General features: G+C 66.1%; 103 protein-coding genes (1 of these 103 only partly in view). 61 read left to right on the forward strand and 42 right to left on the reverse strand.

All coding sequences use genetic code 11. From position 1 onward, the window contains the following. Both G1H11_RS05135 and G1H11_RS05140 read left to right on the forward strand, forming a co-directional pair. Positions 1-111, forward strand: the 3' end of a protein-coding gene (locus G1H11_RS05135; RefSeq protein WP_163816659.1) for an FAD-dependent oxidoreductase. It extends 1,221 nt beyond the left edge of the window; 111 of the gene's 1,332 nt are visible here — the last part of the coding sequence; its start codon lies off the left edge, out of view; the stop codon is at positions 109-111. Between the two features lie 93 nt (positions 112-204). Further along, positions 205-1,440 carry an MFS transporter gene (locus G1H11_RS05140; RefSeq protein WP_163816661.1) on the forward strand — a complete coding sequence of 412 codons (1,236 nt, stop codon included), beginning with the start codon at positions 205-207 and terminating at the stop codon, positions 1,438-1,440. Between the two features lie 33 nt (positions 1,441-1,473). Here G1H11_RS05140 and G1H11_RS05145 read toward each other — a convergent pair whose 3' ends face one another. Then, positions 1,474-3,129, reverse strand: coding sequence for an FAD-binding dehydrogenase (locus G1H11_RS05145; RefSeq protein WP_163816663.1), 1,656 nt, complete (start codon positions 3,127-3,129; stop codon positions 1,474-1,476). Positions 3,130-3,230: 101 nt separating this feature from the next. Here G1H11_RS05145 and G1H11_RS05150 point away from each other — a divergent pair, with 101 nt between their 5' ends. The 3 genes from G1H11_RS05150 (at position 3,231) to G1H11_RS05160 (ending at position 6,686) form a co-directional block, all read left to right on the forward strand. Next, a complete protein-coding gene (locus G1H11_RS05150; protein WP_163816665.1) occupies positions 3,231-4,175 on the forward strand; it encodes a hypothetical protein in 945 nt (314 codons plus the stop codon). Positions 4,176-4,214: 39 nt separating this feature from the next. Continuing rightward, complete coding sequence (locus G1H11_RS05155) at positions 4,215-5,816, forward strand: peptide chain release factor 3 (protein WP_343074803.1); 1,602 nt, start codon at positions 4,215-4,217, stop codon at positions 5,814-5,816. 96 nt (positions 5,817-5,912) lie between these two features. Continuing rightward, positions 5,913-6,686 (forward strand): maleylpyruvate isomerase family mycothiol-dependent enzyme, encoded by a 774-nt coding sequence (locus G1H11_RS05160; protein ID WP_163816667.1) that lies wholly within the window; start codon positions 5,913-5,915, stop codon positions 6,684-6,686. 11 nt (positions 6,687-6,697) lie between these two features. Here the strand turns inward: G1H11_RS05160 and G1H11_RS05165 are convergent, their stop codons facing one another. Further along, positions 6,698-7,528 carry an endonuclease/exonuclease/phosphatase family protein gene (locus G1H11_RS05165; protein WP_216843463.1) on the reverse strand — a complete coding sequence of 277 codons (831 nt, stop codon included), beginning with the start codon at positions 7,526-7,528 and terminating at the stop codon, positions 6,698-6,700. A gap of 105 nt (positions 7,529-7,633) precedes the next feature. Then, entirely contained in the window at positions 7,634-8,257 is a 624-nt protein-coding gene (locus G1H11_RS05170) for a TetR family transcriptional regulator (RefSeq protein ID WP_163816669.1), read from the reverse strand. A gap of 94 nt (positions 8,258-8,351) precedes the next feature. Between G1H11_RS05170 and G1H11_RS05175 the strand changes: the two genes are divergently transcribed. The 4 genes from G1H11_RS05175 (at position 8,352) to G1H11_RS05190 (ending at position 11,424) form a co-directional block, all read left to right on the forward strand. Beyond that, positions 8,352-9,092, forward strand: a complete 741-nt coding sequence (locus G1H11_RS05175) for an SDR family oxidoreductase (protein ID WP_163816671.1) — start codon at positions 8,352-8,354, stop codon at positions 9,090-9,092. Between the two features lie 147 nt (positions 9,093-9,239). Continuing rightward, positions 9,240-9,833 (forward strand): ArsR/SmtB family transcription factor, encoded by a 594-nt coding sequence (locus G1H11_RS05180; protein WP_163816672.1) that lies wholly within the window; start codon positions 9,240-9,242, stop codon positions 9,831-9,833. Position 9,834: 1 nt separating this feature from the next. After that, positions 9,835-10,578, forward strand: a complete 744-nt coding sequence (locus G1H11_RS05185; protein ID WP_163816674.1) for an SRPBCC family protein — start codon at positions 9,835-9,837, stop codon at positions 10,576-10,578. A 51-nt stretch (positions 10,579-10,629) separates the two neighbouring features. Continuing rightward, on the forward strand, positions 10,630-11,424 hold the full coding sequence (locus G1H11_RS05190; RefSeq protein WP_163816676.1) for an alpha/beta fold hydrolase: 795 nt from the start codon (positions 10,630-10,632) through the stop codon (positions 11,422-11,424). Between the two features lie 7 nt (positions 11,425-11,431). On the opposite strand, the gene G1H11_RS05195 is transcribed toward G1H11_RS05190, so the two are convergent. Beyond that, positions 11,432-12,301, reverse strand: coding sequence for an LLM class F420-dependent oxidoreductase (locus G1H11_RS05195; RefSeq protein WP_163816678.1), 870 nt, complete (start codon positions 12,299-12,301; stop codon positions 11,432-11,434). Positions 12,302-12,451: 150 nt separating this feature from the next. Between G1H11_RS05195 and G1H11_RS05200 the strand changes: the two genes are divergently transcribed. From G1H11_RS05200 to G1H11_RS05225, 6 genes are all read left to right on the forward strand, one after another. Continuing rightward, positions 12,452-12,853 (forward strand): VOC family protein, encoded by a 402-nt coding sequence (locus tag G1H11_RS05200; protein WP_163816679.1) that lies wholly within the window; start codon positions 12,452-12,454, stop codon positions 12,851-12,853. A gap of 5 nt (positions 12,854-12,858) precedes the next feature. Further along, positions 12,859-13,251: a VOC family protein gene (locus tag G1H11_RS05205; RefSeq protein WP_163816681.1), complete on the forward strand. Its 393-nt coding sequence runs from the start codon at positions 12,859-12,861 to the stop codon at positions 13,249-13,251. A gap of 13 nt (positions 13,252-13,264) precedes the next feature. After that, complete coding sequence (locus G1H11_RS05210) at positions 13,265-14,266, forward strand: sigma-70 family RNA polymerase sigma factor (protein ID WP_163816682.1); 1,002 nt, start codon at positions 13,265-13,267, stop codon at positions 14,264-14,266. Between the two features lie 11 nt (positions 14,267-14,277). Next, positions 14,278-14,862, forward strand: a complete 585-nt coding sequence (locus G1H11_RS05215) for a maleylpyruvate isomerase family mycothiol-dependent enzyme (RefSeq protein WP_163816684.1) — start codon at positions 14,278-14,280, stop codon at positions 14,860-14,862. A 174-nt stretch (positions 14,863-15,036) separates the two neighbouring features. After that, positions 15,037-16,248 (forward strand): DUF1015 family protein, encoded by a 1,212-nt coding sequence (locus G1H11_RS05220; RefSeq protein ID WP_163816686.1) that lies wholly within the window; start codon positions 15,037-15,039, stop codon positions 16,246-16,248. A gap of 223 nt (positions 16,249-16,471) precedes the next feature. Continuing rightward, a complete protein-coding gene (locus tag G1H11_RS05225) occupies positions 16,472-17,638 on the forward strand; it encodes a Na/Pi symporter (RefSeq protein WP_163817097.1) in 1,167 nt (388 codons plus the stop codon). 38 nt (positions 17,639-17,676) lie between these two features. Here the strand turns inward: G1H11_RS05225 and G1H11_RS05230 are convergent, their stop codons facing one another. Then, complete coding sequence (locus G1H11_RS05230) at positions 17,677-18,651, reverse strand: TrmB family transcriptional regulator (RefSeq protein WP_163816688.1); 975 nt, start codon at positions 18,649-18,651, stop codon at positions 17,677-17,679. Between the two features lie 122 nt (positions 18,652-18,773). Here G1H11_RS05230 and G1H11_RS05235 point away from each other — a divergent pair, with 122 nt between their 5' ends. Then, a complete protein-coding gene (locus G1H11_RS05235; RefSeq protein WP_163816690.1) occupies positions 18,774-22,718 on the forward strand; it encodes a S8 family serine peptidase in 3,945 nt (1,314 codons plus the stop codon). An 83-nt stretch (positions 22,719-22,801) separates the two neighbouring features. Here the strand turns inward: G1H11_RS05235 and G1H11_RS05240 are convergent, their stop codons facing one another. After that, a complete protein-coding gene (locus G1H11_RS05240; RefSeq protein WP_163816692.1) occupies positions 22,802-24,265 on the reverse strand; it encodes an MFS transporter in 1,464 nt (487 codons plus the stop codon). 186 nt (positions 24,266-24,451) lie between these two features. Between G1H11_RS05240 and G1H11_RS05245 the strand changes: the two genes are divergently transcribed. Further along, positions 24,452-24,679 (forward strand): cation:proton antiporter regulatory subunit, encoded by a 228-nt coding sequence (locus tag G1H11_RS05245; RefSeq protein ID WP_163816693.1) that lies wholly within the window; start codon positions 24,452-24,454, stop codon positions 24,677-24,679. A gap of 86 nt (positions 24,680-24,765) precedes the next feature. Continuing rightward, positions 24,766-26,256, forward strand: a complete 1,491-nt coding sequence (locus G1H11_RS05250; RefSeq protein WP_163816695.1) for a cation:proton antiporter domain-containing protein — start codon at positions 24,766-24,768, stop codon at positions 26,254-26,256. 254 nt (positions 26,257-26,510) lie between these two features. On the opposite strand, the gene G1H11_RS05255 is transcribed toward G1H11_RS05250, so the two are convergent. From G1H11_RS05255 to G1H11_RS05265, 3 genes are all read right to left on the reverse strand, one after another. Next, positions 26,511-27,026 (reverse strand): SRPBCC family protein, encoded by a 516-nt coding sequence (locus G1H11_RS05255; protein WP_163816696.1) that lies wholly within the window; start codon positions 27,024-27,026, stop codon positions 26,511-26,513. A gap of 42 nt (positions 27,027-27,068) precedes the next feature. Then, positions 27,069-27,467: an ArsR/SmtB family transcription factor gene (locus G1H11_RS05260; protein WP_163816697.1), complete on the reverse strand. Its 399-nt coding sequence runs from the start codon at positions 27,465-27,467 to the stop codon at positions 27,069-27,071. Positions 27,468-27,603: 136 nt separating this feature from the next. Beyond that, positions 27,604-28,452 carry an SDR family NAD(P)-dependent oxidoreductase gene (locus G1H11_RS05265; RefSeq protein WP_163816698.1) on the reverse strand — a complete coding sequence of 283 codons (849 nt, stop codon included), beginning with the start codon at positions 28,450-28,452 and terminating at the stop codon, positions 27,604-27,606. Positions 28,453-28,617: 165 nt separating this feature from the next. Here G1H11_RS05265 and G1H11_RS05270 point away from each other — a divergent pair, with 165 nt between their 5' ends. Further along, positions 28,618-29,019, forward strand: a complete 402-nt coding sequence (locus G1H11_RS05270) for a VOC family protein (RefSeq protein WP_163816699.1) — start codon at positions 28,618-28,620, stop codon at positions 29,017-29,019. Between the two features lie 10 nt (positions 29,020-29,029). Here the strand turns inward: G1H11_RS05270 and G1H11_RS05275 are convergent, their stop codons facing one another. After that, positions 29,030-29,743, reverse strand: a complete 714-nt coding sequence (locus G1H11_RS05275; RefSeq protein WP_163816700.1) for a helix-turn-helix domain-containing protein — start codon at positions 29,741-29,743, stop codon at positions 29,030-29,032. A gap of 155 nt (positions 29,744-29,898) precedes the next feature. Here G1H11_RS05275 and G1H11_RS05280 point away from each other — a divergent pair, with 155 nt between their 5' ends. Both G1H11_RS05280 and G1H11_RS05285 read left to right on the forward strand, forming a co-directional pair. Beyond that, the gene (locus G1H11_RS05280; RefSeq protein ID WP_216843465.1) at positions 29,899-31,902 is read left to right on the forward strand and encodes a family 10 glycosylhydrolase; all 2,004 of its coding nucleotides are present in this window, start codon (positions 29,899-29,901) and stop codon (positions 31,900-31,902) included. Between the two features lie 135 nt (positions 31,903-32,037). Continuing rightward, on the forward strand, positions 32,038-32,673 hold the full coding sequence (locus G1H11_RS05285) for a YigZ family protein (RefSeq protein WP_163816702.1): 636 nt from the start codon (positions 32,038-32,040) through the stop codon (positions 32,671-32,673). 17 nt (positions 32,674-32,690) lie between these two features. On the opposite strand, the gene G1H11_RS05290 is transcribed toward G1H11_RS05285, so the two are convergent. After that, positions 32,691-33,683, reverse strand: coding sequence for a GlxA family transcriptional regulator (locus G1H11_RS05290; RefSeq protein ID WP_163816704.1), 993 nt, complete (start codon positions 33,681-33,683; stop codon positions 32,691-32,693). Between the two features lie 84 nt (positions 33,684-33,767). Between G1H11_RS05290 and G1H11_RS05295 the strand changes: the two genes are divergently transcribed. Together G1H11_RS05295 and G1H11_RS05300 are read left to right on the forward strand one after the other, a co-directional pair. Then, positions 33,768-34,640: an NAD(P)-dependent oxidoreductase gene (locus G1H11_RS05295; RefSeq protein WP_163816707.1), complete on the forward strand. Its 873-nt coding sequence runs from the start codon at positions 33,768-33,770 to the stop codon at positions 34,638-34,640. Beyond that, on the forward strand, positions 34,637-35,119 hold the full coding sequence (locus G1H11_RS05300) for a pyridoxamine 5'-phosphate oxidase family protein (RefSeq protein WP_163816709.1): 483 nt from the start codon (positions 34,637-34,639) through the stop codon (positions 35,117-35,119). The genes G1H11_RS05295 and G1H11_RS05300 overlap by 4 nt, the downstream gene beginning before the upstream one ends. 42 nt (positions 35,120-35,161) lie before the next feature. Here the strand turns inward: G1H11_RS05300 and G1H11_RS05305 are convergent, their stop codons facing one another. After that, on the reverse strand, positions 35,162-36,628 hold the full coding sequence (locus G1H11_RS05305; RefSeq protein WP_163816711.1) for a hypothetical protein: 1,467 nt from the start codon (positions 36,626-36,628) through the stop codon (positions 35,162-35,164). A gap of 451 nt (positions 36,629-37,079) precedes the next feature. Then, on the reverse strand, positions 37,080-38,552 hold the full coding sequence (locus G1H11_RS05310; protein ID WP_163816713.1) for an NAD-dependent succinate-semialdehyde dehydrogenase: 1,473 nt from the start codon (positions 38,550-38,552) through the stop codon (positions 37,080-37,082). A 97-nt stretch (positions 38,553-38,649) separates the two neighbouring features. Here G1H11_RS05310 and G1H11_RS05315 point away from each other — a divergent pair, with 97 nt between their 5' ends. Next, positions 38,650-39,072, forward strand: coding sequence for an OsmC family protein (locus tag G1H11_RS05315; protein ID WP_163816714.1), 423 nt, complete (start codon positions 38,650-38,652; stop codon positions 39,070-39,072). Here G1H11_RS05315 and G1H11_RS05320 read toward each other — a convergent pair. After that, a complete protein-coding gene (locus G1H11_RS05320; protein WP_163816716.1) occupies positions 39,059-40,072 on the reverse strand; it encodes a Gfo/Idh/MocA family protein in 1,014 nt (337 codons plus the stop codon). The two genes, G1H11_RS05315 and G1H11_RS05320, sit on opposite strands and share 14 nt — an antisense overlap. A gap of 52 nt (positions 40,073-40,124) precedes the next feature. Between G1H11_RS05320 and G1H11_RS05325 the strand changes: the two genes are divergently transcribed. The 3 genes from G1H11_RS05325 (at position 40,125) to G1H11_RS05335 (ending at position 42,045) form a co-directional block, all read left to right on the forward strand. Then, positions 40,125-40,874, forward strand: coding sequence for a WYL domain-containing protein (locus G1H11_RS05325; RefSeq protein WP_163816718.1), 750 nt, complete (start codon positions 40,125-40,127; stop codon positions 40,872-40,874). Between the two features lie 248 nt (positions 40,875-41,122). Beyond that, positions 41,123-41,542: a hypothetical protein gene (locus G1H11_RS05330; protein ID WP_163816720.1), complete on the forward strand. Its 420-nt coding sequence runs from the start codon at positions 41,123-41,125 to the stop codon at positions 41,540-41,542. A 167-nt stretch (positions 41,543-41,709) separates the two neighbouring features. Further along, entirely contained in the window at positions 41,710-42,045 is a 336-nt protein-coding gene (locus G1H11_RS05335; RefSeq protein WP_163816722.1) for a hypothetical protein, read from the forward strand. Positions 42,046-42,112: 67 nt separating this feature from the next. On the opposite strand, the gene G1H11_RS05340 is transcribed toward G1H11_RS05335, so the two are convergent. The 3 genes from G1H11_RS05340 to G1H11_RS05350 form a co-directional block, all read right to left on the reverse strand. After that, positions 42,113-42,775, reverse strand: coding sequence for a hypothetical protein (locus tag G1H11_RS05340; RefSeq protein WP_163816724.1), 663 nt, complete (start codon positions 42,773-42,775; stop codon positions 42,113-42,115). A 221-nt stretch (positions 42,776-42,996) separates the two neighbouring features. Continuing rightward, a complete protein-coding gene (locus G1H11_RS05345; protein ID WP_163816726.1) occupies positions 42,997-43,680 on the reverse strand; it encodes a hypothetical protein in 684 nt (227 codons plus the stop codon). Positions 43,681-43,823: 143 nt separating this feature from the next. Next, positions 43,824-44,237, reverse strand: a complete 414-nt coding sequence (locus tag G1H11_RS05350; RefSeq protein WP_163816728.1) for a VOC family protein — start codon at positions 44,235-44,237, stop codon at positions 43,824-43,826. 99 nt (positions 44,238-44,336) lie between these two features. On the opposite strand from G1H11_RS05350, the gene G1H11_RS05355 reads away from it, so the two are divergent. From G1H11_RS05355 to G1H11_RS05390, 8 genes are all read left to right on the forward strand, one after another. After that, entirely contained in the window at positions 44,337-44,939 is a 603-nt protein-coding gene (locus tag G1H11_RS05355; RefSeq protein ID WP_163816730.1) for a TetR/AcrR family transcriptional regulator, read from the forward strand. 114 nt (positions 44,940-45,053) lie between these two features. After that, on the forward strand, positions 45,054-45,473 hold the full coding sequence (locus G1H11_RS05360) for a CHRD domain-containing protein (protein ID WP_163816732.1): 420 nt from the start codon (positions 45,054-45,056) through the stop codon (positions 45,471-45,473). A gap of 223 nt (positions 45,474-45,696) precedes the next feature. Next, complete coding sequence (locus G1H11_RS05365) at positions 45,697-46,158, forward strand: VOC family protein (protein ID WP_163816734.1); 462 nt, start codon at positions 45,697-45,699, stop codon at positions 46,156-46,158. 325 nt (positions 46,159-46,483) lie between these two features. Then, a complete protein-coding gene (locus G1H11_RS05370; protein WP_163816736.1) occupies positions 46,484-46,792 on the forward strand; it encodes a DEAD/DEAH box helicase family protein in 309 nt (102 codons plus the stop codon). A 133-nt stretch (positions 46,793-46,925) separates the two neighbouring features. Continuing rightward, on the forward strand, positions 46,926-47,201 hold the full coding sequence (locus tag G1H11_RS05375; RefSeq protein WP_163816738.1) for a DUF2277 domain-containing protein: 276 nt from the start codon (positions 46,926-46,928) through the stop codon (positions 47,199-47,201). A 120-nt stretch (positions 47,202-47,321) separates the two neighbouring features. Then, positions 47,322-48,509, forward strand: coding sequence for a winged helix DNA-binding domain-containing protein (locus tag G1H11_RS05380; RefSeq protein ID WP_163816740.1), 1,188 nt, complete (start codon positions 47,322-47,324; stop codon positions 48,507-48,509). 129 nt (positions 48,510-48,638) lie between these two features. Further along, on the forward strand, positions 48,639-49,181 hold the full coding sequence (locus tag G1H11_RS05385) for an MOSC domain-containing protein (protein WP_163816742.1): 543 nt from the start codon (positions 48,639-48,641) through the stop codon (positions 49,179-49,181). A 162-nt stretch (positions 49,182-49,343) separates the two neighbouring features. Then, the gene (locus tag G1H11_RS05390; protein WP_163816744.1) at positions 49,344-49,769 is read left to right on the forward strand and encodes a cupin domain-containing protein; all 426 of its coding nucleotides are present in this window, start codon (positions 49,344-49,346) and stop codon (positions 49,767-49,769) included. 134 nt (positions 49,770-49,903) lie between these two features. Here G1H11_RS05390 and G1H11_RS05395 read toward each other — a convergent pair whose 3' ends face one another. From G1H11_RS05395 to G1H11_RS05435, 9 genes are all read right to left on the reverse strand, one after another. After that, positions 49,904-50,335, reverse strand: a complete 432-nt coding sequence (locus tag G1H11_RS05395) for a PPOX class F420-dependent oxidoreductase (protein WP_163816745.1) — start codon at positions 50,333-50,335, stop codon at positions 49,904-49,906. A gap of 30 nt (positions 50,336-50,365) precedes the next feature. Further along, a complete protein-coding gene (locus G1H11_RS05400) occupies positions 50,366-52,087 on the reverse strand; it encodes an exo-alpha-sialidase (protein WP_163816747.1) in 1,722 nt (573 codons plus the stop codon). Between the two features lie 175 nt (positions 52,088-52,262). After that, positions 52,263-53,837, reverse strand: a complete 1,575-nt coding sequence (locus G1H11_RS05405; RefSeq protein WP_163816750.1) for an IS1096 element passenger TnpR family protein — start codon at positions 53,835-53,837, stop codon at positions 52,263-52,265. An 88-nt stretch (positions 53,838-53,925) separates the two neighbouring features. Continuing rightward, complete coding sequence (locus G1H11_RS05410) at positions 53,926-55,110, reverse strand: DUF2267 domain-containing protein (RefSeq protein WP_163816752.1); 1,185 nt, start codon at positions 55,108-55,110, stop codon at positions 53,926-53,928. Between the two features lie 263 nt (positions 55,111-55,373). Next, positions 55,374-56,333 carry an LLM class flavin-dependent oxidoreductase gene (locus tag G1H11_RS05415; RefSeq protein ID WP_163816754.1) on the reverse strand — a complete coding sequence of 320 codons (960 nt, stop codon included), beginning with the start codon at positions 56,331-56,333 and terminating at the stop codon, positions 55,374-55,376. A gap of 6 nt (positions 56,334-56,339) precedes the next feature. Next, positions 56,340-57,593: a threonine synthase gene (locus G1H11_RS05420; RefSeq protein WP_163816756.1), complete on the reverse strand. Its 1,254-nt coding sequence runs from the start codon at positions 57,591-57,593 to the stop codon at positions 56,340-56,342. Further along, positions 57,590-58,762, reverse strand: a complete 1,173-nt coding sequence (locus G1H11_RS05425; protein WP_163816758.1) for a M24 family metallopeptidase — start codon at positions 58,760-58,762, stop codon at positions 57,590-57,592. The genes G1H11_RS05420 and G1H11_RS05425 overlap by 4 nt, the downstream gene beginning before the upstream one ends. Positions 58,763-58,840: 78 nt before the next feature. Beyond that, the gene (locus G1H11_RS05430) at positions 58,841-59,857 is read right to left on the reverse strand and encodes a TIGR03619 family F420-dependent LLM class oxidoreductase (protein WP_163816759.1); all 1,017 of its coding nucleotides are present in this window, start codon (positions 59,855-59,857) and stop codon (positions 58,841-58,843) included. After that, positions 59,854-61,107, reverse strand: coding sequence for a cytosine permease (locus G1H11_RS05435; RefSeq protein WP_163816761.1), 1,254 nt, complete (start codon positions 61,105-61,107; stop codon positions 59,854-59,856). The genes G1H11_RS05430 and G1H11_RS05435 overlap by 4 nt, the downstream gene beginning before the upstream one ends. 177 nt (positions 61,108-61,284) lie before the next feature. Between G1H11_RS05435 and G1H11_RS25555 the strand changes: the two genes are divergently transcribed. From G1H11_RS25555 to G1H11_RS05470, 7 genes are all read left to right on the forward strand, one after another. Beyond that, the gene (locus G1H11_RS25555; protein WP_163816763.1) at positions 61,285-62,532 is read left to right on the forward strand and encodes an RsbRD N-terminal domain-containing protein; all 1,248 of its coding nucleotides are present in this window, start codon (positions 61,285-61,287) and stop codon (positions 62,530-62,532) included. 149 nt (positions 62,533-62,681) lie between these two features. Further along, positions 62,682-64,220 carry an ABC transporter substrate-binding protein gene (locus tag G1H11_RS05445; RefSeq protein WP_163816766.1) on the forward strand — a complete coding sequence of 513 codons (1,539 nt, stop codon included), beginning with the start codon at positions 62,682-62,684 and terminating at the stop codon, positions 64,218-64,220. Position 64,221: 1 nt separating this feature from the next. Further along, positions 64,222-64,767 carry an alcohol dehydrogenase catalytic domain-containing protein gene (locus tag G1H11_RS05450; protein ID WP_246211010.1) on the forward strand — a complete coding sequence of 182 codons (546 nt, stop codon included), beginning with the start codon at positions 64,222-64,224 and terminating at the stop codon, positions 64,765-64,767. Positions 64,768-64,810: 43 nt separating this feature from the next. Further along, the gene (locus G1H11_RS05455; protein WP_163816770.1) at positions 64,811-65,773 is read left to right on the forward strand and encodes an ABC transporter permease; all 963 of its coding nucleotides are present in this window, start codon (positions 64,811-64,813) and stop codon (positions 65,771-65,773) included. Beyond that, a complete protein-coding gene (locus G1H11_RS05460; RefSeq protein WP_163816772.1) occupies positions 65,766-66,596 on the forward strand; it encodes an ABC transporter permease subunit in 831 nt (276 codons plus the stop codon). The genes G1H11_RS05455 and G1H11_RS05460 overlap by 8 nt, the downstream gene beginning before the upstream one ends. Further along, complete coding sequence (locus G1H11_RS05465) at positions 66,596-67,591, forward strand: ABC transporter ATP-binding protein (protein ID WP_163816774.1); 996 nt, start codon at positions 66,596-66,598, stop codon at positions 67,589-67,591. The genes G1H11_RS05460 and G1H11_RS05465 overlap by 1 nt, the downstream gene beginning before the upstream one ends. Then, a complete protein-coding gene (locus G1H11_RS05470; RefSeq protein ID WP_163816776.1) occupies positions 67,575-68,360 on the forward strand; it encodes an ABC transporter ATP-binding protein in 786 nt (261 codons plus the stop codon). The genes G1H11_RS05465 and G1H11_RS05470 overlap by 17 nt, the downstream gene beginning before the upstream one ends. A gap of 67 nt (positions 68,361-68,427) precedes the next feature. Here G1H11_RS05470 and G1H11_RS05475 read toward each other — a convergent pair whose 3' ends face one another. Next, positions 68,428-69,690 carry an aspartate aminotransferase family protein gene (locus G1H11_RS05475; RefSeq protein ID WP_163816778.1) on the reverse strand — a complete coding sequence of 421 codons (1,263 nt, stop codon included), beginning with the start codon at positions 69,688-69,690 and terminating at the stop codon, positions 68,428-68,430. Between the two features lie 197 nt (positions 69,691-69,887). Between G1H11_RS05475 and G1H11_RS05480 the strand changes: the two genes are divergently transcribed. The 11 genes from G1H11_RS05480 to G1H11_RS05530 all read left to right on the forward strand — a co-directional run bounded on the left by G1H11_RS05480 (position 69,888) and on the right by G1H11_RS05530 (position 84,550). Continuing rightward, the gene (locus G1H11_RS05480; RefSeq protein ID WP_163816780.1) at positions 69,888-70,823 is read left to right on the forward strand and encodes a succinylglutamate desuccinylase/aspartoacylase domain-containing protein; all 936 of its coding nucleotides are present in this window, start codon (positions 69,888-69,890) and stop codon (positions 70,821-70,823) included. After that, on the forward strand, positions 70,820-71,908 hold the full coding sequence (locus G1H11_RS05485; protein WP_163816782.1) for a pyridoxal-phosphate dependent enzyme: 1,089 nt from the start codon (positions 70,820-70,822) through the stop codon (positions 71,906-71,908). Before G1H11_RS05480 ends, G1H11_RS05485 begins: the two co-directional genes overlap by 4 nt. A 39-nt stretch (positions 71,909-71,947) precedes the next feature. After that, entirely contained in the window at positions 71,948-73,471 is a 1,524-nt protein-coding gene (locus G1H11_RS26880) for a M81 family metallopeptidase (RefSeq protein ID WP_163816784.1), read from the forward strand. Continuing rightward, positions 73,468-74,505 carry an NAD-dependent epimerase/dehydratase family protein gene (locus G1H11_RS05495; protein WP_163816786.1) on the forward strand — a complete coding sequence of 346 codons (1,038 nt, stop codon included), beginning with the start codon at positions 73,468-73,470 and terminating at the stop codon, positions 74,503-74,505. Before G1H11_RS26880 ends, G1H11_RS05495 begins: the two co-directional genes overlap by 4 nt. Position 74,506: 1 nt before the next feature. Further along, the gene (locus G1H11_RS05500; protein ID WP_163816788.1) at positions 74,507-75,301 is read left to right on the forward strand and encodes an SDR family NAD(P)-dependent oxidoreductase; all 795 of its coding nucleotides are present in this window, start codon (positions 74,507-74,509) and stop codon (positions 75,299-75,301) included. A gap of 82 nt (positions 75,302-75,383) precedes the next feature. After that, positions 75,384-77,027: an ABC transporter substrate-binding protein gene (locus tag G1H11_RS05505; RefSeq protein WP_163816789.1), complete on the forward strand. Its 1,644-nt coding sequence runs from the start codon at positions 75,384-75,386 to the stop codon at positions 77,025-77,027. A gap of 30 nt (positions 77,028-77,057) precedes the next feature. Continuing rightward, the gene (locus tag G1H11_RS05510; protein ID WP_163816791.1) at positions 77,058-78,113 is read left to right on the forward strand and encodes an ABC transporter permease; all 1,056 of its coding nucleotides are present in this window, start codon (positions 77,058-77,060) and stop codon (positions 78,111-78,113) included. Continuing rightward, a complete protein-coding gene (locus tag G1H11_RS05515) occupies positions 78,110-79,015 on the forward strand; it encodes an ABC transporter permease (RefSeq protein WP_163816793.1) in 906 nt (301 codons plus the stop codon). Before G1H11_RS05510 ends, G1H11_RS05515 begins: the two co-directional genes overlap by 4 nt. Then, the gene (locus tag G1H11_RS05520; protein WP_163816795.1) at positions 79,012-80,949 is read left to right on the forward strand and encodes a dipeptide ABC transporter ATP-binding protein; all 1,938 of its coding nucleotides are present in this window, start codon (positions 79,012-79,014) and stop codon (positions 80,947-80,949) included. Before G1H11_RS05515 ends, G1H11_RS05520 begins: the two co-directional genes overlap by 4 nt. A 17-nt stretch (positions 80,950-80,966) precedes the next feature. Then, positions 80,967-82,499, forward strand: coding sequence for an ABC transporter substrate-binding protein (locus G1H11_RS05525; protein ID WP_163816797.1), 1,533 nt, complete (start codon positions 80,967-80,969; stop codon positions 82,497-82,499). Positions 82,500-82,507: 8 nt separating this feature from the next. Then, positions 82,508-84,550: a glycoside hydrolase family 20 zincin-like fold domain-containing protein gene (locus tag G1H11_RS05530; RefSeq protein WP_163816799.1), complete on the forward strand. Its 2,043-nt coding sequence runs from the start codon at positions 82,508-82,510 to the stop codon at positions 84,548-84,550. Positions 84,551-84,622: 72 nt separating this feature from the next. On the opposite strand, the gene G1H11_RS05535 is transcribed toward G1H11_RS05530, so the two are convergent. Both G1H11_RS05535 and G1H11_RS05540 read right to left on the reverse strand, forming a co-directional pair. After that, complete coding sequence (locus G1H11_RS05535) at positions 84,623-85,393, reverse strand: IclR family transcriptional regulator (protein ID WP_163816801.1); 771 nt, start codon at positions 85,391-85,393, stop codon at positions 84,623-84,625. A 214-nt stretch (positions 85,394-85,607) separates the two neighbouring features. After that, positions 85,608-85,949 (reverse strand): nucleotidyl transferase AbiEii/AbiGii toxin family protein, encoded by a 342-nt coding sequence (locus G1H11_RS05540; protein ID WP_343074804.1) that lies wholly within the window; start codon positions 85,947-85,949, stop codon positions 85,608-85,610. Positions 85,950-86,298: 349 nt separating this feature from the next. Between G1H11_RS05540 and G1H11_RS05545 the strand changes: the two genes are divergently transcribed. After that, entirely contained in the window at positions 86,299-86,499 is a 201-nt protein-coding gene (locus G1H11_RS05545) for a hypothetical protein (protein WP_163816805.1), read from the forward strand. A gap of 69 nt (positions 86,500-86,568) precedes the next feature. Here G1H11_RS05545 and G1H11_RS05550 read toward each other — a convergent pair whose 3' ends face one another. From G1H11_RS05550 to G1H11_RS05560, 3 genes are read right to left on the reverse strand one after another with little or no spacing between them, the layout of a single operon-like run. After that, entirely contained in the window at positions 86,569-87,234 is a 666-nt protein-coding gene (locus G1H11_RS05550) for a dihydrofolate reductase family protein (protein ID WP_163817101.1), read from the reverse strand. Continuing rightward, the gene (locus tag G1H11_RS05555; RefSeq protein WP_216843467.1) at positions 87,234-87,728 is read right to left on the reverse strand and encodes an SRPBCC family protein; all 495 of its coding nucleotides are present in this window, start codon (positions 87,726-87,728) and stop codon (positions 87,234-87,236) included. Before G1H11_RS05555 ends, G1H11_RS05550 begins: the two co-directional genes overlap by 1 nt. Further along, entirely contained in the window at positions 87,718-88,074 is a 357-nt protein-coding gene (locus tag G1H11_RS05560) for an ArsR/SmtB family transcription factor (protein ID WP_163816809.1), read from the reverse strand. Before G1H11_RS05560 ends, G1H11_RS05555 begins: the two co-directional genes overlap by 11 nt. Before the next feature lie 440 nt (positions 88,075-88,514). Here G1H11_RS05560 and G1H11_RS05565 point away from each other — a divergent pair, with 440 nt between their 5' ends. Continuing rightward, on the forward strand, positions 88,515-89,654 hold the full coding sequence (locus G1H11_RS05565; protein ID WP_216843468.1) for a Fic family protein: 1,140 nt from the start codon (positions 88,515-88,517) through the stop codon (positions 89,652-89,654). Positions 89,655-90,005: 351 nt separating this feature from the next. Here the strand turns inward: G1H11_RS05565 and G1H11_RS05570 are convergent, their stop codons facing one another. The 3 genes from G1H11_RS05570 to G1H11_RS05580 form a co-directional block, all read right to left on the reverse strand. Next, a complete protein-coding gene (locus G1H11_RS05570; RefSeq protein WP_163816810.1) occupies positions 90,006-90,746 on the reverse strand; it encodes an alpha/beta fold hydrolase in 741 nt (246 codons plus the stop codon). A gap of 367 nt (positions 90,747-91,113) precedes the next feature. Then, positions 91,114-92,265, reverse strand: coding sequence for a 5-methylcytosine restriction system specificity protein McrC (locus G1H11_RS05575; RefSeq protein ID WP_163816812.1), 1,152 nt, complete (start codon positions 92,263-92,265; stop codon positions 91,114-91,116). 89 nt (positions 92,266-92,354) lie between these two features. After that, positions 92,355-94,550 carry an McrB family protein gene (locus tag G1H11_RS05580; RefSeq protein WP_163816814.1) on the reverse strand — a complete coding sequence of 732 codons (2,196 nt, stop codon included), beginning with the start codon at positions 94,548-94,550 and terminating at the stop codon, positions 92,355-92,357. Between the two features lie 211 nt (positions 94,551-94,761). On the opposite strand from G1H11_RS05580, the gene G1H11_RS05585 reads away from it, so the two are divergent. Further along, the gene (locus G1H11_RS05585) at positions 94,762-95,835 is read left to right on the forward strand and encodes a PDDEXK family nuclease (RefSeq protein ID WP_163816816.1); all 1,074 of its coding nucleotides are present in this window, start codon (positions 94,762-94,764) and stop codon (positions 95,833-95,835) included. A 670-nt stretch (positions 95,836-96,505) separates the two neighbouring features. Here the strand turns inward: G1H11_RS05585 and G1H11_RS05590 are convergent. Genes G1H11_RS05590 through G1H11_RS05605 form a run of 4 tightly spaced genes read right to left on the reverse strand, consistent with a single transcriptional unit; the run spans position 96,506 to position 104,408 of the window. Further along, positions 96,506-99,706 (reverse strand): type I restriction endonuclease subunit R, encoded by a 3,201-nt coding sequence (locus G1H11_RS05590; RefSeq protein WP_163816818.1) that lies wholly within the window; start codon positions 99,704-99,706, stop codon positions 96,506-96,508. Then, positions 99,706-100,887, reverse strand: a complete 1,182-nt coding sequence (locus G1H11_RS05595) for a restriction endonuclease subunit S (RefSeq protein WP_163816820.1) — start codon at positions 100,885-100,887, stop codon at positions 99,706-99,708. Before G1H11_RS05595 ends, G1H11_RS05590 begins: the two co-directional genes overlap by 1 nt. Continuing rightward, on the reverse strand, positions 100,884-102,506 hold the full coding sequence (locus tag G1H11_RS05600; RefSeq protein WP_163816822.1) for a class I SAM-dependent DNA methyltransferase: 1,623 nt from the start codon (positions 102,504-102,506) through the stop codon (positions 100,884-100,886). Before G1H11_RS05600 ends, G1H11_RS05595 begins: the two co-directional genes overlap by 4 nt. Positions 102,507-102,521: 15 nt before the next feature. Further along, entirely contained in the window at positions 102,522-104,408 is a 1,887-nt protein-coding gene (locus G1H11_RS05605) for a helix-turn-helix transcriptional regulator (RefSeq protein WP_216843469.1), read from the reverse strand. Between the two features lie 172 nt (positions 104,409-104,580). Here G1H11_RS05605 and G1H11_RS25130 point away from each other — a divergent pair, with 172 nt between their 5' ends. The 3 genes from G1H11_RS25130 to G1H11_RS05615 all read left to right on the forward strand — a co-directional run bounded on the left by G1H11_RS25130 (position 104,581) and on the right by G1H11_RS05615 (position 108,966). Continuing rightward, on the forward strand, positions 104,581-105,399 hold the full coding sequence (locus G1H11_RS25130) for a hypothetical protein (RefSeq protein ID WP_216843470.1): 819 nt from the start codon (positions 104,581-104,583) through the stop codon (positions 105,397-105,399). Beyond that, a complete protein-coding gene (locus tag G1H11_RS25135) occupies positions 105,339-106,004 on the forward strand; it encodes a hypothetical protein (RefSeq protein ID WP_216843471.1) in 666 nt (221 codons plus the stop codon). The genes G1H11_RS25130 and G1H11_RS25135 overlap by 61 nt, the downstream gene beginning before the upstream one ends. A gap of 982 nt (positions 106,005-106,986) precedes the next feature. Beyond that, complete coding sequence (locus G1H11_RS05615; RefSeq protein ID WP_163816823.1) at positions 106,987-108,966, forward strand: ATP-dependent nuclease; 1,980 nt, start codon at positions 106,987-106,989, stop codon at positions 108,964-108,966. Positions 108,967-109,575: 609 nt separating this feature from the next. On the opposite strand, the gene G1H11_RS05620 is transcribed toward G1H11_RS05615, so the two are convergent. The 3 genes from G1H11_RS05620 to G1H11_RS05630 form a co-directional block, all read right to left on the reverse strand. Continuing rightward, on the reverse strand, positions 109,576-110,082 hold the full coding sequence (locus G1H11_RS05620; protein ID WP_163816825.1) for a hypothetical protein: 507 nt from the start codon (positions 110,080-110,082) through the stop codon (positions 109,576-109,578). A gap of 60 nt (positions 110,083-110,142) precedes the next feature. After that, positions 110,143-110,931, reverse strand: coding sequence for a hypothetical protein (locus tag G1H11_RS05625; RefSeq protein ID WP_163816828.1), 789 nt, complete (start codon positions 110,929-110,931; stop codon positions 110,143-110,145). Positions 110,932-111,596: 665 nt separating this feature from the next. Continuing rightward, positions 111,597-112,649 (reverse strand): Fic family protein, encoded by a 1,053-nt coding sequence (locus G1H11_RS05630; protein ID WP_163816830.1) that lies wholly within the window; start codon positions 112,647-112,649, stop codon positions 111,597-111,599. 1,248 nt (positions 112,650-113,897) lie between these two features. Here G1H11_RS05630 and G1H11_RS05635 point away from each other — a divergent pair. Further along, positions 113,898-114,464: a dihydrofolate reductase family protein gene (locus G1H11_RS05635; protein WP_163816832.1), complete on the forward strand. Its 567-nt coding sequence runs from the start codon at positions 113,898-113,900 to the stop codon at positions 114,462-114,464. 99 nt (positions 114,465-114,563) lie between these two features. Next, a complete protein-coding gene (locus G1H11_RS05640) occupies positions 114,564-114,989 on the forward strand; it encodes a DUF6578 domain-containing protein (protein ID WP_163816834.1) in 426 nt (141 codons plus the stop codon). Positions 114,990-115,343 lie beyond the last annotated feature (354 nt).

The raw sequence follows: 115,343 nt of genomic DNA on the forward strand, positions 1-115,343 counted from the left end.
GTCTGCGGAGGAACGGGCGTGTTCGACGAGCCGGTCGGTTCGGATTCGTCCGGGTGCTGCGGCCCGGCGGGGCCGGTACAGATCTCCCTGACCGGGTCGGTCGCCGGGTGATCTCACACACTGAGGATCGTCCGTCGAGCCCCGCGCGGTGTTCGCGCCGGATACGCTCGGGATAGATTCGTCGCCCGCAACACACGCGCAGGGGTGAGCATTGCCGGACCTGGCGCCGCCACGATGACGGCCGGACGACCACACAGCAGCTGGCTGTTCGTCGCCATCGTCCTCGTCGGACTCAACCTGCGCGGCCCGATCGTGGCGGTGTCGCCCGTCCTGGACGACATCCGCCACGATCTGGCCGTCACCTCGGCGTCCGCCGGCCTGCTGACCACGGTGCCGGTGCTGTGCTTCGCGGCGGTGTCCCCGGCCGTCGCCCTGCTGGCTCGCCGGGCAGGCGCCAACGGTGCCGTAGCCCTGAGCCTGGCCGTGCTCGCGGTCGCCGTAGCCCTCCGGCCGTGGGCGGGATTCGGGCTGATGATCGTCGCCACCGTGTTCCTCGGCGCGGCCATAGCCGTCGGCAACGTGCTTCTCCCCGTGATCGTCCGGCGTGATTTCCCTCGGCGGCCCGGACCCGCCTTGTCGGCATCCACGACGTCGCTGATCGTGAGCGCGGCGATCCCCGCGCTGCTCACGGCTCCGCTCGCCTCGTTGTTGGGCTGGCGGGCAGCCCTTGCCGTCTGGGCGGGACTCGTCGTCGTCGCGCTGGTCTTCTGGTGGACGACGTACATGTCGGCTCGGTCTCCGAGCACAGCCTCGGTGAACCCCGCATCGGCCGAGGATGGAGCGCCTTTGCCAGCCGCGCCGGCGTCCAAAGTGGCAGTCTGGCGGGCGCCCGCCGCGTGGGAACTCGGGCTCTTTTTCGGTCTGCAGTCCCTGCTCTTCTACGCCACGACGGCGTGGCTGCCCACAGTGCTCCGCGACGCCGGGCTGGACGCCACCGCCGCGGGTTCCGCCCTGTCCCTCCTGCAGCTGCTCGGCATCGCCGGCGCGATCGCGGTGCCGATGATCATCGGGCGGATGACTATCCGCTACGCGACCGCGGCTGTTCTGGCCGGTCTGTGGATCGTCCTGCTCGCCGGCGTGGCCCTGGCGCCCGAGGTCTGGATCCTGTGGTGCCTGCTCGGAGGGGTGGGGCAGGGCGGCAGCCTCGCCCTCGGACTCAGCCTGATCGCCTTGCGTTCCACCGGCCCGGACGCGGCTCGGAACGTGTCGGCGATGGTGCAGACCGTCGGCTATTCTCTCGGCGCCGCCGGGCCTGTCTTGGTCGGCTCCATCCATGCGGCCACCGACGGCTGGAGCATGCCTCTCTACGCCCTGATCGCCTTGGCGGTGGCGTGCGGGGTCATGGGCGTCCGAGCCGCGTCACCACGCACCATCAGCTGACGCGGGTGCGTCGAGGCCGCACGCGTCAGGTGATCAGGCGACAGCGGCGGCGGCCTCTCGGCCGGCCACGCGGCCAGAGAACAGGCAGCCGCCCAGGAACGTCCCCTCCAGCGCGCGGTAACCGTGCATGCCCCCGCCGCCGAACCCGGCAGCCTCCCCGGCCGCATACAGGCCGGGGAGAGACTCCCCGGACGAGTCGAGCACCCGGGCCGAGAGGTCTGTGTGCACACCGCCGAGCGACTTCCTGGTCAGGATGGACAGGCGCACCGCGATCAGCGGCCCAGCTTCGGGATCGAGGATCGGATGCGGAGGCACAACCCGGATCAGCCGGTCGCCCACGTACCGGCGTGCCGCCCGCACAGCGTTCACCTGCTGGTCTTTACCCAAGCCGGTCTCCGCCTGCCGGTCGCGAGCCACGATCTCCCGCTCGAGGAGGTCGCCGTCCACGAGGTCCTCACCCACGAGGTTGTTCATGCCCCGGACGAGATCGGGAAGCGTGCGACGGACGACGACGTCGGCGCCGTGGCGGACGAACGCCCCGACCGGCCCGGTCATCACAGCCCCACGTCGCTGCAGGAGGCCACCGATGTCGCGGTCGGTGAGGTCGGGGTTCTGCTCAGAGCCGGAGAGCGCGAACTCCTTGGCGATGATCCTCCGGTTCAGCACGAACCAGGAGTGGTCGTATCCCGTCGTCCCGATGTGCTCGAGTGCTCCAAGCGTGTCGAAGCCAGGGAACAGGGGCGCGGGAAGTCGTCGCCCGTGCGCGTCGAGCCAGAGTGGCGACGGACCGGACAGCACCCGGATGCCGTGCCGCGACCAGACCGGTGAATGATTCGCGAGGCCCTCCGGGTAATGCCACATCCGGTCCATGTTGATCACACCGCCACCCGCGGACCGGACCACGCCGATCATCCGCCCGTCGACGTAGTCCGGCACCCCGGACAGCAAGCGCCGGGGCGGACCACCGAGGCGAACCGGCCAGTTCTCCCGGACAAGATCGTGGTTGGCACCGATGCCGCCCGACGTCACGATCACGGCCTGAGCTCGCAGCTCGAAGTCATCGACCACGTCGCGCGAACTGGGCACGCCACGCTCCTCGGCGCTCGGTGCGAGGATCTCGCCCCGGACACCGCCCACGACGCCGTCGCCGGCGACGAGCCCGCTCACCTGGTGCCGCCACCTGACATCGACCTGGCCACGCTCCTGCGCAACCCGCAGGGCACGGACGAACGGGGCCAGCACGCCCGGGCCGGTACCCCAGGTCACGTGGAACCGCGGCACCGCATTGCCGGGGCCAGTGGCCAGCGAGCCGCCTCGCTCGGCCCACTGGACCAGCGGGAACAGGCGCAGGCCGAGCCCATGGAGCCAGGCCCGCTTCTCCTCGGCGGCAAATTCCACATAGGCGCGCGCCCACCGCCGCGGCCACTCGTCATCCGGGCGGTCGAAACCCGCCGATCCCTGCCAGTCCTCCCACGCCAGTTCGAGGGAGTCCCGGATGCCGAGCCGGCGTTGCTCCGGTGAGTTCACGAGGAACAGCCCGCCGAACGACCAGTGCGCCTGGCCGCCGAGCGACGACTCGGGTTCCTGCTCCAGCAGGATCACGCGCTTACCGGCCGACGCGAGCTCGGCCGTCGCCACCAGTCCGGCGAGGCCCGCCCCGACGACCACCACGTCGGCGTCATCCGCCATCGAGCGCCACCTCCCGGGGTGTGTTACGAGGACACTAGGTGACTGGCGTTTCGTCCACAAGGCGTTGGCTGACAGGCGTCGGCGCTGTACAGGAGCGCGCCATGGAACCGAAAGCGCACCGGCGGCGTCTGACCGACATGCGCCCACTCGTCGTGGTTCTTCTGGCCCTCGTCCTGATGTCATGCGGGAACGAGCCGGCCTCCAACGGTGACAGAACGGCCGCGCAGGCCGGCACAGCAGCCGAGGAAGCGGAGGGCTCCGCCGAAGAGCTCGAGATGCCCCCGGACGTCGTCGTCACGGGCGGCGACGAAGAGCTCTCCCTCACTCCCTATGTCTTCTGCTGGAGCAGCGGATGCGTCGACGGAGCACCTCCGGAAACGGTCCCCGAAGTGGGCTCACCCGGCCAGCTGACTGTCGAGTTCCCGGTCGAAGGGTGGGAGTTCCTCGCCAGCTTCCAGGCCGCAGGTGACACGTGCGCGCGCACCCAGACCCTCGAACTCGAGCCATTGTCGGCGACGACGTACGCGCTGCCCCCTGCCGGCCCGGCGGGAACCTACGACGTCGATCTGTTCGGCCGCCGCGACGGCGACGGCGATGTCGTGGTGCGGTTCCGCTGGACCACGCCCGAAGACGGTCCTTCGCCCGCGCCGGAAGCCATGATGGCTGTGCTGGCCGACAACGACGGCACGGTGGACAGTTACGGCGTCGAGCTCTCCGTCGTGAACCTCGCCGCCAGTCCCGAGACCGTGGAAGCGAACGTCACCGTCACCGCAGCGGGCGGTGAGACCTTGACGTACCAGCCCACACCGGCGAACCACGCGCCTGAGGGCTGCTCCTCCGTCGAGGGGGCGCTCTTCTGGGAAGGACCGGCCGAGAAGGGGCTGGAAGCCGCCGCGCTCGGCGACGCACCGTTCACCTACACGGTGGAACTCGTCCTCGACGGTGTCAGTCACGTCGCCACCGCGGTGTGGCCGGACGACGAGATGCCGGACTACGCGCCGTCCGTGCCGCTCACATTCGAGCCTGAGCTACCAGCCGTCACGTAGACTTGGCGGGTTTGCACCCGGCTATTCGAGAGGTCCACCGTGTCGTTGTCGCACCCACCTGCCCACGGGCTCGTGCCGGGTGAGTCCGAGCGACGTCGCACGTTCGCCGTCATCAGTCATCCGGATGCGGGGAAGTCGACGTTGACCGAGGCGCTTGCGCTGCACGCGCGGGTGATCGGTGAGGCGGGCGCGGTGCACGGCAAAGCCGGGCGCAAGGGCGTGGTGTCGGACTGGATGGAGATGGAGAAGACCCGGGGCATCTCCATCACCTCGGCGGCATTGCAGTTCGCCTACGACGAGCACGTGATCAACCTCCTGGACACGCCGGGTCACGCTGACTTCTCCGAGGACACCTACCGGGTGCTCGCCGCGGTGGACTGTGCGGTGATGCTCCTGGACGCCGCCAAGGGCCTGGAACCGCAGACGCTGAAACTGTTCGACGTCTGCCGTCATCGCGGCATCCCGGTGATCACCTTCATCAACAAGTGGGACCGCCCTGGCTTGCACGCGCTGGAACTCTGCGACCAGCTGGAAGAACGTATCGGACTCACTCCTACTCCGCTGACCTGGCCGGTCGGCGAGTCCGGGCACTTCAGCGGCCTGCTCGATCGCGCCACCGGCGAGATGATCACCTTCGAGCGGGCTCCCGGCGGGGCTCGAATCTCCGCCGAGCACCGTCTTGACGCCGGGCAGGCCGAGGACCGGTTCGGCGACGAGTGGCGCGCCGCGGCCGACGAGGCTGAACTGCTCGGGGAGTTCGACGCCTCGTCGTTCCTGGCCGGCAAGACCACACCCCTGCTCTTCGGCGCCGCGGTGGCCAACATCGGTGTCGGTCACATGCTGCAGACCCTGACCGAGCTGGCGCCTCCACCCTCGCCACGCCCCGACGTCCACGGGGTCCCGCGTGACCTCGACGCGCCCTTCTCCGGGCTGGTGTTCAAGGTGCAGGCCGGCATGGACAAAGCCCACCGCGACCGGGTCGCGTTCCTGCGAGTCTGCTCCGGGCGGTTCGAGCGCGGCTCCGTGGTCACCCACGCCGCCACCGGCCGCCCGTTCGCCACCAAGTACGCCCAAGCCATCTTCGGCCGCGACCGCGATACCCTCGACGTCGCCTACCCCGGTGACATCGTCGGCCTGGTCAACGCCACCGCGCTGCGACCGGGCGACACCCTCCACGAACGCGACGCCCCGGTCGAGTTCCCTCCGATGCCGTCCTTCGCGCCGGAGAACTTCGCCGTGTGTCGCAGCGCTGACACCAGTAAGGCCAAACAGTTCCGCCGCGGCGTCGAACAGCTCGAACACGAAGGCGTGGTCCAGGTGCTCCGGTCCGACCTGCGCGGAGACGCCGCCCCCATCTTCGCCGCCGTCGGCCCCCTGCAGTTCGAGGTCGCCGCGCACCGTCTCGAGCACGAGTTCAACTGCGCCGCACGGATGGAGCCGCTGCCCTACCAACTCGCCCGCAGAACCCGGCCCGAGGACCGCGACGCCCTCGACGCCGAACACGACGTCGAGGTCACCGAACGCGGCGACGGCGCACTGCTCGCCCTGTTCAGCGACAAATGGCGGCTCGCCTCGGTCCACCGCCGCCACCCCGGCGTCGTCCTCGAACCACTCGTCGCCGGCACCGAGAACGATGCCTAGCCGATCTCCCTGCACAGCCGGCGCCCTGGCCATCTTCGGCGAGTTCGGAGAAGATACGGCGATGAGCCTGACCTGTGAGATCGCGCCGGGAACCGCATGAGCCCCGAGCAGAGCAACCCAGCGCGGCCGGACGACGCGACCGTGCGGACCTGGATGGACGCAGGCACCGAACTCTTCCTCGACCGGACCGAGGCGCTCCCCACGGATCAGCCTGCGGCCGGTGCCGCGCCGTTGCCCGGCCTGCCGGGATGGACCCGAGCGCATCTGCTGGCCCATGTCGCCTTCAACGCCGAAGCGTTGCAGCGGCTGTTGTCCTGGGCCCGCACCGGTGTCGAGGCGCCGATGTATGCGAGCCCGGAGGCCCGGAACACCGAGATCGAGCAGGGCGCCCGGCGGCCGTTGCCCGAACTGGTGGGGCATGTCCGCACCTCGGCGGCCGACCTGTCCCGCGCGCTCGACGAGCTGCCGGAGCCCGCCTGGGATTCGATGGTGCGCACGGCCCAGGGGCGTGACGTCCCGGCTCGCGAGGTGGTATGGATGCGCACCCGGGAGGTCTGGATACACGCCGTCGACCTCGATCCGGCACAGGTCACCTTCCGGCAGTTCCCGGAGGATATCCTCGAAGCTCTGATCACCGACGTCGTCGCCATGTTCACTCGCCGGGGCCAGGTACCCGGCCTGGTGATCGAGGTGATCGGCTCGCGCTCGTGGGTGGTCGGCGGCGGAACCGAACCGAGCGAGAGCGGGCCGGCGGTGACCGTCCGCGGTGGCCTCGCGGACCTCACAGCATGGCTCACCGGGCGCGGCTCACCGGATGCGCTCACGGTTCGCGGCGGCGGCTCCCCGCCCGACCTGCCGGCGTGGCTCTGACGTCGGCCGGCTCAGCCGGGCAGCCGCAACAGCACCTGTACCGGGAGATGATCGGAGGCGAAGGCGCCGTCCACGGCGAACGGATTGATCGCCGCCACCTCCGCGGTCACGCCAGGGGTGGTGAGGATCCAGTCGATCCTGGCCCCTCGCACGGTCGGCGGCTCGTATCCCGCGAACGTGGCGTAGGCGGGCGTGCGCTGATCCTTGGCCTCGAGCCACGCGTCGCTCAGCTCGGTCTCCGTCACGAGTCGCTGGTACGCCTCACTGTCCTCCGCGGCGGCGTTGAAGTCACCGGTGACGAGCACCGGCAGCCCCGCGAAGGAACCCACCAGGTCGGCGAGAAGACCGGCGGACCGGAACCGGGACGGCGCTGAATGGTTGTCGAGGTGAGTATTGACGACGACGAACTCGCTGCCCGTGTCCTGATCCGAGAAGCGCACCCAAGTGGCCATCCGGGGGAACCCGTTGCCCCACGTCGTGGAGCCGATCAGCTGGGGGGTCTCGGACAGCCAAAGGTGGGCGTATCGCAGGGGTGTGAGCCTGGTGGCGTCGTAGAAGATCGCCATGAACTCGCCTTCGCTGCCACCCGACCGGCCTTCCCCGATCCACTCGTACTCAGCGGGCAGATCCGCCGCGATGTCACGTATCTGGTGGAAGTGGCCCTCCTGGGTGCCGAGGACGCCGGGCCGCTCCCGCGCCAGCAGCTGCGCCAGCACCGGCCTGCGCTCCTCCCACAGGTGCCCGGGGTCGTCGGCGGGGAACCGCAGGTTGTAGGTCATCACATGCAGGCGCCCGTCCGTGGCCGGGCCGATAAGTTGGGTGTCAGGTGCGTCAGCAGTCACGTCGGTCCTCCGTGGTCAGCTTGCGTTCCCGGCCATCATCGCAAACCCGTTCTCCCATGATCCTCGGGCGATCACTGACATGGCCCTGTGGGTGATCGCCGATGATCACGGGAGAACGGGGGATGGAACACCGGTCAAGGCCGGCCATGCGTCCATGGCCGCATCGACGGTCGACGTGAGGCGGGCATGCGGCACGCCGTCCCGTGCCTCTATCGCCATGCCGTGGAGCACGGTGGCGTAGAACGCGGCGACCTTGGCGGTGTCGACGTCCGGGCCCAGCTCGCCCTCCGACTGAGCGCGCCGAAGCCGGTCCTCGATGGCCGCCACCGTCTTTCGGCGGTTCTCCATCAGGTAGTCGCGGATCTCGCGATTGGCGGTGCTGTAGTTGGCCGCCGCGAGTACCACCATGCATCCGCCCGGGCGATCGGCCGTCGCATAGAGCTCCGCGTTGCCCCGCAGGCTTGCCTCGACGGCCTCCCGAGCAGTGGGAGCCTCGCTGAGCGCCCGGTCGGTCGCGGAGCCGGCCGTCGTGAGGTAAAGGTCCACCGCTTCCCGGAACAGCGCTTCCTTGCACTCGAAGGCGGCGTACAGGCTCGGCGCGTTGATTCCGATGGCCCGGGTGAGGTCGCTGATCGAGGTTCCCTCGTACCCGTGCTCCCAGAAGAGCTCCATCGCCGCGCGGAGCGCTCGCTCCCGGTCGAAGCGTCGTGGGCGGCCACGGTCAGCCACCAGAGCACCTCCTGCCGGATCTGCGGCGCGTTGACGAGTTCGTGTGTGCCTGATACTACTTTATGTAACGATCACTACAAAAAGGAGATTTGACGTGCCGGACCTCTCAGGCAAGGTGGCTCTTGTCACCGGCGGCAGTCGCGGGATAGGCGCGGCGATCGCGACGCGCCTCGCGCACGACGGTGCCGACGTGGCGCTGACCTACCACACCGCCGCCGGCAAAGCCGCCGATGTCGCCGCGAAACTGGAGGCGGACGGAGGCCGCGCGCTCGCCCTGGAAGCAGACAGCGCGGACCCCGGCTCGGTCGTGGAATCCGTGACCCGGACGGTGGAAGAGCTCGGGAGCCTGGACATCCTGGTCGCCAATGCCGGCATCTTCGCCTATGGAGAGCTGGCCGACGTCACCCTGGACGAACTCGATCGGATGCTCGCCATTCATGTCCGGGGTGTGTTCCTCGCCGCCCAGGCGGCCGCCGCGCACATGACAGACGGCGGTCGCATCATCAGTATCGGCAGTTGCTTCGCCGAACGTGTCCCGACGCCGGGCGTCACCCTCTACTCGATGACCAAGTCCGCACTGACCGGACTCACCAAAGGTCTCGCGCGAGATCTCGGACCACGGGGAATCACGGCCAACGTGGTGCACCCCGGCCCGACGGACACCGACATGAACCCCGCGGACAGCCCCGAGGCCGAGACCGAGCGGGCGTTCACCGCGCTCGGCCGGTACGGAACCGGCTCCGACATCGCGGGCATGGTCTCCTTCCTGGCCGGGCCAGATGGCGACTGGGTCACCGGCGCCTCGTTCGCCGTCGACGGCGGATACACAGCCTGAGACACGCCCATACTCCCCGTGATCATCGGCGATCGCGTACCTGACCGGGTAGGCGACCGTCAATGATCACGGGCAGAGTCGGCACAGCCACTCACCGACGATATTTTCTGTCTTGACAGATTTATTTGTCGGTGAGAGGGTTGCTTCATGTTCGATGTAGCGGTGATCGAGGATCCGGCGGCGGCCGAAGCGTCGCTCGCCCCCATCCGGGCGCGGTTGCTAGCGGAGCTCGGCGAGCCCGGCTCGGCCTCCACTCTCGCGGCCAAGGTCGGCCTGCCCAGGCAGAAGGTGAACTACCACCTCAAGGCCCTTGAACGGCACGGCCTGGTCGAGCTGGTCGAGGAGCGCAGAAGGGGCAACGTCACCGAGCGGGTGATGCGGGCGACGGCGTCGTCATACGTGATCTCACCCATGGCGCTGAGTGCCGTGCAACCCGACCCGTCACGGTCACCGGACCGGCTTTCCGCGCGCTGGCTGCTCGCCGTCGCGTCACAGCTGGTCAGGGACGTCGGAATGCTCGTCACCGGAGCGTCGAAGGCGAACAAGAAGGTGGCGACGTTCGCGATCGACAGCGAAGTGCGCTTCGCGTCAGCCGCGGACCGGTCGGCTTTCGCTGAGGAGCTGGCCATGGCGGTGACCGGCCTCGTCAGCAAGTATCACAATGAGTCCGCCGACGCCGGACGACATCATCGAGTGATCGTCGCCGTCCACCCGAGCGTGACATCCGGACGGGAGCACTGACATGGGACATCACTTCGATGAGCGTCACGAAGCCGAGCTCGACGCCACCCCGGAACAGGTATGGAACGCGATCGCCACCGGCCCCGGTATCGACTCCTGGTTCATGGGCCGGAACGAGGTCGAGCCCGGCCCCGGCGGCGCCGTCCGGATGGCGTTCGGCGGGTACACGCCGGAGCACAGGGTCACCACGTGGGTTCCGCCGGAACGGTTCGCCTACCGCAGCGACGAGGCGCCGGACGGCCGATTCGTCGCCTTCGAGTTCCTGCTCGAAGGACGTGACCAGGGCAGCACGGTAGTCCGTATGGTGACGAGCGGCTTTCTTCCCGGCGACGACTGGGAGGACGAGTACCAAGCGATGACCAAGGGCGGTGAGCTCTTCTTCAGCACGCTGGTCGAGTATCTCGCTCGTTTCAACGGCCGCGCGGCTATCCCGGTGACCGCGTTCGGGCCGGCGGTCCAGGACTGGGGGCAAGCCTGGTCCACCCTGCACGGCGCCCTCGGCCTCACGGAGCCGATCACCCGCGGGTCCACCGTACGGTTCACCGGACCCGGCTCGACACCCATCGACGGCACGGTGTACTTCGTCAACGCGGACACCCTGGGGATCAGCGCCGACGATGCCCTTTACCGCTTCCTCAAGGGCTTTCGCGGTCCGATGATCGCGGGCCACCACCTCTTCTCCGAGGTCAATCGAACCGATGCCGAGACGGCCTGGCAGAACTGGCTGCGTGAGGTCTTCGGCTGACGATCCCGCATCTCGACCAGCAAACGACAACTCAGATCCACGGGAGCTCTCATGCCAACTGTCACATCCCCAGACGGAACCACCATCGCCTACGACAAGACCGGAGACGGACCGCCTGTCGTCCTCGTCGACGGCGCTCTTTGCTATCGAGCGTTCGGCCCGGCGACGCCTCTGGCCAAGCAACTGGCCGACCGGTTCACTGTCTACACCTACGACCGCAGGGGCCGGGGCGAGAGTGCCGACACGGCGCCCTACGCCGCCGAGCGGGAGATCGAGGACCTCGAGGCGATCATCAAGGAGGCCGGAGGCACCGCGTTCGTCTACGGCATCTCGTCTGGTGCCGCTCTCGCCCTCGAAGCCGCAAACCACGGCATCGGCATCACGAGGCTGGCCCTTTACGAGGCCCCGTACCTCGTCGACGACACCGGGCCGGTCGAGCCTCCCGACTACCGCGAGCGGATCGCCGAGGACATTGCTGCCGGCCGGCCCGGCGACGCCGTCAAGAGGTTCATGAAGCTGGTGGGCGCCCCCCGAATCGCCATTACGATGATGCGCCTGATGCCGGCGTGGAAGAAGCTCAAGGCGGTGGGGCACACGCTTCCCTACGATCGCGAGATTCTCGAACCCGGCCGGAAGCGCGAACCTCTCCCCTCGGACCGATGGACCTCGGTCACCATGCCGACCCTGGTCATGGACGGTGGGAAGAGCCCGGAGTGGATGCGGAACAGCCAGCGCGCGGTCGCCGCGGTCCTCCCGGAGGCGGAGTACCGCACGCTGGCGGGGCAAACGCACATGCTCAAGGCCGAGGCCGTCGCCCCGGTCCTCAAGGAGTTCTTCGCGAGCTGACCCTCTCTCAGGAGCCGATGGCGCGCATGGCCGGCAGCGACGCGGCTAGCCGCTCCAGGTCGGCCACCGCGTTGCCCGGCGGGACGTAGATGATGATCTCGCTCACACCCAGCGCTGCCTGCTGTTCGATCTCTTTGAGAAGCCGCTCGACGGTGCTGTCGAAGCGCAGCTGGCTGGACCGCCGGATCTCGGCCGGATCGCGACCCACATCGGCGCAGTGCCGGTCGAGAACGGCCGAGAGGTCAGCCACCTCGTCCGGGTCCGCGGCGGGAGTGTTCCACACGTCCGCATACTGGGCCGCGATGCGCAGCGTGCGTTTGCGGCCTCGTCCACCGACCCAGATGGGCGGGTAAGGCCGCTGCACGGGCTTCGGGTTCGCGAGGGCGTCGGTGAGCTGGTAGTGCTCGCCCTCGAACGTCGTGAGTTCCTCGGTCCACAGTGAGCGGATAAGCTGACAGGCTTCCTCGAACCTGTCCAGCCGCTGCCGCAGCGTGCCGAACTCGATGCCCAGCATCGTGTGCTCAGCCTCGACCCACGCCGCGCCCAGCCCGAACTCCAGCCGGCCACCGGAGAGGTGATCGACCGTGACGGCCATCTTGGCCAGTACCGCGGGATGACGATACGTGTTGCCGGTCACCATGCAACCGATCCGGATCCGCTCGGTGGCCTGGGCCATCGCGCCGAGCAGTGTCCAGGCCTCCAGCACGTCTCCGGGCATGACGTCCGGCTCCGGGGGCAGTGCGGCGAAGTGATCGTAGTTCCACAGATGATCGAAACCCGCCTGATCGGCGACCCGCCAGAAGTCGGTGAGCTCCGCCACCGTGGTGAGCTGCTGGCTCAGCTTGACGCCGATGTGGAGCGGATGCGCAGATGTCATCCCCCACTCATACCGCACCGCACGCCTCGGCCGCGTCAGGCCGGCATCACATTCTTCGGCTGGGACCGATGAGTTCACGGCCCACCGCGAGTCTGTACCCGTGACGGCACGAGTGAAGCCCGAAGGGGCGCATAGACACGAGGAGTGCATATGGCGGGGTCCAGCCTTGGCAGCATGCTGCTTTCCAGCACCAACCCGGACCGGCTGCACGCGTGGTACGCAGCCGCGCTGGCGCCGAACGACGACGCGGATGTCGGCTCCTACCGAGTCCTCAAGTTCGGCGAGTTCTACCTGATGATCGACACGCGGGCGGACATCACCGACAAGAATCCGGAGCCCGGCCGGATGATCCTCAACTTCGATGTCGACGACGCCCCCAGCGTTGCGGCACGCTTGGACGAGATGGGTGCCACGTGGCTGGCCGAACTGGAGGACCGGGACGGCAGCTACTTCGCCACCGCCATCGACCCGGACGGCAATTACGTGCAGATCATCCAGATCAGCGAAGAGCACCAAGCAGAGATGGCTCAGAGCCAGTCGGTCAAGGAGTGAGTGCCATGTTCGGCGATACCCCAGCATTCAGTGGCTTCTCGGTGGACGACCCCGCCGCGGCCCAGGAGTTCTACGCCACCACGCTCGGCATGCAGGTCACCGAGGTGGAAGGGATGGAAGGCCAGGGACTCCTGGAACTGCACGTGTCCGGAGGACACAACATTCTCATCTACCCCAAGCCCGACCACACGCCGGCGAGCTTCACGATCCTGAACTTTCCCGTGCCGGACATCGAGGCCGCCGTCGGCGAGCTCACGGCTCGTGGCGTGCGGTTCCTCCGCTATCCACAGTTCGACAATGTGATGGACGACAAGGGGATCGTCCGGGGTGACGAAGGTCCGCCTATCGCGTGGTTCGCCGATCCTGCCGGAAATGTCCTCTCGGTCCTTGAGGAGTAATACAGTGCCTACCATGACGCAAGCACCGGTGAAGGAAGACTTCGCCCAGCTCGCCGACCCGTACCGGCGGGAGCTGATGGCGCACTGCTATCGCATGCTGGGTTCGGTGCACGATGCTGAAGACCTCGTCCAGGAGACGTACCTTCGCGCCTGGAAGGCGTACGAGAAGTTCGAGGGCAGGTCGTCCCTGCGAACCTGGCTCTACCGCATCGCCACCAGCGCATGCCTGACGGCCCTGGAAGGACGCAACCGCCGGCCGATGCCCACCGGCCTGGGTGCCCCCAGTTCGGACCCCACCGACGACATCGCCGAGCACAACGAGGTGCCGTGGCTGGAGCCGATCCCCGACTCCTCGGTCGGCGAGGACGGCAGTGACCCCGCATCCATCGTGGCCGGTCGGGAATCTATTCGCCTCGCATTCATCGCCGCCTTGCAGCATCTTCCACCGCGGCAGCGCGCGGTGCTGGTTCTGCGCGACGTGCTGAAGTGGCGTGCGGCCGAGGTCGCGGATGCCATCGGGATCACCACTGCTGCCGTCAACAGCCTCCTGCAGCGGGCCCGCGCTCAGCTTGAGCAAGCGGCACCCACCGAGGATGACGTCACCGCACCGACATCCGCCGAACAGCGTGAGCTGCTCGACCGCTACGCCACGGCATTCGAGAACTACGACGTCACAGCGATGGTGGAGCTCTTCACGTCGGACGCCGTCTGGGAGATGCCGCCATTCCCCACCTGGTACCAGGGCCCGGAGAACATCGTCGGCTTGATCCAGCACCAGTGCCCTGCCGAGGGCGCAGGCGATATGCGCCTGATTCCGGCGAGCGCCAACGGTCAGCCGGCATTCGGCGTCTACATGCGCGGCGACGACGGCGTGCACCACAAGTTCGGGCTGCAGGTGCTGACCATGAGGGCGTCGCGGGTGGCGCACGTCGCGATGTTCTTCGACGTGAGCCTGTTCGAGGCGTTCGGTCTCCCGGACATCGCGCCGGCAGAGCCACGGCCCAGCGCCGCGTAGCCGGCCCGTCGATGATCAACCAACCCGCTGCCCTGGCGGGCGGCGTCGAGCTGCTCGATCGGTCTATCGCGTACACACTCGGCAGCCTGCAGGCGATCACGCCCGGCGCCATGCAGCGCCGGACACCCTGCAAGGGCTGGAACCTTCGTGCACTCCTCAGTCACATGGATGACTCACTGGCCGCCCTGTGCGAGGCCGCGGACCTGGGGCGCATCGAACTCGAGCTGGCCGGCGCCGAGACGCCGGTGTCGGAGACGATCAGCCGACTGAAACAGCGTGCCTGTCGCCTGCTGAGCTGGGCTGCCGAAGCGATGGACGAACACACCATCGAAGTCTCCGATCGAGCCTTGAGTGCGAGTTTCGTGACGACTACCGGCGCGTTGGAGATCACCGTGCACGGCTGGGACATCGCTCAGGCATGCGGGCTCGATCGGCCGATACCCGCGGAGCTCGCCATTCGGTTGCTCGACCTCAGTCCCGTGCTGGTCTCCGACGACGACCGGCCGGCGCGGTTCGCCGCGCCTGTGCAGATCGGTCCGCGGTATGGGCCGGCGGATCAGCTCATCGCCTTCCTCGGGCGAGATCCCCACGGCTGAATCGTCTCGTGATCTAGAGGTCGCGCGATACTGATCCTCGCCAGCGCCGGGGGCCGCTGGCCCTGTCAGGCACCCGTGGCCTGTATCGCCCTGTCCTGCCGGCGAGATACCCGTCAGCCGTCCCGACCCACCCTGGTTGGTGACATCGGGGGCCTCCCGATAACGTCGGAGCCCATGACGATCGTCCATCCGATTGAGCAGGCGTGGATCACCTCCGGCGGGACCGGCGCGCAGAACTACGACGAGTTCGCCGACGACGCGGAGATCACCGCCGTCATCGAGGCGAATCCGGCCAGCGCGCTCGCCATCGAGATGCCTCACCGCGCACCCGAGAATCTCGGCACCACGTTCGCGGACTCCCTTCCGGACGCCGTGCGACGCCTGACCCATGCCAAGGATCAGGGGCGCTATCTTTCGGCCGAGGACGTCGTCGTGCTCTACCGGATCAGCGAGTCCGGCTCGGCGGCGAAGGCACCGACCTACGGCATGTTCTGCCTGGTCGAGACTGCTCAGATCTCCACCCGTGCCGATGAGCCGGGTCTGGTGATCCGCAACGAGGATGTCTTCATCGAGAAGGTGCGGGAACGTGTGGCCCTCGCCGAGGCAACCGGGCACCTGCTCTCGCCCGTGCTGCTCATGCAGACGGGCGCCGGCCGCGAACTGCAGGAGGCGCTGGCCGCCGCCTGCGAGGCCGCGGGTCCGCCTGCGGCCACCGACATGGACCCCGCAGGGCGGAAACACGAGATCTGGCCACTGCCGGCGGGCGACGAGGCCGACCGGCTTCGCGAGCTGGCCGGGGGCGGCGAGCTGGTGGTCGCGGACGGCAACCACCGCAGCCTGGCCGCCCAGATCGGCGGCCTGAGCCGGTTCCTCGCCGTGGTGACGACGCCCGAGTCACTCAGCATCGATCCGTATCACCGCCTGGTCGCCAGCCTGCCCATGCCGAGCGACGAGATGCTGGAACGCCTGACGGAAACCGGCGCGTCGGCCACGTCGCTGTCCCAACCGGCCGAGACCCCGCGGAACGCGGACCTGGTGCACCTGTATGTGGACGGCGCAAGCTATGCGGTCACCTTGCCGCGTCAGGACGACGCCCCGGTCACCGAGCGGCTCGGCCACGCCCTCGTCGAGCGGCTGCTGTTCGGAGAGGTCCTCGGCCTCGATCCCGGGGACAAACGCATCCGCTATATCGGAGGCGACTATCCGGCGGCGTGGCTACGCGGTGAAGTCGATCAAGGCAACGCCGCGATGGCGGTCCTGATACCGCCGGTGAACGTGGACGACTTCGTCGCCGTGAACCTGGCGCGGCAGAAGATGCCCCGCAAGAGCACCTGGTTCACACCGAAGGCCCGAGCCGGGCTGGTGCTGGCTCAGACCGGCGACTGACGGGGATTCACGCCACCCGCAAAGCGGCTGTTACCAGGGCATTTCCAGGTCGCCGCGCGCTGTACGTGTCGATTTCGGTCGTCATTCACCGTCTGTTCACCTACGTAGGGCTTCCTTTACGTGGTTGTCCATGAGCAGTACGGGCGTCGACGAAAGGTCGAACCAGCAGATGGCGAGCAGCACTGTCGTCCGCGAGGACGTACACCGCACGCGAGTTCCCCACATGGTGGACGTTGCGCTCCCCGCGGTGACCGCGGCCCGGTCCCGCACGCGGCGCGCCGGCACCATCGCCAACTGGCTGGCCGTCGCAGGACTGATCTACCTGCTGGTAGCCGCGGTCAGCGTGATCAGCTCCGGCTTCAAGACGGCCACCGGCAGTCAGGCCGAGGAACTGTTCCAGTTCGCCACCAACCCGCTGGTCGGCTTGATGGTGGGACTGCTGGCTACAGCGCTCATCCAGTCCTCGTCCACCGTGACGTCGATCATCGTCGGCCTCGTCGCCGGAGGTTTGCCGGTCAGTGTGGCGGTGCCCATGGTGATGGGCGCCAATATCGGCACGACGGTGACCAATACGCTGATCAGCCTCGGCTACGTCCGGGACAAGGACGAGTTCAAGCGCGCGTTCTCGGCCGCCACCGTTCACGACTTCTTCAATCTGCTCGCGGTGGCGATCTTCCTGCCGCTGGAGATCATGTTCGGGTTCCTCGAGCGGAGCGCGCTGGCGCTGGCCGGGCCGCTGGTCAGCGACCACAGCTACTCGATGGAGAACAGCAACGTCGTCAGCACGCTCACCTCACCGGTGACCGACACGGTCAAGAACATCACCGGCCCGCTCCCGACCGTTCTCGGTGGCATTGCCATGATCGTCCTCGGCACAGTGATGATCTTCTTCGCCATCAGGTACATCGGCAAGCTGCTCAAGAAGCTGATGGTGGGCCGGGCACGCCGGATTCTGCATGCGTCGATCGGCCGTGGGCCGGTCAGCGGCATCGCCTCAGGTGCGGCCGTCACCGTGCTCGTCCAGTCCTCCACCACCAGCACCAGCCTGATGATCCCGCTCGCCGGGTCCGGGACGCTCAGCCTGCGGCAGATCTACCCGTTCACCCTCGGCGCCAACGTGGGCACCACCGTCACGGCCCTCCTCGCCTCGACGGCTGTCAGTGGCGCACACGCGGTGCACGCGCTGGAGATCGCGCTCGTCCACCTGCTGTTCAACCTGTTCGCCCTGCTGCTGATCTTCGGCGTGCCGCTGCTGCGAGAGATCCCGCTCAAGGGTGCCTCGTGGCTGGCCTCGCTGGCGGTCCAGCGCAAGCGGTACGCGATCGCGTGGGTACTCGGCGTCTTCATCGCCCTGCCCGGCGTGCTGATCCTCGCCACCTCGCTGTTCTGATCAGCGGGTCGATCCCGCCTGCCGCGACATGGCACGCGTCAGACCAGGCCTTCCTGACGGGCCCGGACACCGGCCTGAAACCTGGTCCGGGCTCCAAGAAGCCGGGTCAACACCGCCAGCTGACGGCTGAGGGTGCGCGGGCTCACCTCAAGCTGCCTGGCGATCGCGGTGTCACTCAGCCCGGCCGCCAGAAGATTCAGCAGCTCTTGAGGCGGTTGCGCCGCATTCGATGTCCCGGCACTGGTCGCGGAGCTGTCTGATACATCCCAGGTCAACGGAAGGGAGCGCACCCACAGCATCTCGAACAGGGAGACCAGGGCATCGACCAAGGTCGACGCGTGCACCACGAGTGCCTGTTCGGTGACCTGTTCCGAGTTCAGTGGAAGGATCGCTACGGACCGATCAGCGATGGCCAGCTTCATCGGCACCACCGAGGAAGTCCTGGCCTCTTCGCCCGCCTCGACCAGCGTTCGCAACTCCCGCATCCGCCCGGGCAGCTCGAGGCCGTCCGGTGCGTAGATCCCGCGACATCTGACACCGCGAGCAAGGAGCTCCAGCTCGTGCCTGTTCGGCACTCCGGGCGAGTAGGCGTAGGGCGGACGGTCCAGCACGAGCAACTCGTCGGACACCACCTGCTCCATCTGCAGAAATCGGTGTGCCACCGCACGCCGGCCGGAGACGATCTCGACCAGCTCCTCCGGATCCTGCGGCCGATCGGTCACCATCTCGGACACCAGTGCGCGAGCAGCCACCTGCGCCTGCGCCAGCTCTTGCTGGCGCCTGCTGACCAAGACGTCGACAGCGACGTCGGGTCTGATAGCCATGAACCGGGTCGGCTGTCCGGCCAATCTGGCGAGCAGCCCGAGATCCTCCAGCCGGCGGAGGCCACGGCGGATCGTCGCGGTGGCGTGACCGGCCCGTTCAGCCAACTCGTCCGCGGTTGCGTGTGGCCTGCGCAACACCGCGCGATAAAGCTCCTCGTCCTGTTCTGAGATGCCGAGCGCTTCAAGCATGGCCAAATTCTGCCATGGCGCTATTTCGCCACGCAGCGGCCTAGATTTCGCGCAGTGACCTCACGAAGAATCTTGCCAACTCCGACGAAAGGCCCCCCGAGATGATTCGACGCACCCGTCGCGTGAGCCGTTCTCTCGCATCCGCCGCCGTGGCCATGTCGCTCGCTACTACCGTGGTCACTGTCGGCATCGACACGCCGGGACAGGCCCAGCCGGTCACCGGCACCACCGCCCCCGTGCCGGCCTCGAGCCCGGAGACCACACACCACATCGGCTTTGGACCTGCCTCGCCGGCCGATGGGAACCCGGTCGTCACACTCGTGACGGGCGACCGTGTGCACCTCGGCGGCGTCCAGGGCGATCGCACCACGGTGCGCGTCGAACCGGCGCCGCGCCCGGACGGCACGGTTCCGTCGTTCGGAGTGTCCGGACGCGGAGACGATCTGTACGTCGTACCGTCGGACGTCCGAGCGCTCGTACCGGAACGCCTGGATGCCGCCTTATTCAATGTCACCTACCTGGCCGAACACGAACTCACCCACACCGCCGGCGGCCTGCCGCTGATCCTCACCTATCCGGAGGACCGGCTGATGGCACAGGCCGGAACGGAGGTCCCCGGCACAGATGACGTGCGGCCGTTCACCAGTATCGCCGCGGCAGCGATGACGGCCGATGTGTCCGACACAAGCGAGTTCGCTGGTGCGGTCTTCGAGCTGGCCGACGCGGTGGACCCGGCCGACGGCTCGACCCAGACCTACGGGCTGGAGCCCGCGGGACCACTCGCCGACGTGGAGAAGGTCTGGCTCGACGCCGTGGTCACCGCTCAGCTCGACCACAGCACCGGGCAGATCTCCGCACCAGCGGCGTGGGATGCGGGGTTCGACGGCTCGGGGGTCACCGTCGCCGTACTGGACACCGGAATCGACGACGACCACCCGGACCTGGCCGGACAGGTGGTGTCGGCGCAGAACTTCACCTGGGACCTGGACCCGGGCGATTTCGCCGGACATGGCACGCACGTAGCCTCGACCGTGGCCGGGACCGGGGCGGCCTCGGACGGCCTGCACCGCGGAGTCGCGCCCGGTGCTGCATTGCTCGACGGGAAGGTGCTGGGCGCCGACGGATCGGGGCTGCTGTCATGGATCATCGCCGGCATGGAATGGGCGGCCGGCGAGGGCGCCGACGTGGTCAATCTGAGCCTTGGCCTACCTCCGGGACACGTGGAGGCCCCCGTCCTCACGGAGGCTCTCGAGTCGTTGAGTTCCACACATGACACGCTATTCGTGGCTGCCGCAGGAAACGGCTCCTGCGACCGGTGCATCGGCAGTCCCGCGGACGCCGAGTCGGCGCTGACGGTCGGCGCAGTCGATCACGAGGATCAGCTCGCCGCCTTCTCCAGCCGCGGACCGGCCCACGGAACATACCGCCTGAAGCCCGACCTCACCGCTCCTGGTGTACAGATCGCCGCGGCCCGTGCCGGCGGAACGGGCGACGCCGACGGGCCTTATATCCGCTACTCGGGCACGTCCATGGCAACACCACACGCTGCCGGAGCCGTGGCGCTGCTCAAGCAAGCTCACCCGGATCTAAACGCGCAGGAACTCAAGGGACTGCTCGTGTCCACAGCTACGGCCACCGATGGGCTGAGCGCCTACGACCAGGGCGCCGGCCGGGTCAACGTCGAGCACGCCATGTCCAGCGAGGTTTTCACCGTCGGGGGGCCGATCGACTTCGGCTTGCAGCCCTTCCCCGACGAGGATCCCGAACCACAGCGCACGGAGGTCACCTACCGCAACATCTCGGAGCGGTCCGTCACGCTCGATCTCGACCTGGATGCCGACATCGCGGTCACTGTGGAACCGGCGCAGATCACCGTGCCGGCCGGCGGCACCGCCACCGCGGAATTGGTGCTCGATCTGAACGCGGCCGAGGTCGGTCTCGCCACCGGCCGGCTCGTGGCCACCGCCGGTGACGACACGCGGTCGCAGACCCCCGTGGGTTACTACCTTGAACCGGAGCACTTCGACCTGACACTTGCCGGGCTGGCCCGTGACGGACGGCCAGCCAAACTATGGGGACACGTGATCGACTCGATCGTCATCGATGTCGAGACCGGCGAGCCGATGTACCGCCTCTGTCCGGAGCAGCCGGCCGGCCAGGCACTGTGTATCCGCGTACCGGAGGGCACCTACTCGGCTATGGCGTTCGTTTTCACCAAACCCGGCTGGGCGGAGAGCGACGGCAACCCGTCCACCACCACGCCGCTTCACACCACCCTGGTCGGCAAACCCGAGTTCACCGTCGACTCAGACATGGATGTGCTCTTGGACGCCCGAGAAGCGGTCGAGGTCCACGTCGAAACGCCATCCCACGACGCGGAGCCCATCCTGGGCGGCGCTTTCGAGCTCGCGTGGCTCCGAACACCGGCGGCCGGACCCGCGACGTTCGAATATCACAGGAATGCGCCCGGTGGCCAGCTGGAAGAACGGCTATTCATGCAGCCCACCGAAGAGGTCAGCATCGGCGAGCTGACTGCCACCTCCCGCTGGTTGCTCGCCGAACCTGAGGTGACGCTGGATCTGCCCGGCAGGGACGACATCTCCCTGCGTCCTCGCTACGTCAGGCCGGACTACTTCAGTGACAACAGCTGGCAGTTCCCCGTCGTCGACGACCACATGGATCTGGTCGTGGCCGATGCCGGCCAGGGCCGCCCGGAAGATCTCGTCGACGTCGATCTTGACGGGGCACTGGCCTTGATCGAGCGCAGCGACCACACCTCGGTGGCCGAGCAGTCGAACCTCGCCGCCGACGCCGGCGCCAGGATGGTCGCCGTCTACAACGACGAACCCGGCCTCAGTGGCGAGGTCGGCGCGTACGGCATACTCCGTGTGCCGACGATCCGGCTCTCCCGGGAGGAGGGGCTGATCCTCCTGCAGCAACTGGGCTCCGAACCGGTCACGGTCCGGGCCGACGGGACGCCGGTCAGCCCGTACGTGTATGACCTCGCCTATGCCGAACGTGGCGGCATCTCCCAGAGTCTCACCTATACGATCGATGCCGACGACAACGCGGTCACGCTGGACCAGGAACTGTACGCACAGCTCGAGGGCATGAGCTTCAGCGCCACTTCGTACCCGTTCCAGCCCGGCGCGCCGTACGCCACCAGCGTCGTCCGGCCGTTGCTCGGCGTCCCTCGAGCAAGGGTCGTGTATCACAACGTAGATCCCGTGGTGGATTGGCAGTACGGGGTCTCGACGCCGGAACAAAGGCGCAACAACCGCGGGCCGGAGCCGCCGCCCCCGTTCGATCTCGTCTTCCACAGCCCCTTGACGTCATACGGTCGAGCCGATCACGCAACGCAGTCATGGCTCCGGCAGCCGCTCGTCCCCGGCTTCGATCCCGACCGTCCAGTCGCTCGATACCGCGACATCCTGCATATTCCTACAGCAGGCATCGTCGATGCCGGCGGGAACTTCGCGAAGGGGTTTTCCACGTTCGGGACAAACGGAATCAATGCGCTCTTCCGCGTCTGGCATGGCGACGACATCCTGGGCGAAACCACTATGGAGCCGGCCGGAACCATTCTGCTGCCGCCAGGCGAAGACCAGTTCCGGATCACGTACCACATCGACAACAACGCACCGTGGACAAAACTGTCGACCCGGACCCTCACGGAGTGGACGTTCCGCTCTAGCCGAACCGCAGACGCCGGCGAGGTGGTGCCACTGCTGACGCTCGACTACGACGTCGACCTCGAACTGACCAATCGTCTCGTCGCGCCGCGGGATCGCCGAGGGCCCAACACCGTGTCGGTCACCGTCGGACATCCGGCGGGCGACGACGTCACGGTCAGTGAGGTGACGTTCCAGGTTTCCTACGACGACGGTGTCAGCTGGCAGGAGTTGCGCACGCATCGCCAGGCCGACGGCTCCTACGCGGTGAACCTCGGCAACCGCGCACCTGCGAAGGGATCCGGATTCGTCTCGTTCCGTGTCGCCGCTGAAGATGTGCACGGCAATGGGATCGAACAGGAGGTCATCCGCGCCGCCGCGCTGGCGGCACGCTGAGCACACACGCGGACATTGCCGGAATCGGCATACCCCACCTCCATCACGAGGGGTGGGGTATGCCGATGCGGTGCTGAAGGCGATCAGGATGCGGTGCCTTGTCCGGCAACAGTCACCTTGCAGTCGTGCGGACGCAGACCGACCCAGGCGATGACGGCACCCGCCACACAGCTCACGGCCGCTATCCGCAACGCCGTCGAGACACCGTCAAGTAGTGGGCCGGGTTCCATCGCCCCGGTCGCGGAAAGGCCGGCGGCAGCCGGCAGTACGGCCACGGCGAGCAAGCCCGCGATCCTGGCCACCGCGTTGTTCACGCCGGAGGCAACACCCTGCCTCGCACCCGGAACGTCGGTCAGCGCCGTCGTGGTCACTGGAGCGACGAGGAACACCAGGCCGATGGCGAAGACCATCACCCCGGGCAAGACTCCGGTCAGGTAGGAGGTTCCGATGCCGATACCCGAGAGCATGAGCAGTCCGCACGCCGTCAGCACACCGCCGATAGTCAGCAGGGGCCGTGCACCGGTGCGGACCATCAATGCGCCCACGCGAGCTGAGAAGGCCAGTAGCACGAGCGTGATGGGCACTGTGGCCGCTCCGGCTGCCAGCGCCGAATAGCCCAGCCCGCGCTGCAGGGCGAGGGAGATCAGGAAGCTCATTCCAGTCAGTGCGGCATACACGACCACGGTGAACAGGTTCGCGACAGTGAACGTGCGAATGCGGAACAGCTCCGGAGGCATCATCGGCCTGGCTCGGCGTCGCTCATAGACCACGAAGCCGCACAGGGTCAGCGCGCCGGTGCCGACGGAGACGATCACCGCCCAGGCAGGTAGCCGCTCGACTTCGATCAACGCCGCGACGATCAGGCCGAGACCGGTGGCGGTCAGCATCGCGCCGGGCAGGTCGACGCGGTTGAACACGTCGGCCTTCGCCAGGCCGGCGCCGGCACCGGCATCCGCGGGGACGGCTCGCCGGGTCACCGCGATCGCGGCGACGAGCACCGGCAGGTTGATGAGGAATATCCACCGCCAGGACGCCGCGTCGACCAGCCACCCACCGAGGAACGGCCCGAATGCCATCGTCACTCCCGACAGGCCGGACCATGCGCCGATGGCGCGGCCTCGGTCCTTCGTCGCGAACGTGGCGGAGAGGATGGCCAGGCTCGCCGGGGTCAGCAGTGCCGCGAAGACCCCCTGTAAGGCCCTCGCACCGACGAGCGCCGCTGGGCTCCACGCCAGGGCGCACAACAACGACGCCACTCCGAAGCCCCACATGCCCACCTCGAAGACGCGGCGGCGGCCCAGTAGATCGCCGAGAGCTCCGCCCACCAGAACCAGAGCACCCAGCGCCAGCAAGTAGGCATTGAGTACCCACTGCAGTGCCGAGAACTCGGCTCCGAGATCGGTGCCGATCCGTGGAAGGGCCACGGTCACGACGGTCCCGTCCAGGAACGCCACCCCCGAAGCGAGCACCGTGGCGAGGAGGATGAGCCGGCCACGGCGGCTTCCGAACTCGATGGCGGGCGGGTCCGGCACACGCACATCCGTCATTTCGCGCTCCCAGAAAGCCTTCGAGATCCGCCGTTCTTCGTTTCAGGCAGGCAACCCGCGCAGGTGCCGCCCCTATTCCCCGCGCCTGTGGTCGTGCACCGCTTCCACCGGGCCTCAGCGCGAACGGCTACGCGATCGACGGGCGTATTGTGTTGTGCGGCACAGATGGCCGGCCGAGGGAGAGACATGGGTCAGGGTGTGCACGTGCAAGAACTGCCGGGGATAGGCAAGCGGTACGACATCGACCTGGGCCGCAGCGATCAGCGCATTTCCGTCGTGGTCCGGTCGGGCGGCGTGCGCGATCTCTACGTCTTCGCCTCCGCCTCGGCCGAGCCGTCCGCGGTGATCGAGCTCAACGAGGAACAAGCTCGTAAAGTCGGTGCGGTACTCTCAGCCACGTTCTTCGAGGCATGACGGCCGCGGCGCTTCGCGGCCATCCGCACACACGGAGTCGATGCCGCGTACCGGCATGAGTCTTGACTTCGGTTCAAGGGGGCTACATGCACGTCGAACTGGTGGGCCTCGGCGCGGTGGTGCTGATCGCGGGTCTGCTGGCCCGCGCCGGGAGACGGGTCGGCCTGCCCACCGTGCCGTGTTACATGGTGGTCGGCATCTTGCTGGGCCCCGGAACCCCCGGGCCGGTGCTCATCGAGCACCCGGAAGATCTCGCTGTACTCGCCGCGCTCGGGCTGATTCTGCTGCTGTTCCACCTGGGCGTGGAGTTTCCGGTGGAACAGGTGCTCGGCAGCGGCCGCAAGCTGTTCCTCGCCGCGGGGTGTTACATCGGGCTGAACCTGTCGGCGGGTCTGGCCCTCGGATTCGCTCTCGGCTGGGGCGCTTCGGAGGCACTGGTCATCGCTGGCGCCGTCGGAATCTCGTCGTCGGCGATCGCCACCAAGCTGCTGATCGAACTGCACCGCCTGACCAACGCCGAGACCCCGGTGGTGCTGGGCATCATCGTCCTCGAGGACATCTTCCTCGCGTTCTACCTGGCCTTACTCTCGCCCATTCTGTCCGACTCGGAGACGGCGCTCGAACTGGTCCGTGATCTCGCGATCAGTTTCGGTTTCCTTCTCCTTCTCTTCGCCGTGGCCCGCTACGGTGCACGGTTCATCGGCACGCTCATCGGGAGCCGGGAAGACGAACTGCTCGCGGTCCTCGTCGTCGGTCTGGTCGTCCTGGTCGCCGGACTCTCGGAGGAGGTCGGCGTCTCCGACGCCATCGGCGCCCTGCTGATCGGGCTCGTGGTCTCCCAGACCAGGGTTCGCGAGCGGGTAGAGCGTTTGGTGCTGCCGTTGCGTGACGTCTTCGCCGCCGTGTTCTTCGTGGCCTTCGGGCTGAGCATCGACGTCGGCGACCTCGGTGCGGTGGCGGTCCCGGTGGCCGTCGCGGTGTTGATCACCCTCGTGGCCAATATCGCCTCAGGCATCGTCGCCGCGCGCCTGTTCGGCTTCAACCAGCGAGCTGCCGCCAATGTCGGGCTGACCATCCTCGGCCGCGGTGAATTCTCGCTCATCCTGGCGACTCTCGCGCTTGCCGCCGGACTCGACCCCCGGATCGGACCGTTCGTCGCTCTCTACGTGCTGACGCTGGCGATCGTCAGCCCGCTGCTCGCCGCGAACTCTCAGTACCTGGCGCGTATCCTGCCGGACTGGTTGCTGCATCCGGTGTGGCGGTACGTGCGTGAGGAGACCATCAGCACGTCCTGCACGCACCTCGACCAGATCAAGGTGACCGCCACCGACATCGACGTCTGCCCCCCATGTGTCGAGCTCGGCGACACCTGGGTGGAGCTGCGTCTGTGCGTCACCTGCGGTGAGGTCGGCTGCTGCGACGACTCACCGAACCGGCACGCCAGCACGCATGCCCGCGCCGAGCGGCACCCGATCACGCAATCGCTGGAACCCGGTGAGGACTGGCGATACTGCTTCGTCGACGAGACGCTGGTGCGCGCACCCATCGTGGCAGCACCGCACACGGAAAGCTCCTGACCGACGCCGCCCTTGGTCACCTGATCGTCGCTGTGCCGTCTGATCATCCGCTGTGGCGAAGATCAGATGTCGAACACCGCGGTTGATGCCCGGATGTGTCGCCTGATCTCATCTCACAGCGTGGACGCTAAACGATCAGGTGCCCGAACGGCCCCTGGGGGCGCAACTTCGTCATCTGATCCATCGGATCGGCGCCAGCCTCGGCGCTTCCGTTCCGCGTTCGATAACCCGGCTCGGCGGCGATATCGTTCCTGTCAGTGCTCGCGATCGGCATCGAGTGCTGCGGCAGCCGCGCTGTAGGCAGGTATCAGACGTGACGTCGCCTCCCACCAGTCCCCAAGCTGGCCACCACCCATATGTGCATCCAGCCGATCCAGATACGCCTCCCAGCCGGCCCCATAACCGATCTGGTCCGTAGGAATTCCCCGATGGTCTAGGGTCAGGATGGTGTGCTCGTCTTCGGACGCGAGCTCAGCCACCAGGATCGAATCGTCAGCACCGGCCCCGAAGGACCAGGTCACTTCCAGCCGCGACGGCGGCTGACAGTCGATCACCCTGCCATGCGAGACGTTGTCGTCGCCCTCCCCGAAGACGACGCCAAACTCGCCGCCCTGACGGAGATCGCCGGACACCTCGGCGAACCATCTCCGCAACCGCTCCGGCGTACTGATCGCATCCCAGACCTCACGCGTCGTGGCCACGTATCGGCGCTCGATCCGTACCGCCAGGCGCTCTCCGTCCAGCCTCAGCTCGCCAGCTATGGACGCCATGTCGAAGTCCTGCCTTTCAGTCGGGCCGCGCAGCCACGCGACCTACGCTTCATTCGTATTGTCCGCATGTTCGCTCGGCTTCACCGCACTGGCGTTCACGCCGGATTTCTCTCTCGCGCCCGCGTCGCGTCGTCCCCGGCGAATCTCCGTCTCCAGCGCGTCGAGCCGCTGACCCCAGAATCCGCGATACCGCTCCAGCCATTGATCAACCTCAACCAGCGGCGTCGGCCTCAACTCGTATACGCGCTGCTGCCCATGGACGACACTGGCCGCGAACCCGGATTCACGCAGCACTCTGAGATGCCGGGAGACGGCCGGTTGACTGATTCCGAACTCGCCCTGGACGGCAGCCACGATCTCGCCGGCTGTCCTTTCGCCGTCCGCCAGCAGGTCGAGGATCTGCCGACGAACCGGGTCGCCGAGGACGTCGAACGCGTGCATACAGCCCATCATTTACGCTCGTTGTTATATATGTCAAGCGTTATACGTCACGGGCCTCGTCGTACACCGCAGGCCCGTGTGGTCCGCCACACTCGAAGACCGCCGCGCGTTGACGGTCAGGCTTCGGCGTCGATGTTCAGTCCTCCGGCGATATGGCGCCCAGCGGCCCGGTGAGGAGCCCTCCATCCACAGGCAGCGTGACCCCCGTGATCCACGAAGCGTCGTCGGACGCCAGAAACGCGACCGCCGCCGCGATGTCCTCCGGCTCCCCGACGCGGTCGAGCGGATACATCCGCCGAAGGTTCTCGAGTTTGTCCAGACCCTGCTCATCCGTGGTCCAGACGCGGGTTCGAACCGTACCGGGCGCCACGGTGTTGAACCGGACCGATCGATGCTCGGACCCTGCGTGGCGAAGCGTTCGGCGGCCGTAGCGGACCGCGAGGTTACGGGTGAGGTTCTCCAGGCCCGCCTTCGCCGCGGAGTACGCCATGGAGCCGACAGCCGCCAGCCCGTTCACGGAGCTGATCGAGACCACGCTGCCACCCACGGATGAGGCAAGCAGATGCGGCAACGCCGTGTCGATACAACGCACCACGCCCTGCAGATTGAGGTTGGCTACCCGCAGCCAGCCGTCGTCGTCGAAATCATCGAATTCGGGTCCGTTGGCGCCGCCCGCCGTATTGACCAGCACGTCGAGTGCGCCGAAGCGATCCACCGCCGACGCCACGGCGGAACTGACCGAGCGGCGGTCCGTGACGTCACAGCGGACGGGGAACACCTGCGCTCCCCGGGCGTCGTCGCCGCCTCCGGCCGGTTCGCCGCCCTCGGCGTGAGCTACGTCATTCGCTACCCACGCCAGGTTCTCCTCGTCGACATCCGCGAGCACGACGGAGGCGCCCTCCGATCGCAACCGCAACGCAGTGGCCCGCCCGATTCCGTGTGCGGCACCCGTCACGAACGCCACCCGCCCCTCGAACCGATGCATGTGATTCCTTTCTCGTCCTGTGGCATGTCGTCGATAGGTGATCAACGCCGTTCTACTACCCCTATGGGGGTAGTAATCCGTCAATGATCGCAGGGCGATCCACGCGGCGGCCCACGTCCGATTCTTTCAAGACGGCGCACGCCCGTGCCGCCTACCGTGAGGAGCATGACACCACGTATCGCAGTCATCGAATTGGTCGTCGCGGACATGGGCAGGTCTCTCGCGTTCTATCGCAGGCTCGGCCTCGACATCCCGGACGAGGCCGATGCCCAGCCGCACGTCGAGGTCGGCCTGCCTGGTGGAATGCGGCTGGCCTGGGACACCGTCGAGACGATTCGCTCGTTCACGCCTGGCTACGAACAGCCGGGCGTCAGTCAGATCGCCCTCGCCTTCGAATGTGACGAGCCCACCGACGTCGACGCCCTGTACAAGGAGCTGGAGCAGGCCGGTTACGCGGGCGAGCGCCCTCCGTGGGATGCCTTCTGGGGCCAGCGCTACGCCACGGTGACCGATCCCGACGAGAACCACGTGGATCTGTTCGCCGCGTTGCCGAACACGAGCACGTGAGCCTCCGGGCCTACGCCGGCTGAGGTTCCGCGGTGTTCGCGGTAATCACGGAGCCGAAGGTGACGCCGGTCATCGCCTTGACCTCACGCGACATATGCGCTTGGTCGGCGTATCCGCTGGCGGCGGCCGCCTCCGCCGCGGAGCGGCCGGCGCGGCCAAGGTCCAGGGCCCGCTGAAGCCGGAGGATCCGGGCGAGTGTTTTAGGTCCGTATCCGAAGGCATCCAGGCAACGGCGGTGCAGCTGCCGTGAGCTGACACCGACGCTCCAGGCCACCTGGTCCACCCGCGTGCCGCGTCCGAGCAGCTCAACGACTCCGGCCGCGAGCGGATCCGGCGGATTCGCGTCCGACAGCCGGCGGAGGGCGACCCTCTCCAGCGCCTCAGCGGCGTCGCAACCTCGCAACAGGTCATCTCGTGCTGCCCTGACGTGCGCAGCCGGCCAGATCTGGCTGAGCGGGATTCGCTGGTTGCGTACTTCTCGTGCGGGCAGGCCGAGAACGCGCGGCCCCACCCCGGCGCCGAATCGCAGCCCCACATATGGGCGGGACGGTGCCCAGGACGCGCGGTGCGCCGAGTCATCCGGCCCGGCCACGAGCAGCTCGTCGTTCACCCAGAGCAGGTCCATACAGCCATCGGGCAGGACGAGGTGCTCCCGGGCCTGAGTGTCGACGCTTCCAGACCACGCGACGGCGTGGGCGATGACGGATGGCCGTTCCCTGTACACCCCTCCAGTGTGACAGTCGGCGGTGACATGCCCGTGTCGCCGACAACGAGTCACCAATTACGCCCAAAGGGGTTGTCAAGATCACGGTTATCGACAAAACTCATTTTCACGGCGGAGCCCAAATCGCACGTATCCGATAATGAGGAGGCACGGCGATGGCCTTGTTCCGGACCGCGCTCACAGTGATGGCCACCAGTCTCCTGGCAGTGGGGGTACTCAGCACCGTGCCGTCCACCGGTACCAGCGCACGATCCGCGCCGAACGACGCTCAGGTCTCCGCGGCTCAGTGCACACCCGATCCCGCAACCCCGAAGTCGCAGTTCCGAGCGATGTGGATCTCCTCGGTCTACAACATCGACTGGCCTAGCCGCACCGGGCTGAGCGCCAACGCGCAGCGAGCCGAACTCCGCTCCTGGCTCGATCTCGCCGAGCAGCGCAACATGAACGCCGTCGTGGTCCAGATCCGGCCTACGGCCGACGCCTTCTGGCCGTCGTCGTACGAGCCGTGGTCGCAATGGCTGACCGGCAGCCCCGGCGGAAACCCCGGTTACGATCCCCTGCAGTTCATGGTCGACGAGGCGCACAGCCGCGACATCGAATTCCATGCGTGGTTCAACCCGTACCGGGTGGCCACCCACACCAACCGGAACAATCTCGCGGCCAGCCATCCGGTACGGCAGAATCCGGGCTGGGCCTTCGCCTACAACGGCCAGCTCTATTACAACCCCGGGATTCCGGCGGTGCGCGATTTCGTCCAGGACGCGATGATGGACGCCGTCACCCGGTACGACATCGACGGCGTGCACTTCGACGACTACTTCTATCCCTATCCGGCCAGCGGGCAGCAGATCCCCGACCAGACCACCTACCAGCAGTACGGTGCGGGGTTCAGCAACATCGGCGACTGGCGGCGCAACAACGTCGATCTCCTCATCCAGGAGATGAGCCAGCGGATCTCGTCGGCCAAGGAGCACGTCAAGTTCGGCGTCAGCCCGTTCGGCATCTGGCGGAACAGCTCCACCGATCCCCGCGGCTCCGCCACCAGCGGGCTGCAGTCCTACGACGCCATCTACGCCGACACCCGCAAGTGGGTCACCGAGGGATGGCTGGACTACGTCACGCCGCAGATCTACTGGGAGATCGGCCACTCGGCCGCGAACTACTCGGTGCTGGTCCCGTGGTGGTCCGACCTGGTCAGCGGCACGGATGTCCAGCTCTACGTGGGCCAGGGCGCGTACAAGATCGGTGACGGCGGCGCGTGGAACAGCTCCGCGGAGCTGAGCAACCACCTCACCCTCAACCGCGACCATCCCGAGGTCAAGGGCGACGTCTACTTCAGCGCCAAGGACATCCGGGCCGACCGCCTGGGAGCCATTACCCGGCTGGCCGGCGACCACTACACGCGTCCGGCCATCACACCCGCAATGCCACATCTGGGTGGGGGCACGCCTGCGGCGCCGTCGATCACCGACGCCACCCGGACCGGAAGCGGAGTATCACTCACCATCGAAGGTGCGGCCACCTCCTACGCCGTGTACCGGATAGCCGGCGATGGAGCCGCGGACCCGTGTGACTTCGCGGACGCCTCCCACCTGCTCGGAACCGTCCGCGCGTCAGGCGGCAGCGCCGCGTTCATCGACACCACGGCTGCCTCACAGACCTACTCGTACTACGCCACCGCGCTGGATCGGACCCGCAACGAGAGTTCCGTGAGCGCGGCGGCCGTTGTCCCGGCCGGCTCCGGGGAGTCCTGGTCGGTGACCGTCGACAACGCCACGTCCGGGGCGTTCACCGCAAGCTCGAACTGGGGCTCCTCGTCCTGGTCCTCGCAGCGGTTCGGCATGGACTACCGATTCGCGAGCCCGGTCTCCTCGAGCGATGCCGCCTGGTTCCGTGCCGATGTGTCCACCACGGCCAGCTACCGGGTGGAGGTCTGGTATCCGGCCAACCCCGACTACAACAGCTCCGCTCCCCACATCGTCGCCACTACGAGCGGGAACCAGGTGGTCAACGTCGATCAGCGGTCGAACGGCGGCAGATGGGTGAACTTGGGCACGTTCCAGCTGGCGGCCGGTGAACGCAACGTCGTGGGCGTGAGCCGCTGGACATCCACGAGCGGCTATGTGATCGCCGACGCCGTCCGGCTCACCCGCCAGTAACCACCACTGGTGCGGGGCTTCAGGCTGCCGGCGCCACTCGCAATCCGGCCGCAACGGCTCCTTGGCGCGTCACTCCCGCTGTTCACTCACCAGGTCCGCCGCAGGGCCCGGCGGCGACGACCTACACTGTGCGGGATGTCCGGAACCGATCGCTACCGCACCATCGCTAGAGACGGTGCGGCCGAGGTCGAGGTCAAACGCTCGCGCTTCCGCTGCCGGCTTGCCCGGGTCGAGACCGAGGAGGCTGCCCGCGCTGTTGTGGAGGAGGCCCGCCGCACCTATTGGGACGCCCGGCACCATTGCTCGGCCTTCCGGCTGGGGCCTCGCGGCGAAGTGCAGCGCAGCAGCGACGACGGAGAGCCGTCGGGGACAGCGGGTGCGCCGATGCTGGACGTCCTGGCCCGCCGCGACGTGTCCGACGTGGTCGCCGTCGTCACCCGGTGGTTCGGCGGCACACTCCTCGGCACGGGCGGACTGGTCCGCGCCTACTCCGACGCCGTGGCCGCCGCATTGGACCACGTCGGCACCCGCGAGCGGCGCCTGATGCGGCGGCTCCAGGCGCGCGTCGGGCACGATACCGCAGGTCGGCTGGAAGGCACCGTCCGCAACGCAGCGATCACGGTCCACGGCGTAGAGTACCGGTCTGACCATGCCATCCTGTCCCTTGCCGTTCCGACGGAGTCCGTCGAACGGGCCCTGGCCGACCTCGCCGCCTGGAGCGCGGGATCTGCGGACGCGGAGCTTGGGGAGCTCGAATGGGTCGACGCCTGAAGCGCGACACCGAAACATCACCGGCGCTCGTCCACCCGTGATGCTGGGGGAAAGGCCCGTCGATAGTCGCTGGGAGATATTCCGATCTGCTTGAGGAAGTGGTGACGCAGGTTATTTGCGGTGCCGAGGCCGCTCAGCGCTGCGATCCGCTCCACGGAGAGGTCGGTGGACTCCAGCAGGGTCTGTGCCTTGGTGAGGCGCTGGTTGAGCAGCCACTGCAGTGGGGTTGTCCCGGTGGCTGACTGGAGGCGCCGATAGAAGGTCCTCGGGCTCACAGCCGCGCGCCGGGCCAAGTCGTCGATCGTGAGTGGCTCGTCGAGGCGCGCCCGCGCCCAGTCCAGCACCGGGACCAAGCTCTGGTCGTCGGTGGCGGGCACGGACAGGTCGATGAATTGAGCTTGGCCGCCCTGCCGGTGCGCCGGCACCACCAATCGGCGGGCGAGCTGATTGGCGATTCCCGCACCCAGGTCGCGGCGGACCAAGTGCAGGCAGAGGTCGAGCCCAGCAGTCATCCCGGCGCTGGTGAGCACATCGCCATCGTCCACATAGAGCACCGAGTCGTCCACCTGAACCTTCGGGTATCGCTCGGCCAACTGGGCAGTATGCATCCAGTGCGCGGTGGCGCGGCGGCCGTCCAGCAGCCCTGCCTCAGCGAGCGCGAAGGCGCCGACACAGAGCGAAACCATCCGTGCCCCCGCATCATGAGCACGACGCAGGGCGGTGACCATGTCGGTCGGCACCGGCCGCCCGCCCTCGATGACATCGTCCGGCACCCATGAGACGATCACCGTGTCAGCGCCGACGAGCCCCTCTAGTCCGTGCTGACTCCGCAGGGCGAAGCCGGGGACGGCCCGCGATCGCTGCTCGGCTCCGCACAATCGCAGCTCATACCAGGGATCGGCCAGGTCCGGTTGCGGCATGCCGAAGACCGTGGCAGGGATGCTCAGCTCGTACATATCTAATACCCCGACCTCGTCGGGCACCACCAAGGCAACGGAACCAGTACTCATGAACGCCATCGTATGGCAGGAATTTGGTGGTAATGGTCGCCACTGTCACTGGTTGGGCGTGAGATACACGGCAAGCATGGAGGCATGACCCCACCGAAACCGATCACAGTCATAGGCCTCGGCAACCTGGGAAGCGCTCTCGCCGAGACGTTCCTTCGTCACGGCCACCCCACAACGGTCTGGAATCGCTCGTCCGCCAAGGCGGAGCCGCTGGTCGCCAAGGGCGCCGTGAGAACGGATACCGCAGCCGAGGCGGTCACCGCCAGTGAACTCGTGCTCGTCACTTTGCTGGATCCACCGGCCGCGCGTGAGGTACTCGCCGGGGCGGCGGAGGCCGTCCGCGGGCACGCGCTGGTTAATCTCACCTCAGGCGGTCCAGAAGACGCCCGGGAACTCGCCACCTGGGCTGCTGAGCACCGGGCCGAGTACCTCCATGGAGCCGTGTATGCGATACCCCAGACGATCGGCACCGCAGAGTCGTCGATCAACTACAGCGGTTCGGCAGACGTCCATGAGCAGTGGAAGGCCGAGCTGGCCATCCTGGGAAAGGGCACCTACCTCGGCGTCGACGCCGGCCGTGCCTCCGGCTACGACGTCGCCGTCCTCGCCGGGATGTACGGCATGCTCGGCGGTTTCCTGCACGCGACGGCGATGGCCACGGCCGCCGGAGTCAGCGCGAGCGAACTCACCCCGATGCTGGTCTCCTGGCTGACCGACTCTTTTCCGGCGCTACCCACGTTCGCCACGGAGATCGACGAAGGTGACTACGCCACCGACGAATCCAGCCTGGCGATGAACCAAGCCGGCCTCGCCACCATCATCCGAGCCAGCCAATCACAGGGCATCCCCGCTTCCACGCTCGTCCCTCTCAAGGAGATGATCGATCAGCAGATCGATGCCGGCCACGGCGCGGACAGCCTCGCACGCGCCGTAGAATCGCTCAGGAACAGCGCATGAGCACGGCACTTCTCAGGTTCGCCGGTTTGGAAGCCGAGTTCAATGCATACGTCGGAGCCATCAACTACGCCACGATGGTCACAGTCGACGCCGAGAACCGCCCACGCACTCGCGTTCTCATTCCCGTGTGGGAGAACGTGGAGGGAGTCCCGCTCGGGTGGCTGGCCACCTATCGGACTCCGGTCAAGACGGCGCACATCGCGGCCAACCCACACACTAATTTCTCTTACTGGGCGCCCGGGAACAACTCGGTGGCTGTCGACGCCGTCGCCCGGTGGGACAATGCGTTGCCGACCAAGGAGCACGTGTGGAACCTCTACCGCAAGACAAGCCCCCGCGGCGCCGGTTATCACCTCGGCAACTTCTGGAAGGCACCCTCGGATCCACAGCTGCACGTGCTGCGCCTCACGCCTTGGCGCATCCAGGTGATTCGCGGCGCCGATCTGCGTAGCCGGATCTGGCGTGCCAGCGCACCGTAGAAACACCAGTCAAAGACCACGCAACGTCCTGCAAGGTTCGGGTCAGGGCGCTCGCCTTGCGGGGCGTTGTGTGATGTCGTGCAGCCGTTCGACAAGCCGAGCGACAACGGCCCCTGCCTCCGGCTGCGCCACGCCGAGCACAGACGTGGGCGTCCGGTCGATCTCCTCCAGCACCCGGGCGAGCGTTCTCAGCTGCGCGTGTGCCAGGACCGGGTCGAACCAATGCCAGCCACCGTCCGCAGCCTCGGCGGTGAGATACGTGGGCCCCGGCACGAGCGAGATGGTGGGTATGCCCGCCCGGAACAGGCCGGCGCCCTCGCCGAAGTAGACTCCGTTCGCCGGCCGGAGAGTCACCGGGCGCCGGGGACGCTGCAGCCGTGATGCCGCCTGATAGATGCGCTCCATCTCCGGGTTTCCGGTGTAGACGAGCTCGTGTGCGGGAGCACCCGTGGGCCGGTACGACGAGCGCCCCCGCCGGTCGTTCCACTCTCTGGCTCCTAGATGCTCGACGGTGACCCCGGCTACGGCCCGCCGATGGCCGCCGGCACCGTCCCAGAGGTCGTGGTGTGCCTCCAACCAGGTGCTGCACGCCTGCCCGAGCGGGTCGACCGCGAGATCAGGGATCCGGAAATGGCCACTGACGAAGACGAAGACATGTCCGCGCCGCCAGCGCCGGCGCCCGTCGCGCAGGGCATGCCTGGCGAGTCCGAGCAACGCGAGGCCGCCGTTCTCCTCGACGAGGTTCGGGCCGTCGGTGTGTGTGTTCACCACGACAATCTCATCCGCCGTGGCAGGGTCAGCGCCCGCGACCTCGACCCAGATGGAATGCGTCACCGCGTCCTCGGCGACATCGGCGTCGAGCACCACGGTGGCACGGCGGCCATTTCGCGCCGCGTCCAGCAACTCGTCGCCGGTGGCGCCGTCAACCCACAGCGCGGGGCAATCGTGGTACGGCGTGGTGAACGGCAGCACCTGCCCGGAGGCGTTTTCGGCCGACACACCCCGCCACACGCACACCACAGCCCGCACACCCGCCTCACGGGCGGCAGCTAGATCAGGGGCCCGCAGGAACGACGCGGCCACGGGGTTGGTGATGGTCAACGGCAGGTGTCCCGAACGGCGACGCAGGAACGCCGTGGGAATCCGCGGTACGGGAACGTCCACCACGGCGATCCGGCCCGATGCGTCGGTGAATGTACCGGGCGCCTTGCCGCAGTACACCAGCTCACCGGTCACACCGTCGGCAGGAGTTTCACCGGAATACGGGAACGGCGAAGTGACAGCGAGGCGTTGCGACGCCTCACCCCCCATCCACAGCTCCCAGCGACGAGGCTCCCAGCGCCGGAACCGCAGCTCGTCGCGGTGAACGTGCAGACCCATGGCTTCGAGCCGGCCGCTCACGCTGTCGACGAACTCCTGATGCGCGGCGGTGCCGGTCAGCCGGGAGCCGAGCCGAGCCAGCTCGTCGTTCCAGCGGGTGAACTCTTCTCGGTCCGGCAAGCTCCCCATCGCACCAACGTGCCCTTCTGCGGCGATCTCATGCACCTCACCGGGAACTCGCCAGCCCGGGCGCGGACGAGGACCGGCGGAGGCAGGTCAAGCCATACGTGGTGGAACAGAATATCGCGATCTTACGGGTACTTATGTACCCATGACTCGTGAATTCGATACTCAAAGACAGCTTAAGTATCGATATCGACTCGGCTGCCTTCGACAGTCCGGATCACATCAGGCGCGATGTAGAAGCGTGGATTGAGATGTCCCTCAACCGGAGCGAGGATTCCCTCTTTCACCAGTCTCTCGATGTGTTGAGCTGCAGCGCGCCGCGTCACGCCGAGCACACGTTGAGCCACCGGTACCGTCAACGCAGGCACCCGGAAGAGTTCATCCACTAGACGGCCGGGAAGGGCGGACGACCTGGCTGTCATCACCCGCGTTCGATACGCATCCCCCTCGATGATCAGGGCAACGCCACAGAGACGTACTTGGTCTCCAGGAACTCCTCGATGCCCTCGAAGCCGCCCTCTCGTCCGATACCACTGGCTTTGACGCCGCCGAACGGTGCCGCCACGTTGGACACGATGCCCGCGTTCAGCCCCACCATGCCGGTCTCCAAGCGTTCGCACACCCTCAACGCACGCTGCAGGTCTCGCGTATACACGTAGCTCACCAGGCCGAACTCGGTGTCGTTCGCCTGCGCCAGGGCGTCGTCCTCGCTCTTGAAGGTGGTGATCGGTGCCACCGGGCCGAACACCTCCTCAGCCAGGATCCGCGCACCAGCCGGCACACCAGTGACCACGGTGGGCTCGAAGAAGTACCCGGCGTCGCCGACGCGCGAACCACCGGTCAGGACACGACCCCCCCGTTCCACGGCGTCGGCCAGAAGGGTCTCTACCGTCCCCCGCTGCTCGGCGCTGATCAAGGGCCCGACGTCCACGCCGTCGTCGGTGCCGCGGCCTACCCGCAACGCGGACAGCCGCTCAGCCAGCCTGGTGGCGAACTCGTCCGCCACGGATTCGTGGACGTGGAACCGGTTGGCCGCGGTGCACGCCTCACCGACGTTGCGTAGCTTGGCCGTCACCGCGCCCTCGACAGCGGCGTCCAGGTCGGCGTCGTCGAAGATCAGGAACGGCGCGTTGCCGCCCAGCTCCATCGAGACCCGGAGTACCTGTTCAGCGGATTGTTCGATGAGCTTGCGACCCACTCCGGTGGATCCGGTGAAGGACAGCTTCCGTAGCCGCGGGTCTCGGATGAGCGGCTCCGCCAGCGCACCACTGGAAGAGGTCGGGACGACGTTGAGCACGCCCTCCGGGAGCCCGGCCTCTTCCATGATGGACGCGAGGGCGAGCATGGACAAGGGCGTCTCGGCGGCGGGCTTCACCACCATGGTGCAGCCGGCAGCGACGGCAGGGCCGATCTTGCGAGTTCCCATGGCCATCGGGAAGTTCCACGGTGTGATGAACAGGCTAGGGCCCACCGGCTGCTTCATCGTCAGGACGCGGCTGCCGCCTGTCGGCGCCATCGAGTACCGGCCGGAGACGCGGACCGCCTCCTCGGCGAACCAGCGGAAGAACTCAGCCGCGTAGGTCACCTCGGAGCGTGACTCCGCGACGGACTTGCCCATCTCCAGTGTCATCACCAGGGCGAGGTCGTCGATGCGTTGGGTGATGAGCTCGAAGGCACCACGAAGTATCTCGCCGCGTTCACGTGGAGGTGTGTCTCCCCAGGATTGCTGCGCTTCGGCAGCGGCGGTCAACGCATCCTTGCCGTCCTCCGGCGTAGCGTCGGCCACCGTGGTGAGCATCTTGCCGGTGGACGGGTCGGTGACGTCGAAACGCGTCCCCGACGACGAGTCACGCCATGATCCGCCGATGAACAAGCCCGTCGGGACATTGCTCAGCACTGCCTGCTCTCGATCGGACACCGATCTCATCCCCTTCGGTCCACGTCACTGTCTTCTCAACGCTACGCATCAGCCAGGCTACGCCCACCATCGTGGCCATCCTGCACCCTCTGACAGGGTGGGAGCCATGGCTGAAGACACTCATCGATCCGTGTCCATCGAGCGCGTGGCGTCCCGGCAGTACGTCGCCACCAATCCCCGCGGCGGCAAGCTCATCTTCGGTGAAGGGAACGACAACGAGTTCACGCCCGTGGAACTCCTGCTCACCGCCCTGGCCGGCTGCTCTGCCATCGATGTCGATTTCATCACCACGCGGCGGGCCGACCCTGATTCCTTCGAGGTCGAGGCCACCGGCGACAAGATCCGCGACGAGTCCGGCAACCGGATGGAGAACCTCGAGCTCGCCTTCCGGGTCCGGTTCCCCGACGGCGACGACGGTGACGCGGCGCGCAAGGTCCTGCCGGATGCGATCGCGAAATCCCGTGATCGCCTCTGTACAGTGAGCCGAACCGTCGAGGTCGCCACTCCGGTAGCCATCAGGAGCGAGTAACTGCGGCGTCCGAGGCTTCGGCGGCCGCGAAGATCCGCTCGATCACCTTCATGTTCGCCACCGCATCCCCCGGCGGCGTCGGCACCGGCCATCCGTTGCGGATGGCGGACGCGAACAGCTCACCCTGAATCCCGTACTGATCCGCAGCCGGGATTTCGATCACCTCGGTCTCCGGTGCCTCCGGCGGGTTGCCGCCGGCTGTGTGGATGATCCTGGTCGGCATCCGCGGCGGGATGTTGAACGGGATCTCCACCAACAGACGGCCCTCAGTGCCCAGCAGGTGCACCCGCTGGTCCCGCTCCAGCTGGGTAGAGCAGATGAACGTCGCATGCCGGCCGTTGAAGTCCAGGAGCGCCGATGTCAGAACGTCGGTGCCGAACACCGGGTCGCGCCGGACCATGGCCTGCACAGCGGTCGGCTCGGCGTCGAACATCATCCGGGCGACGTTCACTGGGTAGCAGCCGATGTCCATCAACGCGCCGCCGCCCAGCTCGGGGATGTTGCGGATGTTGGCCGGATCTGTGTTGTGGTACGAGAAGATCGCCTCGACAGCCGTCAGTTCACCGATCCGGCCTTCCGCGACGAGTTCACGGGCGCGGACCCACAACGGATGGTGGCGGTACATGAACGCCTCCATCAGCAGGACTCCCGCCTCACGGCAGCCAGCCACCATCGTCTGGGCCTCGTGCGCGGTCATGGCCAGCGGCTTCTCACACAGCACATGCTTGCCTGCGGCAGCGGCCTTGAGCGTCCACTCGGCGTGCAGATTGTTCGGCAACGGGATATAGACGGCTTCGATCTCCGGATCGTCCAGCAGCGCCTGGTAGGAGCCGTACGTGCGCGCGATACCGAGCTGAGCCGCGACCTCGTCCGCACGCTCGAGGTTTCTCGACGCGATCCCGGCGATCTCGCAGTTGGCCGCTTGCCGCATTCCGGGGATCACCTTGTTCACGGCGATCGACGCGCAGCCGAGTACGCCCCAACGGACCGGTTCAGCCATGGTCATCGCTTCTTTCGTACGTTGTCAGCGTCGTCTCCGGCCAACGCTATCGGTGCTCGCTGACATCGTCCCTGCCGGTGGTCGCCGGGTGCGGACCACCGGCGGCAGCTGGTCAGCTCGGTCCCGGACCCTGGTCAGCACGGCCGGTATCGGTTACGGTGATCGCCAATCATTCGGCAGGTGGGGAGATCTGCTCGAGAGCGCGCTCGAAGCACTGCTCGCCACCACGCTGCAAGGAATCGGAGCCCGGCGAAGCGACTGGCTCGCCGGCCTGGTGGCGACGGTGGGCGATGCATTGCGCACCCGTCATCGCCTGGCCCTGATCTACGCCCGGGCCTGGGAACCGGGAGTGCGGGAGCATGTGATCGAGCCGTACCGGCTGACCAAGACCCGCCGCGGCTGGGAGCTCGACGCCGGCCTTCCCGACGAGCGGGTAGGCACATTCCTCTTGTCCGGAATTCGCTCGGCAACGCTGCTCGACGAGATGTTCGACCGGCCGCCGGACGTGGACGCGCGTATCGCCCGCAACCGCGACGTCACTGCCGTGGACGTTGTGGTGCCACAGGACGATCGTTGGGTGGTGGAACGCTTCGCCGAGTCTGTCGAGGTGATCCACGAAGACGAGGGCGAGGTCCGGCTCCGGGCGCATCTCCTGCCCCCGGTGGAACACCGGCTCGGGCTGCTGCTGGTGGTCGCTGGTCCGCGCGCATTCGTGGTGACACCCACCCACCTGCGAGATGTCGGCGTGGATCTGGCGCGCGAGCTGCTGAGCCATCACGCGGACGGCGCCGACGGCCGGTAACGGCACCTCATCGCTTCACCGCTCTGAGACAGGCCTACCCGAGCGCTGCGCACGACCGTGCTGAGCGGAAGCGCTGTGTGTCCCTACAGGCAACTGGCGACGTTGTCCGGGTTCCGGGTCCGACCGGACAGTGTCAGACCCAAATGGCAGAATCGAACACATGATCTAACCGGGATCTGGGGCGGGACTGCACGGACTAGCCTCCGCGCAGTCCCTAGTTCCCCAACCTGAAAAGGGAGGCAGGGACCATGCCGAACAACTTACCCCACCACTCTCTGACGAGCACGGCCGTCAGGGAGGACGAGCACTGGTTCGTGACGTGTGATCAGTACCCGTCGGTCCACTCCTCGGCGAGGCTTCTGACCCACGCCCGCGAAGACCAGAGACTACGCATCGCGGCGCACCTCGACGTGCCCGCGTCCACCGTGAGCGTCGAGGTCCGGGCACGCCTGCCTACCGAGACCGCCCAGCGCATCGATCGCGCGCAGAACCTGCGCGGTACGGCGTCGTGGGCCAACGGCACCGCCGCGAAGGAGCTGCGCGAAGCGGCCCGCACCCTAGTGGAGATGAACCTGTCGCTGCGAGACGTCGGAACCATCCTCGGCGTCTCTCATCAGCGCGCTCACCAGATCATTCACCCGAAGCCGCGGACTCGCCGGAGGGGGTGAACCCATTGGAGAGGATCCCCGGCATCGCTACTACCGACCGGCGCTGCCGGGGATCTATGATCACCAGTGCCGCTTGACACGGACATCGGCGGGACTATGCTTCAACTCCAATAGCGAAACACGTATTTTAAGGAATGAAGGACTGATCTTGGCAAGGTTGGTGGGCCATGAAGATCGATAGCTATCCTTGCTACGGCTGTGCCGGCGGTGCCCCCCGGTGGCGTAGCCCCCGGCTGGGATGGCTCTGCCTCACCTGCTTCTCCGAGAAGAGCGAGCCCGCGGTCCGCGTCGTCACCGACTCGGAGGACGACGCTGAGCCCACCTGCGACGGTCTACCCGTCGTTCGGGGCGAGAACGGCTCGGCATGGACGCTGGTCGTCTACGGACACAAGGCGGCAGCTCCCGTCGAAATCCTGCCCCTGGGCGACAAACTCGACGCCGAAGAAGCAGTAGACGAGGCCAAATGGATCCTGGACAAGAGGTCCCGGCAGCAGACGGCGTAGCGGCCCCAGCACGCACAACCGCAACGCAGGCGCGGTGGCTTCCGGTCTACTCAGCCTGCTGCCGAGCTCAGTCGACCAGCACGGTCCCGGCACTGTGCACGGTGAATGTCTCCGCAGCCTCGTAGACCAGCGGTTCGATGTCGGTGATCGGTGGGATGCCTTCCACGGTCAGCGTCACTGCCCACGTGGCTTCCAGGCCGACCTCCTGCTCCCCCGCGCTGGAGTAGATCGCACGCACCGGATAGTGATCCGGCTGGGTTAGCGGATCGGTGCCGTCGTAACTCCGCCCAGGCCCGGAACCCCCGTCCCCGTTGCTCCAACTCCACGCGTACTCCGGGACCGCGTCGACCTGCCCCGGCAACGGGTTCTCGATCTCGAAACCCACCGGGCCCACGTCGTCGGTCGCGGCGAGTACCGGGAGGTTGACCACCGCGTTGTACGCAGGCGCCACCTCGATGCGCGGCTGCGTGACCGCCTCGTAGTGCTCTTCCAAAATCGCGAGGATCTCGGCTTCGACATCCTCCAGCGGAATGGGCTCGCCCGTGCTGAATGTGCGGCACGTGCGCTCCCGGCCGGGCCAAGGCTCCCACGGATCGGCGGCACTCTCGCGCCGGTAAACCTGCGTCAAGTAGCCGATCGCGCCATCAGACTCGCAAGTCGCTTCCACGCACAGCACGTCATACGGCTGATTCGGATCGTTCGAGCCACACAAGACGACGTAGCGCACCATCCACACCACGCCATCGTGCGTTTCCGACCCTTCACGCCCCGGTGGCACCGGAAAAAACGTCCGGTTGTCGCTGTCATATATGTACTTAACGCCACCACCGTCAGTCTCAGGCGGAGGAGGACAATTTCCTCCCCAGATGCCGCAAGCAAACGCATTGTTTGTAGTAATGCTTGCCGTGAACAGTAGCAGGCTTCCGACGACGACTGCTACTATCCTCGCCTTCAAATCACTTCTCCCTTTATGATAATCCAAACACCTGTTTCATTCTTCACCAGCTGATAGACGCTCTGAACCGCCTCGTACTCGTCAAACTCTTGAACTAACGCGCCGTCATTGTCAATTAGTCGCCCAGGTGGTGAATCGATCACTGTGGTAATAACGACCACGCCATCTCCTGCCGAGACCAGAGAGACATCCAGAACTTCTACATCGTCACCTTCGAACCTCAGTTCCTGGTGATGCTTACGTTTAGCAAATTCGTAACCAATAAGGCACTCTTCACAGCTGTCGGCGAACATCTCTCGCCGACGCTGCAGCGCCTCCTCCGAAGTCCAGCTTTCATTTATCGCGTCGATGTACTCTTCGAAGAACTCGGTGATCTCGGCTTCGAGTTCTTCGGTCGGGTCGGGGTCGGGCGTGGGTTCTTGTGTCGGTTCACTCGGCGTCGGATCCGGGGATTCCGTCTGCGCCGGTGTTGTCGGGGGTGTGGTCTCGAGCGGACCAGCGTCGTCGTCGCTGGAGCACCCCACCACTGTGAGGGCGCTCGCGACGAGCACCGGCACGGCGCGGGTGACGGTCCGCCCAGCGATAGGCCTGCCGGCGCACCTGCTCTTCACAGCCCGCGTCCACCATCCGCGAGCGCCCGGCTCAGGCGAAGCCCCACCCCTGCTTCCAAGATCAAGCATGACGGAAGGGTAGACGCTAGTCGCGGAGTGCGCCAGGTCACTATCCACAGGCACCCAGACACGCGACGACAGTGGCACCCATGCCATCGGGAGCGGGTGTCGCCGTCATCGCGCGTCCGTCGGCACCCATCCGCCGCGACGCGTCAGGCCAGGAACTTGTCGGCGAACTCCTCGGCCGGTGGGATTTCGGTGATGACGTCGACGAGCGCGCCCGCGGGATCGGCGACGATGAAATGGCGTTGCCCGAAGTCCTCGCTCCGGAGCTCCAGCACAGCCTCCAGATCGCCGTCGACCACGAGCCGCTTGTGCTCGGCGTCGACGTCGTCGACCTCGAAGTTGAGCAGGAGGCCGGCGACCGGGCGCCGATAGGCGGCCGGAATAGTCGGGTGCGTGGCGTCCAGGATGGCCAGCTCATACGGCCGCTCACCCGGGCGGTTCAGGCTCACGTACCAGTCGGCCTCGAAGACCACCTCGAAACCGAAGTGGTTGACGTAGAAGTCCCGCGTGGCGGCGACCTTGTCGGTGGCGATGACGGGGTAGAAGCTCGACAGTTTCATTGCTCCCTCGATCCTCCGAAGATACATACCGTCGGTATGTTCGTGTGAACAACACCGTAAGATACATACCTTCGGTATGTCAACCGCTAGGATCTCCCTATGGAGTCGAGGCAACGTTCCACTCGCACCAAGGCACAGCAGCGCGAGCAGACCATCCGTACGCTCGTCGGCGAAGCTCGCAGTCTCTTCGCCACTCGCGGATACGCCCACGTGAGCCTGGCTGACATCGTCCAAGCGGCAGGCGTCACGAAGGGCGCGCTCTACCACCACTTCACCGGCAAGGAGGACGTCTTCCGAGCCGTGCTGGAACAGGTGCACCAGGAGGTCGGCGAGCGAATAGCCGCCTCCGCCCCCACGAGCGACGCGTGGACTCAGCTGCTAAGCGGCTGCCGCACCTTCCTGACCGCCAGCACGGAGCCAAACATCCAGCAGATCATGCTGATCGACGCTCCCTCGGTCCTCGGCTGGGGGGTCTGGCGTGAGCTCGACGCCACCACGTCGATGCAACACCTGCAGGAAGCTCTGCAAGTGCTGATCGACGACGGGACGATCCCGGACCAGCCGGTCCTGCCAGTGGTTCACCTGCTCTCCGGCGCGATGAACGAGGCCGCATTGTGGCTGGCCCGCTCGGCGAATCGCGAACACGACCTGGCGCACACCATGACAGCCCTGGAACGGATGCTCGAGTCGCTGCGCCGATGACGACGCACCCGATCCACCCGGCGATTCCTCTGCGCCAGAACGCAATCTGTTTGCGGCCGCCACGCGTACAACACGAGGGGATCACCCCGGTACTACCGACCCTCGGGAGGCACCATGCGTACCCTCGCCACACTCGGCACGGCAGCATTCGCGCTCGCCACGGTCATCGGGGCGGGAATGGCTTCGGCCGATCCCGCGATGCCGCTCAGCGGTTCTCAGGAAACCGGCCCCGGTGACAACAATGGACATGGGTTCTTCACCTACGACCTGGACGGCACCACTTTCTGCTACACGCTTGAGTGGGATCGGGTCGACACCGCGTTCGCCGCACACGTGCACCAGGGTGCCCGCCATGTGTCCGGCGGCATCGTGATCCCGCTGGAGATCGGCGACGGGTCAGGCGCGCGCGTGGAGGCGTGCACCGAGATCGACGACGCGCTGGCCGCCGCCATCACTGCCAATCCGAAGGCGTACTACGTCAACGTTCACAACGAAGACTTCCCCGCCGGCGCGATCCGCGGCCAGCTGAAGTAGCACCTCATTGGCGCTAGCCCGGTGACGGTCACCGGGCTAGTGCTGTGTCTGCGGGCCTCATGTGCCGGCAGCGGTCCGCCAAGGCCGAGCCAGTCGATCACTTGGCATCTCGGCCACGTGTATGAGATTGCGGACCGTAGCTGTCCGTGATGGGTGGCATGGTGATCCAGGGATGTAGAGACACCCACGCACCATGAGATCCACTACGAACGGAGCAAATCCGATGAGCCGACACATTCAGGTCACTTTCGACGCGCATGACCCGCGGGCGCTATCGATCTTCTGGCGCGACGTCCTGGGGTACGTCCATCCTGCGCCGCCCGGAGTGGAACTGGCAGAGGGCGCCGACACCGTGGCCGCGTGGGACGACTTCCTCGAGCGGACCGGCGTACCCGAGGAGCAGCGCAACTCGGCGTCGGCCCTTGAGGACCCGGACGGATCCGGCCCCCGCCTGTTCTTTCAGCAGGTTCCGGAGGACAAGGTCGCCAAGAATCGCGTCCATCTCGACGTCCGTGCGGCTCCCGGGCTTGAGGGAGAGGCGCGGATGGTTGCGCTGGAAGCCGAGTGCGACCGGCTCGTCGCATTGGGCGCCACGAGGGTACGTCGCCACGAGCCCGATCCCCCATTGAGCGGCGGGTTCATCGTGATGACCGACCCCGAGGGCAACGAGTTCTGCCTGGACTGACCCGGACCGCTCGAGCCAGCAGGCTCGTGAGGGTCCGACAGCACTGGCGCATCAAGAAGACCGGCAACTCTGTCAACACCACAGGAGAAATCGGCCCGGCGGATGTATCGGTGAACCCGTCCGGCTGTGATCTCGGGCACGCACCCGGCTATGAGCTCGATCACGGTGGTGAGGAAAGGCCCAGGTGGCCGAGGACTATCACCGGGATTTCAGCCGGTTCTCGGTCTCCTCTCAGGAACCGTGTGAAGGATGAAATCCAGCGAAGGGGACGTTGCCCAGGCAAATGCACCAGAGCAGATAGCCGTCCTCTCAAGGAGGAGAGATCATGTATGCGATTCCAGCGGCAGCAGAGGTACTCGGCGTCACACCCACAGCGCTCGAAGCCGCTCTTCGGCGGGGCGAGACCATTGCCAGCCTGACCGAGGGATGCGGGCTCGACGTCGACCGGATGACCGAGCAGGTACTCGATGCCGAGGTGCCGGACATCGAGGCGCTGGCGAGCATCGCCGGCTTCGACTCCGACGAGATCGACCAGTTCGCCGCCGAGCTCCGGAACTACCTGATCTCGTTCATCCACGAGGGCGAGCAGGCGGCCAATGCCTTGTTCGACGGGCCGGTGCTCGCGGCGGCGTGACCCGCAGCGTGCTTCGTGCGCTGAAGCTGATCGATTTGTCTCCTGGCTTCATCAGCACCTGGGCACGCATTTCCGTCCTCTGATCAATTCCGAGCCTGTGCACGGACGGCGTGATCCGGCTTACCCTGAGCACATGTGCCGCAATATCAAGCCGCTCCACAACCTCGCCCCGCCTGCCACGCCGGACGAGGTCGCCGACGCCGCACTGCAGTATGTGCGCAAGCTCGCCGGGACCCGCAAGCCGTCCAAGGCGAACCAAGAGGCCTTCGACCAGGCCGTCGTCGAGATCACCGAGGCCACCAAGCGCCTGCTCGACTCGCTGGTGACCACCGCTCCTCCCAAAGACCGCGAAGAGATCGCCGCCAAGGCGCGGGAGCGTTACCAAGCGAGGATGGCCCGCGCCAGCTGACACTCAGGCACGACCCGGCGCAGAAGGCCTCCTCGTCGCGGACGGGCAGGCCGATCCGCGACATGGGGTGGAGTTCCATTCGTCAACCGCCTTGTCGGTGCCGGTGCCTACGCTGTGGTCATGCTGACCATGAGCGCGGAACAGCGCCGCAGCCGGTTGGTGCGCCGGCACCGTCTCGCGCCCGGACATTACGCGTCGTCGGTCGCAGAAGCCACCAGCAGCATGGTGGTGCTGCACGCCACCGACCCGGCCACGGTGTACATGTCCGCACTGGCGCGGTGCCCAGAGGCCACGCTCGACCACATGGCCGCGGCGATGTACCAGGACAGGTCGCTGATCAAGCTCATCGGCATGCGGCGCACCATGTTCGTCGCTCCGGCGCCGTTCGCACCCGTCGTTCACAGCGCGGCGGGCTTGGAGATCGCCGCTCGTCAGCGCCGGCGGCTGGTCAAGCTGCTGTCCGACGGCCCCACCGAGCCGGATCTCACTGGTGTCGACATCGAGGCCTGGCTCGCCGACGTGGAGAACGGTGTCGAGAAGGCACTGGTGAGCCGCGGGGAGTCGTTCGCCACCGAGCTCGCGGAGGCCGAGCCGCGGCTGCGCACGGCGCTGCTGCCTACCACGGACAAGAAGTGGGACGTCAAGCAGCACATCACCAGCATGGTTCTCACCTTGATGGGCGCCGACGGGCGAATCGTGCGCGGACGGCCCGGCGGCACCTGGCTCTCGCGGATGCACACCTGGATGGCCGCGCGCGAGGTATGGCCGGACGGGCTGCCGGAGATCCCGGAGGCCGAGTCCCGTGCCACGCTGGCCACCGCATGGCTGCGGGCGTTCGGGCCGGCCACGGTGGCAGACCTGAAGTGGTGGACCGGCTGGACGCTGGGCGCCACCCGCGAGGTTCTCGCCGGCATCGACACCGTGGACGTCGACCTTGCGGGCGTGCCGGGCATCGTCCTCGCTGACGACGCCGAGCTCGACGAGCCGGTGGCGCCGGCCGCGGCTCTCCTTCCCGCGCTGGACCCGACCCCCATGGGCTGGCAGCAGCGGGACTTCTACCTCGGCGCGCACCGCGAGCCGCTCTTCGACCGCAACGGCAACATCGGCCCCACCGTGTGGTGGGACGGGCGAATCGTCGGGGGCTGGGCGATGAAGGGCCCGGAGATCGTCTGGCGGCTGCTCGAAGACGTGGGCTCCGAAGCCGAGTCCGCGATCACCGACGTGGCCGCCGCGATGCAGGAGCGGCTCGGATCCGCATCGGTGATCCCCAGCTTCCGCACTCCACTGGAACGTGAGCTCAGCGCCTGACAGCGCTTGGACCCACCTCGACGCGGAGCTGGCAGGGATCTGAAGCTGCCCACCCGATCGACAGTCCTGGCCCAGTCTTGACCTAGGCTGAAGGGGTCGAATCGTCCACGATGAAGGACCGCTCGCACCATGCTCGGTACTGTCACCTCAGTCAGCAAGAGTGCGACGCACGAGTTCAGTAAGGACACGCATACCAGCATCCGACTGCTGACGGGCCTCGGCGTAGAAGGTGACGCCCATGCCGGAATCACCGTGAAGCACCGCTCTCGCGTAGCCCGTGATCCCAGTCAGCCCAACCTTCGTCAGGTCCACCTGATCCACGCCGAGCTGTTCGACGAGGTGGCCGCCGCCGGGCACACCGTGCGTCCCGGCGACCTCGGCGAGAACATCACCACCACCGGCATCGATCTGCTGGGATTGCCCACCGGCACCCTGCTGCACATCGGCGACGAGGCTGTGGTCGAGGTGACCGGGTTGCGGAACCCCTGCACTCAGATCGACGGCTTCCAGGCCGGCCTGCTCAAGGAAGTGGTCCACCGGGACGGGGACGGCAACGTGGTCCGCAAGGCCGGCATCATGAGCGTCGTCGTCGCCGGCGGTGAGGTGCGCCCCGGTGACCAGGTCCGCGCGGTACTCCCCGCGGAGCCGCACCGCCCACTCGAACGGGTGTGACGAGCCACAGGCTCACTGGCCGTTGAGGTGGGTAGGCGCCCAGCCGGCGTGCGACGAGTCGCGGTGGGACCGAACGGAAACGCACGGCGAGCATCGCCGTTCTGCCATAGCCTGAGCAGGAAACCAAAGGCACGGGCACCTGTACCGAAGAGGGGAGCAGGAATGAGCGACGAGCACACGAGGGATGCGGGGCCGGAACCCTATGTCGTCGATATCGAGCAGGCGACGCTCTCCAACTCCACGTTCCGCACGGCATTGTGGACAGGAGAACACCTGCAGATGACCGTCATGAGCATCCCCGTGGGCGGCGAGGTAGGCCTGGAGATGCACGACGACCGTGACCAGTTCCTCCGGCTGGAGGCCGGCAGAGCGCGCGTGCAGATGGGACCCGCCAAGGACGACCTGTCGTTCGACCGCGAGGTCGAGGCCGATTGGGTCATCCTGGTGCCCGCCAGCTCGTGGCACAACGTCACGAACATCGGCGACGAGCCGCTCAAGCTGTACTCCCTCTATGCGCCACCGGAGCACCCGAAGGACACGCTCCACCAGACCAAGGCCGAGTCCGACGCCGCCGAACACGAGCACTGACCACCTTCGAGGGGCGGCTGGACGGGCGTGGTGCGCTGAGCGCCCGCTGGAATGGGCATTTCCGGTCGAGTCAACCAGGCCTCACCGCACCACGCATCGCATATCGGGCGCTCGAGGCTGCTTCGCCCGTCCGGTCAGCGGATCTTCTCGCCGTAGACGTGGTGGACCGTCATCGTCATCAGCACCCGACGGTCGGACACCATCACTGACCGGTACTCTTCCCAGTCCGGGTGTTCACCAGCAGCGCGACGGTAGTACTCCACCAGCGCTTCGACCTCGGGACCGCGCGGGTCGGTGCCCGGCCCGGTAAGCGTGACCGTGCCTTCCGCAGTGGCCCAAGCCCAGCCCTCGGGACTGGTGACCTCCAGACTCGCCCGTGGATCCCGCCGCAGATTCACCGTCTTGGCTCGCCCCTCGACGATCGAGACGTAAATGACATCGGCCTCCCGATCGTAATAAGGGGTGACTGGAGAGAGCTGAGGACGGCCGTCCGACTTAATGGTGGCGAGGACACCGAGCCGGCTCTCCGCCAGCAACGTGCGTGGATTGAATGGCGTGGTAGTCATGTCTTGGTCCAAGGCACGACCCCCGCGTGGCTATTCCTGGCGACGCGAACGGCCGGCCGGCGTGAGGGTGATCAGATCCGGGCTCATCCGCAGACCGGAGGAATCCACGTGCTTGTCCACCACCGTGAACCGCACCGCATGGCGGCCGCGCCGTAGGCGCAGGGTCCCGAGCGTCTCGGACTTCAGCGACCGGACCGAGACCGTCGACGTGTCGACCGGGCCGCCAACGGGCTCGCCGTCGACGGTGACGGCGACCACGCCGGCGTTGGCCAGGTGGCGGAACCGGGCTCGTACCTCGTAGTCCGCGGTGCGCGGGACGGTAATCTCCACCTCGACGAAGGCGCCGTAGTCGGTGCTGGCGATCTCGAGCCGCCGTCCGCCGCTCGCGACCGGATCGTCCACGGTGGAGACGTCACCACCGAAGCTGTCCAGCACCGGCAGACCCTCGACCTCGTACGCGATCGGGAGCTGATCGCGGGCGGAGCCGGTGTCCGCCCCGGAGGTCAGCCAGGCCAGGTCGAACGTGGCGAGGACGATCTTCGCGGAGAAGCTGGTGGTGATGCCCGGCGCGTGCTCGCGTCCGTAGAGCACACCGATCCGGCCGTCGGACAAACCGATGGTGTCCGAGTACGACGCCGGTCCCTCGGTGAGGACGCGACTGTGCGGCCACGTCATGCCCTCGTCGTACGAGATGGACACGGTCATGTTGCGACGGGTGGGTGAATCGGGCCGGCTGAAGACGAGTCGGCTGGGCTCGTCGCTGCCGACGCCGCCGCTGATCCGCGAGATGCCGGTGTCCACGGCGTTGACCGGACGTGCGGACGCGTCGAGGACGGGATCGGACCAGGTCTCGCCGCGATCGGTGCTGATCGACACGATCCGCGGGTGTATGCCGCCGGAGGCATACCGGCCGAAGCTGGCCAGCGAGCCATCCGGCCGCTCGATCAGCCGGGATTCGTTCAGCGGATACGCGCCGTCGAGTGGCACACTGCCGCCTTCGGCCCAGGTGTCGCCGGCGTCGTCGCTGTAGATGACGGAGACGCCGTAGCGGCGCTCGGGAACCGGGAAGGCGATGGCGCGCCGATGCCAGACCTGGAAGACGAGGCGGCCGTCGGAGAGCTGGAGACCGTGCCCCGGGCCGGGCATATGCAGAGTCCAGCCGTGCGGGTTGCCGTCGAACATTGACGTCAGTTCGGCGGGCTCGGACCAGGTGCGGCCGTCGTCGTCGCTGCTGATCAGGTAGACGTCGGAGCGGTCCGGAGAGCCGCCCGTGTTTCCGGGGTCTTTGAAGCAGTCCGCAAAGAGGAGGAAGATCCGCCCGGTATCGCGATCCACGAGCGGCGTGGGGTTGATCAGCGACTGCACACCGTCAGACTCGCGCACATACTGCATCTCACCCCAGGTACGCCCGCCGTCGGTGCTGCGTTTGACGACGATGTGGTGCGGATCGGCGTCGTGCGCGGTGATGCGGCCCTCAGCGAAGGCCAGGATGGTCCCCGCAGTGGTCTCGGCGAGGCCGAACACGTGGAAGACGGCCAGGCCGTGATCGCCTGCCTCGAAGATGGTGGACTCGTGGAACTCACCCGCAGCCGGCCGGCTCCCGCCGACCGCCGACGACGCCGGAGCGTGCGTCGCGGCCGCGGCAGGGATGCCGAACACACCGGCCGCTCCGGCGGTCACCGCGCCAAGAGCCAGGGCACGCCTACTGATGTGGTGGCTCTGAGAGTGTGCTGTTCCTTCGCTGGGAGTCACGGATTCCTCCTGGTCATCGGGCTATTTGCCACGGGCGTCGGTGCCGGAGCTCGGATGGTGCGGGAGTCCCTGATACGACTTAATACGTATTAAGTCGAGGTATCCAGAACATTACGGGCATCCGCCCGAGACCGTCAAGAGTCGATCACGTGGATGGCACTGGTGTGGCCCGCGGTCAGACCCAGCGCTGAAGCGCGGCGCGCGCGAACGCCACACAGCCGGGCGTGATCTTGATTGGAGTGAACAGGGGATCGTCGTCGGTGACTCCCGTCAGGCGGCGCAGCACCACCACGGTCTCCCGGGTCGCGTGGGAGGCCATCGACGCGGTGACTGGCTCTCCGAGATCCGACGACCAGCCGAGTGCGGTCAACGTGTCCGCGACCAGCAGTTTCGCCACAGCCTCGTCGAGGTTAGGAAGCTCGTCGTCGCTGTTCTTGTACATCCCGGCGACGATGATGAAGATGACCAGGCTCGCCTGAATCTCGTAGGGCTTGCGGGACTTCAGCGGCATGCGCTCGGCCATGTGCCACCACAGCGCCACCGGGTCGTCCAGCAGCGCACGTCCGCGCGACGTCAGCCGGACACTTCCACGGTACTTGCGGATCAAGCCCATCGCCTGCGCCGACTCTCGCAGCATCAGCACCGGTATCGCGTGGTTCTCCCGGTTGTTCTTGCCGTACCACGCGCCTTCCAGATTGAGCTCGGTCATCGCGGCTTCGACATGCGCCGGCGGAAGGTAACCGGCACCCGTCAGCTTGATGCCGTCCTCGCCGACTCGGTGCAGCAGCCACATGTAGGGGTGAACCATCTGGGCGGCGGTCTCGGCGTCGATGTCAACCGGTTCATCGAGCGACGCGTTGCTGACCAGCCGCCGCAGCTGCCGCTTGAGCGACGACGCCCACACCGCGCTGAGCAGCCCGGCGACGGGCCCTGGCAGTCGAGCATCGGACTCGGCGTCACCGGCGTCGAAGTCCGCCAGCTCGTCGTTGATCTGATCGAGATCGAAGGGTGTGGGCCGGTGGGAAGACCAGTCGCCAGAGAATCCGTAGAGGCGGGACAGCTCGGCGGCGGCATCGGCCGACCGGGGGTCTTCGGGGTTGTTCGCGTCCACGAACAGCTCGTATCCGTGCACCCCGCCGCAGTCTTCGGCCGGCCCCGGCCGCTCGCCGGCCACGCAGACAGCCCTGCGTGCGTCGGCGGGGCGCTCCCGTACGGCCTCCAGGGTGACGACGTGATTCCAGTCGTCACCGAAGTCATAGAGGTAGAGAAGCTCGTCGCCGACGTCGACCAGCACCTCGTCGAGCCGGACCTCCTCCTCCGGGATGCCGACCTCGCCCTCCTCCACCTCGAACGGGCACAGGTAGTACTCCGTCTCGGCGCTGCTGTAATCGGGGCCGGAGGCGAACCGGTGCAGATGGCTGTCCGTCCAGCCGAACGCTACTTGGATGACGCCGTGAAGATCGTCGAGCCGCAGGTCAGAGGCGACGTCAAGGCTACGCCAGAGGGGCGGCTCAGTGCCGGCGAGGTGCACCTTGAGCCGGTATGTGACGACGTCGGGACGGCGAGCATGACGCCGCGATGGGGGTGCGGTGCGCCCGGCTGGGAAGGCCGCACCCCCCTCGGCAGCCAGCGCCCGGCGGAGCGCATCCTGCATCTCCTCGCCAGCCAAGCCTGAGACGACATTCTCGAACTGTCTGAGCAGCTCGTCCTGGTCGCCGTCGAAGTTGTCGTGAGATCCGTCCTGGGGCACGTGTCCACGCTATCCGGCATCGCGCCCACGTCAAACGTCCATGGCCGTTCCGCGCTGGCGAATGCCGTGGCGAGCACCGGACGAATGATCAGTCCTCGCGCTCCCGCTCGTGCTGACGCTCTTCTCGTTCTTGCTCCTCCTCGCGTTCCCGCCGGTCCTGGCGCTTCCGCTGAGCGAGGTGTTCCTGCTGGCGCTTGCTGTAGGCGGCCTGCTTGACGGCGTCCTCGGATTCCAGGCTCGATCCGATGGCGCCCGCGACCGTACCCATGGAGCTGGCCAGCCAGGCGATGGTGACATAGTCCGTGAAACTGGCCGGATGACCCAGCGTGGATTCGAGAAAGCCAGGATCGATCACCACGAGGGCGGAAACCAGCATCAGGGTGAAGAGAATCCCGTACATGAAAGCCACGCCGATGACGAGCGTGACGATAGTGGAGACGTTGTAGAGCACCTCCTCCCGTTGCGGCGTCGCCTGAGACGCGCGTGTCCACAGCGAGTTGCGCACGATCAGCCAGGTGACCATGGCGCTGACAGCCAGCACGGAGACGAGCACCAAGCGCAGCGGGCTCAAGGCCGCGCCCATCTCCCAGATCGTGGAATAGAAGACGCCGAATGCCGCGATACCCACGGCCGCGGCGATCGCCGTCGACATGCTGGGCACCAGCCGCCAGGGCCGGTTGGTGCGGATCATGCCGAGCAGTAGACGCGTCTTGCCGCGTAGGCCATTGAGCACCAGCTGGGTGTGCACCCCCTCCTCTTGGCCGTCGATCTCGCGGGCACCGGCCAGGAATTCCGTAGTGAGGTCCCGGGACCCGGCGATCCGCGGATCGTCGCCGTCCCACTCCAGCCCGTGCGCCGACATGCGTCCGATCAGATAACCCACGGTCTTCCGCGCGCGCGTATGGGTGCGCATCCACCCCAAGGCCGGCAGCGACACGAGCGCCGCCGATTTCGAGAGGCTCAAGTCGAACACATGCGGGCGGAAGTCGAGGCGCCGTGGGAGTTCGGTCAGATAGACCATCATGTCCCAGTCCTCGTTTTTCATCCGCCGTTCAGCGTCGTCGACAACAGAGATGCGCCCGTCCTCAGTGAGCGGGAGAGTGGTGACACGAACCTCGACGCGCCAGGTGACCTCGCCTGTCAAGTTCTTGCGGAGATCGTCCGGAAGATGTTCGCCGAGGTAGGCGGCGATCTCGGCCGCTCGACCAGGATCGGCGATGAGGCCGACCACCAGCGTCCGGCTGCCCGATCCGGCTTCGTCGCGCTCCGACATGACCTCGCCTTCCCCGGCGGTGGGAGTACGACGAGACGACGATGCGAGCCGCACGCCGACCACCGCATTCGCCGCCAGCCGCCTCCTTGGCATACCCGGCGCACACGGGACTACACGTAACGCGCCACGCGAGGGCCCCTCCTGCCGGTTGTGTCGACTGCCAGAACCCGGTTCGGCGCGCCTACAGCGGATCATTGCCGCCTTACTACCCCTATAGGGGTAGGAGAACGACAACGATCAAGGGCCGCTCGTGGGTGCGCGCCTCAGCGGAGCCGGACGGCCGCGCGGACGGCGTCGAGTAGCGCCGGGAGGTCCGGCTCCATCTGGTCGTGGACCACCGCGACGTCGAGACCCGCGTTCACCAGCCGGTGCAGGCCGGTCGCGAGGTCGTCCCGATCGCCGGCGACGGTGAACGTGTCGAGAACGTCGTCGTTCACCAGGTCGACGCGCGGGGCGCCCGCGTGCCAGCCGTCCCGGAGAGCAGCCGCCTGCAAAGGGTCCAGCCCTGCCACCCGGGTGATGGAGTGATCGCCGTGGATGCCGAGGAAGGTGGCGGCGAACGGGCGGATCCGGTCCCGCGCCACAGCCCGGTCTGGGTCGTAGCTGACGGCGACGTAGCTGGCGACGCCGCGCGGCAGGGTCGTGCCGATGCGGTCGAGAGCCCAGCTCACGTAGGCAGGAGACGACAGGACCGAGAGCAGCACTCCGTCGGCCACCTCCCCGGCTAATTCCAGCGCCCGAGGCCCCTTCACCCCGAGTACGACGGGCACCGATCCGGGTGGGCGGAACGACATATCGGCCCGGACCCGTCCGTACTCACCGTCATGGTCGACGACGCCTTCGTCCAGTGCGCTGCGCACCATCCGCACCGAATCGCGCAGTCTGGTCAGCGGCCGCACGAAAGGGATGCCGAGCTGGTGCTCCATCCACCGGGCGTTCGATGCCCCGAGGCCGAGAACGACGCGTCCCGGTGCCAGCTCCTGCAGCGCCCCGGCCTCCATGGCGGTGAGCACAGGATGCCGGGTCCACGGGTTCACCACGCCGATGCCGACGGTGACAGTCCGGGTCGCCGCGAGGACCGCGCCGGCCACGGCGAACGCGCCGCGCTCCACATAGTCCTCGGTCAGCCACACTTCGTCCAGGCCGTGCTCCTCCGCGAGCTGGGCGACGTGGACGGCGTCACGTGCCGTCCGCTTTCCCGAGACGGCCAGCGCCAGGCGCATCGCGACCTATCGTCCTTCCGCTCGATGATCCAGCGCGTGTTCCAGTGAGCCGAGTTCCGGGTCGATCACCGGCACGTCCGGCAGCCTGCGGGCCGCTGCGCCCACGTCCTTCAACCCGGTGGACGTCGCCACACACACCACGCGGCTGTCCTGACCCAGCGTGCCATCCTTCACCAGCCGCTCCACCGCGGGCAGGCAGATCGCTGACGACGCCTCCAGGAACATCCCACACGACGACGCGATCCGGCCCTGCGCGGTCAGCACCTCGTCGTCGTCGGGAATGCCGACTCCGATCCCATCTGTAGCCTGTAGCGCCGCCAGACCTTGGTACGTGGCGATCGGGGTGGCGATGGAGAACGACGACGTCGCGGCGGTCCCGACCCGCGCCGGTGCCACGGGATCAGCGGCCAGCGCGGCCTCGTAGGCGCCGAACGGGTCTACCGCTACCAGCCGTGGCTCGCGATCGATGACACCCGCGACCGCGAGGTCGGCGAAGCCGCGCTGGATTCCGGCCAGGCCGTCGGCGTAGGCGGCGGGCACCACGACGGCGTCCGGCGCCGCGCCCAGGTCTGCCGCGATCTCGTAGGCGAGGGTCTTGTAGCCGTCGACGCCGTACGGGTTGGAACCCAGCGGCGGGTCCATGAAGCCGGAGATCGGCACCCAGCCCCACCGGTCGACCGCCTGCCTAAGCAGCGCCCACCGCTCGGGGCCAGTGCGCAGCGCGAAGACCTCGGCTCCGTAGGACTGCATCAGCACCTTCATGGTCTGTGGCACCGATTCGAGCGTGAACACCACGCAGCGCAGCCCGGCCTTCGCCGCGTAAGCGGCGGCCGCGGCGCCGTGGTTGCCCGTGGTGGCCAGCGCGACGGTCTCGGCGCCCTGCGCACGCGCCACCGTGATGGCGACGGCCGCCAGCCGGTCCTTGTAGGACCAGGTGGGGTTGCGCGTCTGGTCCTTGAACCACAACTGCCCCACCCCTACCTGGCCAGTCAGCCGTCCAGCATCGATGAGGGGTGTGCCGCCCTCGTGGAGGCTGACCGGGACGGCGTCGTCGGGAACGGGCAGGCGTCGTCGGTACCGGAAGATGCCGGGCTGTTTGGTGTCCGGAGCGAGTGACTCGGGAGTCGGCGCCGTGTAGACAGGCAGGATGTTCGCGTGGACGCCCTGCGCCGCGCATTCGCTGCAGCCGGTCCACGGCGTCGTCGTCTCGGCCTGGGCGCCACAGCGCACGCACGCGAACGTGCCGGTGAAGTCGCTCATGCCGGCACCACCCGCAGCGAGCGGTCGGAGTGGGTGAGCAGCTCGTACCCGCTGTCGGTGATCACCACTGTGTCCTCCACCATCATGCCGCCCCAGCCGAGCTGGTAGTACGGGGTCTCGAAGCAGAACGTCATGCCCGATTCCAGCGGTGTGTCGAAAGACGGGCTGATGATCGGCGGCTCGTACACGTCGCTGCCGATGCCGTGTCCGCAGTGCTGGCGGCGGTACGGGGCGAGACCGGCTACCTCGACCGTCCTGACGGCGACGTCGAACATCTCCCGGGCGCTGACCCCCGGACGCACCCAGTCCAGCTGGGCTTGCTCGCCGGCCAGGATGGCGTCGTAGCGGCGGGTCTGCTCCGCCGACGGCTCGCCGATGACGGCGGTGCGGCCGACATCGGACCAGTACCCGTCCACGACGCAGCCGACGTCGAAGCGCAGGAGGTCTCCATGGCGCAGCTGGCGGGCCGACGGGGCGGCGTCGGCCAGTGCGCTGCGTTCACCGCTGGTGACGACGACGAACCTGGGCGAGCCACCCCCGGCCACCATCGCGTGCGAAACCTCTGTGGCCAGTTCCTGTTCCGTCACGCCGGGCTTGGCCTGCGCAAGTGCACGCTCGATGCCGTCCTCGGCCAGAGCCGCCGCCTTGGCCAGGAGCTCGATCTCGCCCGAAGTCTTGACCGCACGGACGGTCGTGGCCCAGCTGGAGGCGTCGACGGTTTCGATGCCGTCCGGGAGTGCGGCCTGGACCGCGGGCCACAGGCCGTGCAGTCCGTCGACGTCGACGCCTATCCGCTGGCCGGGTCGCAATCGCCGCTGCACGGCGGTGCGGATGGCCTGGACCACGTCGTCGTGCTGATCCACCAGCTTGGTCGGCGCCGCGGCCGGATCGACGGACTCGAAGTAGAACCGACCGAAGCACACCAGGTCATCGCCGTGTAAGCCGGCGTCGATGGCCGGTCCGGAATCGGCGACCGGACAGACGAGCGTCGTTCCCGAGTCCGTGACCAAGGCCGCCATCTGGTGCTGCCGGAACAGCTGGCCGGACACGCTGCGGTAGCCGGTGGCCTGGTCGACGTTGGCGGGCGACGCCGCCAGGAACGCGTCGAACGGCGCGTCGCCGAGGGCAGTGGTGAGACGTGTCTTGCGGGCCTCGGTCAGGGCGGTCACGGATTCTCCGATCGATCTGTGGTGGTGCGGTGCGTCGGGCCGACTTCTGATGCTCGGCCGGCGCTGTGGCCTTGTGGTTTAGCCGAATCTGGGCATCACCTCGGCGCTGAACAGCTCCATCGCGCGGATCTTCTCCTCGACCGTGGAGCAGGCGAACAGCAGACCGGCGAAGGTGCTCACCCCGGCGTCCACGTAGGCGCGGATCTGATCGGCCACGTCGTCGGGCGTGCCCACCAGGTTGCGGCCGATGAGGTCGCCGTCGTGCTGGTCCTTCAGGGTTGAGCCGGACAGGGATTTCAGGTGGGCGTAGACCTGGGAGGCGCGGAACCGCTCCTCGGCTTCCTCGCGTGTCGGCGCGACGGACACGCCTACCTGCAGCGCCACCTCGAACGTGCCGGTCAGCTCCCGCCCGATGCTCTGGGCGGCGTCGTCGATCTGCTTACGTCCGGCGACCACCTCCTCCGGTGTGAGGCACGCGGGCAGCCAGCCGTCGGCGAGCCGGCCGGCCCGGTCCTTGGAACCGGCGCTGTTGCCGCCGGACAGGATCGGCAGGTTCGGCTGCAGCGGCTTCGGGTAGCTCTCGACGTCGGAGAAGCGGATCAGCTCGCCGTCGAACCCGGCCCGGCGCTCGGTGAACAGCAAGCGGAGCGAACGGATGGCCTCCTCGGCGTAGTTGCCTCGGTGCAGCTTGATGCCCGGGTGCAGCGCCTCCAGCTCCTCCCGGTAGGCGCCGATGCCCACCCCGGTCACCACGCGTCCGCCGGAGAGCTGGTCCAGCGTGGCCAGCTGTTTGGCGGCCACCACCGGGTGCCGGAACGGCAGCACCAGCACGCAGGTGGCCAGCCGGATCCGCTCGGTGCGCGCGGCCACGTAAGCGAGGTAGCCGAGCGGGTCGAAGAACGACGGCGGCTGGTCGAACTCCTCGCGCACGTAGGCCTGGGTGGAGAGGTGGTCGTTGCCCCACACCGAGTCGTAGCCCAGTTCCTCGGCCACCACCGCCAGCTCCACGGCCTGCTGCGCGCTGGCGAACGGCACCGGGTACATCATGCCCTCGGTGGCGGTGGGAACGCCGATCCCGAAACGTGGGGTCGTCACACTGTCTCCTTCGTGCGTCGTCGGGTGACCATGACGAGCAGCCCGTACAGGGCGCCGGCGATCACGAGCGCTGTCAGCGGGGCCACCGGCAGGTCGGCGAAGTGGGCGAACAGCGACGTCGCCACCCAGGCGATCAGGGCTTCGATACGCAGGGTGGGCGCCTGCGCTTCGGATGCGCTGGTGGCGTTGCGGATGTGGCCGAGCACCCAGAAGTGGGTGATGACGACGCCGGCCAGCGGCGGTGTGACCACGGCGATGATCTGCAGGAACGAGAGGAAGTCGGCCGCGAAGCCGAGGAAGGCAACTCCCACGGCGATCAGCGTCGCCACCACTACCCAGGCCGGCTTGGGCACCTTGACACCCACCAGCTTGCTGGCGTTGGTGAAGGCGAGCGAGGACGAGTAGATGTTGTTGTCCGTCGTCGTCCACAGCGCGAGGACCAGGACGATCACGGCCGGGAGGAGCAGTCCGAGGTTGCTCATCGCGACGACGAAGTTCGGCGTGCCGGCCGCGTTGGAGCTGATCATCGCGACGAATTCGAAGAACCCGGCACCCAGGACGTAGCCACAGAAGGTGGCGATCACCACGTCGCGGCCACGGTGTGCGTAGCGGGCGATGTCGCTGGTGAGGGCGGCCCCGGTGATCCAGGTGGCGATGACGGCGGTGAGGCCGACGTCGAACGAGATGGGCGCCGCGGGCTGGGAATCGATCGCGGCGGAGAACCCGTCGTCGCCCGTGCCGAGCCTGATCAGCCCGATCAGGGCGAACAGAATGAGTGCGGGAGCGGCGATCCGGCTGATCCAGGCCAGGCCGGAGAAGCCGAAGAGCGCCGTGAGCAGCACCGCGATGGCGAAGACGAAGATGACGGCCGGCTTCGGCACGCCGTCCACCAGCGCGACGAATGCGGTGCCGAACGAGTCAAGAAGGACGCCGATGAAGCCCATGGCCAGGACGCCGAGCACCAGGGAGACCAGGATCGAGCCCTGTCGCCCGAACACGGTACGGCTGATCAGGTACGTGGTCATGCCCGTCCGGTAGCCGATCAGCCCGATGAGGGTGGCGATCACGGCGAGGATCACGTTGCCGAGCAGGATCGCGGAGAGCCCCTGTCCGAACTCCAGGCCTCCACCGAGGGTGCCGCCCACCAGGAAGCCGGAGATGCTGATCACCCAGCCGAAGGCGACGGCCATGAGCTGGAAGGTGGAGCGGCGCTGGGCGAGCGGGACCGCGCTGAGCGCGTGGTCGTGCATGACGTGATCGTGCGCACCTCTTTGTGCCTGCGTTACAAGCTCGTTTCGGTTGTCCATGAGACATCCTTCTGCGAATGGTCGAGAGGTGCATGGCGCTGTACGGGTTCAGACGATGGTCCCGCAGCTTCGGTGAGTGCAGCTACCGTCGCGGGAACTGAAGTTGAGATGATGTGGTTTGTGAGCCGCACACAAGTAGCCCGCAAGCTCATCGACCAGGTGGACGTTCTGGCCGACCGTGTCGTCGACCTCGTGTGGGAACGGGTGCCCGGCTACCAGATGCCGCGGATGCGACGCTCGGACCTGGCCGAGGCGGTGGCGCCGAACCTGCGCTCGGTTCTTTCGCTGCTGGTGGAGGTGGACGGTGGTGACTCGGTGTCTGGGACGGGCGGGTCGGCTGGGTCGGCCGAGAGCGGGACCGGCGACGAGCTGGTGGAGCGGGCTCGTGCCATCGGGGTCAGCCGCGCGCTGCAGGGCGTGCCGCTGGATGCCGTCGTCCTGTCCTATCGGTCCGCCGAGCGGGTGCTGGCCGACGCGTTCGTATCCGGCGTGGGTGAGATGACCAGCGACGAGCTTCGGGGCGGCCTGCGCATCCTGGCCGACGGCTTCGACCGGCTGGCCACGGCGTCGATCGAGAGCTACCGGGAGACCCAGCGCGAGGTCACCGCCCATTATGACCGGGTGGCCGGTGACCTGGTGGCCGGCCTGGCCGGCGGCGAACTCGACGGGCAGCAGGTGCGGCGGCTGGCGCAGATGCTCGGAGGCAACCCGGACGACACCTGGCAGGCGGTGGCGATCTCCGTGCGCGCTGACCCTGACCTTGCCGTGAGTCTTCGGCTGCTGCGTGACGTGCTGGCCGCGCTGGGTCGTGGGCGAGCTGGCCGCATTCTGGCCGGATCCGCGCGAGGATCCGACGTGCTGCTGGTGCCAGGCTCTATTCGGGCCGCAGACTTTGGCGCGCTCGAGCGGGCCGTGGCTGGGCATGCTGCGGCAGCGTCGATCTGGGTGACCGTCGGTGAACAGGTGTCCGGTCTGCCGGAGGCGGAGGCGTCATGCCGGCAGGCACTGATGGCGATGGATGTGGCGGTGCGGGCGCGACCGGGCGGGAGCGTCACCCCGTACGGAGACGTGCTGCTCGACGTGATGGCCACGGCGGACGCGGACGCTGGGACTGTGCTGGTCCAGCGCTACGTCGACCCCATCCGCGAGTTCCCGCACCTGGTGGAGACGGTGCTGGCGCTGGCCGAGGCGGACCTGTCCATCCGCGGCGCGGCCGCCAGCCTTTACGTGCATCCGAACACCGTCATCTACCGGCTGGGGCGAGTGCGGCAGCTGACCGGGCACGATCCGCGTTCGCTTCCCGAGTTGGTCTCGTTCTTGATGGGCCTGCGCGCCGACCAGCGCGACGTCCGCGCGGTGCCACGTTGACAAGGCCGAACTTCGAGATTATGTTGCCCGAAGCGCCCCGTCTCACCTAACGGCAGCTTTGTCTCACTTGACAAATCCCAGGCACATCGGCCCGGCGGCTGTCAGCTGAGCCGCGCGGTCAGGCTCTCAGACCGATCACGGAGGCTTCCTTGCGGTTCAAGACTCCCTACCGCCGTACCGCTCGTCCCGCACAAGTTGCTTGGTCCTTCGGCGTCTTCGCCGCCCTCACACTGCTCGCGGCATGCGGCGGCGAAGACTCCAAAGCCGACGGCGCGGCAGCTCCGGACACCGGGCAGGGTGACACCCTCTCGATAGCCGTGAGCGCGGAACCTCCCCACTACAGCTGGATACAGGGCGGCACCGGCCTCAAGGTTCAGGTCATGCTCATGCACAACGTGGTGGAGCCGCTGCTGGAAAGGATGGAGGACGGCTCTCTGGAGCCCCTGTTGGCCGAGGCCTTCGACGTGAGCGCCGACGGGCTGGAGTACGTCTTTACTATCCGTGAGGCAGTCTTCCACGACGCAAGCGAGCTGACCGCGGCCGACGTCACCTACTCGCTCGAACTCTCGCGGCAATCCTCGGTGGACGCGATAGCGGGACCGCTGAAGCCGGTGGAAACCATCGAGATGGTGGACGAGCGCACCGTCAAAGTCACGCTCTCCGCACCCAGCCAGCGCTTCCTCGAGGCGCTTTCCCGAGACAGCGCCTTCATTGTTCCTGAGGGCAGCGAGGACCAGCTCAGGAACGCACCTGTGGGCACGGGTCCGTTCGTGTTCCAGGAGTGGCGGCACGGCATAGAACTCAAACTGGCCCGCTTCGAGGACTACTGGGGTGATCAGCCCCATTTCGCGAACGTGGACTTCCGATTCATCGAAGAGGCCAATGCACAGGCCAACGCGGTACAAGCCGGGAACATCGACATCGTGGACCAGGTCTCTGGCGAGGTGCGGCAACAGCTGGATGGCACCCCCGGCTACACCATGGTGTCCGAGGCTGGGCAGGAGATGATGTGGGCGTTCCTCAACGCCGATGACGATCTCTTCGACGACGAGCGGGTCAGGCAGGCGATCGCCCACTCAATCGACCGGGACGAGATCATCGCCGGTGCGCTCGCCGGGTATGGCGACCCGACCTGCACATATGTCAACCCGCCGGGTGTGACGTGGGAGACTGACCACTGTCCGTACCCGCACGACCCTGACCGGGCGCGGCAGCTGCTCGCCGAGGCCGGCGCCGAGGACCTCACACTGACCATGAAGACCGCCACGGTCATCCACTTCCCGCTCGTCACCGAGATCATCACCTCGCAACTCGCGGAGGCTGGGATTACAGTGGACAACGACCCCGTGGACCTGCCGACCTGGCTGGAACACATACCGAACGCCGACTACCAATTCACCGTCATCTCCGGCTCCCAGCAGGTGGACGACTACGTCTGCCCGGGCTTCTGGAGCCATGACTGCATGCCCGAGTTCGATGACCTGCTCGCCGAGGCCGACCACTCGGTGGACCTGGACGAGTGGGCTGACCTGCGGCGCCAAGCCGTGGAGATGCACGCCGACCGGGCCCACGTCATTCCCCTCATCAACACGCTGATCCTGTCGATGGCCCGCGAGGACATCGATGGGTTCAAGCCGTACCGGTCCTACGTCGAACTAGATCTGCGAAACCTCAGGTGGCTTGACTGACATGGAGGTCCTGGCACCAGTCCTGCGCAGCTTCACCGAACCGCCGGCGTTGGAGAGCATCACCGTGGGTGAGCCGCGCGCAGGCGAGGTCAGAGTCCGCATGGTCGCGGCCGGCGTCTGCCATAACTGCCTCGCCGTCGAGCAGGGGCTGTACCCGGACATGCCGTTGCCGATGATCCTCGGCGACGAAGGTGCGGACGTGGTCGACGCGGTGGGACCGGGCTGCGCCCTGCTCCCTGGAGACCATGTCACCCTGTCCTGGGCGCCGTCCTGCAAGAAGTGCTTGATGTGCGCCAAGCACCGCCCCGCGCTGCGCGAGGACGCCTCTCCTTTCTATATGAACGACGGGACCAGCCGGTACAGCGGAGGGGACGAGCCGGTCATGCATTTCGGCTCGTCCACTTATAGCCCCTACGTGGTGGTCGCCGAGAACATGGCTGTGCGGATCACGTCGCGCGTCCCACTCGACCAGATCAACGAGTCGAGTGAGGCACTCGCCGGCAAGGAGCTTCGCGGTGTGATCCTCTTTTCCGAGGACGGCGCATGAGCCCGAACGGACATGCCGCCCCACCCGCACGAGAGGTCTTCGAATGATCCGTCTGATCGCGCATCGAGGCGCCGTACTGCTGGCCTCCGCGATGGCTGGCTCCATCGTCGTGTTCTTGCTGCTGAGACTGCTCGGCGGCGACGTGGCGACGGTCATCATGGGCCAGGGAGGCACCCCGGAGGCGCGTGAGGCGCTCCGCGCCGAGCTGGGGCTTGACCGATCTTGGCTCGAGCAGTATCTCAGCTGGATCGGCGGGCTGTTCCGCGGTGACCTGGGCCAGTCCTACGCCGCTCAGTACGACATTTTCGACGAGATCATGTCCAGGCTGGGCCTGACGCTCAGCCTCGCGCTCATCTCGCTGGCCGTCTCGATGGTGCTCGGCATCATCGCCGGCACGTACTCCGCCCTCAACTCCCGTAACGCGCGGGGAGGGCTGGTGGACGTGATCGCCCAGCTAGGCATCGCCATCCCCCCGTTCTGGGTGGGGCTGCTGCTGATCAGCTTCGTGTCGGTGCAGATGGGCTGGCTGCCCTCCGGTGGATACGTGCCATGGACGGAGAGCTTCACCGGGGCCGTTCGCAGCCTGTTCTTGCCGCTCACAGCCCTGTCGATCGCGCTGGCCGGTGTCTTCACCCGGTTTGCGCGGTCGAGCATGCTGGACGTGCTGAACGAGGACTACATCCGCACCGCCATGGCCAAGGGCCGGACCTGGCGCCGCGCCGCCGTCCGGCACGGCGTGCGCAACGCCGCGATTCCTCTGGTGACCGTCGGCACCCTGCAACTGGGCGGTCTCCTGGCCGGAACCGTGGTGATCGAGACCGTCTTCACCCTGCCTGGGCTCGGCCGCATGCTGATGGCGGCCGTGACTGGCCGGGAAGCGCTGGTGGTGCAGTCACTGGCGTTCGTCATCATCCTGGTCATCCTGGTCCTGAACTTCTTGATGGACGTCGCGTACGGCCTGCTCGATCCGAGGATCCGCGACGCGGAGGGAGCCACCCGTGAGTAGCCGCTGGCCAACCCAGCTCGTCGTCGGCACCGTGCTGATCGGCCTTTTCGTCGGGATCGGGCTGATGTCCCTGGTGTGGACGCCTCATGACGCCGAGGCGCTCAACGTCGCCGCCCGTCTCGCTCCACCGGGTACCGAAGGGCACCTGCTCGGCACCGACCGGCTGGGCCGCGACGTCACCACCCAGATCATGGTCGGCGCCCGGAACTCGCTGGTGGTAGCCGTGGTTTCCACCGCCGCGGCCCTGGTGCCCGGTGTCTTCCTGGGGCTGGTGACCGCCGGCTCCAAGCGGGCCTCGCGTGAGGTGCTCAGCCGAGCCACCGACGTGGCCCTGGCCCTGCCCGGCATTCTCGTCGCCCTGGTCCTCGCCACCGCCATGGGCGCCAGCAACACCACCACCATGGTCGCAATCACGGCCTGGTTCATCCCGGTCATGGCGCGGGTGGTCATCGGCCCGGCACGCCAGATCATGGCGCGCGAGTTCGTCGAGGCGGCCCGCGCCAGCGGGCGCGGCAAATGGTACATCCTGATCCGCCATGTGCTGCCCAATATCGGCCCGGTGGTGATCGTGCAGACGTCGCTGCTGTTCGCGTCGGCCATCCTGATCGAGGCGGCGCTGTCCTATCTCGGCGTCGGCGCTCAGCGCCCCACAACGTCGTGGGGGATGCTGTTCAACGAGTCCCAAGCCGTGGTGGGCGAGGCGCCCACGCTAGTACTCATCCCGGGAGTGGTAATGGTCCTGGCCGTACTCGGATTCAACCTCCTCGGGGACGGGCTCCGGGCCGCGCTGGATCCCCGCCAGACAACCAAGGCGGTGGTGTGATGCTGTCTATCCGCGACCTGACCGTCCGCATCGGCCCATACCAGATCGTCTCGATCGACGAGCTGCACCTCACCCGCGGCCGCAGGCTCGGCCTGGTGGGCGAGTCCGGCTCCGGCAAGACGATGACGGCGATGAGCATCGTTGGCCTGCAGCCGCGCGAGGCCCAGATCACCGGCTCGATCACATTCGACGGACGCGAGCTGGTCGGCCTCACCGATTCACAACTGGCCGCTATCCGCGGCACCGACATCGGGGTGATCTTCCAGGACCCCCTGCGGGCGCTGAACCCCACCATGCGGATCGGCAAGCAGATCGGCGAGTCCGTACGGCTCCACAGTGACCTGCGCCGCTCCGCGGTCAACGCGCGCGTGATCGACCTGATGACGCAGGTCCAGCTGCCCGAACCGGAGCAGCTGGCACGCCGGTACCCCCACCAGCTGTCCGGCGGTCAACGCCAGCGGGTGGTGATCGCCATGGCCATCGCCGCCCGACCGAAGCTGCTCATCGCCGACGAGCCGACCACCGCGCTGGACGTGACCGTCCAGAAGGGAATCCTCGATCTCCTTGCCCAGCTGAGCGAGGAGTACGAGATGGCGATGCTCTTCGTCAGCCACAGCCTGGGTGTGGTCCGCAAGATCACTCACGACGTCGCCGTCCTGTACGGAGGACGCGTGGTGGAGACGGGGCCGAGCTCCGAGATCATCGATCAGCCTCGGCACCGCTACACCGAGGCGCTGATCGGCGCCAACCCCGGGCAGGCCGATCCGGACGCAATCGAGGCCGCGCTGGGCACCCCCTTGACCACCATCCCCGGCTCGGTTCCCGCCCTGGATGCCTTCCCCAGCGGCTGCCGGTTCCGGGACCGCTGCGCTCACAGTCTCGACACCTGCGCCGAGAACCCGCCGGTCACCAGAATGTCCGGCGGGCACCGCTTCACCTGCTGGAACCCCACGCACACACCCGTCGGAGGTGAGCTCGATGGCGCCGCTCGTTGACGTCCGGGATCTGTCGTTCCGGTACGGCCACAAACAGAACTGGGTGCTGCGGTCGCTGAACCTGTCGATCGAGCGCGGCTCCGCCGTGGGGGTGGTGGGCGAGTCCGGGTCAGGCAAGTCCACGCTTGTCCGGTTGCTCTGCGGACTGCTCCCGGTGGGGTCCGGATCGGTCACGTACGACGGCCGCGCGGTCACCGACTGGCTGTCGAAAGACCCCCGCCAGTTCCGGCTGCACAACCAGATGGTCTTCCAGAGCCCCGCCGCCTCTCTCGATCCCCGGATGCGGATCAGGCGGTCGGTGGCCGAGCCGGTCCGGGCGCTCGAGCGCCGCAAGATCGGCGACGACGAGCTGGAGAGCTGGCTCTCCATGGTCGGCCTCGGCCCGGAGGCGCTGAACCGGTATCCGCACCAATTCTCCGGCGGCCAGCTGCAGCGGGTGGCCATCGCCCGGGCGCTCTCGGTCAGTCCCACCGTCCTCTACGCCGACGAACCCACGAGCGCTCTCGACGTCTCCGTGCAGGCGCAGGTGCTCAACCTTCTGATGGATCTGCGGGCGAGGCTGGGGCTGACACTGGTCATCGTCTCTCATGACCTTGCCGTGGTCAGCCGGATGTGCGAGCACATCCTGGTCATGCGCAACGGCGAGATCGTCGAGTCCGGGCCCACCGTCGACGTGCTGCACAGCCCCAGCTCCGCCTATACAAACGCCCTGACCAAGGCCGCGAGTGCAGTCAGCCTCAGGCCGGGCAACGTCACCAGCGCGGGGTGACAGGGGTCCGCACCTGCCCGGTCCGACCGCGCAGCGAACGGACCGGGCGGCTCAGGCCTGGTGCCTATCAGGCCTCGGCGGTGAGCGCGGCGTCGAGTCGCTCCAGCACGGTGGTCAACTCGTCTTCGCCGTGGGCGGCGGAGACGTACCAGATCCCGCGGGGAGCCACCCAGACTCCGTGCTCGAACAGCGTGCGCGTGAGGTCCGCGTACCGGCTCTGGTCGAATCCCGCCGTTCCGGCGTGGTCATGGACCAGCTCCGGCTCGCCGAAGGAGACATGGAACGCCATCGGCAGGCCCTGCGACCGCAGCGGCACCTGATGCGCCGCCCCGAGCTCGCGGATCCCCTCGATGAGCTTGGATCCGTGCGCCTCGATCCGGCCGTACGGCGGATCGTCCCTCAGCAACCCCAAGGTGGCGATGACCGCCGCGCAGGCGGGGATCGAGGAGTTGAACGTCCCGGCGTGCACCACGCCCTCGGTCAGCTGGTCCATCAGCTCAGCTGTCCCGGCCAGTGCCGAGACCGGCCAGCCGCCAGCCATCGCCTTGCCGTAGACGGCGAGGTCCGGGGTGACGCCGTAGCGTTCCACGGCACCGCCGAGGGCAACCCGGAAGCCGGTGATGACCTCGTCGAAGATCAGCACGATGCCGTGCTGATCGCACAGACGGCGAATCTCGGCCAGGAAGCCGTCCTTCGGCTGGATCGCGGCGCTGTTGCACATCACCGGCTCGACGATGATGGCCGCGATGTCATCGTGCGCGCTCAGTGTCTCCCTCAGCACCTCGGGGTTGTTGTAGGGGATGAAGTACGTGTCGTCGAGATGGTGCGCCAGCTGTCCGACACTGCCCGGAGCCGTCACGCCGTCGACGGTGGTCGCCAGGACGTTGTCCAGCCATCCGTGGTACGTGCCCTCGAACCTGACAAACCTGGTCCGCCCGGTGGCCGCCCGCGCAAGCCGCAGCGCCGCTTGGTCCGACTCCGTGCCGGTAAGCCCAAACCGCACGCGGTCAGCCCAGCCAATGGTGTCGAGGAACACCTCGCCGGCCGCGTTCTCCAGGACGTGCTGCGCGCCGAACACGGAACCCCGGCGGGCCTCCCGCGCCACCGCGTCGTTCACCACCGCCGACGCGTGGCCCAGCAGGTTCGGTCCCTGGCCGAGCAGGTAGTCGACATACTCGTTGCCGTCCACGTCATACAGCCGCGCACCCTCGCCGCGCTCGAAGCAGATCCGCGGACCGGCCAGCCGGACGTTGGAATGAACGCCGCCGGGGGTGAGCTGCTGTGCGCGCTGGTGGATCTCACCCGACCGTGTCCTGCTCCTGTGCGACATGGTGCCTGCTTTCTGTGGTTGAATGACCGCCAAAGTCTCACCAGATGGGTAATTCTTTCACTGGATGAATCGCCACACTACGTTACAGTCACGGCCAGGGAAAGCTCTGTTAACGCGGAGGTCCTGTACTATGAAAAACGAATCCCACCTGCTGGACCACCAGTCGGCGGTGGCCCGCTGGCCCGAAGGGAGCGGCAGTGGACAGCACTGAGACGCAGCACCGCCCGCTCCCCGGCGCGGTGGCGCTGGCCACCGTCACCGGGCGGCACCCCGGGCCCACACTGGCGGTGCTCGGTGGGGTTCATGGGGACGAGGACGAGGGCGTTCTGGCCGTCCTCCGGCTCCTGCGCGAGGTCCGGTCCATCCCTCTCACCGGCACCATCCGGGCGGTGGCACCGGCCAACGCCGCGGCCTGGGCGGCGCAGAGCCGCACCAGCCCGCTCGACAACGGCAACCTGGCCCGATCCTTTCCCGGCTCGGCCGACGACGGCCCCACTTCGGCGGCGGCCGCTGCCATCACCGAGCACGTCATCACCGGAAGCACCGCCCTGATCGACCTGCATTCGGCCGGTGTGCGGTATCGGATGCCGCTGATGAGCGGCTACTCGGAACAGACCGAGGCGCACGACGAGTCACGTCGGCTGGCGATGGCGTTCGGCGCCCCGGTGATCTGGCGGCATCCGCGGCCCGCCCTCGGCCGGTCACTCTCGGTTGCGGCCGACCAGGGCATCCCCGCCATCTACGCCGAATGCTCCGGCGGCGGCAGCATCCGCGCGGGTGATCTGGATGCCTACGTCACTGGGGTCATGAACGTCATGGCCGAGCTGGGCATGGTGCCGCCGGAGTACCGGCGGCCGGCGGCAGAGCCGCGGTGGGTGCACGGGGACGGCGATCTCGACTATGGCGCCGCGGCCGCGCAGCCCGGCCTGTTCGTCTCGTCGGTACGCGCTGGCGACGTCGTCGACCAGGGATCGGAGATCGGCCGCCTCTACAGTTTCGACGGAGACCTGCTCCAGCGGGTCGATGCGCCGGGGACCGGCATGGTCATGTTCCTGCGCCGCCAGGCCAGGACGGCTGAAATGGACGTGCTCTTCGTCCTGGCGCAGCTGGATGACTCGATGGCGGCCTCATGAACCTGGCGCCGCATGGCCTGAGTCGCTTCGCCGATGATCTTCCGGACGTGGGCGGGTTCGTCACGCTCGGCGAGGGCGGAACCCCGGTGGTCGAGCTTCACCACCTGGCAGCCGAGCTCGGTCTCGAGCGCCTGTCCGCCAAGATGGAGACCGCCAACCCGACCGGCTCGTACAAAGACCGGGTGGCGGCGATATCCGTGTCGCTGGCGCGTGACCGTGGCTACCGAGGTTGGATCGCCACGTCCTCCGGCAACGCCGGTCTGGCCATGGCCGCCTACGGTGCACGCGCCCATCTGCCCGGCTTCCTGTGCGTGGTCTCCAGCGCTCCGCAGGAGAAGCGGCTCCCCCTGATGCCCTTCGGCATCGGGCTGGTGGCGGTAGACGGCGTGGGCGACGGCGCATCCAGGGCAGGCGGTACGCAGCTGATGGACCAGGTGCGAGACGCCGCCGAGCAGCACAAGCTCTTCCTCGGGATCACCGCCAACGCCTTCAACCCCGAGGGCATGCGCGGCATCGACACCATCGGCTACGAGCTAGCCGAACAGATCCCGAGCATGACCCACGTCTACCTGCCGACCGGTGGCGGCGGGCTACTCGCGTCGACGGCGCGCGGTCTGACGGCCCGCTCGGTGCAGGCCGCCGTCGTCGCCTGCCAGCCCAGCGGCTGTGCCCCCATAGCTCGATATCTCTCCGGCGAGCTCAGCCGACCGGTAGTGGACCGCTGCGAGACGCTGATCTCGGCGCTGCAGCTTCCCCACCCGCCGGACGGGCAGCTGGCCGTCGATGCCGTCCGTGCCTCGCAAGGCTGGGGCACCCATACCGACGACGCCGCGATCCTGGCCGCACAGCAGCGCCTGGCCGAGACCGAAGGGATCTTCGTGGAACCGGCCGCGGCTGTCGGCCTGGCAGCGCTGCTCACCGATCTGGATCGCGGCCGCATCGACGCCGGTCACCATCCCGTCCTCCTGCTGACCGGAGCGGGCTGGAAGGACCAGAACCGGTTCACCGCCCAGGCGGCGCGGATCCCTGCCGTCGATGTTGATGGCGTACCGGCGGCCATCGAGAACTGGATACGCAGCCGATAGAGAACCGCGCCGGCTCGCCCGGAAAGGAGGGAGGATCACGTGCTACGTTTCGCCGTTCTAGGCCTGTCTCATGAGGCCAACACGTTCTCCGCGCACCCGGTGAACGCCGCCGTCTTTGAGGCTGCCGGCGTCCTGCGTGGCGAGGAGATCGTGGCCAGGAACGCCGGTGGCAGCAGCACGCTCGCCGGGTACCTGGCGGCGGGCGAGAAACATGGCGTCGAGCTGGTGCCGCTGGTGGCCACGGACCTCACTCCATCCGGGCCGATCGAGGCGGACGCCATCGAGTACCGGACCGAAGAGCTCCTGACCGCGATCACCGAGCACGGCCCGTTCGACGGGGTCCTCGCCGACCTGCACGGAGCGGCCGTGGCCGACGGCATCCCGGATCTGGACGGCTACCTGCTGCGCCGGATCCGCCAGGTGGTGGGCCCGGACGTGCTCATCGGTGTCTCCCTGGATCTGCATGCGAACATCAGCGCTGAGATGTGCGAGTTCTCCGACGTCCTGAACACCTACCGCACCAATCCGCACGTCGATGCCCGGGAGGCGGCCGAGGAGGTCGCCGGCCTGGTCATCCGCACCGTACGCGGTGAGATCCGGCCCACCCAGGCCTTCGTGCCCATCCCCGCACTCATCAACATTCTCTGCCAGAACACCGACGAGCCTCCGATGCGCGACGTGATGGACGATGTCCGGACACTGATGACACGGCCAGGGGTGCTGTCTGCGACGGTGGCCGAGGGCTACCCGTACGCCGACGTACCGGAGATGGGCATGAGCGCCGTGGTGATCACCGACGACGATCCCGCGGCCGCCGCCAGGTACGCGGAGGAACTGGCGAGCACGGTGTGGGAGCGCCGGGAGCAGTTCGACACCCGGGCGCCGTCGGCGGACGAGGCCATCGCGTCGACCCGGCAGGCGGCGAAGACACCCGTGCTCCTGCTGGACGTCGGAGACAACATCGGCGGCGGCTCACCGGGTGACTCGGTGACGCTGCTCAACGCCGCCCGGGCCGCGGACTTCCCGGATCTCCTGGTCATCGTCGTCGATCCCGCTGCAGCGGCGGCCTGCACGGCCGCGGGGGTGGGGAGCACCGTCGAGTTGTCGATCGGCGCCAAGACCGACCCCAGCACAGGGCCCGCGGTGCGGGCACGAGCCACGGTGCTGGCGCTGCATCACGGCACCTACCAGGCCACCGAACCGGTCCACGGAGGACGGAGCCATTTCGAGGCAGGCCCCACCGCCGCTGCCCTGCTGGACAGCGGCCAGACCGTGATCCTCATCAGCAACGCCGTGCTGCCGCTCACCACCGCCCAGCTGAGCACGGTGGGCCTGAAACCGTCCGACTTCACCGCCATTGTCGCCAAGGGGGTCCACTCGCCGCTCGCCGGATACGGTCCGCACGTCGCGCAGATCATCCGAGTGGATACGCCCGGGATCACCGCGGCGAACGTCCGCCAGTTCACCTACCGGAACCGCCGCCGTCCGCTCTACCCACTGGAAGCCACCACCTTCACCGTTCCTCGTACTCAGCCGAACCACACCCTCGAGGGGTCACTATGAGAGTGCTCGTCACCGGTGCCGCAGGACGCGTCGGCGCGAACATGGTCAAGCGCCTGATCTCCTCCGGCGCCGAGGTCACCGCCATGGTCATGCCGGGTGACCCGCAGCGCATCAAGCTCGAGCCGCTGCCGGACGTGCGCATCGTCGAAGCGGATCTGACGGACCAGACCGCCATTGACGCCGCGTGCACGAACATCACCCACGTCGTGCACCTGGCCGCCCAGCTAGTGCGCGGCGACACACCCGTCGACAGGTTCTTCGACATCAATGCATTCGGCACGCTGCGGCTGCTGGAGGGCGTGGTGAAGGGCGGCGGGGTCGAGCGATTCATGCTTGCCAGCACCGACGGCACCTACCGGCCCGGTGACCCGCCGGCCGTGCCGCTGTCCGAGGACACCCCGCAGGAACCCGCGGACTACTACGGCACCGCCAAGCTGCTGGGTGAGGTCATCCTCCGCAACCACGCCGCGCAGTTCGACATCCCGTTTGTGATCACCAGGTTCGCCACCGTGCTGGATCCCGCGGAGGCGTACCGCCAGTTCCGTGTCGGGCACGTGCGCGCCCTGCTGGGCCGCGTCGAGGCCGGGCGGGACACCAATATCTGGCAGCTGTTCCGCGAGCACCCGCAGATGATCGAGTTGTTCGACTCGGCGGTGGGCGACGCGCCGGACCACACCCCGGTCAGTCTCAGCGGACCGGACGGCCGGCCGTGGAGCATGCACCTGCTCGACGTGCGGGACGCAGTCGAGGGCGTCTACCTGGCGCTCACGGAGCCGGACGCCCTCGGCCGGGCGTTCAACATCGCCGGGGCCGAGCCGACGTCGTTCGAGGACGGGGCGTCCGTCATCGCCGAGGCGGACGGCGTATCGAAGCTCAGCGTCGAGATGCCGCTCACCTGGCGACTGGAGATGACGGTAGACGCAGCCCGGGAGACGCTCGGCTACCGCCCCCGGCATGACTTCCGCAGCATGGTCGAGTCCGCCGTGGCGGACAACACCGGCCAGCCCGGCTCCTACATCCCGGCGAGAGTGTGACATGGCTGCTCAGACCGCTGAACTGGCCGTCGTCACGGGCGGCGGCACCGGCATCGGCCGCGCGGTGGCGCGCCGGCTGTCCCGGGCCGGCTTCGTCTGTGTCATAGCTGGGCGCCGAAAGGAGAAGCTCGACGAAACCGCGGGCCTCATCGCCGACGAGGGCGGACGAGCCGTGCCCGTCGCGGCCGACGTCACCACGGAGGACGGCCGGGCCACCATCCTGCGCATCGCCGACCAGCAGCCGGAACGGCTCACCGCGCTGGTGAACAACGCCGGCGACACCTACATCGCGCCGTTGTTCGCCCAGGATCCGGCCGAGTGGCGGCAGAACCTGGCGCTCAACGTCGAGTCCACAGCGTTCCTCTCCTTCGAGGCGATCAGGCGGATGGGCGACACCGGCGGCGGCGCCATCGTCAACATCGGCTCGGTCTACGGCAAGGTGGCACTCAACGCCGATTTCTACCCCGGGCGCATCTCCCCCGACACACCGGACGGCCCGGAGCGCGGGGTCGCGTACGCCGCGTCCAAGGGCGCCATCCGGCAGATGTCGCGGGAGCTCGCCGTCGCCGCCGCGCCGAGTAGTGTCCGGGTGAACACCGTGTCCCCCGGGATGACCGCGATCGAGGGGCGCGAACTCAACGAGGAGACTGCCCGGAGGCTCAGCCAGGCCACGCCCATGGGCCGGCTCGGCCGGCCGGAGGAGATCGCGGGCGTCGTCAACTTCCTGCTCTCCGACGAGGCGTCCTTCGTCACCGGCGCCGAGCTAGTGGTGGACGGCGGCTGGACGCTGTGGTGACGGACCACGCCGATCCTCGGCCACCTTGGCCCGGTGGCGACGTCGCCACCTACGCGGAAACTCTCACCTGAGGAGCTTTGCTATGACACCTGCACAGTCCCGACACGACGACGGCTTCGCGGCCGCCTGGTCCGATGCGCTCAGCCGTCGGCAGCTCCTCCGCGCCGCCGGCCTCGGCGCTGTCGCGCTCGGTGGTCTCGCCGCTGGCTGCACCGCGGAGGCACCGGCCCCGGATGACGCGGGCGGCTCGGAGTCTCCAGCCGCTTCCACTGGCGAGCTCAGCGCCGCCATGGCGAACATCTTCAGCGATCTCGACCCCACCACCGCCTCTGCGGTGGGCACCATAGCGCTCAACCGATTCATCTACGAGGCGCTCTACCGCGTCGATCCCTTCCCGCCCCGCACCGAGCTCACTCCGGAGCTGGCCACCGACCTGCCGCAGGAGATCGACCCCACCACGTACCGGATACCGCTGCGCGACGACGCGGTTTTCCACGATGGCAATCCGCTCACCGCTGAGGACATCGTCTACACCATCCAACGGATTCAGGATCCGGACGTGGGGTCTCTGTTCGCTCGGTACTTCGAGATCATCGAGTCGGTCGAGGCTATCGGCGAGCATGAGATTGAGATCCGGCTCAACGCGCCCACCACGCTCCTGGCCCAGCGGCTGATCCTCGTCAGGGGCATGTCGAAAGCCGCCGTCGATGCCTCGTCAGATGCCCTGACCGTCAAGCCCGTCGGTACCGGCCCCTACCAGGTCGACGCGGTGGTCTCCGGCCAGGAGGTCACCCTGAATCTGTACGACGGCTACACCGGCTCGGGAAAGTACAACTTCCAGACGGTCAACGTCGACGTCACCGCGGACGGCAATGCCCGTACCGCCGGGCTGCGCAGCGGGCAGACCAGGATCATCGAAGACGTCCCCGGCAGCTCCTTCGCCGGCCTCTCCACCACGGACGGCCTCCAGGCGGAGGGCGCGCGCGGCGATCACCTGACCGGCCTGATGTTCCACTGCGGTATAGAACCGTTCAACGACGTGCGGGTCCGGCAGGCGGTCATGTTCGCCATCGACCGAGACGCCATCACCCAGACCAGCTTCTTCGGCCATGCCGAGGCGACCTGGGAGGGCGAGATCTCCGCGGACGACCCGGACTACGCTAAACCGAGCCTTATCTACCGGTACGACCCGGACCACGCTCGTCAACTGCTGGCGGACGCCGGCTACGGCGACGGCGGTATCAAGGTGGACTTTCTGGCCGCCAACCTCGAGTATCTGGCCTCTCAAACGCCGATCATCGAGGAGAACCTCCGCGACGTTGGCTTCGAGCCCAACGTCGTCCCGGGCGAGCTCGAGTCGTTGTATTCGCGGGTGGCCGAGGGCTCTTACAACCTGTTCCTGATGAAGGGCGACACCGCTGCCCTCGGCGCCACCGACGCGGAGTTCCTGCTCCGGTGGATCTACTACGGCGCCCTGCCCCGGCAGTTCATGTACTGGGACGTCCCCGCGCGTGATCGCGTCGAGGAACTCCTCGATGAAGCACTCACCTCGGCCGATACCGGGGAGCGCGCCGCCGCCCTGGCCGAGGTCCAGGACATCATCCAGACCGAGGTTCCGCTCGGCCGGTTGCACCGCGCCGACTACCTGACCGGCTGGTCCTCCACCCTGCAGAATTTCCGCGCACTACCGACCAGTGGCTTCGCTCTCGACGGAGTCACCGGATGAGTAGCGGCACGCGCCCACGGCGGACCGATCATGGCTGGTGACGCCAGGACCAGCGTAGATCCGAAGCTCGTCGGCGAGAGCCGACGGGCGGCTGGCGGCGCCGGGCGCGGACCGGGCAGCGGTCGCGGGCGCTACGCCCGGTTCGTCGGTCGCCGCCTGCTACTCGCCCCGATCATCCTGATCGGGGTCTCGTTCACCGTGTTCGTGGTGATCGACCGCTCACCGAACGATCCGGCGCGGGCAGTTCTGGGTGTTTTCGCCGACGCGGACCAGCGTGAACGGTTCGCCGAGGAGAACGGGCTCAACGATCCGCTGATCACCCGGTACTGGCGGTTCCTCACCGACATCATCCAGCTCCGGCTCGGCGAGTCCGTGGTCCGCCCGGAGACGGTCAATGAGCTGATCGGCATGGCGCTGCCGGTCACGGTTCAGCTGATGCTGCTGGCGACGTTCATCGCGGTGATCATCTCGCTGGTGCTCGGTGTCGTCGCAGCCCAGAACGAGGGACGGCCGACGGACCGGGCGATCAGCGCCGTGGCCGCCGTCTTCCAGGCCTCACCGCAGTTCTGGGTCGGCTTGATGTTCATCCAGCTGTTCGCGGTCGGTTTGGGCTTGCTGCCCTCCGGCGGCTACGCACCTCTGAACACCGGCTTCACGTTCTGGTTCTCCTCATTGATCGGTCCAGCCGTGGTGCTGGCGCTGCCGTTCGCCGCCGCCATGACCCGGGTGATCCGGGCCTCCGTCGCCGACGAGCTGGGCAAGGATTACGTGCGCACAGCGGTCGGTGCGGGCGTGCCCCGGCACGTCGTCCTGGTCGGCAACGTCCTGCGCAACGCGCTGATCACACCTATCACTGTGCTTGGCGTGTACATCGGCGGGCTGATGTCCGGCGCCATCCTGGTGGAGACGGTCTTCAACCTACCTGGCATGGGGACGCTCCTGGTCAGCGGAGTCAATCAGGGTGACCTGGGCGTGGTGCGCGGCGTGGCCATTGTCGGCGCCGTTGCATTCGTGCTGATCAACTTAGTGGTGGATCTGTTCTACCTGTTCTTGAACCCGCGCAGCGCGGAGGCGACCCGGGCATGACGCCACCGCAGATCACCCGTGCCCCGGACCCCGCCGGCCGCTCCGAAAGGTCCGCGACACCCGGCCGGCCGTCGTTTCCGCGCCGGGCTGTTCGCGCCTTCCGACGCGATCCCATGGTGCGGTGGCTGACCGGACTCGTCGTGGTGCTCGGCACCGTACTGATTGTCCTTCCGCTGGTGATGTCCACCTCTCCCACCGCCATCGATGCGGGGCAGGCGCTGCGTGCGCCCGGGTCCGGGAACCTGTTCGGCACCGACCAACTGGGTCGCGACGTCGCCGCCCGTGTGGTGCACGGTGCCCGGCTGAGCTTCCTGGTGGCGGTCTGCTCCGCCGGCGCCGCGCTACTTCTGGGTGGTGTACTCGGCGCCGTGGCCGCTAGTTCCCGCGGCTGGGTCAACGAGATCATCATGCGGATCATGGACGTCGGGCTGGCGTTCCCCGGCATCCTGCTGGCCATCGTGCTGGCCGCCGCCATCGGCCCCAGCCTGTGGACCACGGTGATCGTGCTCGGCGTGATCTTCACGCCACCGATGGCGCGGGTGGTGCGCGCGGCCGTCTTCGCTGAGCAAGGCGAGGACTACGTCACCGCCGCCACTCTTTTCGGCACCCGCAAGATCCGGCTGGTCGGCTACCACGTCGGGCTCAACGCGGCGCTGCCGGTGATGGTCTATACGACGTTGATCATGGCCGAGGCTGTGGTGGCGGAAGCCGCGCTGTCTTTCCTCGGCGCCGGAATTAGACCGCCGGCGCCATCCTGGGGGAACATCATCAGCGAAGGGCAGTCGGTGATCGACGCCGGCGCGTGGTGGGTCTCCCTCTTCCCCGGACTCGCCATCGTGGTCGCCGTTCTAGGACTGAACCGGTTCTCTGAGGCGCTCGGTTCACGATTGAGGTCCCGATGACACCGACGATACCGCCCGCTACGGCGGGCCACACCCCAGACGTTGCCGGGCCCGCGGCCCCAGCACCGCTGCTCGCCATCCGCGACCTGCGGGTGCGCTTCCCCAAACGGTACGGCGATGTGGCCGTCCTTGACGGCGTGGACCTGTCCATCGGCGCCGGTGAGGCGGTGGCCGTGGTGGGTGAGTCCGGCTGCGGCAAGTCGCTGCTCGGCTTGGCCGCCGCACATCTGCTGCCGCCCACGGCGCGGGTTTCGGGGAGCGTCGAGTTCCGCGGCCAGGACGTCCGCCGGATGTCACGGCGCGAGCTGCGCCGGATGCGCGGCGCCGGCATCGGATTCGTCTACCAGGACGCGATGACCAGCCTCAACCCCGGCATGAGCGTCGGGGCACAGCTCCGCCAGGTCTGCCGGCTGGGTTCGTCGTCAACTCCGGAAGACCTACTGAGTTCGGTGGGGCTGAACCAGACCGAGCGGATCATGCGGGCCAAGCCATACCAGCTCTCAGGCGGTCAGCGGCAACGGGTGCTGATCGCCATCGCGCTGGCCCGCGACCCGGAACTGGTGATCGCCGACGAGCCCACCACGGCACTCGACGTGACGGTCCAGCGCCAGGTGATGGAGCTCCTGCAGGATCTGCGATCCAGCCGTGGATTCGCCCTCATGTTCGTCAGCCATGATCTGGCGCTCGTCTCCGAGGTGGCCACACGGACAGTCGTCATGTACGCGGGGCAGGTGGCAGAGTCCGGCCCGACCGCGGACATCCTCGACCGGCCCCGTCACCCGTACAGCGCCGGCCTCCTGCATGCCAGTGTCAGCCTCGAGGAGCGCTGGCCTGTACTGGCACCCATTCCGGGACACGTTCGCCAGCCGGCCGACTTCCCGTCCGGCTGCCGCTTCCGGGACCGATGCGGGAACGCGGGCCAGCAGTGCGCCGAGCGGCCCGTGCTACGCCTCGATGGTGCGCGCGGGCTGGCCTGTTTTCACCCCGTGACCGGAGACGACGATGTTACGGCGGCGACGGCATCCGTGGAGCCCGGGGCAGGCGCCACCGCACCGTCTGCGCCCGTGTCGGCCACACTCACCCCGGCCGTCCCCGCATGGGCGGCGACCTCCACCTCCGCCTCGACAACCGATGACAGTTCCGAAGCGGACACGGCGATCTTCGAGGTCAAGGATCTCGTCGTCGACTTTGGCTCCGGCGGCGGGTCGACCCGGGCACTCGACCACGTCTCGCTGACCATCCGACCGGGCCAAGCCGTCGGGTTGATCGGCGAGTCCGGGTCCGGCAAGACCACGCTTTCCCGGTCGCTGCTCGGCCTGATCCAGCCGGCCAGCGGCGAGGTCCTGTACCACGGCCGGGATGTCTACGCGATGCCGCGACTGGCCCGCTTTCGGACACTCAGTCTGAACACCGCCATGGTCTTCCAGGACCCGCGCAGCTCGCTCAATCCACGGCTGTCCGTGGGAGCGGTGATCCGAGACCCGCTCACCGTGCTCGGCATCGGCAACCGCAGGGAGCGCGACACCAGGGTCGGCGATCTGCTGGCCGATGTCGGGCTGCCGGCGCAGGTCGCTGACCGGCCGGTGCGTACCCTCTCCGGGGGCCAGCTCCAGCGGGTGGCGCTGGCCCGTGCGCTGTCCGTGGAGCCGAGCGTGGTGGTGGCCGACGAGCCCACCTCCGCCCTGGACGTCTCCGTACAGGCGCAGATCCTCAATCTCTTCCAGGAGATCCGCGCTCGACGTCGTCTCGCCATGCTTGTGGTCTCTCACGACATGCGGGTCATCCGGTTCGCGACGGATTACACGGCGGTCATGCTCAACGGCAAGATCGTCGAACAGGGGCCCACCGAGCAGGTCTATGAATCTCCCCAGCACGAATACACCAAGGCGCTGCTCTCCGCCGCGCCCGTCCTGCGATCTGTCCCACCACCCTAGGAAGGCACATACCGAACATGAACCGACGAAACATGGTCATACGCACCGCTGGGCTACTCGGCGCCTCGATCATTCTCACGGCATGCGGCTCCGACGGAGGCGGCATGGCCGGTAGCGGCTCCGGTGACGAGCCGAGCGGCGAGCAGTCCACCGCGTTGCGGGTCGCCTTCCCACAGGAGCCACCGGACTGGGACTTCACCCGCAACGGCGCCACCGCCATCAAGGCGCTCGTGGTCCACAACGTGGTGGAGCCGCTGCTGGAGAAGACCGAGGACGGCTCGTTCGAGCCGCTCCTCGCCGAGTCCTACGAGGTCAGCGACGACGGTCTCGAGTACACGTTCACCATCCGGGCAGCCACGTTCCACGACGACAGCGAGCTGACGTCGGCCGACGTCGTCTACTCGCTCGAGACCAGCCGGACGTCGTCCCGGCCGGAGATCTCGGGGCCGCTCGCCGCGGTCGAGTCGATCGAAGCCATCGACGACACCACGGTGTCGGTGACCCTGGAACGGCCCAGCCAGAGCTTCCTCGACAGCTTGTCGGGTGTTCCTGGACTGGTGATACCGGAGGACTCGGTCGAGACGCTCGCACAGCAGCCCGTCGGCACCGGGCCGTTCGTCTTCGGGGAATGGCGCAACGGCGTGTCGGTGTCGCTGAACAGGTTCGAAGATTACTGGGCCGATCTGCCCTACTTCGAGGACATCACCTGGCAGTTCTTCGCCGACGAGACCGCGTCGCTGAACGCGCTGCTCTCCGGGGACGTGGACATCGTCAGCAACCTGATCGGCGAAGGTCTCGAGCGCTTCCACAGCATCGACGAGACCGACGGCTTCCAAGGCGTGTCCACCGCGGGATCGGAGTTCATCTACCTGGTGCTCAGCGCCGAGGCACCGGCCTTCGACGACGAGCGAGTGCGGCAGGCGATAGCCCACGCCATCGACCGTCAGCCGATCATCGACGGCGCCAGCGGCGGTCTCGGCCAGCCGTCGTGCGTCTTCGTCAACCCGCCGAACGTCGAATGGAACAGCGACTACTGCCCGTACCCGTACGACCCGGATGCCGCGCGTGCCCTGCTGGCGGAGGCGGGTGCTGAGGACCTCAGCATCGATTTCACGCACATCACGAGCGGATTCTTCCCTCCGACCATGGAGGTTGTCCGCTCGCAGCTCACCGACGTGGGCATCAACGTTGAACCTGTAGGCCTCGAGCTGACCACCTACCTGGACGAGATCCTCGGCGACGACCCCACCTTCGAGATGACCGTCCTCAGCGGACCGCAGCAGGCCGACTCCTGGCAGTGCCCCGGATGGTTTTCCGACGACTGCGTCGAGGAGTTCGACCAGCTGCTGACCGACGCCGATCAAGCGCTCGACCGAGAGGACTGGGCGGATCTGCGTCGCCAGGCCGTGGAGCTGCTGGCGGACCGGGCCTACGTCATTCCGGTGGCCAACCAGGACGAGGTGTCCGCCACCCGTGACGACCTGGTCGGCGTGAAGCCCTACCGCTCGGCGAGCGAGCTGGACCTGCGTCCTCTGCGCTGGGCCGAGTAGGCAGACGAATGTCCACGTCTTCGGTGACGGACGCGCCGGGAGCCGCCTTCGGTGGCTCCCGGCCGCCTGCCCTCATACCGCAGCCGCGCGAGGCCCGATTCTCGGCGGACCGGTTGCCGGTCGGCCGGATCGCCCTGGATCCGCTACCGGCCTCCCTCGCCGCCTACCAGAGCCACATAGAACGGCTGATGGCCACCGTCGGCGACCACTCGGAGTCCGCCGTGCGGATGTCGGTCACCGCTATGAACGGCCCGCCGGAGGCCTACGAGCTCGAGATCGGCGCCGACGCGGTGCTGATCCGAGCGAGCGACGCACACGGCGCGCTCCACGCGGCCAGAACAGTCGTAGACCTCTGGGACGGTGGCAATGGCCGCCATCTTCCCCACGGGCGGGTCGACGACCACCCCACATACCGGACCCGTGGCGTGTTCACCGAATCTTTTGCCGGCACCGACCTGATGGAGCGGGCCGACTGGCAGGCGTTCATCGATCGGCTGGGCCAGCTCAAGCTCAACACCGCCGGGATCTCCATCTACGGGTGCTGGGACATCCGCCACGACGTGGATCGCAGCGAGTACCTGTTTGTGCCACTCGACGAGTTCCCCGAGGTGCGTACCCCGCAGCGGGTGGTGACGTGGGATCCGGACAGCGGGGAGGAGGTGACGCTCGAGTATCTCCCGCGGATCTTCACCGAGAACTTCTTCGGTGAACTGGTCCGGTACGCGGCCGAGCAGGGCATCGAGCTGATCCCGCACCTGGGCGGTCCCGGGCATTCCACGCTGCTCCCGCGGCTCATCCCGGAGCTCTCGGCCTGGGACGACGACGGCAACCCGACCGGGTACGGGTATTGCGTCTCCAGGCCCGAAGCCCGCGCAGCCCTCAGCGCCGTCGTCTCGAACATCACACGTCAACACCTCCGGCCCCACGGCGTCCGGCGTCTGCACGTCGCCGCCGACGAGTACTACCCGATCCGGAACGTGGACCCCGAGGATCGTCTCCGGGTGGTCAGCCCGTACTGCCGATGCGATGGTTGCAGGGACATGTCACCAGGCCAGCAGCTCATCGAGTACCTCGTCACCGTGGGCCGATCCCTCGCCGAGGACGGCATCACCATGGTGCACTGGCATGACACCCTCGAACGGGAGGGCGTGCTGAACCGCTATCGGGAACGCGTCGCGGAAGAGGACCTTCCGGCTCCGGTCGTCTCCTGGTGGAAGTACAACGACCCCGTTCCGGTTCCTGACGCCAGCGGCGGCGAGACCTGGGTCTCACCCACCACCGGGCTGTTCGCCACCCTGTTCAACCAGGACTTCAGCCCCAACATCGAGACCACGCTGCGCCGCGGGGGGCGGGCGGGCGCCACCGGTGCGTTCGCGTACACCATGCAGACGCCCTCCGACCATGCGAACTACGCCTGTTTCGCCGACCTGGCGTGGAACCTGGAGGGCTCGGGCGGCGCCACCGGTTTCCGTCGTCGCTGGGCTGAGCTGATCTGCCCGGACGACGCCGACGCGGCCACCCACGCGCTCTCCTTGGCCAGCACGGTGACCGGCAGCTATCCGCTGATGATGTACCTGGTGCAGCACATCCTGCCGTACTTCTCCACCGCGGCGGCCGGGGTCACCGCCTACCCCGACGACATCATCCGGGCTGCGAGCATCACCCAGCCTCCGTTGGAGGACGCGTACCGGCAGGTGAAGGCGACATTGCTGGACGCGGCCGGCATCATGCCCGAAGGCCGGAATGTGCGTCACTGGGGGTCTCCCACCGAGACCTGGCGACGTCAGTCGATCCGCCTCGCCGGCTCGCTCGCGCTCTTCCTCGACGTGCTGGAAGCCGCCCGGGAGCCAGGCGAGGACCATGCTGGACGGCTAACGGACCGTGGCGTGCAGCTCATGCGGCAGACAGCGGACGCCACTCCGGCGTACCTGGTGCCGGCCACCATCCGTGAGCACTGGGGGTTCGTCCGGGAGATCGGCCCGGCGCTCGAACGGCTGCGCGCCACGGGTGGGCCGGTCGCCAAAGAGAGTTGGCATGCCTGGATCGTCTGACGGCTCGCACCACGTCGGAGATGCACCCAGCTCGTCGGCGCCGGGGTTTGCGGGAGGCGATGGAAGCTGAGGTCAGGGCTTCTTCTGGTTCATCAACTCGGCGGCAACCTGGTTGAGCGCCTCCGCCACCCTTGGGACGTCCTCGACGGGCAGCCGTGTGGCCGGAGCGGAAAGGCTGATGGACGCGGGCAGCCCGAGGCCCGCCAGAGAGACCGCGATGCACCGGCCGTCGCGCTCGTTCTCGCCGTCGTCCAAGGCGTAGCCCTGGGTCCGCGTCTTCTCCAGCTCGTCGAGGTAGGCGTCGAGCGTAGTGATGGTGGCCGGGGTGCGCTCAGGCATGCCCTCCGCCGCCAGGATGGCCTTCACCCGGTCCAGGTCCAGAGTGGCCGCGATAGCTTTGCCGAGCGCGGTGCAGTGCAGCTGGTCACGGTCACCCGGTCGAGCCGCCAGCCGCACGCTGTGGGGGCTCTCGATTATCTCGGCGTAGGATACCCGGGAACCGTCCAGCATTCCCAGGTTCGCCGTTTCGTCGAACTCATCACGCAACTTGACCAGATACGGCCGGACCCGATCACCCAGCAGGGCAAGCTGCTGAGACTGCAGCGGCAGGAACGCGGTACCGATCCGGAACAAGCCGCTGACCAGGTCCCGCATGACATACCCCTCCTCCTCCAGGGTGGTGAGGTATCGGTACGCCGAGCTCTTGGGCAGCTCGGTGACGTCGGCCACCTGATTCAGCGAGAAACCCTGCGGATGTTCCTGGATCAGGCTCAAGATGCCACAGACACGCTTCACTGCACGGATGGAGTATCGCTTGTCGGCTGGACCTGGCTCGCGCTCCATAAACGGAACTCCTACCTTTTAAGATGTCCACGATCACCGCCGCGGTGCGTCCGGCAACTATAGACGTTGCCAGCACGGATGTTACCAGGTGAACTAGCATTCGCTGTCATCGAGACCTGGCGTAGGAGCGCATGTCAGAAGCCCATCATCGAACTAGCAGTGGTTCTGTCATCGAACTAGCAGGGTGCGGGACATGAGCCTCGCCGTCCCGAAGCTAGTTCACGCCGAGGTTCCTACAGAACTTCTGCACCGCGGTCATCGCGTCTGCGGTGGCTACGTCCGCATCGAAATCGGGGTGATCCACGAGTAGCTGGTCGACGTACGCACTCGGCCCCTGAGCGGCCGGAACTGCGAAGTTGGCCGCGAGATCACGAAGAGCCGTGGTCACCTCGCCTTTCAAATCAGCCGCGAAACGAGTGTTCACAAGTTCAGCTGCAGCAGGCCCGCCGTACTGGTCATGCAGCAGCATGAACGCGATGTCATACCAATCCTTCGGCTCACGCCGACCATGCACCGCCGCACATTTCGCCAGAAAGAATCCAGCCAAGCCCGTCACGTAAACCCGGGCCCGGAGACTCGTCAGGGTTGATACCTGTCAGTCGCGGATGAGACGGTCCCGGACAGCAAATCGAGTCCCGCGCAGGTTCGCCGCTCCCAATGCAATACAGCCGTCGAACTTGACGGTGGCACCAGCTGGCGTGTCATTGAGGTCACTGAGCAATTCAAACTTGACCACGGTCCGAGCGCCATCTTCGCGGGATTCCCGACGCCAAATATGAGCGACTACGCCGATCCGCCCGGAGAACGGCCACTTCCTCATCGTCAGCATCTCGGTCTCTACAGGAAGCAACTGGTCCGACGACCTGCAGGGCATCGATGTCGACTTCACGTCCTACGACTTCAATGTGATCGGGCCGGACGGCGTCACCGAGAACGACGTCGTCGGCTCGTCGTACTCGTGCCTGTCCAGCCGAGACGAGATGCCCAGCGTCGGCCCTGGCGAGAACGCCACCGGCAAGGTTGCCCTCGACATCGCTGCCGAGTCCGGGATACCCGTCTTCCAGCCGTGGTTCATGTATGACGGCGGCTGGGAGTGGAAGTTCTAGTCCGGCGTGAACGTAGGCGGCCGTGCTACGGCGCCATCGAGGTGAGCACATCGGAGGCGGGCGGTCTGACTACTTGCGGACCACGGCGTAGTTCAGGTGAGTGACCTTCGACGACGATTCCGTTCCCGTCTGGTGGATGGTGACTTTCTCGGCGTCGATGCCGTCGAAGAGGCTCACCCCTCTGCCGAAGAACACGGGCGCGAGTGCGATGGAGAACTCGTCGACCAGGCCGGCGTTCAGGTATTGCAGGATCATGTCGGCGCCGCCGGCGATGCGCACGTCTCGCTCTCCCGCTGCCTTCCGGGCCTGCTTAAGTGCGCTTTCGATGCCGTCGTTGACGAAATTGAACGTCGTGCCGCCGAGGCGCTCCCACGGCTCCCTGACCTCATGGGTAACAACGTAGACGGGGGTGTGGAACGGTGCCTCCTCCGGCCACGCCACCTCGCCGGCATCGAACATCCGCTTGCCCATGACGCTGGCGCCGGTGCGGTGGAATGTCTGTTCGAGGATGGCGTTGTCGCGGCCTTCCTTGCCGCCCTCACCGAGCTTCAGGTTCTGGCGCGTGAAGCGCTGCCCGAACGCCCATCCCTGAAGCCGCGACCACTGGGCCATCCAGTGCTTGAGACTCGGGGTGGTCTCGCCACGTCGTAGCGCGTCGATGTCGTCCGGGCTGCTCTCGGGCGCGATGTACCCGTCGAGCGTCATCGTGACGCTGAAGAAGACCTTGCCGGTGATCACTGGCCTTCCTCGGCGTTGTTCTGGTTCATGGCGTACTCCGCCAGCCGGCCGAGGGTCTGCTGTCCGCCTTCGATGGCGTGGAACTTCAAAACCGCCTGGTCGCGAAGCTCGGCGGTCGGGAAGATGGTCCGCATGACGACGACGGTCGCCTCGCCCTCGTCGTCGAAGGTCAGAATCGACTCGAAGGCATTCGGGTCGTCCGCCGACTCGCCGTGCCGCAGGACGATCCGCTCCGGGCGCACGATCTCACGCCAGGTAATCCACTCCGGATAGTCCGTGCCGTCCGGCCCGTGCATGGTGAATTCCCAGACGCCGCCCTCGCGGAACTCGAACGCGCGTGTTGTGGTGGTGAACCCGTTGGGCCCCCACCATTGCGCCAGGTGGCGCACATCAGTGAAGGCTGTGAACACTAGATCGCGCGGTGCTTCGATGGTGCGAGTGATCACGATCTCGCGGTCGGCGGTCGCCTGGTGTGCTGAGTTAGTTGTCATCGGCATTCTCTTTCTGCGCCTCGCTCTTGAGTTCCTGCACGTAGTTGTTCAAACGGTCGAAGCTCTCGTTCCAGAACTCCGCAAACCCGCCGACCCACTCATGGATCGGCCGCAGGCCGCGGGCGTCCAAGCCGTAGAGCCGCTGCTTACCGACCTCGCGCACCCGGACCAGCTGCACCTCCCGGAGCACACGGAGGTGCTTGGATGCACTGGGTTGCGGGATACCAAGCTCTTTCGCGAGATCCAGCACGGGGCGCTCGCCGTCCTTGAGCAACTCCAAGATCTCGCGGCGCTGAGGCTCGGCGATCGCGTTGAACGTGTCGGATGTTGTTGCTGCGCGAGGCATGCAGCCATCATATTCCCATATGGGCATGCGTCAAGCGGGCAATGCTCGGACGGCATGCGTCATCGTCGGGGCTACTGCTCCCGAGACCCTCCGTGTGCGGATGCAAGCACCTCTGACGATCGCCGACGGCGACTAATCGCGATGGATGCATCACGGAGCTGACCAATGGTGATCCGTGGGTACAGGCAATAGAGCTGAGGTTGAAGCCACCTTGCGCGCATGGCGCGCCGTCGCCCATCTCATCAACAGTGGAGACTTCAGTAAGGTGGAACAAGCCGACGTCATATTCAAGGTTATGGGTTAACCTTGAATATCGGAGGTGGCTGATGGGGCGTTACGAGGAGCGCGTATGGCCAGGCAACCCCACCGGATCTACGCGTACTGAACGTACGTCGTGCCGGTTTCAAGCTTACGTCCCAGAGCCTCTCGTAGGCATCAAGTTGGATCTGCCCGCTTCCGCTGCGGCCGACATCGTCGACGTCGAACAGCAAGTACGTCACCTCAATGACGCCCACCCAGGTTTAGCGAACCTCGAACCACTAGCGAGATTCCTGCTGCGCGCGGAGGCGGTCGCCTCGTCGAACATCGAGGGCTTGGTCCTCAACGTCCGTCGCCTGGCCCGCAGTGAGGCAACTGAGCGAGAGGGACTTCCTGTCACCGATGAGACCGCCAGAGCAGTCCTCGGCAACGTCAAGGCGCTCGACGAAGCTCTCACCGTCGCCTCAGATCCGAACAGGACCCTCACAGTCGCCGACCTCACGACGATCCATAAGGCGTTGCTCATAGGTACGCGCGATGAGAGGTGGGCGGGCATCGTACGCAGCGAGCAAAACTGGATCGGTGGAGTGAACCCATGCTCCGCCGCCTTCGTGCCGCCGCCCGAGGACTATGTATCCGAGCTGCTGGACGACTTGGCCGCGTACGTATCTGGAGACGAGCACCCAGCGCTGCTGCAGGCCGCCCTCGCTCATTCGCAGTTCGAGACCATCCATCCCTTCGCCGACGGGAACGGGCGCGCTGGACGAGCACTCATTCAACTGGTCCTGCGCCGCCGCGGTGTAGCTACACGGGTGGTGCCGCCGGTTTCCCTTGTCCTCGCCACCCAGGCCGACGCATATATCGATGCGCTCGATCAAACTCGAGCCGACGGTTCCACGTTGTCAGGTCAATTGTCGTGGGTGGAGCTGTTCCTATCTGCTACCGGCCGTGCGTGCCGGGACGCGTCGCGGTTCGCCACCGACCTGGCCTCATTAGAAAGGTCCTGGAGGGAAAGCCTCGGACGCGTGCGCGCCAACTCGGCGACAGACCTCTTGGTGACAGCCCTGCCGTCCCTCCCCGTGTTCTCGGTAGCGACAGCCGCGGCCCATATTGGGAGGACGTTTCAAGCGACGAGTGAGGCCGTCAACCGGCTCGTAGAAGCAGGCACAGTGCGGCAGGTCAAGGTAGGACGCCGAAACCGAGCATTTGAAGCAGTCGGACTCTTCGAAGCCTTCACCGGGTTTGAAAGACTGCTGGCCAGTCCGGATGCCGAGACGCAGGTGTCACCACCAGAACGTCCGGTGCCACAGCGCCCGCAATGACGGCTCCGTCGACCGTTCCAGCGAGAATCACGGCCTGCCCCGGACACGCGCGTCAGTCGATGTCGTGCCTATTCAAGCGGCGCTTGCGGCCGATCTGACGGAGCACAGACCATGGTGCACGCTGCGCGTCACCATTGCCGCGATGCTTGTGAGGCTTGCAGAGCCGACAGCCTTTCCACCGGCGATGCGGAGAGTGAGCCATGAACTTCCTCCCGGATCATGCCCCGCCCGGGTGGGCGGAGCGGCTCGGGAAGTCCACCGGAACTCATGCGACCTATCCTGGCGTTCTCGGCTGACAATGTCGAGGGACAACCCTTGTATGACCGAACGTCGCGACTGGACGGCAGGACGTTAGAACCCGAGATCTTGCGCCTGTTCCAAGAGCCAGGCCTCAGTGTCCGGCCACGCGACCTCCAAGTGGCTGTTCAACCCTTCGTGGTCGTATCCCTCGAACTGTTTCCACGGCACACCCCGATTGTTTAGGCCTTCGGCGAGGACGCTGCTCGGCAGGACCATCTCGACGGCATCGTGGTCGCGGTCGCCCCAGAAGCAGTACAGCGGACACGGGGCGTCGTCCACGAGCGCATCCGGGGGAAGCATGCTCAGCTCACGGTAGAACCTGGCGCCCGCGCGCGGATCAAACCTGTGCTCGATCTCCGCCCACAAGCCGGGGTCTTTCTCCAAGTGCGCCATCTGCGCGTCGACATCGCGCGAGGTAACGCTGTAGTCCCCGAGCAAAGGGAATCCGCCGGACGCGACGGCCACGACAGCGCTGTGATCAGCCAGCCGCAGCGCCAACCACGGACCGAACGCGCCGGTGAACGAGTAGCCGAAGCAGAGAAACCGCGAATGACCAAGGTGTCGGGCTACCGCGAGCATGTCCGATGCCCACAGACCCGGCTCGTAAGGCCCGCCTGTACGCGTGCTAGCGCCGAAGTCCCGAGGCGATGCCACGATCAGTGTGAATCGGCGGGCCATCATCCGCTCATGCTCAGGAGCCCACGTGTAGTTGCACTCCGGCGCCAGGAGGGGTGGCCCGCTGCCCGTCACTCGGAAGGCGAGCTGGGCATCATTCACGCTGAGGAACTCCACGCGGTGCAGCCTACGGCTGCCAACGAAACGAAGCTGGGCACTGTGGTAGCAGGTGTCCCACTCCCGTCGCGAGCAGCGAGTGCAGCGAGCAGCGCGGTCTCGCCGTCCACGTACGTAGACAAATCGAAATGTCCACGTACGTGGACGAAACGACCCGTGAGACGAAGACAGGCCTACGTTTTCACTGTGAGCAAGGACCCACCATCGAAGTAGCAGAGATTCTGTTAACGAGCTAGCAGAAATCGATCACGAGCTGACGGGCTGCTGATGCTTAGCACAAGGTCAGAGGGCTGACCTCTCGTCTTCACGGCTCCACGCACGTGGGTCATATGGAGTTTGGCCGCAACAGCTCGAAGGTGCGCGGTTGTCATTGCGTCTGCAACGCAGCAACTCCAATGGGTGCTGCTGCCGTCGCGAGCCCGCTCGGCTGTACCTCACCTTGCCTAGTCAGAGCATTCGTGACGAGGGAGTCCACCTGCCCGAGGAGTTCCGAGGCCGAGCACGTCAGGTCGAGCGGATACTGCACGACCTCGACACGTGGGCCTGTGTTAACGATCCGGTGCACCAGCGGCTCGCCCTCACCCTTCGCGTAGACGAGATACCCGCGGCGCAGCCGCAACGCTGTGCAGTACGCCAGCATCTGGTAGACATCAGGCCCCGGCACGCCGCGCGAGTCTCGCTCCATCTTGTATTTGGCGTCGAAGACCGCCCGCGGCTCTCCGTTCACCACGTGGACGATGTCCGGGCGCATAGGCACCGTGCCATCCATGCCAAGAGCAACGCTGTGCTGGCCGACCATCCGCCCGGCACGATTCGCCGCCGCTTCTCGCATAGCAGTTGTCAAGAAGTCCTCGAAGACTCGCGCCATATCGATGACGAAGCTGGCGACGCGCACACCTCGTGGTCCTACCTCAGCCGATAAATGCCGCAGAATGATCTCCGACAGCCGTAATGCCGGCAGATACCCCTGGTTCATCCGCGACATCAGCCACCGTGGCAACGGTGCGCCAGGGGTTAGCGCCGTCACACCGTCGAGTCGTCCGTCGAGGTGGCCCAGGCGTCGTCGTACCTCTGTATGCACACGCGGGACTGTCAGGAGCCGACGAATGGCGCCACGCACGATGCGGTTCTCTGGGATGTCCGCCGAGAACTCGTCGTACGTCACTTCCATTGGCAGGAGCATCCCAGAGTGACGAGCCAATTGGTCCGAAGCTCGTATGCGTCCACGGACGAGTGGCAACGTCTCCTCCACCGTGACGTAGCCCTGGAGGACACCTCGTTGTGTCGCCCGCTCGGTGTGCCGTGCCAGTGATTCGGCGATGACGGACAGCAGATCATCGTGCTGAACGCCCTCTACGTCATCGGGCCGAAAGCCCGGATCAGCCGCATATCCGAGGAGGAACAACAGATTCTTGGGCCCGATCTTCGGTTCGACGATCACCTCGACGTTGCCGATTCGAACGGCACCGACCTTGTCGACCGGTTGGAGCCGCCATCGGCCACTACTGATAGGCGTCACGTGGACGATGGCGCTGTGCGCCAACGCCGCAACGATGTCCCCATTGAGGCCAGCATCACAGGGCGGTCCATGCTCGCGCAGTCGGATAATCACGTTGCCCCACCACGGGCGCTGCCCTCGTCAGCTGCCGTGGTTCCGGTAGACACGTCGTACGCTGTGCCTGCGTGCTTGGTCGCACGGGCCCGAACGGTGTCCAAGCCAAATCGTTGATTGACCTCTTCACGGCTCATCCGGCCGTAGTAGTGCTCCTCAAGTAGCGGCAGGATTGAGTAGCGCCAGACGCGCGCCAGACCACCGTAGCGCTCGACATCCGGATTCATCAGGTACGACGGGCCGATCTTGAAGTCGCGGCCTTCATCACCGATAGCGGCGTTGAGCGCATCCAGCAGGTCCGCTCGGTCGAGATCCTTGTCGCCCTGCCGAAGCCAGGTACGCAACATGTTCTTCACCGGTGCTTCGTCTGGATGGAGTTCCATGAAGGCGAAGCGCCGCCGGATGGCGGCATCCATCAGGGCGATCGATCGGTCCGCGGTGTTCATGGTGCCGATCAAGAACAGGTTAGGCGGCAAGCTGAAGGACACGCCGGGCGAGTACTGCAGCAACACCGGCTCGCGTCGATACTCGAGGAGGTAGTACAGCTCGCCGAACACCTTGGCGAGATTTGCACGGTTGATCTCATCGATGATCAGGACGTAAGGCCGGGTGGGGTTCTCCCGTGCTGCGACGGCCAACCGCCGCAGCGGACCTGGCTGCAACTGAAAACCGACCACACCATCCGCCATTGGCGCGGGCCGATAGCCCTCGAAGAAGTCCTCGTAGGTGTACGACGGATGGAATTGAACCAACTGCACGGCGTCCCGGTCGGTGACATGCCGTCCGAGTTCGCGGGCGATGTACGTCTTCCCAGTGCCGGGAGGTCCGTAGAAGATCATCTGCTGACGATCCTGGAGGACGTCAAGCGCGTCTTGCAACCATTCCCGTTCGATGTTCAGGTGATCGGACAGTTCCACGGTCGCCTGTTTCAACGTGGGTATGTCCGCTTCGACGCCTGGCGGAAGCGCCGGCCCTTCATCGACGACGCCCACGTCGAGCGCGATCAGAGTATCGAGTGCGTCGAGGTCACCCGTCAGGTCGACCAGTGAGCCTTGCTGATCGAGATCTGCGGCTAGGGACGTCGGCACGTCCTCGACTGGGAACAGCTGATCAGCCCAGTCCACCGATCGCGTCAGAACGGGACTCTCGTTCTCCACATACGACGCCTCACCCGTGACCTCGCCGATCCACAGACTGCCATCGCGAACCGTGACGACCAGATCCCCGGACGCCATCCGGGTCAGGAAACTGTGGTACTCGGTAGTGAGGCGGAGCCGCTGCGCGTAGTCGGAATGCTGATAGCCGTCCTCGACGGCTGCCGCTACTACACTGCGATCGCTGCCAGGCTCCACGTTGCGCAGGTGAGCCGCGGCGAGCGAGACAAGTCCCTCGTTCCGCCAGCGGTCAGCATCGTGATCGTCCCCGGTCTGTGGCGGCCGAGGGCGGACGAGCCACGCACGACGGGCGGCACGATCGGACGGCGAGCGCCACTGCTCAACGTAGGGAGTCTGGTAGTAGTCGACCGCTCCGCCGGCGCGCTCCTGAAGAGTAAGCGTAATGTCGAACAGATCGCGATCGTGGTCATTAGTTTGCTGGCCAACGTCCTTGAACGCCTCGCGGATTCGCCGCTTGTCCGACGTACTGACGCTCGGTAAGAAGTACTGAGGAAAGGCGAGGTAGAGCAGGCATTCTTGCAGCGAGGGCAGCATGTCGGCCGACCTGACAATGTCCCGCCACGTCCAGGGATCGCGCAGCGCTTGCGCTCGCTCTTCGCTTGGCATGGTCCACCACGCTTCGACAACCTCCACGAGATTGGCCAGCCATCGCCACACATTCTGGTTGGCGCCCTGACCGCCGTGCCAACTACCTTCAGCGAAGGCCTCGATCACATCAGGGGGCAAGCTGGCCGGCTCGCGCATCCATCCGAGGACTGTCTCGATCCGCCGCCGCTTATTCTCCCGTGTGAGATTTGAGAGTGGCAGCGCATGAAGCATGAGAAGCTCGGCCGCCAGAAGGATCGTCGAATCCGGCGCATCCGAGAGTTGGCGCTGAAGCTTAACGAGGAATTTGTCGCTGCTCTCGTCGGGTCGCTCGTTGTAGCGGTGTCGCAGGTCCTCGACGCTGGCGGGCGACCAAGCGCTCGTCTGTGGCTCCAGGTACGACGCGCCGGTCCCGAGGCCGTTCTCCAACATGCGGCGTCCCACGGCGCGTATGTGCACGTCTGGTTTCGGCGACTCAAGTACACGGAGTCCTGCGGGATCATTCACGACGCGTGCCTCCTCGTGCCCTCGTCCGATACGGTGCCACCGATGGTGGCACAGACGTCGGGCTCATCTAAGGACCTCAGCCGCTCGATACCGGACAATGAGTCTCGAGCCGCTGGCTATCTTTGGAGGTCGTGCTGTGACTGGGATCTGGTCTGAGAGCGATGGGATATGGCGCGCTCTCGCTCCCGTCGGGTTCGCTCAGGAGCAGCAGCTTCATGACCTGATCGAACGGAATCCGGCCATGCTTCCGTTGGCGGGCACACCGAAGCTCGTCGTGCTGGGAAGCGAGGTTCGTTGCGGTACTGGCTACGCAGACCTGATCGCGGTCGCAGCCGACACCGGCACACCAGTGATCATTGAGATCAAACTCGCCTCCAACACAGACCGGCGCACCGTGCTGACGCAGGTCCTCGGCTACGCGGCGTATCTTCGGCGTCTCGATATATCGGGTTTTGAAGCATTGCTGGCGCCGCACGTGAACGGCCAGCATGCCGCCTCAGTGCGTGAACTGGTGAACGCCGGAGCGGAGAGCCCCGCCTTTGATCAGGAGACGTTCTCAACCAGCTTGGCTGCGGCACTGGAGGAGGGCCGCCTGCGTTGCGTCGTCGTGATCGACTCTGCTCCGGACGACCTGATAGAGCTCGTCGGCTACTTGCAGGACATCAGCAATGACCGGCTCGATCTCGACTTGGTGACGGTGTCCGCGTACGACATCGACGGTCGGCGGGTGCTCGTACCGCAGCTCGTCGAACCGGAACGCGTAGCTGCTGACGCACCACCGATCGGCCCGACAGCACCGGAGCCAGTCGTCACGCCCGGTGCAGGAAAATTCGCAGAGTCGATTTCGGTATCCCCGCCGGACAAGCACGACCTTCTTCGGCGGCTTCACCAATGGGCAGTCGAACTGGAGAGCGCAAGCTTGGCGACACTGCAGACTGCAACCGGCCAGGATCGCTGCCTGATCCGGGTCCACATTCCCGGACAGCAACGGGGTCTCGTGACGGTCTGGAACGAGAATGGAGGATCAGTATCCCCGTACCGGACAGTCTTCGAACAGGAGGCACCGGCAACGTTGCGAACCATTGATGAACGCCTCCCTGGTCAGATCCGGCAGGGCAACTATCTCCGTACGGAGAACTACGACGAACTCCTCAGCCTCCTCCGCGACGCGTATGTTGAGGCAGCGCGTGGAGGCGTCCAGGCGGACTAACGCGGCCACGCTTCCTAAAGCAGGAGCATGAACACATGAGTGTCGTCACGCGCAGCGACAATCGCATCCAATGACTCGGAAGTGGGTGTAGCAGTACATGAGATGGGTCGAAAGCGCCGTGGTCGGTTGTTGCGTCGCTCTCTTCGCCTGGGCACTCAGCTCACCGGACACGGCCGCGGAGGCCGCCCGAACCGCAACAAGGCTCCTGCCCCTGTCGGCGTCAGTCGCAGAGCCCTGGGCATGGACTTTCTTCACCTTCGCGTTCATGTGTGCTCTAGGCCAAGTCGTCTACATGTTGCTTAGAGCCGGGCGAGGGCATACCGAGCCCAGTTCACTCGCGAGCTTATCGATCACGCATCTGCTGTCGGTTCTGGCAATGACAACATTTTCCGCCGCAGCGGCAACGTCATCGGCAGCACGCGACAATTATCAGAATGCTCTAGTGCTGGCGGCTACCGCCGTCGCTCTAGCCATCTGGAGCGTCCGGATGTTAAAGCGCCTCATCGCTGTAGGCCCCAGGTATCCTTGACGCTCCTCCGAAGGCCAAGATGAAGATGTGAGGACAGTGTCTTTGGCTTTGTGCCGATACCGTTGACGATCTCTAGGAGGCCGCGCGCGTGACGTGGGCGTTTGCTGCCTGAACCCACGGCTGGCATGACGCTAGTCTTTGTCAGTTCGGCGTGGTCGCGTCTGAGACGTAACGTCGCGCCATGGTCTCCATCTGCTCGATCACGAGCTTGATGGCCTCGGGCTGCTTGTCCGGCGGATACTTGTACTTCACCAGCAGCCGTTTGATTGAGGACCGCAGCTTAGCTCGCACATCGTCACGGACGGTCCAGTCGGTTTTTACGTCCCGGCGCATGACCGCCACCAGCTCACGGGCGATTTGGGCCAACACGTCCTCGCCTTGGAGCTCGACGGCCGAGTCGTTGGTGCTCACCGCGTCGTAGAACGCCAGCTCGTCCAACGACAACGGCGGCGTGAAATGTTCGCCTCGGTTTCCCTCGGCGGCGACCTCCTTCGCCATCTCGATAAGCTCGGCGATCACCTCCGCCGAGGTGAGCTGCTGGTTGGTGTACTTGCGCATTAGTTCAGCGATCCGCTCGGAGAATGCCCGCTGACGCACGAGGTTGTTACGCGTTGCCTTCCCGGCCTCCTCCATAAGCAAAGCACGTAAGGCTTCGATAGCCAGGTGGGGGTTGGAGGCGGCTTGGGCCTTCGCCTGGAATCCAGGTCCGAGATCGGACAGCGACGGCTTGGGCATCCCCGCCGCCTCGTAGATGTCGACGACCTCGCCTGATGTGGTGGATGTGGCCACGAGCGCGGAGAGCATACGCTGGATCTCCTCGGGGACCGGTCTGCCCTCGGCCTGGCGCTCCTGGGCGTCGAACTTGCCCATCCACACGCGGACCTCTTCGTAGAACCTGGCTGTGACGCGGAGTGCCTGCACGTCCGGACTGCCGGAGCACAATGCCCACGCGCGAGCGAGCTGGTTCGCGAGCTTTCGGAAGCGGGCGGCGAGCGTCTCCTCACCCTCAGGCACCTGGTTACCTGGGGTGGCCGGGGAGCGCAGGTAATTGGTCAACCCGTAAGCTGCCCTGACCCAGCTCTTCGACCCGCCATCGAGCTTCGACTTCCACGGGAAGCCGGTACATAGCTCGTCGAGGGAGCCGATGAGCTGGGTAGTAAGCGCGACGGCCTCGTCGATGTCCTTGCCAACCGGCTTCTTTGCCTGATCAGTGTCTGTGTACTCGGCGAGCGCCGTGTTGAGGTTCTCCGCCAGTGGCGCATACGCGACGAGCAGTCCCTCTGGTTTACCGCGGAAGGTGCGGTTCACCCTGGCAAGAGTCTGCATCAGCAGCGCTCCCTTGAGCGGCCGGTCAAGGTAGAGCGTGTGCAGGGGCGGCGCGTCGAAGCCGGTCAGCATCATGTCTTTGACGATGACGATCTGCAGTTCGTCGTCGGGATCACGTAGCCGTTTCTGGATGACCTTGTTCTGCCCGTCGCGGCGGACATGGTCAGATACAGGCGGCTTGTCCTGCGCTGAGCCGGAGTAAACAACCTTGATCACGCCTTTGTCGTCGGCCTTGTTGTGCCAGCTGGGACGCAGTTTGACGATCTCGTCGTACAGGTGAGCACATATCTCGCGCGTCGCACCGACGATAAATGCCTTGCCGGGCGAGGAGATGAACTTCCGCATCTCCTCCGACCGAGTTTCCCAATGCCGGACGATGTCGGCGGCCAACGCCTCGAGCCGTGCCGGGGCGCCGTACACCGCGTTGATCACGGCGACCGACCTCTCGATTCGTGCACGCTCGACGTCGTCGAGCCCGACGGTAGCCTCGTCGGCGGCGTGGTCGAGGTCTTCCTCGCTCACGTCCCGGACCCGAGCGACCTTGATCAGGCGCGGCTCGAAGTACACCCGCACTGTGGCCCCGTCGTCGACAGCACGGGTCAGGTCGTAGATGTCGATGTAGTCGCCGAACACTTCGCGGGTGTTGCGGTCCTCGAACGAGATGGGCGTGCCTGTGAAGGCGATCAGCGCCGCGTTCGGGAGCGCATCCCGCAAGTGGCGGGCATAGCCGTCGAGATCATCGTAATGACTGCGGTGCGCCTCATCGGCAATGACGATGATGTTGCGACGCTCCGACAGCAGCGGGTGATCCAGACCTGCATCCTTCTCGGCCTTGCTGAGCCCGAACTTCTGCAGCGTGGTGAAGTAGATGCCTCCGGTGGCGCGGTTAACCAGCTCGTCGCGAAGCTGCGCACGAGTCGTTGCTTTGACAGGTGTCTCGGTCAGCAAGCGCGAGCGGTTGAACGTCTCGAAGAGTTGCCCGTCGAGTTCCTTGCGGTCAGTGACCACAATGATGGTGGGGTTTTTCAGCTTAGGCTGGGTGCCCACCAGGTGAGCGTAGAGTTCCATCTCCATCGACTTGCCCGACCCCTGTGTGTGCCAGACCACGCCGGCCTTGCCATTGCTTTCGACAGCCGTGACGGTCGAGCCGACCGCCTTGGTGACGGCGAAGTACTGATGCGGCTTGGCGATCCGCTTCACATAGCCCTCAGCGCCACCGTCGAAGGCGGTGAAGTTGCGCTGCAGTTGTAAGAACCGCTCGGGGTTGAAGACGCCCTCGATGAGGAACTCGAGCTCGGTGCCGAGATGCACATCGTCCATCACTTCGCCGAGCTTCACGGGCTTGCCGTCGTCGTCGACATTCCATGGCGAGTAGTGGTTCAGCTGTGTGAACGGCGTGCCATAACGGGCGATGATGCCGTCACTGATCACAGTGACGACGGCGAACCGGAATGCCATCGGGAACTCGCGCAGGTATGTCCCAAGCTGCGCGTGCGCAGAAGCGATGTCGGCCTTGGCCACTCCTGCCTGCTTAAGCTCGAATATCGCGACCGGCATACCGTTGAGATAGACCACCACATCAAACCGCCGCTCGGCCTCGGGAGACCGAACGATGACCTGATTGACGGCCAGCATCTCGTTGTCACTGACCCGGTGACTGACCAGCCGGATCGTAGGGTTCTGCTCGACACCATCTGAGTCGACGTAGCTGATCCCGCGGTAGCCCTTCACGCAGATCTCGTGTATACGGAAATTCTCCGCGATTGGATCCTGCGAGGTTGGCTGGATGATCTCGGCCAGCGCTTGCTCCAGGTACTCCGCAGGCACCTGTGGGTTTAGCTCGCGCATCTTGGTGAGCATCCGGCCCGGGAGGACGATGTCCGCCCACGATGTGCGGCCGTTGTCAGTGCCTGGTGCGATCGCGGTGCCCGGGAGGTGCTGCCATTCCTGTTCGGCGAGCGTATCGAGGGCGATGTGTTCCCAATCGTCTTCGCTGAACCCCGGCTTCGTGGCCATTACACGACCTCCTCCACAATCTTCTCTGCCTCGCGCACGCGGACCTTGCCGGACATCAACAATGGCAACAGCTCATCCCGGGTTGCGACGAGAGTCGCCGTCTCTGTCATCGTCTGTGCGGCCTGTTCGTGGAGCGGCACAACTTGCCGTGAAAACGATCGCGCCAGGTCCGGGTCAGGTATGCGGACTTGGAATTGCTTAAACTTGCCCCTACTTAGCTCGAGGAATGTTGCCCCATTCGCATGACTAATGAACTCTGAGACACGTGATCGCATCTCATGGAATAGCCAGAATTGGTGAATCGGATTCTTGGCATTGACCACGATGAATCCCTGGTTTACGGCAACGGGGACTTGCGCGATCGCGAAGGCCCCTATCGTTGCCCTTGACGTCATTAGGATTGACTGCTTCGGATAAAGCTTCGAAGAGCAGGCCGCTAAGCCGTCTTCCGTGATCATTCGGGAAGTGGTAAATAGGTACGGGCCATTGAGCGCAGTCACGTCTGTCGGCGTCGCCCACGGGATGCTCCCGTTCCAATACTCCTCGAATGACGTCTTTGGCGTTCCGCCGCCGGCAACCTCGGCAAGATCGCCAAAGGTTTGGCCTCCGAGTCGCATCCCCCGTACAGCCTCGGTGAACATCGAATCGGCGAGTTCTAGACATAGATTACCGACACGATCGTTGGCGGCGATTTTGTCGTCGAGCGCCCCCAACACCTCCGCAATCGCCCGCTGTTCCGCGAGTAGCGTTGCGGGAAGCTCCATTGATTTGATCAAACCAGCATTCAGGTTCTGTTGTGCCGCACCTGACGCTAGGCCGACAAGACCAGACCTAGACCACATGAGCGCATAGAAAAGCCACCGGTAGTCACAGACCGCTGGATTAGCAATCATCGCGCAGGCTGCTTGATTGCATGCGGCTTCCTCCGTAAGCCAACCAAGTCGGCCAACCGTGGCCCCGTACATGGCCATTAGCACGGTGCCTTCCGGCAAAAGCTTTGCAGACGAGGAGGCTAGGCCTTCCTTGGAGATGTGCTCGTCGTAACGTGACACAGGTCCGTCGAGGAGGTCCCCAGTCTTCACCCACGGGATCGTCCCGGGCTCGTAGTACTCTGGGTGAGCACGATTAGGTGTTCCACCACTTGTCACCCGGGAGCACAATGCCGCCACAGTCGTCTTCATGACAGCCGCTCCAGTTGCTCGCGGACGACTTTTTCTAGTCGTGCCGACTCGTCGAATGCCGTCAGTAGTTCCTTCGTCAATCGCTGGATCTTCTCATCGACGGGCTCACCGTCGTCTTCGATTTCGGCGGCGCCGACGTACCGGCCGGGAGTGAGTGCGTAGTCGGCCGCCTTGATGTCGGCCAGGCCTACTGACTTGCAGAAGCCGGGCACGTCTTCGTAGATCAGCTTCTTCTGCGCCGCCGACCGCGTGCCGCGCCATGCGTGGTAGGTGTCGGCGATCTTGGCGATGTCCTCAGCGGATAGGGCGCGCTCTGCGCGATCGATCATGTAGCCAAGCTCACGGGCGTCAATGAACAGCACCTCGCCGGACCGATCCAACGCCCCGTGCTTGCCTGCGCTCTTGTCCTTGGCGAAGAACCACAGACACACCGGGATGCCTGTGCTGCGGAACAGCTGAGTCGGAAGCGCAACCATGCAGGAAACCAGGTCGGCCTCAACGATCTGGGCGCGGATGGCACCTTCGCCGTTGGAGTTCGATGACATCGAGCCGTTAGCCATCACGACACCGGCGCTGCCGCCGGGAGCGAGCTTGGAGAGGATGTGCTGGATCCAGGCGTAGTTGGCGTTGTTGGCTGGTGGGACCCCGTACTTCCAGCGCGGATCCTCCGTGTTGCGGGACCAGTGTTTGATATTAAATGGGGGGTTCGCCATCACGTAATCCATCTGGATGTCCGCGTGCTGATCACGAGCGAAGGTGTCGCCCCAGCGAGCCCCCAGTCCGGAGTTATCGATGCCGTGGATTGCGAGGTTCATCTTCGCCATCCGCCAGGTCTCCTCGATGCTCTCCTGGCCGTAAATAGCAACGTTCTTAGGGTCGCCATTATGTTCGTAGATGAACTTTTCGGTTTGCACGAACATGCCGCCGGACCCGCAACACGGGTCATACACCCGGCCCTGCGAGGGCTCAAGAACCTCAACGATCACCTTGACCACGCTGGGCGGGGTGAAGAACTCGCCGCCCCGCTTTCCCTCGGCGCGGGCGAAGTTGCCCAGGAAGTACTCATAGACCTCACCCATCAGATCGCGGGCGCGATGTTCGCCGTTCCGGCTGAAGCGAGCACTGTTGAACAAGTCGAGCAACTCGCCTAGGCGGCGCTGGTCGATGTTGTCCTTGTTGAACAGGCGTGGCAGCGTGCCCTGCAGACTCGGGTTGGTCTTCATGACCTGATCCATCGCCTCGTCGACAAGCTGCCCGATGTTCTTCGCTGGCTCGGCACCGGTAGCAGTCTTGCCTTTGGCGTTCTCCGCTAGGTAGGACCAACGGGCCGTCGGTGGAACGACGAACACCCCGTACCCCTGATACTCCTCGGGGTCGTCGATCAGGTCGGCAACCTGCTCCTCGTCATAACCTTGGTCGGTGAGCTCCACGCGGATCGCCTCGCGGCGTTCGTCGTAGGCGTCGGAGACGTACTTGAGAAATACGAGGCCAAGGATGACGTCCTTGTACTGGTTCGCGGAAAGTGAGCCTCGGAGCCGGTCGGCTGCCTTCCATAGGGTGTCCTTCAGCTCCTTCATCGTCGACGGCGCCGACGGCTCTTGCTTCTTCCGAGGTGGCATGCTGAACGACCTTTCCTAATCTTCTCTTGGGGTTGTCAAGGTCACCGCTCCAGCGGCGACGCCGTCGATCATGGCCCCAATCACCCGGTGTGCGGCGTCGAGGTTTGCGCGCAGCGTTGACTCGTACTCATACGCTGCGATCAGAGCTTGTTCGAGTTGCCCGGTCGCCGTGGCATCGAGAACCGGAACGCTCCAGGTCTGCCAATCAGTGGCGTCGTCAGGCAGCCGGTTGATGATCGCCGAGACTGTGTGGGGGCCAATGCCTGCCTTCTTGCCGATGCGGAGGATCTTCGAGGGCGATGCGACCAGCGAACCGCCGTGATTGTCGACGAGTGCACAGGGTCGCGGCCGCTCGGTGAAGATGACGTCTCCGGGTTCCGTGCGGGCCGCGCGTGGGTAGCTATGGGCCGCGTCGAACGGGTCAAGCTTGATTTTGTTGGCGCCGGCTGCGGAGAGCACCGCGACAGAGCCATTGTCGTGCGCGTGGCTTGGGTCGATCCGGCTGCCGCGCTTCACGTGGGCGAACCCGAGGTCCTTCAGCTCACCGACGGATCGTCTGCGCAGCAGCATCGTTCCCGGCGCTGCCTCCGCTAGTACATCGAAGGTAGGGATGGGTTCGCTCGTGACCAGGGTCTCGGTGTTGATCTTGTCCAGATAACGCTCGACGTCCGTCGTAGCCAACTGCACGGCGCGCACTCCCCGCGGGACCACTGGAGTGCGGGAACTGAGAATCAGGGCGAGGTCGTGCCGGCGTAGGTACCTGAAGGCGCGTGCTCCTTGGGCCTCCAAGGCTCCCGTAAGGTCGGCCGCCAGGTCGCCCGCGTCATACTCGTCGCCGGTGAACGCGGCGAGATCGGCGATCAACGGCTGATCAATCGACTTTCCGCCGGCGCAAACCCACAGACCCAGCGCCTGCCGGTGCGCCTCACGCCACATACCTCGGGGAAGGCGAACCGCGACGACGAGGTTGCCCGACCGCAGAGTCTGTGCGCGATCCTTGTCCTGATCACCGCGAAGCTCGTCACACAACAGACTTGCAGGCCCCAGCACAATCGCCAGTTCGTCCTTGTCGAGTTCGATCACAACGTTGTCTATCGCATCCAGCGCGTCGGCGGGCCGGCTACCCAAGACAGACAGCATGCGAATATTCGGACTCGGCTGGGAATCGGTTGTGTCTATCCCGCGAATGGACGCCCTGCGCCGCAGTGCCCGCTGCTCCGTGCCATCCCCCCTGACGACGAGGGGCGCGAAGTCGTCGGCAAGAGCCAGGGTCAAGGTCACCGCGTGGCCGGCATGGATGAGGGGAACACCGTTGGGGTCGAGATGGAGCGCACATGCTTCTGTGAAGGTACGTATGAGTTCAAGGGCGCCGCTGGTGAGGTCGCGCGTGCCTAGCGCCCTGCCGGCGCGGCCCTGCTCCAAACGGGCAAGTGCCTCCCCTGGCCCAAATGCCGCTTCAAGAAGGTCGTCGATGAACCGCAGCGTGTCAGCCGTCGACTCCATGGTGATGACCTCCCGGAGGATGAACTCATCGCGAGGGTCTGCGCCGCGCGCCAGAGTCTGCCGATCTTCCATGGAGGTCTCGGCCAGCTCTTCCCCGCTGGCCGCAGCCAGGCAGAGCAATGTGACAAGATCTTCGAACTGCACTCCGTCCGGTGGGCTCAGGGCCGGTGCGTCAAGCCCGGCCTCGGGGTTGTTACCGCGGCCAGACTTCTCTAGCCATCTGACGACCTCGTCGCGATCAAAGCGGTCTACACCGTCTACGACTTCGATCGGGTCAGGAAATGGCGCGTAGATGCCTCGGGCACGGGGCCGCTTGCGCCACATAGAGACAGCTTGGCGGCTCACCTGGGCGAGATCGGCGACGTCCTGCATCGTCAGCGATGTTGCGACGCTTGGCATGCTCAACCTCCTCCCGGCTCGTGGACACACTATGGCGCATGCCGGGCTAGTTGCGTAGATACGACATCGTTAAGCCGCCTTAACAGTGATTCAAGTAGCCACCTCGGCAGGCCTTCGGTCATGGTCGAGTGCATCCGCCGCAGTAAGCGGCCACCAGAAAGGAGCAGCCGCCATGGCCGAAACGAGAACCGATCAATCGGCACACTTCGACTCCTCGATGTCCGGCGTCGTCGTGAAACACGTGGTCATCTCTGATACCGACGTCGTACGTGAGGCGCAGCGTTGGACGACCGGTAAGAGGGGGTCCATCGTCGATGACCCTTCGGTGTTGGTCAACGCGAACCTCGCCGAGTTCGTCACCGAGGCCGTCACGATTGGAGCGCACGCGTTGTCCGCCGTCGGGCAGACGCAGGAGGCCAAGTCACTCGAGCAGATGATCAAGGAGCTCGGTGATAGGACAGCACGTACGACCAACGAGGCCGTAGAGATCACCGAACGCGCGGCCAAGCAGGCGTCGGACGCCGTCAACAATGCAGCCGACACAGCCGGCAAGGCACTTCGTGACGCTGAGGGCCGTGCCCGCAAGGAGTTGACCAACGCCGTCGCATCGGTCAAGAGCGACTTGAGCACAGAGCTTCGCCAGGTGTTTGGCGGCGAGAACCCAGCACTAGTCGAGCGGCTGCAGCCGATTCTCGACCAATTCGGCACCAGGCTCGATGCCCGTGTAGGCACGAGCACAGGGGACCTGATCGCCAAGGTGGGTCGGCAGTTCGACCCTGCAGACCCGACATCTCCCATGGCCAAGCACCAGGCTGCTCTCGAGGCTCAGCGCCATGAGCTGGCTGAACATCTGGCGGCGAACCACAAGGAGCTGACGTCCAAGGTCGACGAGCTGACAACTGCCCTCAAGATCGGGAGGCGGAGAATGCCGTGGCAAGCGTCACCCCGATCAAGGGCGACACTTATGCCGACCAGGTTCATGCTCTCCTGACTGGCATCGCCAATGGCCTCGGGGACGAGTATGTCGACACGAGTGCGAACACCGGCAAGCTGTCTCGTAACCGGAAGGGCGACGGCGTGTTGTCGATCGATGGTGGCGCGGCGCGGGTCGTCTTCGAGATGACTGACTCCGCGCGCAGGGGATGGACACCATACCTCGATGAGGCTGAGCGCAATCGCGATGCAACCGCGGCTCTCGGGCTCGTTCGGACGATCGACCAGAATGAAGGGCATACGGTGCGCAACCTTGGTCCACGGCGAATCGTGATGGCGTTCGATCCCGAACGAGACGACCCGAGCCTTCTCCGCACTGTCGTCATGGTTCTCCGCACGGCGAGTCTCGCTGTCTCGTCACGCAGCGGTGCACATGAGATCGCCACCGCCGAAGAGAAGGTTGCGGCGGCGCTTACTGCCCTGACCGACATTGACGAGATCAAGAAGGTCTCGGAAGCCATCAGCAAGAACGCCAGCAAGATCGATAGCCGGTGTTCCCGGATCACCACGACGGTCAATCGCCTGCTCAACGAGGCCCTCGACGCTCTCGGAGGCGTTGACCTGCGGGCGGCTGAGCTCCAGTCTCAAGAGGGCGCAGCCTGAAGGACATAAAACGTGCTCGGGGGAGAACCTCGGGCACGCCGACTCCCACCCAAGACCACCCCTAGCCGAGCGGAGGCTCGGTATGGAATATTGACTGTGAGGGGGATCACTTATGTCTACATTTCCCGGTGACAAGTACCCGTTGCCGCCTGCCGAGATTGAGTTCCGAAGGCGACGTGCGACCGAAGAGGCTCAAGCCGCAAAGGAAGACCGCAAGCGTGGAGGGCTTCAGTTGCCGGAGGCGTGGGCTCCGGCGAACAGAAAACGTAAGAGCGCGGGAACGAGCAAACCCGTACGGAACTACAATGCAAGCTCCAAGAAACAGGTATCGAAGCTCAATAAGGGCACGCTATCAAAGCCGAAGGAGGAAAGCGTCCCGTTCCCGTACATGGCTAATCCTCGGAGTCGTCGGGCTCGGGCACGGCAGCTGCGGGGCTACGTCCGCGTCACCTCAGGGGGGCTGCCCGAACTGGGAAAGCGCGCTGATCGCTGCCGGTCGCCGTCAGCGTGCGGCTCATGGCTGAGGCCAAACGTGGGACCTGAATTGCGAAGACTTGATTTGGTCCGTCTGACGGCAGTCGGCCGAGAACCGGGCGGGTCGCCTCATGCCCAAACTCTCAACGCGTAGGGTTCTGAGTCTGAACGAGCCACGTCCAGCCGGGAGACCTACCTCGAACGCCAGAAGTATGAGGACGTGGGCGGCGCTCAGTCGGCCACGGACGCGGGGCTGCGCGTTTTCCCGGCATCAAGCGCCGCACCGCCAGTTACGATAGGCCTCCGCTCTAATGAGACACATACGATACCTCGCCGAAGCACAGGTGCGGCGCAGCACGCAAAAAGCGCGTGTACACGCTGGCATGGCAGGACATCCACGACCGGCCACGAGCCCTCGCATCGCCACGAACCACTGCCCAAAGCGCTTGCGGTGGCCTCACCGCAAGATCACTTTACAATGTCCACGACGAAGAATTGGGCGAAATAAATGCGAATCACGCATTTCAAGATCACGAACTATCGCGGACTGCGCTTAGCTATCGCGTCGAACCTTCAGGAGCAACCACTATCACTAGTCACCGGAAAGAACGGAACTGGCAAGAGCTTAATCCTGGAGGCGCTCACTGCCGCATGGTCTGGCAACATAAACTTGCCGGACTTTGTCGGCCCCTATGGCCACTCGCTAAGCATCGAGATAGGAATCGAGTTCGATGAGCGCGAGTACGCAAGCGTCGATCGTTGGAGATCGGACCGAGACCTCCCTCCAGTTCATCGATCCAGCGAGCACATTCTTGAAGCCGTATCAACGAACCGAGACTCGACTGGTACATATCTCCAACGCGACGAAATGCTCGAGACTGTTCAGAATGAACTATTCTCACGGGGCCACCCGTTTGCGGCAATAGATCTTCTTTCAGCACGACGCCAGGTTTCGCTCACGACCAGCACGTCCGTTGACTTAGACCTCCTAGACCGTACCGCTTCAGCCGAGCAGCGAAGAATGATGTACGATCAGGAAATTCGCTGGAAATCCGCCATGCAGATGCCTGACATCGGTACGTACCTAATGTCGCTAGATTATAGGGATTACGTCGCTGCGCGCGATGGGCTGGAAACCGGCGAAGAATACCAGCGGCTTCGCGAGATCTTCCATGTCGCCACCGGCAAGGAGATATCACTGCCCAAATACGATCCTGAGACTACCCAGAGTTCGATACGCGTGACACTTCCGTCTGGCGAGACCCACGCCCTTGAAGACTTGTCCAACGGCGAACGTGAGATGCTGGGAATGCTGTACTACGTTTCTCAGCTTTCAGCTCAGGGTGGCGTTCTATTGCTAGACGAACCTGAAAAGCATCTTCACCCTTCGCTCCAATTAGCAGTTCTTCGAGCAATGATGACGGTGGCGAGTCGCGGACAGATCATCGTCGTCACACACTCGCCCAGCCTGATTTCCGCATCACCCTCGGAGAACGTGCTAATTGTACGGCCAGCGTGGGAGTCCGCTGAAAACCAAGCGCAGAGGGTTGCCGACATAGACGATGAATCCGAGGTACTCTCCGATCTTGGAATAACCCGCCGGGATCTCTTTCAGGCTAACTACCTCCTCGTAGTTGAAGGACCCGACGATGAAAAGCGACTCCGAATGCTATGCCCTGGCGAGATTGCAGGCGCAGAGGTTGTCGTTGCTGGCGGCCGCGATGCGGTGCTACGAACGGCTGACACCTTGCGCAGCCTCGAAGTTGGGGTCCCCTGGATTTGCGTGATTGATCGCGACTTCTTGCCAGAGACTGCAGCAGGGGACATCTCGGAAGACGGGCGCGTTTTTGTATGGGACGCCCGAATGCTGGAATGCGTCCTGATTTCACCCGCCCTCCTAGCAAGGGTATTAGAACCCGGCTTGAGCGCTGGCGATTCACTCGAAAATACGGTTCGAGACGAAGTCGATAGACTGAAACCTCGCGCTTTGGAACAATTCATTGAGGCAAGAATGGGCGAGAGGAATCTCCCAGCAGAGCTAGTCAACGTACCGGATTCGAGCCTCGACCCAATTCAGCGCAGACTTGACCTTGAACGCCGCAAAATCGAGTTCAGACTTAGCGAGTATCATGACGTTCGCGCGGAGGTCATTACAGAGATTGAGAGTGCATGGGCAGGTGGATGGCGGCACTATGTTGACGGGAAGCGTGTGCTATCAGCACTTCAAAAGAAATACCGGGTATTCCGTGACGCAGCGACGCTGACTGATGCACTGATGATTTGCGCGCGCGAAAACGAAGACCTGATGCCGCCAGATGTGAGTCGCCTTAAGGATACGCTCCGCAAGATCCAAGCTTCTCGGCCTAGCGTCAAGTTTCAGGCAAGCGAATCGGAGAGCCGGGACCGTTCCATTCGCGAAGCAGTAACTCACGGGGCACCAGAGCCGGCGCTGAACCTCACCGTCGACCACTCATTCATAAACCACTGAGAGCCTGCTCTCGGACGCACCATCATCAGATCACCGCGCTCGGAACATCCGCCAAGGGCGCTGGCGTAACGAGGGGCAGGAAGAGCCATCCGATCCCGGCCATGGCGGCTCTGGCTGCCGAAAGCTCAGCGCTTCCTACAGAACCGAATCCGATAGTGGCCAACATCTACGCTGGTCAAAGCCAGAGTGGCTTTCTTACGCGAGCAGCCGGGGGGTCTGTCGTGCCGAAGGATTCGGTACGCGACAGGTCTACAATCTGACCGAACCACCCTGGCATGTCCGGAGACTCTGTTCCTTGGGGACGACGGGGTCGTCGCAGGAAGGACGTCGATGTGGGCACGGCCGGGTTACGTGAGCGGGCGGTCTGAACCACCCCTGGCATCGACCGGCCCACGCGCCAGCGCTCGCCGAACCGCCACGCCCACCCGCTCGCTCGCTCGCTCGGGACGATCACCGTCACCGGAGCCAGCGGATCACCGTCTTTCAGCGCACGGACCGTCATCACCAGCTCGTCGCACGCTGCCCGCCCATAACTCACTCCCCGCGCTACGGCTCCCACACCTTCCCCTCATGCGACGACAGCTGGAACTCCGTCAGGAGACCGTGACTCTACCGGCGTTCCTCGAAGATCATGTTGAGGCCGCTGTTGGGGTGGTACTTCCACGTCGCGTAGATCTCGCTCCAGCTGCCGTCTTGGGTGCCGTCCAGGTCGCGAGTGGAACTCATCCGGGAGATCACCGACTCCGGTGCCCCGAGCGACTCCAGGACGCAGTAGATCTCCGTGATGTCTGCGCCCAGGCTCTCCTCGCCTTCGCCTTTCACCTCGAGCGCCGCGCCGTCGTCGAGAACGCGCACGTACAACGAGTCGGACGCGCACTCGTCCTTGGCCGCGTCGAACGCCGTCTCGTTGACCACGCCACCTACGGTCTCAGCGGAGCCGCGATCATCGCTGCCGTTCGAGTCCGAGCCGAAGGCGCTCGCACCAATAGCTAGACCGAGCCCCACACCGACCACCATGGCGACGACGACGAATACCGCAGCCACCTCTGTCTTCACCGTGAGTTCGGCAGGTTCCTGCCTCGCCGTCGGCTCACTCTCTATCGTGTCCTCACCCATCGTCCATCCCCCTTGCCGTTTCTCTTCGACGGCGCGTACCACCGCCGATGCAGCCGTCGTTCACTCCGCGACGAAGAACACCGGATCCGAGAAATCCACCGTCAGCGTCCAGAGCCCCTGTGCGCCCTCGGGAACCACGACGCAGACGTTCCCCTCAACGGTGCCGTCGGTGTACACGTCGTCGACGTCGTCCAATGCGTCTGGCAGCACACCGCACCAGTCCGAGTAGGTGCGGTTGTCATCGCCGACGAACTTGACCGTGAGGTCCCACCACGCGTTGCCGGACCCGTCGCCCACGTACGTCGCAGCCAGCGGCACGATGAAGAACTCCATGCCGTCCTCAGGCGGATCGTTGAACTGGTTCTCCGCCAGGATCTCGTCCCACGCCTCCCGAGGCTTGCCCAACGTGACTTCCCACGCCTCGTTACCAACCGGCGTCCCGGTCGTGAACGGGCTTTGTCGACTTCCGTCAGCGTCGCCGGCCACCGCCTCCTCCGTGTCCGCCGCTTCCGCAGCGTTGTCGGCATCGGCCTGCGAATCCTCGTCTTCCTGATGTGCGCCGCTCGCCAGCGCTTCATCAAGACGTGTCTGGAGGTCGTCGCGCTCGGACTGCAACTCGTCCCGTTCCGACACGAGCTCATCCCGCTCGGAAGACAACCGGTCGACGTCCCCGCTTACGGCAGCGTCGTCGTTCTCGTCCGACCCGCCCACGGCATAGCCAGCACTGAACACCAGCACAACCGCGACGGTTATGCCGACGGGCCGGATCCGCCTCCGTCGCGTTCGCGGCGACGTCGGCTCCGGCGGAGGCGGCGGGGCCGGCACAGCTCCCGGCATGTCGTTTTTCATGGTTCCCCCTCGAATCGCAATCTGTGATGTCGGCGAAACCATACGAACAACCCCGGACACAACGTTCCCTTTGCCCTCATAGGTGTTCGCGGGGACCGCGAGAGGTGCACAGGTGGCCCGACCGCCAAGAGGCCACGGCAAGGCATCCGGCGAAGCTTGCTAACTAACATGTTCACCACAGCAATGAATGTGCTAGTTAACATGTTGCGAGGTCCCCGATGCTTGACCTTCGATGAAACACCAGACCATCCGCAAGACTGACTACGACCGCGCGCGTACTAGGTCGAGCTGGATCTCTACGCGGTGACAGATTCGGCAATGGTCGCTACGTCGGTCTTGACATCAATGCCGAGCCCACGCCGATCCACCAACAATCTACCTAAACTAACTACCTAAACTACCTAATGCGCGAGCAGATTAGGTAGTTTGGAGCGCCGCGCCCAGCCGCGGTGTCCGCCGGAGTGCCAGCCGTCCCAAAGCAGGCTGGACTGTCCACGTCATACGTCCCTCATGTGAGGCGGATACGGCCACCGCGTCCCGCGCCGTGGTGAGTACCAGCGCCGGCTTCGCGAACTAATGAAATCTCCGCAGCGAGTTTCAGACGACGCCGCCACGATCCGAGTACGCGCAGCCCAACGGCAACCAAGCCCAGAACAGGCACCCCGTCAGCGCCTTCTTGCTGTCCGGTATCTGGATTTTCGGTACGCTTCCACGAACCTCTGGGACGACCTCCATATTCCGTCTGGACCTTGCACTGCCTTCAGACGCCCGCGCTGAGCGGCCTGCCTCAAGGCGGCCATCGATAGGTCGCCGTTTGCAAGAGCTTGCAGTGGCACCAGGCGCGCAGGACCTGCCAAATTCGGAACGATGAAGCGATTGAGGTTGTCTTCCATGGCGCGCGCGATTAGCTCGCCCAGCGCGCCGTAGTCGCCAGCATCAGCTCTGCGCATTGCTTTGAGATAGGCCGATCTTTGTCGTTTGAAGATGATGATGGGCGGATATCCAAGCCTCACCAAGACGAGATTCAAGACCAGCCGTCCTGCTCGCCCATTGCCGTCAATGAAAGGGTGGACGCGTTCGAACGCATTATGGATCTTTGCGAGTTCCTCCGCAATCGGCACGCCAAGATTCTCACCATGCTCGACCCGCTCACCCATCACGCAGACGGCGTCGACCCACTCCTGGATCTGGGCGGGTACTAATGGCCACGTGGGCGGTTTCATACCTTCAGCGAACGGCTCGATGTCATGCCGTCGGAAGCTCCCGGGACCCTCATCCTGTGTGGCATCAGGATGTGGCGCCACATCCCAGACAGGAGTCATTGCCATGTGATGGACACGACGGAGTTCGTTGATCGTTAGGAGGTTCCCGTCATGCCATGAGTCGGGCTCCAGGGCTTGTCCGTAGACCCACTTAGCAGCGTCTGCATAGCCTTGGACCTCGTTGTACTCACGCAACGATTTCGCTCCAACCGCTCGCCCCTGCTCGAGCAAGGTTCGCACTTCCCGAAGAACAAGCGTGTTGCCTTCCAGAGCCGTAGAGTGATGTGCCTCTTGGTGCCAGATGTCCGACCAGATCTCTTGCGCCTCAGTGGGGCTCGGCAGGCCGCCGTAGCGCTCGTTCAGCTCCGTCAGGGCCCGGCTCAAGCGCGTGTACAACGTTGCCCGGCTAGGACGTCCACGACCGGCCACAGCACATACCTCCACCTGCAAATTCATGAGTTTGATAAGGCATGCTAGTACCTAATTGAACTTATCAAACTCGATCTGGCAGGCAAGGCGACGCGCCACAACTCACCGGGACCGCCACACAGAGTGTGAACCTACGCAGCGCAGCGTAGATTCCGTTCGGCAACGGGCCCCCGGACAACACCTCAAACGAAGCGTGCGGGCGGCGCGGCAGCGTGCAGATGAATCGCCTGCCCGCCGATCACCACAATCGCATCGCGGTGGACAACGAGCGCCTCCAACGCATCTCGGAGCGCAGTCCCCGCTCTGACCGTCGCCATTGCTGCTCATTGGCCTCCATCCAATCGAGTAATGCCTCACCTTCGCTTGGAGCCCGGCCTGGGCCAGCGACAAGGTCCACGGCGATCTGACTCGGCGCAGCGGTGATCAGACCATCGACATTCTTAGGTCGCACGAACTCACATCGTCTCGGTTCGCGGCAAGAATCACGCTCGCGCCCCGTTCCACGGCACGAAGGCTGAGCCGATCAGCAATACTGCCCACGTCGGCAACATAGATCATTGCCAGGCGAGGTGGCGCGTGGGCCGCGTACCGCCGCGCTGCAATCCACCAACGCGCGGACCACCCGCGCAGTCGGTGCCCCTTTTAGGCTGCCGCGGGGCCTACCGCGTCCCCGCCAGAGGTCATGATCAGCGCCGACATTCCGGATGAACAACGCGAGCCGCTCACTCGCGACGCGAACGTTGCCCGTCGCATCAGCGTAAGCGGCGTCGTGATCAGCCACTCGTTCCTGCACGGAGGCAGGGAGATAGCGCGCCACCAACATCGGAACAGCGGAGGGTACAGCGGCACGAGCGATTCTGACTCGCAATTGTTCCAGTAGGTAGGGCACGTCACGGGCCACGAGGGACCGCTCGGCTTCAATCGCCAGGACCACGTGCGAGCCGTCTGGAGCCGACAGCGTCGCTAGCTCATCGAACTCGACGCCACGTCGCTCGACGTTCAGCTCGGCCTGCAACGTCCAGCTCCTTGGCGGGCTTGAGCCGAGCACGTTTGTCGCGCTGCGCACGATGTCGACGTCGCGTACGAGTGACGTTTGTTCGCGTAATTCAGTACTTCCGCTGCGAACGGAACTAGGTATTTTCCTAGAAACTCGCCTGCCAGGGCCGCCGTCATCAGGCTCCCAGCAGGTCCGACCGGGGGACCGATGAGAAATGGCAGCGGCGCCGGTCTACTTGGAGTCCGACACGTGCCTGGGACCGCTGCAAGGGAGAACCGATGAGACCGCTGCGATACTCGATCAACGTCACCCTCGACGGCTGCTGCGATCACCGAGGGATCGCCCCGGACGAGAACTTACATCGCCATTTCGCCGAACAGCTGGGACGAGCCGACGCCCTGCTCTTTGGCCGGGTGACCTACGAAATGATGGAGACAGCGTGGCGGCGGCCGGCCACAGGAACGTGGCCTGACTGGATGGCTGATTGGATGATCCCCTTTGCCCAGACGATCGACGAGGCCAAGAAGTACGTCGTCTCGCGCACCCTGAACCAGGTCGATTGGAACGCGGAGCTCATCAAGGGTGATCTGAAGGAAGCTGTTCAGCAGCTCAAGCGGGAGCCCGGCCGAGGCCTGAACGTGGGAGGCGTGACCCTACCGCTGGCCTTGGCGGATCTGGGATTGATCGATGAGTACGAGTTCGTCGTGCATCCCGTCCTGGCGGGCCATGGTCCGACGTTGTTCGCCGGCCTGAGCGAGCGGGTGGAGCTGGAGCTCGTGGGCCGCCAGGAGTTCAGGTCGGGGGCGGTCGCGCTGCGCTACCAGCCCAGCCGAGTCACGGCTTGAAGCGTGGCCGGCGCACGGTGGCCGGTGCGTCCAGCCCGTTAAGGCACGGGCCGGAAAAATCCGGTGAACTGGGTGCACGACGGCTGACACACTGACCAGATGCGGATCAGGGTGTGGGTCGACTCGTGGCAGATGCAGTGCTGCGGCGACCCGTTCAAAGACGGCGGAACGGTCGAGTGGACCCTCGATGCCGAACCCGACGTCGATTGGTTCGACACCATCGCCGGTGCGAAGCTGGCGACGTCGATCGAGTACCAGGAAGAACACCACGGCGGTCTGCCTGACGATGCTCCCGCGACGCGCGGCGTCGTGCAGGCGATCTACAAGCTCCGCTGCCGGTACACACCTCACCCAGATCGGAACGGGACCTTGCTCGTCCCCGTGCCTGGCTCAGCCACGATGACCCAGATTCACCACGCCACTGGCTGGGAGGACCACTCTTCCGAAAGCAGGTTCGTCGGGTATGTGGTGGACCTCGACGTCGCCGAGCGTCCGCCCCACACCGTGCGTGATCCCCGGCACTGACGGTCTCCGGCTCATGCGCCCGGCAACTTAATCGAGGGACCCGAGGACGTTCGAGATTCGCCCGTCGCGACGCCGCCGTCGTTCACTGAATGCTCGGCCGGCGGCTTGGCGGAGTGCCACTGCATATGACGACGCCCGCATCAAGGATGTGTTCGTCCACCTGTACCCGAATGTCGTCCGGCTCGCCACATCTGCACTGTCGCCAACCTGACCGACGCGGTTCCTGGCCTCGTGTAACGCTTGAGGTGCCCTGGACCTCCGCACGCATTACCTGAGACCAGGAACCCCGCACCAGGCGCCGACCACGGCTCGTGCCAGGCTAGCTCCCGCCCAAGGTGTGTCAGCGGCCCTTTG

Origin of the sequence: Phytoactinopolyspora alkaliphila, assembly GCF_010550695.1 — a bacterium.
In the GTDB taxonomy this organism is placed as follows: Bacteria; Actinomycetota; Actinomycetes; order Jiangellales; family Jiangellaceae; genus Phytoactinopolyspora; species Phytoactinopolyspora alkaliphila.

Excerpts from the sequence above, each read along its gene's own strand:
- G1H11_RS05385 (WP_163816742.1), top strand. The coding sequence starts at position 48,639 with ATGCTCGGTACTGTCACCTCAGTCAGCAAGAGTGCGACGCACGAGTTC.
- G1H11_RS05180 (WP_163816672.1), top strand. The coding sequence starts at position 9,240 with ATGTTCGATGTAGCGGTGATCGAGGATCCGGCGGCGGCCGAAGCGTCG.
- G1H11_RS05375 (WP_163816738.1), top strand. The coding sequence starts at position 46,926 with ATGTGCCGCAATATCAAGCCGCTCCACAACCTCGCCCCGCCTGCCACG.
- G1H11_RS05265 (WP_163816698.1), bottom strand. The coding sequence starts at position 28,452 with ATGCATCGGTTCGAGGGGCGGGTGGCGTTCGTGACGGGTGCCGCACAC.
- G1H11_RS05415 (WP_163816754.1), bottom strand. The coding sequence starts at position 56,333 with ATGCGCCTGGCGCTGGCCGTCTCGGGAAAGCGGACGGCACGTGACGCC.
- G1H11_RS05530 (WP_163816799.1), top strand. The coding sequence starts at position 82,508 with ATGTCCACGTCTTCGGTGACGGACGCGCCGGGAGCCGCCTTCGGTGGC.
- G1H11_RS05515 (WP_163816793.1), top strand. The coding sequence starts at position 78,110 with ATGACGCCACCGCAGATCACCCGTGCCCCGGACCCCGCCGGCCGCTCC.
- G1H11_RS05270 (WP_163816699.1), top strand. The coding sequence starts at position 28,618 with ATGACACCACGTATCGCAGTCATCGAATTGGTCGTCGCGGACATGGGC.
- G1H11_RS05615 (WP_163816823.1), top strand. The coding sequence starts at position 106,987 with ATGCGAATCACGCATTTCAAGATCACGAACTATCGCGGACTGCGCTTA.
- G1H11_RS05295 (WP_163816707.1), top strand. The coding sequence starts at position 33,768 with ATGACCCCACCGAAACCGATCACAGTCATAGGCCTCGGCAACCTGGGA.
- G1H11_RS05255 (WP_163816696.1), bottom strand. The coding sequence starts at position 27,026 with ATGGCGTCCATAGCTGGCGAGCTGAGGCTGGACGGAGAGCGCCTGGCG.
- G1H11_RS05500 (WP_163816788.1), top strand. The coding sequence starts at position 74,507 with ATGGCTGCTCAGACCGCTGAACTGGCCGTCGTCACGGGCGGCGGCACC.
- G1H11_RS05250 (WP_163816695.1), top strand. The coding sequence starts at position 24,766 with ATGCACGTCGAACTGGTGGGCCTCGGCGCGGTGGTGCTGATCGCGGGT.
- G1H11_RS05150 (WP_163816665.1), top strand. The coding sequence starts at position 3,231 with ATGGAACCGAAAGCGCACCGGCGGCGTCTGACCGACATGCGCCCACTC.
- G1H11_RS05320 (WP_163816716.1), bottom strand. The coding sequence starts at position 40,072 with ATGGCTGAACCGGTCCGTTGGGGCGTACTCGGCTGCGCGTCGATCGCC.
- G1H11_RS05450 (WP_246211010.1), top strand. The coding sequence starts at position 64,222 with ATGGAGGTCCTGGCACCAGTCCTGCGCAGCTTCACCGAACCGCCGGCG.
- G1H11_RS05600 (WP_163816822.1), bottom strand. The coding sequence starts at position 102,506 with ATGCCACCTCGGAAGAAGCAAGAGCCGTCGGCGCCGTCGACGATGAAG.
- G1H11_RS05365 (WP_163816734.1), top strand. The coding sequence starts at position 45,697 with ATGAGCCGACACATTCAGGTCACTTTCGACGCGCATGACCCGCGGGCG.
- G1H11_RS05190 (WP_163816676.1), top strand. The coding sequence starts at position 10,630 with ATGCCAACTGTCACATCCCCAGACGGAACCACCATCGCCTACGACAAG.
- G1H11_RS05580 (WP_163816814.1), bottom strand. The coding sequence starts at position 94,550 with ATGTTGGAGAACGGCCTCGGGACCGGCGCGTCGTACCTGGAGCCACAG.
- G1H11_RS05560 (WP_163816809.1), bottom strand. The coding sequence starts at position 88,074 with ATGCCTCGCGCAGCAACAACATCCGACACGTTCAACGCGATCGCCGAG.
- G1H11_RS05475 (WP_163816778.1), bottom strand. The coding sequence starts at position 69,690 with ATGTCGCACAGGAGCAGGACACGGTCGGGTGAGATCCACCAGCGCGCA.
- G1H11_RS05525 (WP_163816797.1), top strand. The coding sequence starts at position 80,967 with ATGAACCGACGAAACATGGTCATACGCACCGCTGGGCTACTCGGCGCC.
- G1H11_RS05420 (WP_163816756.1), bottom strand. The coding sequence starts at position 57,593 with ATGAGCGACTTCACCGGCACGTTCGCGTGCGTGCGCTGTGGCGCCCAG.
- G1H11_RS05245 (WP_163816693.1), top strand. The coding sequence starts at position 24,452 with ATGGGTCAGGGTGTGCACGTGCAAGAACTGCCGGGGATAGGCAAGCGG.
- G1H11_RS05215 (WP_163816684.1), top strand. The coding sequence starts at position 14,278 with ATGATCAACCAACCCGCTGCCCTGGCGGGCGGCGTCGAGCTGCTCGAT.
- G1H11_RS05195 (WP_163816678.1), bottom strand. The coding sequence starts at position 12,301 with ATGACATCTGCGCATCCGCTCCACATCGGCGTCAAGCTGAGCCAGCAG.
- G1H11_RS05300 (WP_163816709.1), top strand. The coding sequence starts at position 34,637 with ATGAGCACGGCACTTCTCAGGTTCGCCGGTTTGGAAGCCGAGTTCAAT.
- G1H11_RS05535 (WP_163816801.1), bottom strand. The coding sequence starts at position 85,393 with ATGGAGCGCGAGCCAGGTCCAGCCGACAAGCGATACTCCATCCGTGCA.
- G1H11_RS05495 (WP_163816786.1), top strand. The coding sequence starts at position 73,468 with ATGAGAGTGCTCGTCACCGGTGCCGCAGGACGCGTCGGCGCGAACATG.
- G1H11_RS05210 (WP_163816682.1), top strand. The coding sequence starts at position 13,265 with ATGACGCAAGCACCGGTGAAGGAAGACTTCGCCCAGCTCGCCGACCCG.
- G1H11_RS05370 (WP_163816736.1), top strand. The coding sequence starts at position 46,484 with ATGTATGCGATTCCAGCGGCAGCAGAGGTACTCGGCGTCACACCCACA.
- G1H11_RS05350 (WP_163816728.1), bottom strand. The coding sequence starts at position 44,237 with ATGAAACTGTCGAGCTTCTACCCCGTCATCGCCACCGACAAGGTCGCC.
- G1H11_RS05555 (WP_216843467.1), bottom strand. The coding sequence starts at position 87,728 with ATGACAACTAACTCAGCACACCAGGCGACCGCCGACCGCGAGATCGTG.
- G1H11_RS05200 (WP_163816679.1), top strand. The coding sequence starts at position 12,452 with ATGGCGGGGTCCAGCCTTGGCAGCATGCTGCTTTCCAGCACCAACCCG.
- G1H11_RS05510 (WP_163816791.1), top strand. The coding sequence starts at position 77,058 with ATGGCTGGTGACGCCAGGACCAGCGTAGATCCGAAGCTCGTCGGCGAG.
- G1H11_RS05595 (WP_163816820.1), bottom strand. The coding sequence starts at position 100,887 with ATGAAGACGACTGTGGCGGCATTGTGCTCCCGGGTGACAAGTGGTGGA.
- G1H11_RS05505 (WP_163816789.1), top strand. The coding sequence starts at position 75,384 with ATGACACCTGCACAGTCCCGACACGACGACGGCTTCGCGGCCGCCTGG.
- G1H11_RS05395 (WP_163816745.1), bottom strand. The coding sequence starts at position 50,335 with ATGACTACCACGCCATTCAATCCACGCACGTTGCTGGCGGAGAGCCGG.
- G1H11_RS05485 (WP_163816782.1), top strand. The coding sequence starts at position 70,820 with ATGAACCTGGCGCCGCATGGCCTGAGTCGCTTCGCCGATGATCTTCCG.
- G1H11_RS05220 (WP_163816686.1), top strand. The coding sequence starts at position 15,037 with ATGACGATCGTCCATCCGATTGAGCAGGCGTGGATCACCTCCGGCGGG.
- G1H11_RS05435 (WP_163816761.1), bottom strand. The coding sequence starts at position 61,107 with ATGCACGACCACGCGCTCAGCGCGGTCCCGCTCGCCCAGCGCCGCTCC.
- G1H11_RS05330 (WP_163816720.1), top strand. The coding sequence starts at position 41,123 with ATGCCGAACAACTTACCCCACCACTCTCTGACGAGCACGGCCGTCAGG.
- G1H11_RS05380 (WP_163816740.1), top strand. The coding sequence starts at position 47,322 with ATGCTGACCATGAGCGCGGAACAGCGCCGCAGCCGGTTGGTGCGCCGG.
- G1H11_RS05465 (WP_163816774.1), top strand. The coding sequence starts at position 66,596 with ATGCTGTCTATCCGCGACCTGACCGTCCGCATCGGCCCATACCAGATC.
- G1H11_RS05620 (WP_163816825.1), bottom strand. The coding sequence starts at position 110,082 with ATGGGTGAGGACACGATAGAGAGTGAGCCGACGGCGAGGCAGGAACCT.
- G1H11_RS05225 (WP_163817097.1), top strand. The coding sequence starts at position 16,472 with ATGGTGGACGTTGCGCTCCCCGCGGTGACCGCGGCCCGGTCCCGCACG.
- G1H11_RS05455 (WP_163816770.1), top strand. The coding sequence starts at position 64,811 with ATGATCCGTCTGATCGCGCATCGAGGCGCCGTACTGCTGGCCTCCGCG.
- G1H11_RS05205 (WP_163816681.1), top strand. The coding sequence starts at position 12,859 with ATGTTCGGCGATACCCCAGCATTCAGTGGCTTCTCGGTGGACGACCCC.
- G1H11_RS05305 (WP_163816711.1), bottom strand. The coding sequence starts at position 36,628 with ATGGGGAGCTTGCCGGACCGAGAAGAGTTCACCCGCTGGAACGACGAG.
- G1H11_RS05340 (WP_163816724.1), bottom strand. The coding sequence starts at position 42,775 with ATGGTGCGCTACGTCGTCTTGTGTGGCTCGAACGATCCGAATCAGCCG.
- G1H11_RS05390 (WP_163816744.1), top strand. The coding sequence starts at position 49,344 with ATGAGCGACGAGCACACGAGGGATGCGGGGCCGGAACCCTATGTCGTC.
- G1H11_RS05285 (WP_163816702.1), top strand. The coding sequence starts at position 32,038 with ATGTCCGGAACCGATCGCTACCGCACCATCGCTAGAGACGGTGCGGCC.
- G1H11_RS05590 (WP_163816818.1), bottom strand. The coding sequence starts at position 99,706 with ATGGCCACGAAGCCGGGGTTCAGCGAAGACGATTGGGAACACATCGCC.
- G1H11_RS05240 (WP_163816692.1), bottom strand. The coding sequence starts at position 24,265 with ATGACGGATGTGCGTGTGCCGGACCCGCCCGCCATCGAGTTCGGAAGC.
- G1H11_RS05410 (WP_163816752.1), bottom strand. The coding sequence starts at position 55,110 with ATGTCGGAGCGCGACGAAGCCGGATCGGGCAGCCGGACGCTGGTGGTC.
- G1H11_RS05230 (WP_163816688.1), bottom strand. The coding sequence starts at position 18,651 with ATGCTTGAAGCGCTCGGCATCTCAGAACAGGACGAGGAGCTTTATCGC.
- G1H11_RS05630 (WP_163816830.1), bottom strand. The coding sequence starts at position 112,649 with ATGAATTTGCAGGTGGAGGTATGTGCTGTGGCCGGTCGTGGACGTCCT.
- G1H11_RS05280 (WP_216843465.1), top strand. The coding sequence starts at position 29,899 with ATGGCCTTGTTCCGGACCGCGCTCACAGTGATGGCCACCAGTCTCCTG.
- G1H11_RS25130 (WP_216843470.1), top strand. The coding sequence starts at position 104,581 with ATGGCCGAAACGAGAACCGATCAATCGGCACACTTCGACTCCTCGATG.
- G1H11_RS05260 (WP_163816697.1), bottom strand. The coding sequence starts at position 27,467 with ATGCACGCGTTCGACGTCCTCGGCGACCCGGTTCGTCGGCAGATCCTC.
- G1H11_RS05355 (WP_163816730.1), top strand. The coding sequence starts at position 44,337 with ATGGAGTCGAGGCAACGTTCCACTCGCACCAAGGCACAGCAGCGCGAG.
- G1H11_RS05640 (WP_163816834.1), top strand. The coding sequence starts at position 114,564 with ATGCGGATCAGGGTGTGGGTCGACTCGTGGCAGATGCAGTGCTGCGGC.
- G1H11_RS05360 (WP_163816732.1), top strand. The coding sequence starts at position 45,054 with ATGCGTACCCTCGCCACACTCGGCACGGCAGCATTCGCGCTCGCCACG.
- G1H11_RS05635 (WP_163816832.1), top strand. The coding sequence starts at position 113,898 with ATGAGACCGCTGCGATACTCGATCAACGTCACCCTCGACGGCTGCTGC.
- G1H11_RS05290 (WP_163816704.1), bottom strand. The coding sequence starts at position 33,683 with ATGAGTACTGGTTCCGTTGCCTTGGTGGTGCCCGACGAGGTCGGGGTA.
- G1H11_RS05470 (WP_163816776.1), top strand. The coding sequence starts at position 67,575 with ATGGCGCCGCTCGTTGACGTCCGGGATCTGTCGTTCCGGTACGGCCAC.
- G1H11_RS05310 (WP_163816713.1), bottom strand. The coding sequence starts at position 38,552 with ATGAGATCGGTGTCCGATCGAGAGCAGGCAGTGCTGAGCAATGTCCCG.
- G1H11_RS05335 (WP_163816722.1), top strand. The coding sequence starts at position 41,710 with ATGAAGATCGATAGCTATCCTTGCTACGGCTGTGCCGGCGGTGCCCCC.
- G1H11_RS05160 (WP_163816667.1), top strand. The coding sequence starts at position 5,913 with ATGAGCCCCGAGCAGAGCAACCCAGCGCGGCCGGACGACGCGACCGTG.
- G1H11_RS05145 (WP_163816663.1), bottom strand. The coding sequence starts at position 3,129 with ATGGCGGATGACGCCGACGTGGTGGTCGTCGGGGCGGGCCTCGCCGGA.
- G1H11_RS05625 (WP_163816828.1), bottom strand. The coding sequence starts at position 110,931 with ATGAAAAACGACATGCCGGGAGCTGTGCCGGCCCCGCCGCCTCCGCCG.
- G1H11_RS05185 (WP_163816674.1), top strand. The coding sequence starts at position 9,835 with ATGGGACATCACTTCGATGAGCGTCACGAAGCCGAGCTCGACGCCACC.
- G1H11_RS05345 (WP_163816726.1), bottom strand. The coding sequence starts at position 43,680 with ATGCTTGATCTTGGAAGCAGGGGTGGGGCTTCGCCTGAGCCGGGCGCT.
- G1H11_RS05605 (WP_216843469.1), bottom strand. The coding sequence starts at position 104,408 with ATGCCAAGCGTCGCAACATCGCTGACGATGCAGGACGTCGCCGATCTC.
- G1H11_RS05520 (WP_163816795.1), top strand. The coding sequence starts at position 79,012 with ATGACACCGACGATACCGCCCGCTACGGCGGGCCACACCCCAGACGTT.
- G1H11_RS05315 (WP_163816714.1), top strand. The coding sequence starts at position 38,650 with ATGGCTGAAGACACTCATCGATCCGTGTCCATCGAGCGCGTGGCGTCC.